82 protein-coding genes, 3 pseudogenes and 1 riboswitch are annotated in these 103,253 nt (G+C 69.9%); of the genes and pseudogenes, 47 read left to right on the top strand and 38 right to left on the bottom strand.

Annotation, left to right across the window (positions count from 1 at the left end; all coding sequences use genetic code 11):
- The 4 genes and pseudogenes from ACVCAH_RS25265 to ACVCAH_RS25250 all read left to right on the top strand — a co-directional run.
- Nucleotides 1-1,401: hypothetical protein (locus tag ACVCAH_RS25265; protein ID WP_447138687.1), on the top strand; the 1,401-nt coding region annotated here is incomplete at its 5' end.
- A gap of 570 nt (nt 1,402-1,971) precedes the next feature.
- A complete protein-coding gene (locus ACVCAH_RS25260) occupies nt 1,972-5,100 on the top strand; it encodes a M36 family metallopeptidase (protein WP_447138686.1) in 3,129 nt (1,042 codons plus the stop codon).
- Between the two features lie 139 nt (nt 5,101-5,239).
- Nucleotides 5,240-5,494: a hypothetical protein gene (locus ACVCAH_RS25255; RefSeq protein ID WP_447138685.1), complete on the top strand. Its 255-nt coding sequence runs from the start codon at nt 5,240-5,242 to the stop codon at nt 5,492-5,494.
- A gap of 700 nt (nt 5,495-6,194) precedes the next feature.
- Nucleotides 6,195-7,067 (top strand): annotated as a pseudogene (locus tag ACVCAH_RS25250) (LysR family transcriptional regulator); the annotation flags it as partial.
- Nucleotides 7,068-7,090: 23 nt separating this feature from the next.
- On the opposite strand, the gene ACVCAH_RS25245 reads toward ACVCAH_RS25250, so the two are convergent.
- The 6 genes from ACVCAH_RS25245 to ACVCAH_RS25220 all read right to left on the bottom strand — a co-directional run bounded on the left by ACVCAH_RS25245 (nt 7,091) and on the right by ACVCAH_RS25220 (nt 13,597).
- Entirely contained in the window at nt 7,091-7,852 is a 762-nt protein-coding gene (locus tag ACVCAH_RS25245) for a serine hydrolase (protein ID WP_447138684.1), read from the bottom strand.
- Between the two features lie 38 nt (nt 7,853-7,890).
- The gene (locus ACVCAH_RS25240) at nt 7,891-9,513 is read right to left on the bottom strand and encodes an N-acyl-D-amino-acid deacylase family protein (RefSeq protein WP_447138683.1); all 1,623 of its coding nucleotides are present in this window, start codon (nt 9,511-9,513) and stop codon (nt 7,891-7,893) included.
- Entirely contained in the window at nt 9,513-10,277 is a 765-nt protein-coding gene (locus ACVCAH_RS25235) for an amino acid ABC transporter ATP-binding protein (RefSeq protein ID WP_447138682.1), read from the bottom strand. The genes ACVCAH_RS25240 and ACVCAH_RS25235 overlap by 1 nt, the downstream gene beginning before the upstream one ends.
- On the bottom strand, nt 10,274-11,230 hold the full coding sequence (locus ACVCAH_RS25230) for an amino acid ABC transporter permease (RefSeq protein ID WP_447138681.1): 957 nt from the start codon (nt 11,228-11,230) through the stop codon (nt 10,274-10,276). The genes ACVCAH_RS25235 and ACVCAH_RS25230 overlap by 4 nt, the downstream gene beginning before the upstream one ends.
- 8 nt (nt 11,231-11,238) lie before the next feature.
- Entirely contained in the window at nt 11,239-12,126 is an 888-nt protein-coding gene (locus ACVCAH_RS25225; RefSeq protein WP_447138680.1) for an ABC transporter substrate-binding protein, read from the bottom strand.
- A 382-nt stretch (nt 12,127-12,508) separates the two neighbouring features.
- Nucleotides 12,509-13,597, bottom strand: coding sequence for a serine hydrolase domain-containing protein (locus tag ACVCAH_RS25220; RefSeq protein WP_447138679.1), 1,089 nt, complete (start codon nt 13,595-13,597; stop codon nt 12,509-12,511).
- 228 nt (nt 13,598-13,825) lie between these two features.
- Between ACVCAH_RS25220 and ACVCAH_RS25215 the strand changes: the two genes are divergently transcribed.
- The 9 genes from ACVCAH_RS25215 (at nt 13,826) to ACVCAH_RS25175 (ending at nt 23,479) form a co-directional block, all read left to right on the top strand.
- The gene (locus ACVCAH_RS25215) at nt 13,826-15,328 is read left to right on the top strand and encodes an ABC transporter substrate-binding protein (protein WP_447138678.1); all 1,503 of its coding nucleotides are present in this window, start codon (nt 13,826-13,828) and stop codon (nt 15,326-15,328) included.
- Between the two features lie 62 nt (nt 15,329-15,390).
- Nucleotides 15,391-16,359, top strand: a complete 969-nt coding sequence (locus tag ACVCAH_RS25210) for an ABC transporter permease (protein ID WP_447138677.1) — start codon at nt 15,391-15,393, stop codon at nt 16,357-16,359.
- A gap of 55 nt (nt 16,360-16,414) precedes the next feature.
- On the top strand, nt 16,415-17,305 hold the full coding sequence (locus tag ACVCAH_RS25205) for an ABC transporter permease (protein ID WP_447138676.1): 891 nt from the start codon (nt 16,415-16,417) through the stop codon (nt 17,303-17,305).
- Entirely contained in the window at nt 17,302-18,207 is a 906-nt protein-coding gene (murQ, locus tag ACVCAH_RS25200) for an N-acetylmuramic acid 6-phosphate etherase (protein ID WP_447138675.1), read from the top strand. The genes ACVCAH_RS25205 and murQ overlap by 4 nt, the downstream gene beginning before the upstream one ends.
- Nucleotides 18,208-18,218: 11 nt before the next feature.
- The gene (locus ACVCAH_RS25195; RefSeq protein WP_447138674.1) at nt 18,219-19,379 is read left to right on the top strand and encodes an anhydro-N-acetylmuramic acid kinase; all 1,161 of its coding nucleotides are present in this window, start codon (nt 18,219-18,221) and stop codon (nt 19,377-19,379) included.
- Nucleotides 19,379-20,347 (top strand): ABC transporter ATP-binding protein, encoded by a 969-nt coding sequence (locus tag ACVCAH_RS25190; protein WP_447138673.1) that lies wholly within the window; start codon nt 19,379-19,381, stop codon nt 20,345-20,347. The genes ACVCAH_RS25195 and ACVCAH_RS25190 overlap by 1 nt, the downstream gene beginning before the upstream one ends.
- Complete coding sequence (locus ACVCAH_RS25185) at nt 20,347-21,342, top strand: ABC transporter ATP-binding protein (RefSeq protein ID WP_447138672.1); 996 nt, start codon at nt 20,347-20,349, stop codon at nt 21,340-21,342. The genes ACVCAH_RS25190 and ACVCAH_RS25185 overlap by 1 nt, the downstream gene beginning before the upstream one ends.
- A complete protein-coding gene (locus tag ACVCAH_RS25180; protein ID WP_447138671.1) occupies nt 21,339-21,866 on the top strand; it encodes a GNAT family N-acetyltransferase in 528 nt (175 codons plus the stop codon). Before ACVCAH_RS25185 ends, ACVCAH_RS25180 begins: the two co-directional genes overlap by 4 nt.
- Nucleotides 21,867-22,702: 836 nt before the next feature.
- A complete protein-coding gene (locus ACVCAH_RS25175) occupies nt 22,703-23,479 on the top strand; it encodes a hypothetical protein (protein WP_447138670.1) in 777 nt (258 codons plus the stop codon).
- Between the two features lie 167 nt (nt 23,480-23,646).
- Here ACVCAH_RS25175 and ACVCAH_RS25170 read toward each other — a convergent pair whose 3' ends face one another.
- The gene (locus ACVCAH_RS25170) at nt 23,647-23,892 is read right to left on the bottom strand and encodes a hypothetical protein (protein ID WP_447138669.1); all 246 of its coding nucleotides are present in this window, start codon (nt 23,890-23,892) and stop codon (nt 23,647-23,649) included.
- Between the two features lie 84 nt (nt 23,893-23,976).
- On the opposite strand from ACVCAH_RS25170, the gene ACVCAH_RS25165 reads away from it, so the two are divergent.
- The 4 genes from ACVCAH_RS25165 to ACVCAH_RS25150 all read left to right on the top strand — a co-directional run bounded on the left by ACVCAH_RS25165 (nt 23,977) and on the right by ACVCAH_RS25150 (nt 27,661).
- On the top strand, nt 23,977-24,135 hold the full coding sequence (locus ACVCAH_RS25165; protein WP_447138668.1) for a hypothetical protein: 159 nt from the start codon (nt 23,977-23,979) through the stop codon (nt 24,133-24,135).
- Nucleotides 24,136-24,194: 59 nt separating this feature from the next.
- On the top strand, nt 24,195-25,481 hold the full coding sequence (locus ACVCAH_RS25160; RefSeq protein ID WP_447138667.1) for an NAD-dependent epimerase/dehydratase family protein: 1,287 nt from the start codon (nt 24,195-24,197) through the stop codon (nt 25,479-25,481).
- Between the two features lie 316 nt (nt 25,482-25,797).
- The gene (locus tag ACVCAH_RS25155; protein ID WP_447138666.1) at nt 25,798-26,526 is read left to right on the top strand and encodes a hypothetical protein; all 729 of its coding nucleotides are present in this window, start codon (nt 25,798-25,800) and stop codon (nt 26,524-26,526) included.
- A gap of 397 nt (nt 26,527-26,923) precedes the next feature.
- A complete protein-coding gene (locus tag ACVCAH_RS25150; protein WP_447138665.1) occupies nt 26,924-27,661 on the top strand; it encodes a D-Ala-D-Ala carboxypeptidase family metallohydrolase in 738 nt (245 codons plus the stop codon).
- A 5-nt stretch (nt 27,662-27,666) separates the two neighbouring features.
- Here ACVCAH_RS25150 and ACVCAH_RS25145 read toward each other — a convergent pair whose 3' ends face one another.
- Complete coding sequence (locus tag ACVCAH_RS25145; RefSeq protein ID WP_447138664.1) at nt 27,667-28,437, bottom strand: amino acid permease; 771 nt, start codon at nt 28,435-28,437, stop codon at nt 27,667-27,669.
- Between the two features lie 15 nt (nt 28,438-28,452).
- Between ACVCAH_RS25145 and ACVCAH_RS25140 the strand changes: the two genes are divergently transcribed.
- Nucleotides 28,453-29,271 (top strand): sugar phosphate isomerase/epimerase family protein, encoded by an 819-nt coding sequence (locus tag ACVCAH_RS25140; protein WP_447138663.1) that lies wholly within the window; start codon nt 28,453-28,455, stop codon nt 29,269-29,271.
- Nucleotides 29,272-29,444: 173 nt separating this feature from the next.
- On the top strand, nt 29,445-30,404 hold the full coding sequence (locus ACVCAH_RS25135) for a formylglycine-generating enzyme family protein (RefSeq protein ID WP_447138662.1): 960 nt from the start codon (nt 29,445-29,447) through the stop codon (nt 30,402-30,404).
- A gap of 40 nt (nt 30,405-30,444) precedes the next feature.
- On the opposite strand, the gene ACVCAH_RS25130 is transcribed toward ACVCAH_RS25135, so the two are convergent.
- The 4 genes from ACVCAH_RS25130 to ACVCAH_RS25115 all read right to left on the bottom strand — a co-directional run bounded on the left by ACVCAH_RS25130 (nt 30,445) and on the right by ACVCAH_RS25115 (nt 36,368).
- Nucleotides 30,445-31,857: a sulfatase family protein gene (locus ACVCAH_RS25130; protein ID WP_447138661.1), complete on the bottom strand. Its 1,413-nt coding sequence runs from the start codon at nt 31,855-31,857 to the stop codon at nt 30,445-30,447.
- A gap of 41 nt (nt 31,858-31,898) precedes the next feature.
- Complete coding sequence (locus tag ACVCAH_RS25125) at nt 31,899-33,437, bottom strand: sulfatase-like hydrolase/transferase (RefSeq protein ID WP_447138660.1); 1,539 nt, start codon at nt 33,435-33,437, stop codon at nt 31,899-31,901.
- Nucleotides 33,434-34,783, bottom strand: a complete 1,350-nt coding sequence (locus tag ACVCAH_RS25120) for a sulfatase-like hydrolase/transferase (RefSeq protein ID WP_447138659.1) — start codon at nt 34,781-34,783, stop codon at nt 33,434-33,436. The genes ACVCAH_RS25125 and ACVCAH_RS25120 overlap by 4 nt, the downstream gene beginning before the upstream one ends.
- An 88-nt stretch (nt 34,784-34,871) precedes the next feature.
- The gene (locus tag ACVCAH_RS25115) at nt 34,872-36,368 is read right to left on the bottom strand and encodes a hypothetical protein (RefSeq protein ID WP_447138658.1); all 1,497 of its coding nucleotides are present in this window, start codon (nt 36,366-36,368) and stop codon (nt 34,872-34,874) included.
- 395 nt (nt 36,369-36,763) lie between these two features.
- Between ACVCAH_RS25115 and ACVCAH_RS25110 the strand changes: the two genes are divergently transcribed.
- The gene (locus ACVCAH_RS25110; RefSeq protein WP_447138657.1) at nt 36,764-37,909 is read left to right on the top strand and encodes a hypothetical protein; all 1,146 of its coding nucleotides are present in this window, start codon (nt 36,764-36,766) and stop codon (nt 37,907-37,909) included.
- A gap of 121 nt (nt 37,910-38,030) precedes the next feature.
- On the opposite strand, the gene ACVCAH_RS25105 is transcribed toward ACVCAH_RS25110, so the two are convergent.
- The 4 genes from ACVCAH_RS25105 to ACVCAH_RS25090 all read right to left on the bottom strand — a co-directional run bounded on the left by ACVCAH_RS25105 (nt 38,031) and on the right by ACVCAH_RS25090 (nt 44,592).
- The gene (locus ACVCAH_RS25105; protein ID WP_447138656.1) at nt 38,031-39,041 is read right to left on the bottom strand and encodes a glycoside hydrolase family 43 protein; all 1,011 of its coding nucleotides are present in this window, start codon (nt 39,039-39,041) and stop codon (nt 38,031-38,033) included.
- A 154-nt stretch (nt 39,042-39,195) separates the two neighbouring features.
- Nucleotides 39,196-41,010: a glycoside hydrolase family 2 protein gene (locus ACVCAH_RS25100; RefSeq protein WP_447138655.1), complete on the bottom strand. Its 1,815-nt coding sequence runs from the start codon at nt 41,008-41,010 to the stop codon at nt 39,196-39,198.
- A gap of 71 nt (nt 41,011-41,081) precedes the next feature.
- A complete protein-coding gene (locus tag ACVCAH_RS25095) occupies nt 41,082-43,415 on the bottom strand; it encodes an alkaline phosphatase D family protein (protein WP_447138654.1) in 2,334 nt (777 codons plus the stop codon).
- Nucleotides 43,416-43,611: 196 nt separating this feature from the next.
- Nucleotides 43,612-44,592 carry a glycoside hydrolase family 43 protein gene (locus ACVCAH_RS25090; RefSeq protein ID WP_447138653.1) on the bottom strand — a complete coding sequence of 327 codons (981 nt, stop codon included), beginning with the start codon at nt 44,590-44,592 and terminating at the stop codon, nt 43,612-43,614.
- A gap of 178 nt (nt 44,593-44,770) precedes the next feature.
- Here ACVCAH_RS25090 and ACVCAH_RS25085 point away from each other — a divergent pair, with 178 nt between their 5' ends.
- Nucleotides 44,771-45,832, top strand: a complete 1,062-nt coding sequence (locus ACVCAH_RS25085) for a LacI family DNA-binding transcriptional regulator (RefSeq protein ID WP_447138652.1) — start codon at nt 44,771-44,773, stop codon at nt 45,830-45,832.
- 46 nt (nt 45,833-45,878) lie between these two features.
- On the opposite strand, the gene ACVCAH_RS25080 is transcribed toward ACVCAH_RS25085, so the two are convergent.
- From ACVCAH_RS25080 to ACVCAH_RS25070, 3 genes are read right to left on the bottom strand one after another with little or no spacing between them, the layout of a single operon-like run.
- Nucleotides 45,879-47,519 carry an extracellular solute-binding protein gene (locus ACVCAH_RS25080; protein WP_447138651.1) on the bottom strand — a complete coding sequence of 547 codons (1,641 nt, stop codon included), beginning with the start codon at nt 47,517-47,519 and terminating at the stop codon, nt 45,879-45,881.
- 33 nt (nt 47,520-47,552) lie between these two features.
- Nucleotides 47,553-48,449 carry a carbohydrate ABC transporter permease gene (locus tag ACVCAH_RS25075; RefSeq protein ID WP_447138650.1) on the bottom strand — a complete coding sequence of 299 codons (897 nt, stop codon included), beginning with the start codon at nt 48,447-48,449 and terminating at the stop codon, nt 47,553-47,555.
- On the bottom strand, nt 48,449-49,333 hold the full coding sequence (locus tag ACVCAH_RS25070) for an ABC transporter permease (RefSeq protein ID WP_447138649.1): 885 nt from the start codon (nt 49,331-49,333) through the stop codon (nt 48,449-48,451). Before ACVCAH_RS25070 ends, ACVCAH_RS25075 begins: the two co-directional genes overlap by 1 nt.
- Nucleotides 49,334-49,670: 337 nt before the next feature.
- Here ACVCAH_RS25070 and ACVCAH_RS25065 point away from each other — a divergent pair, with 337 nt between their 5' ends.
- The gene (locus tag ACVCAH_RS25065) at nt 49,671-50,675 is read left to right on the top strand and encodes a hydroxyacid dehydrogenase (RefSeq protein WP_447138648.1); all 1,005 of its coding nucleotides are present in this window, start codon (nt 49,671-49,673) and stop codon (nt 50,673-50,675) included.
- Nucleotides 50,618-52,561 (top strand): DUF2264 domain-containing protein, encoded by a 1,944-nt coding sequence (locus tag ACVCAH_RS25060; protein WP_447138647.1) that lies wholly within the window; start codon nt 50,618-50,620, stop codon nt 52,559-52,561. Before ACVCAH_RS25065 ends, ACVCAH_RS25060 begins: the two co-directional genes overlap by 58 nt.
- A gap of 280 nt (nt 52,562-52,841) precedes the next feature.
- Here the strand turns inward: ACVCAH_RS25060 and ACVCAH_RS25055 are convergent, their stop codons facing one another.
- On the bottom strand, nt 52,842-53,942 hold the full coding sequence (locus ACVCAH_RS25055) for a CapA family protein (RefSeq protein ID WP_447138646.1): 1,101 nt from the start codon (nt 53,940-53,942) through the stop codon (nt 52,842-52,844).
- A gap of 355 nt (nt 53,943-54,297) precedes the next feature.
- Here ACVCAH_RS25055 and ACVCAH_RS25050 point away from each other — a divergent pair, with 355 nt between their 5' ends.
- Nucleotides 54,298-55,725: a hypothetical protein gene (locus tag ACVCAH_RS25050; protein WP_447138645.1), complete on the top strand. Its 1,428-nt coding sequence runs from the start codon at nt 54,298-54,300 to the stop codon at nt 55,723-55,725.
- 347 nt (nt 55,726-56,072) lie between these two features.
- On the opposite strand, the gene ACVCAH_RS25045 is transcribed toward ACVCAH_RS25050, so the two are convergent.
- On the bottom strand, nt 56,073-57,095 hold the full coding sequence (locus ACVCAH_RS25045) for a LacI family DNA-binding transcriptional regulator (RefSeq protein ID WP_447138644.1): 1,023 nt from the start codon (nt 57,093-57,095) through the stop codon (nt 56,073-56,075).
- 128 nt (nt 57,096-57,223) lie between these two features.
- Here ACVCAH_RS25045 and ACVCAH_RS25040 point away from each other — a divergent pair, with 128 nt between their 5' ends.
- The 4 genes from ACVCAH_RS25040 (at nt 57,224) to ACVCAH_RS25025 (ending at nt 61,743) form a co-directional block, all read left to right on the top strand.
- Complete coding sequence (locus tag ACVCAH_RS25040; RefSeq protein ID WP_447138643.1) at nt 57,224-58,375, top strand: Gfo/Idh/MocA family protein; 1,152 nt, start codon at nt 57,224-57,226, stop codon at nt 58,373-58,375.
- Entirely contained in the window at nt 58,372-59,553 is a 1,182-nt protein-coding gene (locus ACVCAH_RS25035) for a dihydrodipicolinate synthase family protein (RefSeq protein ID WP_447138642.1), read from the top strand. Before ACVCAH_RS25040 ends, ACVCAH_RS25035 begins: the two co-directional genes overlap by 4 nt.
- 62 nt (nt 59,554-59,615) lie before the next feature.
- Entirely contained in the window at nt 59,616-60,380 is a 765-nt protein-coding gene (locus ACVCAH_RS25030) for a sugar phosphate isomerase/epimerase family protein (RefSeq protein ID WP_447138689.1), read from the top strand.
- Nucleotides 60,381-60,708: 328 nt separating this feature from the next.
- Nucleotides 60,709-61,743 carry a LacI family DNA-binding transcriptional regulator gene (locus ACVCAH_RS25025; RefSeq protein ID WP_447138641.1) on the top strand — a complete coding sequence of 345 codons (1,035 nt, stop codon included), beginning with the start codon at nt 60,709-60,711 and terminating at the stop codon, nt 61,741-61,743.
- Between the two features lie 309 nt (nt 61,744-62,052).
- On the opposite strand, the gene ACVCAH_RS25020 is transcribed toward ACVCAH_RS25025, so the two are convergent.
- The 3 genes from ACVCAH_RS25020 to ACVCAH_RS25010 all read right to left on the bottom strand — a co-directional run bounded on the left by ACVCAH_RS25020 (nt 62,053) and on the right by ACVCAH_RS25010 (nt 69,089).
- A complete protein-coding gene (locus tag ACVCAH_RS25020) occupies nt 62,053-63,174 on the bottom strand; it encodes a sugar phosphate isomerase/epimerase family protein (protein ID WP_447138640.1) in 1,122 nt (373 codons plus the stop codon).
- 537 nt (nt 63,175-63,711) lie between these two features.
- Entirely contained in the window at nt 63,712-68,250 is a 4,539-nt protein-coding gene (locus tag ACVCAH_RS25015) for a ThuA domain-containing protein (protein ID WP_447138639.1), read from the bottom strand.
- A gap of 74 nt (nt 68,251-68,324) precedes the next feature.
- Nucleotides 68,325-69,089 carry a cupin domain-containing protein gene (locus ACVCAH_RS25010; protein ID WP_447138638.1) on the bottom strand — a complete coding sequence of 255 codons (765 nt, stop codon included), beginning with the start codon at nt 69,087-69,089 and terminating at the stop codon, nt 68,325-68,327.
- Between the two features lie 355 nt (nt 69,090-69,444).
- Between ACVCAH_RS25010 and ACVCAH_RS25005 the strand changes: the two genes are divergently transcribed.
- From ACVCAH_RS25005 to ACVCAH_RS24960, 10 genes and pseudogenes are all read left to right on the top strand, one after another.
- Nucleotides 69,445-69,798, top strand: a complete 354-nt coding sequence (locus ACVCAH_RS25005) for a cupin domain-containing protein (protein WP_447138637.1) — start codon at nt 69,445-69,447, stop codon at nt 69,796-69,798.
- Between the two features lie 788 nt (nt 69,799-70,586).
- Nucleotides 70,587-71,471, top strand: a complete 885-nt coding sequence (locus ACVCAH_RS25000) for an ABC transporter permease (protein ID WP_447138636.1) — start codon at nt 70,587-70,589, stop codon at nt 71,469-71,471.
- Nucleotides 71,472-71,507: 36 nt separating this feature from the next.
- Nucleotides 71,508-72,515: an ABC transporter substrate-binding protein gene (locus tag ACVCAH_RS24995; RefSeq protein WP_447138635.1), complete on the top strand. Its 1,008-nt coding sequence runs from the start codon at nt 71,508-71,510 to the stop codon at nt 72,513-72,515.
- A 74-nt stretch (nt 72,516-72,589) separates the two neighbouring features.
- Nucleotides 72,590-73,348 (top strand): ABC transporter ATP-binding protein, encoded by a 759-nt coding sequence (locus tag ACVCAH_RS24990; RefSeq protein WP_447138634.1) that lies wholly within the window; start codon nt 72,590-72,592, stop codon nt 73,346-73,348.
- A gap of 116 nt (nt 73,349-73,464) precedes the next feature.
- Nucleotides 73,465-74,586, top strand: a complete 1,122-nt coding sequence (locus ACVCAH_RS24985; RefSeq protein WP_447138633.1) for a hypothetical protein — start codon at nt 73,465-73,467, stop codon at nt 74,584-74,586.
- A 78-nt stretch (nt 74,587-74,664) separates the two neighbouring features.
- Nucleotides 74,665-74,952: pseudogene (locus ACVCAH_RS24980) on the top strand (hypothetical protein); the annotation flags it as partial.
- A 32-nt stretch (nt 74,953-74,984) separates the two neighbouring features.
- On the top strand, nt 74,985-75,935 hold the full coding sequence (locus tag ACVCAH_RS24975) for a tetratricopeptide repeat protein (protein ID WP_447138632.1): 951 nt from the start codon (nt 74,985-74,987) through the stop codon (nt 75,933-75,935).
- A riboswitch (SAM riboswitch) is annotated at nt 75,897-76,017 on the top strand. (Overlaps the previous gene by 39 nt.)
- A gap of 214 nt (nt 76,018-76,231) precedes the next feature.
- On the top strand, nt 76,232-76,648 hold the full coding sequence (locus tag ACVCAH_RS24970) for a hypothetical protein (protein ID WP_447138631.1): 417 nt from the start codon (nt 76,232-76,234) through the stop codon (nt 76,646-76,648).
- Nucleotides 76,645-77,214, top strand: coding sequence for a hypothetical protein (locus ACVCAH_RS24965; RefSeq protein WP_447138630.1), 570 nt, complete (start codon nt 76,645-76,647; stop codon nt 77,212-77,214). Before ACVCAH_RS24970 ends, ACVCAH_RS24965 begins: the two co-directional genes overlap by 4 nt.
- A 946-nt stretch (nt 77,215-78,160) precedes the next feature.
- On the top strand, nt 78,161-79,045 hold the full coding sequence (locus ACVCAH_RS24960; protein WP_447138629.1) for a restriction endonuclease: 885 nt from the start codon (nt 78,161-78,163) through the stop codon (nt 79,043-79,045).
- A 450-nt stretch (nt 79,046-79,495) separates the two neighbouring features.
- Here ACVCAH_RS24960 and ACVCAH_RS24955 read toward each other — a convergent pair whose 3' ends face one another.
- Both ACVCAH_RS24955 and ACVCAH_RS24950 read right to left on the bottom strand, forming a co-directional pair.
- Nucleotides 79,496-81,913, bottom strand: a complete 2,418-nt coding sequence (locus ACVCAH_RS24955) for a hypothetical protein (RefSeq protein WP_447138628.1) — start codon at nt 81,911-81,913, stop codon at nt 79,496-79,498.
- Nucleotides 81,914-82,114: 201 nt separating this feature from the next.
- Nucleotides 82,115-84,559 carry a hypothetical protein gene (locus tag ACVCAH_RS24950; RefSeq protein WP_447138627.1) on the bottom strand — a complete coding sequence of 815 codons (2,445 nt, stop codon included), beginning with the start codon at nt 84,557-84,559 and terminating at the stop codon, nt 82,115-82,117.
- Nucleotides 84,560-84,752: 193 nt separating this feature from the next.
- Between ACVCAH_RS24950 and ACVCAH_RS24945 the strand changes: the two genes are divergently transcribed.
- Nucleotides 84,753-85,676 carry an ROK family protein gene (locus tag ACVCAH_RS24945; RefSeq protein WP_447138626.1) on the top strand — a complete coding sequence of 308 codons (924 nt, stop codon included), beginning with the start codon at nt 84,753-84,755 and terminating at the stop codon, nt 85,674-85,676.
- The gene (locus ACVCAH_RS24940) at nt 85,673-86,362 is read left to right on the top strand and encodes an N-acetylmannosamine-6-phosphate 2-epimerase (RefSeq protein ID WP_447138625.1); all 690 of its coding nucleotides are present in this window, start codon (nt 85,673-85,675) and stop codon (nt 86,360-86,362) included. Before ACVCAH_RS24945 ends, ACVCAH_RS24940 begins: the two co-directional genes overlap by 4 nt.
- Before the next feature lie 70 nt (nt 86,363-86,432).
- On the opposite strand, the gene qcrB is transcribed toward ACVCAH_RS24940, so the two are convergent.
- From qcrB to ACVCAH_RS24895, 9 genes are read right to left on the bottom strand one after another with little or no spacing between them, the layout of a single operon-like run.
- Nucleotides 86,433-88,178, bottom strand: a complete 1,746-nt coding sequence (gene qcrB / locus ACVCAH_RS24935) for a cytochrome bc1 complex cytochrome b subunit (protein WP_447138624.1) — start codon at nt 88,176-88,178, stop codon at nt 86,433-86,435.
- Nucleotides 88,175-89,002: a QcrA and Rieske domain-containing protein gene (locus ACVCAH_RS24930; protein WP_447138623.1), complete on the bottom strand. Its 828-nt coding sequence runs from the start codon at nt 89,000-89,002 to the stop codon at nt 88,175-88,177. Before ACVCAH_RS24930 ends, qcrB begins: the two co-directional genes overlap by 4 nt.
- Before the next feature lie 32 nt (nt 89,003-89,034).
- Nucleotides 89,035-89,826 carry a cytochrome bc1 complex diheme cytochrome c subunit gene (gene qcrC, locus ACVCAH_RS24925; RefSeq protein ID WP_447138622.1) on the bottom strand — a complete coding sequence of 264 codons (792 nt, stop codon included), beginning with the start codon at nt 89,824-89,826 and terminating at the stop codon, nt 89,035-89,037.
- 4 nt (nt 89,827-89,830) lie between these two features.
- Nucleotides 89,831-90,220 carry a c-type cytochrome gene (locus ACVCAH_RS24920; protein ID WP_447138621.1) on the bottom strand — a complete coding sequence of 130 codons (390 nt, stop codon included), beginning with the start codon at nt 90,218-90,220 and terminating at the stop codon, nt 89,831-89,833.
- Nucleotides 90,217-91,107, bottom strand: a complete 891-nt coding sequence (locus ACVCAH_RS24915; RefSeq protein WP_447138620.1) for a cytochrome c oxidase assembly protein — start codon at nt 91,105-91,107, stop codon at nt 90,217-90,219. Before ACVCAH_RS24915 ends, ACVCAH_RS24920 begins: the two co-directional genes overlap by 4 nt.
- Complete coding sequence (locus ACVCAH_RS24910) at nt 91,104-91,493, bottom strand: hypothetical protein (RefSeq protein ID WP_447138619.1); 390 nt, start codon at nt 91,491-91,493, stop codon at nt 91,104-91,106. The genes ACVCAH_RS24915 and ACVCAH_RS24910 overlap by 4 nt, the downstream gene beginning before the upstream one ends.
- Nucleotides 91,493-92,116 carry a cytochrome c oxidase subunit 3 gene (locus tag ACVCAH_RS24905; RefSeq protein ID WP_447138618.1) on the bottom strand — a complete coding sequence of 208 codons (624 nt, stop codon included), beginning with the start codon at nt 92,114-92,116 and terminating at the stop codon, nt 91,493-91,495. Before ACVCAH_RS24905 ends, ACVCAH_RS24910 begins: the two co-directional genes overlap by 1 nt.
- On the bottom strand, nt 92,113-94,041 hold the full coding sequence (ctaD, locus tag ACVCAH_RS24900) for a cytochrome c oxidase subunit I (RefSeq protein WP_447138617.1): 1,929 nt from the start codon (nt 94,039-94,041) through the stop codon (nt 92,113-92,115). Before ctaD ends, ACVCAH_RS24905 begins: the two co-directional genes overlap by 4 nt.
- Before the next feature lie 20 nt (nt 94,042-94,061).
- A complete protein-coding gene (locus ACVCAH_RS24895; protein WP_447138616.1) occupies nt 94,062-95,033 on the bottom strand; it encodes a cytochrome c oxidase subunit II in 972 nt (323 codons plus the stop codon).
- 202 nt (nt 95,034-95,235) lie between these two features.
- Here ACVCAH_RS24895 and ccsA point away from each other — a divergent pair, with 202 nt between their 5' ends.
- The 7 genes and pseudogenes from ccsA to ACVCAH_RS24860 all read left to right on the top strand — a co-directional run bounded on the left by ccsA (nt 95,236) and on the right by ACVCAH_RS24860 (nt 100,488).
- A complete protein-coding gene (gene ccsA / locus ACVCAH_RS24890) occupies nt 95,236-96,000 on the top strand; it encodes a cytochrome c biogenesis protein CcsA (protein ID WP_447138615.1) in 765 nt (254 codons plus the stop codon).
- Nucleotides 95,997-96,404: a cytochrome c maturation protein CcmE gene (locus ACVCAH_RS24885; protein ID WP_447138614.1), complete on the top strand. Its 408-nt coding sequence runs from the start codon at nt 95,997-95,999 to the stop codon at nt 96,402-96,404. Before ccsA ends, ACVCAH_RS24885 begins: the two co-directional genes overlap by 4 nt.
- Entirely contained in the window at nt 96,394-98,334 is a 1,941-nt protein-coding gene (locus tag ACVCAH_RS24880) for a heme lyase CcmF/NrfE family subunit (RefSeq protein ID WP_447138613.1), read from the top strand. Before ACVCAH_RS24885 ends, ACVCAH_RS24880 begins: the two co-directional genes overlap by 11 nt.
- Before the next feature lie 2 nt (nt 98,335-98,336).
- Nucleotides 98,337-98,870 (top strand): TlpA family protein disulfide reductase, encoded by a 534-nt coding sequence (locus ACVCAH_RS24875; RefSeq protein ID WP_447138688.1) that lies wholly within the window; start codon nt 98,337-98,339, stop codon nt 98,868-98,870.
- Nucleotides 98,867-99,754: a cytochrome c-type biogenesis protein CcmH gene (locus tag ACVCAH_RS24870; RefSeq protein WP_447138612.1), complete on the top strand. Its 888-nt coding sequence runs from the start codon at nt 98,867-98,869 to the stop codon at nt 99,752-99,754. The genes ACVCAH_RS24875 and ACVCAH_RS24870 overlap by 4 nt, the downstream gene beginning before the upstream one ends.
- A gap of 214 nt (nt 99,755-99,968) precedes the next feature.
- Nucleotides 99,969-100,043, top strand: a pseudogene (locus tag ACVCAH_RS24865) (transposase); the annotation flags it as partial.
- A gap of 145 nt (nt 100,044-100,188) precedes the next feature.
- The gene (locus ACVCAH_RS24860) at nt 100,189-100,488 is read left to right on the top strand and encodes a hypothetical protein (RefSeq protein ID WP_447138690.1); all 300 of its coding nucleotides are present in this window, start codon (nt 100,189-100,191) and stop codon (nt 100,486-100,488) included.
- A gap of 433 nt (nt 100,489-100,921) precedes the next feature.
- On the opposite strand, the gene ACVCAH_RS24855 is transcribed toward ACVCAH_RS24860, so the two are convergent.
- Genes ACVCAH_RS24855 through ACVCAH_RS24845 form a run of 3 tightly spaced genes read right to left on the bottom strand, consistent with a single transcriptional unit; the run spans nt 100,922 to nt 103,191 of the window.
- Nucleotides 100,922-101,470 carry a hypothetical protein gene (locus ACVCAH_RS24855; RefSeq protein WP_447138611.1) on the bottom strand — a complete coding sequence of 183 codons (549 nt, stop codon included), beginning with the start codon at nt 101,468-101,470 and terminating at the stop codon, nt 100,922-100,924.
- Between the two features lie 5 nt (nt 101,471-101,475).
- A complete protein-coding gene (locus tag ACVCAH_RS24850; RefSeq protein ID WP_447138610.1) occupies nt 101,476-102,315 on the bottom strand; it encodes an ABC transporter permease subunit in 840 nt (279 codons plus the stop codon).
- Between the two features lie 9 nt (nt 102,316-102,324).
- Entirely contained in the window at nt 102,325-103,191 is an 867-nt protein-coding gene (locus ACVCAH_RS24845) for an ABC transporter ATP-binding protein (protein ID WP_447138609.1), read from the bottom strand.
- Nucleotides 103,192-103,253: the final 62 nt, after the last annotated feature.

Below are 103,253 nucleotides of genomic sequence, written 5' to 3'. Positions count from 1 at the left end.
CGGGACCGCCGCGGCCCGCAGATCAAGCGGATCCTCGCCGACCTGACCAGGGTCGGCGTCAAGCGGCACAGCCTCCAATTGGCCTGGGACTTCACCGTGGCCAGCCGGCAGGGTCTGACCGGACGGATGCTGGCGATCCGCGACGACGCCTTCGCCACCCTGGGCGCGGCGGCCCCGTCGTTCACCGTCACCCAGGTGACCGACTACCCGCCCCAGCAGGATCCGCGGATCGCCCGGCAGGTGACCGGCACCATCGGCGTACCGTCTTATCTGACCGGCAGCGGCGGACCCGGTTCGCGGCTGCACTACGGACCGGCCGGCGGCGACGGCACGCCGCCCACGGCTTACGCCCTGCCGACGCCGTCCGGCACGACACTGCAAGCGGACTTCGTCTGCAACATCCCGCGCAGCGCGTCCAGCGCCGATCCGGCACACCTCTCGCTCTACGGCCACGGACTGCTGGGCAGACCGACCGAGATCAACGCCGGCAACGTCAAGACCATGTCGAACACGTACGACTTCACCTTCTGCGCGACCAGTTGGATCGGCATGGCCGCCGCCGACGTCCCGTACGTGGCCGGCGCTTTCACCGACCTCAGCGCCTTTCCCGCGGTGGCCGACCGGCTGCAGCAGAGCTTCCTGAGCTTCCTCTTCCTGGGCCGGGCGATGATCCACCCGGGCGGGTTCGCCGCCGACCCGGCGTTCCAGGACGCCGACGGGAAACCGCTGATCGACGTGGCGGGCGGGCTGCACTACGACGGGAACAGCCAGGGTGGCATCAACGGCGGCGCGCTCACCGCCATCGCCCAGGACTGGACCCGGTCGGTGCTCGGCGTGCCGGCGATGAACTACTCCACGCTGCTGCAGCGCAGCGTGGACTTCGCCCCCTTCCAGACGATCATGGACGGGTACTACCCGGACAAGGTCGACCAGCAGCTGATCTTCGCGCTGCTGCAGATGCTCTGGGACCGGTCCGAGGCGAACGGGTACGCCCAGCACATGACCGGCAACCCGTTGCCGGGCACCCCGGCGCATCAGGTGCTGATGCACGTGGCCTTCGGCGACCAGCAGGTCTCCCCCGCCGCGGCCGAGGTCCAGGCCCGCACCATCGGCGCCCGCCTGCACACCCCTGCCCTCGCCGACGGCTGGTCACTCGACGTGAAGCCGTACTGGGGTATCGAACCGATCCGGGCGTATCCGTACACCGGCTCGGCGATCGTGATCTGGAACAGCGGTGCGGCGTACGCGCCGCCGCCGACGAACCTCGCCCCGGCCGGACCGGAGTACGGCGACGATTCGCACGAGTTCCCGCGCGCCCAGCCCGGAGCGCAGGAGCAGAAGGCGAAGTTTTTGCTCACCGGCGAGATCATCGACGTCTGCGCGGGAGGGCCCTGCCCCTGACGCGGTGACCGGTCGCGCCCGGGCAAGCGCGGCCGGTCGCCTTCTCGCCACAGGTGCCGAGGATGCGTGGGGCGCCGGTACAGCGCTCTCACAGCAGCTGAAGAGACCTGTCAAGCCGCAGACCAGTACCAGGTCCGCCCGGGCTCACGGCGATGACGAGTCGCCTAGGAGTGCGCGGGGCCGGTCGTGCCGTGGCGCGGCAAGAGTCTCCCGCGGCAGGCCCTGCTCAACGATCAGACCGTCGCCCATGAAGACGAGGTGGTCGCCGACCGCGCGGGATGTCGATATCGGCTACCAGTACGGTTCACAATTCACTCCTTCAATGTGACAGGTATCGGATAGCCAGTACCGATGGATCTCGGACAGCGGTACAGGTGGGGGCGTCCTTAGCATCGACCGCGGTGCGGGTCTCGCCGTGAGGCCCCGGGGGATCGCACCCACCACAGTGGGGGGAAGGCCATGGGCGGCCGAAAACACACATCACTCATCGCGCCTGCGGTTGCGCTTGGTCTCGCGCTGGCGCTCGTACCCGCGGCGGCGATCGCCGCGCCCGTGCCGGAACCGCTCAGCGTGAGCGCTTCCGCGTCCGTGCGGCTTGATCCGGCCACCGGTCACGCCCGGATGATCTTCAACTCGGGGGACTATCTCACCGGGCCATCGAAGAGCCCGCCGGAGCAGATCGTCCTCGGCTACATCCGGGACAACCGTGCCCGATTCGGCCTGAGCGCGGCGCAGGTCGCGCAGCTGAAGGCCTCATCCTACCGGACCAAGCACAACGGCGTGCTCCAGGTGACGGTGGGGCAGTCGATCGACGGCATTCGCGTCCTCGGCGCCCTGCTCACTGCGACCGTCGACAAGCAGGGCAGGATCGTGCTCATCGGCGGATGGCTCGCCACGAGCGCGGCGGCCGGCGACGTCAAGATTACCGCCGGGCAGGCGCTCGACCGGGCCGCGGCCGCCCAGGGTGCCAGGGCGAAGGGGCCTGTCAAGGGCGCCGACAACAGGAACAAGGGTAGCCAGACCTTCCCCAACGTGTACGCGCAGCGGCTGGCCAAGCCGCACGACCTCTCCGCCGAACTGGTCTGGTTCGCGCCCGACCACGCCTCGCCGCTGCGCCCAGCGTGGCTGACGGACGTCGAGGTTTCCGGCGCCTCGTGGACCGAGTCGCTGGTCGACGCGGCCACCGGCCAGGTGTTGCGGGAGCAGAGCCGCTACCAGCACAGCGGGCCGGAGGGAACGGTCTTCACCACGCAGCACCCGGACGTGACCGGGGCGACCCGCCAGGTCACGCCGTTCACCGGGATCGACGGCTCCTGGGTCGCCGACCGCCTGACGCAGGGCAACAACGTCAACGCCTACCGCGACGAGGACGGCGACAACAACGCCTCGGACACCGGCAACGACGCGATGCGTCCGCAGACGCCCGCCAGTGGCGACCCGAACTACCAGCACTTCAACTACCCGTTCACGGACGCGTGGCGGACGAACGCGGCGGCGACGCAGGCCAACCTCGACGCCGACCTCGACGCGATCACGACCCAGCTCTTCTACTACAACAACGTCATGCACGACTACCTCTACGGACTCGGCTTCGACGAGGCGTCGGGCAACTTCCAGGTCGACAACTTCGGCCGCGGCGGCAGCGGCAACGACCCGGTTCTCGCCGAGGCGCAGGACGGCTGGGACTTCGGCTGCATGAGCGGCCCGCCGACCCCGGTCGCGATCCGCTGCCTGAACAACGCCAACTTCGGCACGCCGGGTGACGGCAGCAGCCCCCGGATGCAGATGTTCATGTGGCAGCCGGGACGGCCGTGGCGGGACGGGTCGCTGGACGGCGACGTCATCGCCCACGAGTACGGGCACGGCGTCTCCAACCGCCTGGTCGGCGGTGGCAGCCTCGGCGGCGGCCCGCAGACCGGCGCGCTCGGCGAGGGCTGGAGTGACACGATCTCCTTCCTGAAGTGGGGCGACAACACCGTCGGCGAATACGTCACCAACAACACCGCCACCGGCATCCGGTCACAGGCGTACGACACGTCGACGGAGACGTGGGCGACCTTCGACCCGGCGCGGGGCGTGCACCGCAACGGTGAGATCTGGGCCGGGACGATGTTCGACATCCGCGAGGCCAAGGGCATCGGTTACACCCAGCAGATCGTGATCGACGGCATGAAGAACACGCTGTCCTCCCCGACCTACCTCGACGCGCGTGACGGCATCCTCGCCGCCGACATGACCAACACCGGCGGCGCGAACCAGTGCCTGCTGTGGCGGGTCTTCGCCGGTCGCGGCATGGGCGCGAACGCGTCTTCCAGCGCGGACCAGACAACCGAGACGGCCGACTCGACCGTCCCGGCGCAGTGCGTGCCCACCGCCGACGCCGGTGGCCCCTACAGCAGGACCGAGGGAACCGACGTCATGCTGAGCGCGGCGGGTTCGACCAGGGGCACCGACCCGTCGGCGGGCACGCTGACGACGTTCGAGTGGGACCTCGACAACGATGGGCAGTACGACGACGCCACCGGTCAGTCCGTCCCGTTCACGCGGGTCGGCCAGGACGGCGTCTTCACCGTCGGCGTCCGGGTCACCGACAGCGCCGGCAACACCGACACGGACACCGCGATGGTGACGGTCACCAACGTCGCCCCGTCGGTGACATTGAACCCGATCGCGGCGACGCCGGAGAACAGCGGCATCACACTCTCCGGCACGATCAGCGATCCGGGCTGGCTGGACCCGTTGACCGCGACGGTCAACTGGGACGATGGCACCGGCCCGCAGCCGATTGCGGGCACACTGGAGAACACCCGGCCGGATGCGACGCTGACCTTCTCGGTCCCGCACACCTACGGCGACAACGGGGTGTACGCGATCGAGGTTTGCGGCAGCGACGACGACACGACCACGTGCGCCACGGTGAACGCCACGATCACCAACGTCGACCCGACGGCCGTGATCTCGGCCGACGGCCAGACGACCTACAACGGCCAGCAGGCGTTCATCGCCCACGCCGGTGAGCCGATCGAGGTCACCGGCTCGTCGGCGGACCCCGGCAGCGACGACCTGACGCTGACCTGGACCTGGGGTGACGGGGCTTCGGACAGCCTGACGTCGCTGGTGAACCCGCCCGCGACCGACCCGGCCAAGAGCCCGTCGATCCAGCCCCGGGCTGTGACGGCGATGAAGTCGCACGTCTACGGCGATGCCTGCCTCTACACGCTGACGTTCGCCGCCGCCGACGACGACGGCGGGTCGAGTGAGGCGACGGCCACGGTGATCATCACGGGCAACGCGGACCGGGCGCGCAGCCAGGGGTACTGGAAGGTCCAGTACGACGGCAAGCCACCGAACAACTTCACCCAGACGCAGCTGACCTGCTATCTGGCTATCGTGTCGTTCATGAGCTCCGTCTACGGCCCGCTCACCGTGCAGCAGGCGCACGACATCTTCAGCAGCACGTCGAGCGACCCGCGGGCGCTGATGTCCAAGCAGCTGCTCGCCGCGTGGCTGAACTTCGCCAACGGGTCCTATGACCTGGACACGCCGGTCGACACCGACGGCGATGGCGTCGCCGACAGCACGTTCGGCGCCGCGGTCGCGGCGGCGGAGGCGGTCTACAACAACCCCGCCGCCACCAAGACACAACTCTTGCAGCAGCAGAAGATCCTCGAGCGGTTCAACCTGCGCGATGGCGGCTGATCCACGCCTCGCCGGGCTGGCCGGGCTCGCCGTCCTCGCACTCCTGACGGGGTGCGGGGGCGGCGAGCCCTCCGCCGTGCCACCGGCGCCGTCGGCCACGCCGCAGTCCACGCGTACAACGGAGGAGGGCCGGCCGCGCATGCTGACGGAGGCCGACGACGGTGCGCTGGTGACCCTCGCCGTGGGCCAGACCGCGGCCCTGCGTGTGACCAGCCCGGAGGGCGCGCCGGAGCCCAAGGCGAGCGGTGACGCCGTCCTGCTGATTCGCATCTTGAACGTGACCGGCAGCGGGGCTCGGGAATGGGAAATCCGGGCCGTACGCCCCGGGGAGAGTCGCCTGTCGGTGCCTCGTGCAGGAGGGGCGCCAGCCGTCATCAGCCTGCAGGTGCGCTGACGCTCGTCACGGGGCGCGGCTTTTCCTGGCGGAGGCGCTCGACGCCGTCGAGGACCACCACACCGACCGGATATCGGAGAGCACGGCCAGAGGGCTCCGCCTGACGACGGCCTTCAACCGGGGCAGCGTGCGACGACGCGGCTCACCACCATCGGACGGACCGGTGGCTCAAGGATGATCGTCGGGGCCGAACAGCAGCAGGTACTCGCATCGGTCTGGGTGAAACCCGTCCTCGGCGTGGAACTCGAGGAGGTGTCGCTGCTATGGCCGGTCTGCCGCGGCCTCCGCAAGGAAGCTTCTGTTCGTAGTCGCCCGGCCTGCCGAGGGTGGCGGCCGGTGGCCGCCGCTGCAGCGGCGGCGATGGTTTATCGCGGCGATGGTCATGGCGGGCCGGCCGCCCTGAGGGCGAGCAGCCTACGAACGCCGCGTCGTTCCGGTTTCGTCGGGGTTCGTCACCCGGAGTGAGGGTTGGCCCCTGCCCCTGATGCGGCAGCGACACCGGTCGCGTCGGGCAGGCGCGGCCGGTGTCGCGGCCGGCCAGCAACCCCGATTCCGGTGATCGTGCGTATTCTCAACGGGCCGCCGGGACGATGACCCGACCGCCTCCGACCCGGTGCCGCGCCCCGGGAGCTGCGCGGGGGTGGTCCGGCGGCGGCGGGGCCGTCCGCGCCGCCTGGGAGCAGGGAAAGGCGGTCCACGCATGTTCAACACAACGCGCCTGCAGGTCGTGCTGGAGATCGCCCGACACGGGACCATCGTCGCCGCGGCCGAGCAGCTCCGCCTCAGCCCGTCCGCGGTCTCCCACCAGCTCGCCACCCTGGAGCAGGAAGCCGGCGTGGCGCTGGTGGACCGGGGGCCGCGCAGCCTGCGGCTCACCGTGGCGGGTCAGCGGCTGGCCGACTACGCCCAGCAGGTCGCCGATCTGATGGCGGCCGCCCGCGACGAGCTGTCCGCCCACGGGGAAGGCCGGCGCGGCCTGCTGCGGATCGGGTTCTTCGCCACCGCCGGCACCGAGCTGCTGCCGCGCGCCCTGTCGAGCTTCACCGCGGAGCATCCCCAGGTCGAGTTGGCCCTGATCCTGGGGCAGCCAACAGAGCTACTCCCCCGCCTCCACCAGGGTGAACTGGACCTCGTGGTGGTGTTCAACCATCCGCTGAGCCCCATCCGGGAGGCGCCGTTCGCGACGGTGGCCCCGCTGATGGTGGACCCGCAGCTGGTGGTGCTGCCGGCGCACCACCCGCTCGCCGGACGGCGGCGGCTGCGGCTCACCGACCTGGCCGACGAGCCGTGGATCACCACACTCGGCGTGCAGGGAGAGGTGTCGGTGCTGGAACTGGCGGCGCGTGCCGAGGGGTTCCAGCCCCGGATCCGCTGCCGCAGCGACCACTACGAGGTGGTGCTGGGCCTGGTCCGGGCCGGCGTCGGCGTGGCGCTGGTGCCGTCGCTGGGTCTGCGAAACCCCGGCGGGGTGGCGGTCCGGCCGCTCACCTACGCCAACCTGCACCGCGAGATCGGGGTGGCCCTGCGTCCCGGCAACCCGAATCCGGTGGTCGGCAGCTTCGTCGACCGGCTGACCGACGCCGCCGCGGGGCTCAGTCAGGAGTTGGCCGAGCGGTGGTCGCCGGTGCCGGCGAGCCGGTCGACCGCCGTACCCCACCGCCGAAGCTCCGCCACCGCGGCCCGCTCCGCCCCGGGCGCGAACGCCGCGACCACGGCGTAGACGACGGTGTGCGGGCCGATGACGATGCCGGCGTCGGCGCGTACACCGGTGTCGGTGCCGGTCTTGTTCGCCACCCGGACTGCGCCGGTCGACCACGGGTCGTGCCGGATGGTATCGGCGACGAGCGTGCGATCGGTGTTGCGCGCCAGCCACCCGCGCAGCAGCTCCGACGCCTGCCGGCTCTGCCAGGTGCCGGTCGCTACGTCTGCGAGGAAGGTGCAGAGGTCGTGGGCGGTGCCGGTCGCGAAGGCCGGCGGTACGTCCGGGCCGCGGGTGGCCCGGATCCGGTCGTGCACGGCGGTGGCGCGCAGGCCGCTGGTGCGGGCCAGTTGCTGTACGGCCTCCAGTGTCACCAGCCGGAGCAGCGCGTTCGTGGCGGCGTTGTCGCTGACCGCGGCCACCGCGGTGGCGAGGTCGGCGACGGTCCAGGTGCGCGGCGAGAGCAGACCGAGCAGACCGGTGCCGCCGAGTGTCCGGTCGTCGTCGAGCAGGTCGACCCGCTGGTCGGGGGCGAGGGTCCCGGCGGCGAGGCGGCCGGCGACCTCGCCGAGCAGCAGCACCTTGCCGACGCTGGCCAGCGGTAGGACCACGTCCTCATCGAGCGAGAGAGTGCGCCCGTCGTCCAGCCGCCGCGCCATCGCCCCGATCCGCACATCGGCAGCCGGGCCGCCGCCGGTCACGGCTGCCCCCGCTGGGGACGCTCGCGGTCCGGTACGGCCAGTACCCGCCCCGGTCGGGCGTCGGTGACGCGGTCGCCGTCAACGACGACCTGGCCGTCGACCACCACGGCGCGGATCCCGCGTGGCGGTGCCAGCGGGTCGTCGTAGGTTGCGCCGTCGGCGGCTTCCGCGGGGTCGAGGATCACCAGGTCCGCCGCGTACCCGTCGGCGAGCAGGCCCCGCTCGCGCAGGCCGAAGCGCCGGGCGGGCATCCCGGTCATCTTGTACACGGCCTCGGTCAGGCTCAGCAGCTTCACCTGCCGGACGTAGTGACCGAGCACCCGGGCGAAGCTGCCCGCCCAGCGGGGGTGGGGCCGGCCGGGCTTGGGCACGCCGTCGGAGCAGATCATCGCCAGTGGGCTGGCCAGCACCCGCCGGACGTCGTCCTCCCGCATCGAGTGGCTGAGGATGGTCACGTTGCCTGCCTCGGCGGCGAGCAGGTCGCAGACGTAGTCGACGGGGTCGACGCCGCGGGCGGCGGCGAGATCGGCGACGGTGTGCCCCTCGACGTCGCAGCTGGTGGGGGCGGATGCGACCCGGATCAGGTCCCAGCCGCCGTTGCCGACGGTGTTCTCCCAGCCGGGCAGCCCGGCGGACAGGTCAGCGCGGATGCGGTCGCGGACTCTCGCCTCGGCGAGAGCGGCGAGCATCGCGGGCACGCCGTCGGCGATGACCCAGGGTGGGAGCATGGCGTGTAGCGCCGTGCTGCCGGCGGTGTACGGGTAGACGTCGCAGAGGACGTCCAGGCCGTCGGCCCGCGCCCGCTCGAGTCGGGCCAGGGTGCGGACCGTGGCGCCCCAGGAGCGCCGCCCGGCCGTCTTGTGGTGCGAGACCTGCAGCGCCGCGCCGGCCGCGGTGGCGATGTCGATCGCCTCCTCCAGCGCCGACTCCACCTGCGACATCTCGTCGCGCAGGTGGGTCACGTACGGCTTCCCGTGCGCCGCGGCCACCCGGGCGAGCGCGATGACCTCGTCGGTGCCCGCATTGACTCCGGGCGAGTAGATCAGGCCGGTGGACAGCCCGGCCGCGCCGGCCGCGAGCGCCTCGTCGAGCAGGTCGCACATCCGCTGGACCTCGTCGGGGGTGGCGCGCCGCTGCGCGAAGCCGAGGACGGCGGCGCGGAGTGTGCCGTGACCCACCAGGGCGGCGAGGTGGTTGCGCCGGGCCACGCCCTGCGCGGCGGCGAACTCCGCGAAGGACGGGAACGTCGCGGCAGGCGGGCCGAACGTCGCGGCGACCAGGTCCCGTACCGTCGCCGCGCGCCGGGCCGGGACCGGAAAGGGACTGATCCCGCAGTTCCCGCAGATCTCGGTGGTGACGCCCTGCCGCAGCGGCGCGAGCCGCAGAATCTCCCGCTGCTCGTCGTCGCCGGCGAGCAGGTCGGAGTGGGTGTGCACGTCAATGAAGCCCGGGATGACGACCAAGCCTTCTGCGTCCATCACCTCGGCGGCGGGGCTGCGGCTGCCGGGTGGCAGCAGCAGCAACCGGCCGTCGCGCACCCCTACGTCGGCCGTATGAGCGGGCGAGCCGGTGCCGTCGATGACGTTCCCGCCGGTGATCAGCAGGTCCAGCTGGGCCATCAGAGAACCTTGGACAGGAATGCGCGGGTCCGGTCGTGCCGTGGGGCGGCGAGAATCTCCCGCGGCGGGCCCTGCTCGATGATCAGGCCGTCGTCCATGAAGACGAGGTGGTCGCCGACCTCGCGGGCGAACCCCATCTCGTGGGTCACGACAACCATCGTCATGCCGCTGGCGGCGAGGTCCTTCATCACCTCCAGCACCTCGCCGACCAGTTCGGGGTCGAGCGCCGAGGTCGGCTCGTCGAAGAGCATCAGCTTCGGCGACATCGCCAGCGAGCGCGCGATGGCCACCCGCTGCTGTTGCCCGCCGGAGAGCTGCGCCGGGTAGTGGTGGGCCCGGTCGGCGAGCCCGACGCGGTCGAGCAGGTCACCGGCGTGCCGGCGGGCGTCGGCCGTCCCGACGCCCTTCACGGCGACCAAGCCCTCCATCACGTTCTCCAGAGCGGTGCGATGCGGGAACAGGTGGAACCGCTGGAACACCATGCCGATCGACTCGCGTTGGCGGCGCAGTCGGGCGTCCGGCAACGGTCGTAGCCGCCCGCTGCGCTCCTCGTATCCGATCAGTTCGCCGTCGACGTAGACCCGACCCGCCTGCGGCTCCTCGAGATGGTTGAGGCAGCGCAGCAGGGTGGACTTGCCGGAGCCGGAGGGGCCGACCACGCAGACCACCTGGCCGCGCTCGATGACCAGGTCGATGCCGCGCAGCACCTCGATGCGGCCGAAGCTCTTGCGGAGCTGCCGGCATTGCACCATCGGGGCGGTCATCGTGCGCTCCCGGTGAACCGCAGGTTGCGGCCGATCCGCCCGCGCAGCGTGCCCGGGACGGTGGTGCCGAAGCCGCGGCTGAACCGGCGTTCCAGGTAGTACTGGCCGACGCTGGCGACGGTGGTGAGGACCAGGTACCAGATGGACGCGACGATGAGCAGGGCGATCACCTCGAAGTTGGTCAGGTAGAGCCGCTGGGCGACGGTGAGCAGGTCGGCGCCGGCGATCACCGAGACGAGCGAGGTGGTCTTGAGCATGGAGATGAACTGGTTGCCGGTGGGCGGGACGATGATCCGCATCGCCTGGGGCAGCACCACCCGCTTCATGATCTTCGGGCGGGACATGCCCAGTGCCGCCGCGGCCTCCTGCTGGCCGGGATCGACGGCCCGCAGTCCGGCCCGGACGATTTCGCTCATGTAGGCGCCCTCGTTGATGCTGAGCCCGAGCAGCGCCGCGACGAAGCCGGTGACGAGGGCGTTCGTTTCCCAGGTCACCAGCTTCGGGCCGCCGAACGGCACGCCGAGGCCGATCTCCGGGAAGATCAGCGCGATGTTGAACCAGAAGATCAGCTGCACCAGCAGCGGGGTGCCACGGAAGAACCAGACGTAGGCCATCGCGCCGGTGCGTAGGATCCGGCTGTTGGAGACCTGCATCAGCGCGACCACCACGCCGAGCACCACGCCGATCAGCATCGACGCGACCGTGAGCTGGATGGTGACCCAGAGCCCTTCCAGGATGACCCGGTCGAACTGGTAGGCGACGACGATGTCCCAGTGCAGGTTGGGGTTGACGGCGATGGTCCAGCCCAGCCAAAGCAGGACCAGGGTGGTCAGGCCGGCGGCCAGCCACCGCCCCGGCCGTAGGGGGTGGCTGATCCGGTTCGGCTCTGTGTCGGGCCCGTCCGGCGCTTGGCCCGCGGCGGCAGTTTCCTGCTGCTCGACCGTAGGGTCCACCGGCGCGCTCACTTCTGGTTGTTGACGGTGGCCGCCTGGATGGCGCTGCCCGTCACGCCCCACTTCTCCAGGATCTTGGTGTACTCACCGCTGTCGATCAGCTCCTGGAGCGCCCGCTGCACCGCGTCGCGCAGCTGGGTGTCCTTCTTGTCGATCGCGATGCCCCACGGGCCGGCCTCGTACTGCGCCTCCAGCACCTCGTACTTGCCGCTCTCCTGGGCGAGCATCTTGGCCACCGGGTAGTCGACGATGGTGGCGACGGCCCGCCCGGCGTCGATCTGCAGCAGGCCGGTCGGGGCGTCCTCGCTCTGCGAGATCGTCATCTTCTTCGCGCACTTGGCGTTCTGCCCCTCACCGATGGCGAGGTTGGAGCTGCCCTTGGCGAGCACGACGGCCCGGCCGCACAGGTCGGCCAGGTCCTTGACGCCCGCGGGATTGCCCTTCGCCACCATGATCGCGCCACCGGCCTGGAAGTAGTCCACGAAGTCGACCGCCTTGCGCCGCTCCTCGGTGTCGCTCATCGAGGACATCGCCAGGTCCCAGCGGTCGGCCTGCAGACCGGGGATCAGACCGGGGAAGCTGGCGTTGGTCATCTCCAGCTTCAGGCCGAGCCGCCCGGCGATCGCCGCGGCCAGCTCCGGGTCGACGCCGATCAACTCCTGGGTACCCTCCTTGTACATCTCCATCGGCGGGTAGCCCTCGGCGGTGGCCACTCGCAGGACACCCTTCTCCTTGAGGGCGGCGGGCACCAGGTCGGCGGCCTTGGCGTCGGCGGCGACGGAGGCCGCGCCGCCGGGCTGCGGTGTCTGCCCGCTCGTCGACCGGCCACAACCCGTAGCCGCGATCGACAGTGTGACCAGACCGATGACGACGTGGAGCGCACGCTTCCTGAGCACGGTAAACCTCCTGGCTGGGCGACTGGCGGGACCCTATCCGGGATCAGCCAGCGTGAACAGCCTGAATGCTCTGCATGGTGAGCGTTGAATAGTTCGATGCTCGACGTCGGCGCTCACCGCGAGCGCCGCCCATCCACCAGACGTGCCGCGAGTTTGTTGCCGGCCCGCCGAGTCACCGGCTGCTGTGCAATCGGGCGAGGCATTTACCGCCGTGGCGCCGGCCGACCAGGCCGACGGCGACATGCGGATACGAACCGCCATGCTCACCAGGCGTGGCGAAGTCATCGTGGCTACCACGGTCACCGCCGCCATTGAGGTTGCGCTGGGGTCGCGGCGGATCCGGTCGCTGATGACGGCGTTGCCCAGCGGCCCGACGAGCCGGTCAGGTGTCCGCAGCCAACTCGGCCACGGCCCGTCGGATCTCCGCGATGTCCGACCACTCGCGGCTGGGATGCACGCGGTTCGTCAGGAGGACGACCACAAGGTCTCGGCTGGGGTCGACCAGGAGGGATGTCCCGGTGAAGCCGGTGTGGCCGAAGGCTCCGGCGGCCGCCAGGGTGCCCATCCAGTGCTCGTCGCCGATGCGGACTCCGAGGCCGTGGCGGAAGCCCGGGTCGATGGCCGGCGGCAGGTGATCGCGGGTCATCTCGTCCACGGTGTCCGGACGTAGGACGCGGACCCCGTCGAGGACGCCGCCCTGCCGCAGCATTTCGCCGAAGCGGGCGATGTCGGCGGCTGTGCCGAACAACCCCGCGTTGCCCGCCGTCGCGCCCAGTGACCACGAGTTCTCGTCGTGAACGCTGCCGCGCAGCATGCCGCGGCCGATGTCGGGTTGGTATTCGGTGGCTGCGGCTCGGGCGGCGCGTGCGGGGCCGGGCAGGTAGCCGGTGTCGGTCAGCCCCAGGGGTCGGCAGATCCGGTCGTGCACCAGGTTGGGCAGCCGGTGGCCGGTGATCCGCTCGGCCACCAGTCCGGCAACCATGAAGCCTACGCAGGAGTATTCGAAGGTGGCACCGGGTCGGGTGACCAGTGGGGCGCGCAGCACCGCCTGGACCCGGGATTCGTGGTCCGGCCAGTCGGTCCACAGTCGCAGCAGCGCCGGCAGTCCGGAGGTGTGGGTGAGCAGGTGGCGCAGGGTGATGCGCCGTCGTTCACCGTCGCCGAAGGTCGGCAGCCATTCCGCGATCGGCTCGTCGAGGCGCACCGCGCCCTCGTCCACCAGGGTCAGCAGAACGGTCGTGGTGAACAGCTTCGTCACCGAGGCGAGGTCGAAGATCGTGGACTCCAGGGCGGGCTGGAGGATCTCCGGTGCAAGCAGGCTGCCGTCCGCGTCGGCATACCGGGAAAGGTGACCAACAGTAGCCAGGTCAGTGGGGTGTCCGTGGCGCTGGATCAGTGCGACGGCTGCGCTGTAGAGCGGGCGATGATCGCCTTCGAGGCCGTTGACCAGCAAAGCTTTCAGTCTGGACACGAAGATGACCATACCGCAGGCGGCAACTTCTTTCACTGGGCGCCCGCACGTCGGAAACTATTGACAGCGCTCCGTAACCTCTTGATACTCGGTCGCCGGGGCGCACGGCCGTCGACGACGGCAGAGAGCGCGGCGCCCGTGGCACTGCGGCGATGCGGCCGTGGCATACCGGAGGGAAGGAACGTGAAGCTCCCCAGCGCGCTGAGCTCACCAGCGACCAGGTGCCTGGTGGCCGTCACAGCCGCCGCCCTCGTCGCGACGGGCTGCTCCAGCGGCACACCCGGCAAGGAAGGGCAGACCGGCGGCGGCACGCTGGTCGTCGGCTACACCGCCGACCCCAACACTCTCGAACCGTGGAAGGCCACGCAGTTCCAGGCGGTGCGTCTGCTCGAGCAGGTGTACAGCCCGCTCACCGAACTCGACGACGACCTCAACGTCAAGCCGGGTCTGGCCGAGAAGTGGCAGTACTCCGACGACAACAAGACCCTGACCCTGACCCTGCGTCAGGGCGTGACGTTCCACGACGGCAAGCCGTTCACCTCCGCCGACGTCAAGTCGTCGATCGAGCGCATCAAGAAGCCGGAGACCGCGGCGGTGGCCGCGGCCACGGTCGCGTCGATCCAGTCGGTCGAGACGCCCGATCCGCAGACCGCCGTGCTACGCCTGGCGACGCCGGACGCCGGCCTGCTCGCCGGCCTCGCCACCACCAACCTGGCAATGCTGTCCAAGGACGACACCCCGGAAACGGTCGGCCAGAAGCCCAACGGCACCGGCGCGTTCAAGTTCGACAGCCGTACCGCCGGCCAGTCGGTGAAGCTGACCGCCAACGGCGACTACTGGGGCGGCAAGCCGAAGCTGAGCGGCCTCGAGTTCCGGATCATCCCGGACCAGACGTCGGTCGTAGCGGCCCTGCAGTCCGGCAACGTCCAGTTCGCCTCGCTCGACGATCCGCTGGTGGCCAAGTCGGCCGAGGGTAGCGGGCTCAAGGTGACCAAAACGCCGAACCTTTCGTACCACGTGTTGCAGCTCAACGCCCGCAAGGCGCCGCTGGACAAGCTGGACGTGCGGCTCGCCATCTCCTGCGCCATCGACCGCAAGCAGGTGCTGGACACGGCCGCTCTCGGTGAGGGCGAGGTGACCGGGCCGATCACCTCCCCGGCCTACAAGTCCGACCCCGCCGCGCGCCCATGCCCGACCCGGGACGTGGCAAAGGCCAAGCAGTTGCTGGCCGACGCCGGCTTCGCCGGCGGCGTCAACATCCCCGCGATCGTCTCCCAGGGCGAGTACGCCACCTCTGTCAACGAGGCCCAGAACCTGCAGGCCCAGCTCAAGGAAGCTGGCATCAACCTCACGCTGCAGACGCTGGAGTCCGGCGCGTTCGTGGACAAGTGGGTCGCCGCCGACTTCAGCGCCGCGGTAGCTCTCAACGGCGGTCGCCCGGACCCCGACGGCATGTACGGGCGCTACTTCACCAGCACCGGCAACCTCAACAAGGTCGCCGGCTACTCCTCGCCCGAACTCGACAAGCTCTTCGCCGAGGGCAAGGCGACCACCGACGCCGCCAAGCGCAAGGAGATCTACACGCAGATCTCCCGGCACCTGGAGGACAACGCGGCCTGGGTGTGGCTGTTCTCCAGCTACAACTACACCGCGACCACGCAGGGCGTCTCCGGCTTCACCCCGCTGGCGAACGGATCCCTGCAGAACCTGCGCGAGATCTCGCTGCAGTAACCGCACGACCTGCCGGGCGGTGCACGCACCGCCCGGCAGGACCCTCACTCAAGGAGGTGCCGGTGCGGTCCATCGCACGTCACCCGATGCTCCGCAGACTCGTGGAGACGGTGCTCACCCTCTTCGGGGTGGCGGTGCTGGTCTTCACCACCCTGCGGGCGATTCCCGGTGACGAGATCACCGCCACCCTCGGCACCGAGGCCGCCGGGCTCAGCGCCGAGCAGCAGGCATCCCTGCGCGCGTACTACGGCCTCGACCAGCCGCTGATCCTGCAGTTCTTTTCCTGGCTGGGCAACGTGCTCACCGGCAACCTCGGCTTCTCCCGCCGCGCCGGCGCCCCCGTGCTCGAGATGACCGCGAATGCTCTGCCGGTCACGATGGAACTGGCGGTCCTGGCCACCATCATCGGCCTGCTGATCGGGGTCCCCCTGGCCATGCTCTCCGCGTCGCGCCCCAACGGCATCCGCGACGGGTTCGGCCAGCTCGTCGGCCTGGCGGCGCTGTCCGTACCGAACTTCCTCCTCGGCGCCGCGCTGCTCACCGTGGTCTCCAAGTACGCGCACTACAACCCCAACGCGCAGGGTTTCGCCCCCTTCACCCAGGACCCGTTGCTGAACCTGCAGCAGATGCTCTTTCCGGCGCTGGTTCTCGGCTTCGGCCTGGCGGCCCCGATCATGCGCACGGCACGGTCGGCGCTGCTGGAGGTGCAGACCCAGGACTTCGTCCGCACCGCCCGCGGGAAGGGCGTCGCACCGTGGCGGCTACGGGTGCGCCACATCCTGCACAACGCGCTGAACCCGATCGTCACCATGACCGGCATCCAGTTCGGCTACCTGCTCGGCGGCGCCGTCGTGGTCGAGCAGATCTTCTCCGTGCCGGGCCTCGGACGGCAGGTGCTCGCCGGGATCCAACAGAAGGAGTACGCCGTGGTGCAGAGCACCGTTCTGGTGATCGCGACCACGTTCGTCGTGGTCAACCTCCTCACCGACCTGCTCTACCGGGTCATCGACCCCCGGGTGCGGGCCGCATGAGCACGCGCAACGCGACCGGAAATCGTCGCGGCGCAAGGCGCAGCGGAGGCCCGGCATGACCGCCGCGATCGCCGGGCAGCAGGTGCCGGCCGCCGCACCACCGGCCCGCACGGCCGCGTGGCGGCGGCTGATGCGCAGCCCCGCCGGCCTGGTCGGCGCGATCCTGGTCGCGCTCGTCGTCATCGCCGCCGGCACCGCCCTGCTCGGAATGACCCCGTACGACCCCATCGCCCAGCACCCGCAGGCGCGCCTGCAACCGCCGTCGGCGCAGTACTGGTTCGGCACCGACCAGTTCGGCCGCGACGTCTTCTCCCGTTGCCTGGCCGGCGTGGGCAACTCCCTGCGCGTCGCCCTGGTCGCGGTCTTCCTTTCCGCCCTCGTCGGCACCGCCGCCGGGATCTGCGCCGGCTTCTACGGCGGGAAGGTACGCGGGCCGGTGCTGGCCGTGACGAACGTGCTCTTCGCCTTCCCGCCGCTGCTGCTCGCGCTGACTCTCGCCGCCACGTTCACCCGCAACTGGCTGACCATCGCGATCGCGATCGCCATCGTCTATGTGCCGATCTTCGTACGGGTCAGCCGCGGACCGGTGCTGTCGCTGCGCGAGACCGACTTCATCAAGGCGGCCCGGGTGCTCGGCATCCCGACCTGGCGGATCCTGGTGCGCCACCTGCTGCCGAACCTCGCCGCCATCGTCATCGTGCAGGTGACCCTGTCGCTGTCCTGGGCCGTGCTCACCGAGGCCGCGTTGAGCTTCCTCGGGCTGGGCAGCCCGCCACCAGCGCCGTCGCTGGGATCGATGGTCTTCGACGCCAAGGTGCTGGCCGGCATGGCCTGGTGGAACCTGGCGGCACCCGGTGCCGTCATCGTCGTCTTCGTGGTCGGGCTCAACCTGCTCGGCGACGGCCTGCGCGACGCCCTCGACCCGAGAAATGGACGCAACGCATGACGGATCGCCTGGGTGACCTGCTGACCGAACAGGTCGACGACCGATACGCCGGCCTCGACACCGCGTCGGTCGCGCAGTTGGCGGCGGTCATGAACGACGCGGACGCGACAGTGCCCGGCGCCGTGCGTGCGGCGCTGCCGCAGATCGTGGCGGCCATCGAGGGCGTCGCCGACCGACTGGCCGCCGGCGGTCGGCTGCTCTACGTCGGGGCGGGCACCGCCGGACGAATGGGAGTACTCGACGCGTCGGAATGCCCACCGACGTTCAGCACCCCGCCGGAACTGGTCCGAGCCGTCATCGCCGGCGGCGCCGAGGCGGTGCTCGGGGCCAAGGAGGGCGTGGAGGACGACGAGGCGGCCGGCGAGGCGGTGATCGCCGAATGCTCGATCACGGCCACCGACGCGGTCGTCGGTATCTCGGCGAGCGGCCGTACCCCATACGTCCTGGCGGCCGTGCGGGCCGCCCACGCGCGTGGCGCACTGACGGTCGGGCTGTCGTGCAACGCCGGCACGCCGCTGAGCGCCGCCGCCGACCGGGCGATCGAGGTGCTCGTCGGACCCGAGGTGCTGGCCGGCTCGACGCGACTGAAGGCGGGCACGGCGCAGAAGCTGGTCCTCAACATGATCTCGACGATCTCGATGATCAGGCTGGGCAAGACGTACGGCAATCTCATGGTCGACCTGCGGGTGACCAACGCCAAACTGCGCGACCGGGCGGTCCGCATCATCACGCGGGTCGCGGGCGTCCCCCGCCCCGACGCGGAGGCTGCGCTCGACCGCGCCGACCTGGATGTCAAGACCGCGATCCTCATGCTCCACCGAACGTCCGACGCGGCGGATTCCCACCAGCGGTTGACCGCGAGCGGCGGCCGGCTGCGTGACGCGCTGGAGGCGAACGCGTGAAGGTCCTCGGCATGATCTCCGGCACGTCCCACGACGGCATCGACGTGGCGGCCGTCGACTTCACCCTGCGCGACGGGGTACTGCACGGCACGGTCGACTATGCGGGCAGTTCGCCCTACCCGGAGGACCTGCGGGTCAGACTGATGCGCGCCCTGCCCCCGTCGGCGCTGACCTTCGCCGAGGCATGCGAGCTGGACACGCTGATCGGTCAGGCGTTCGCCGAGGTGGCCGCCGACGCGGCCGAGCGCGCCGGCGGGGTCGACCTGATCTGCTCACACGGACAGACCGTCTACCACTGGGTGCAGGGGCGGCAGGTGCGCGGCAGTCTGCAAATCGGACAGCCGGCCTGGATCGCCGAGCGCACCGGTGTTCCGGTCGTCGCCGACGTACGGATGCGGGACGTGGCCGCGGGCGGCCAGGGCGCGCCGCTGGTGTCGATGATGGACGTCATGCTGCTGTCCGGCCTGCCGGGCCGCCCGGCCGGCCTCAACCTCGGCGGCATCGCCAACATGACCGTGCTGCGGCCGATCGGTGGCGGCGGGCCGGTGGCCTACGACACCGGGCCGGCAAATGCGCTGATCGACGCCGCCGTCGTACGGGCCAGCGACGGACGGCTGCGCTACGACGAGGACGGCCGTCTCGCCGGCGGCGGCAGGGTGGACGACACCCTGCTCACCGACCTGCTCGCCGAGCCGTACTACCGGCTCGACCCGCCGAAGAGCACCGGCAAGGAACTGTTCCACGCCGACTATCTGGAGAAGGCGCTGACGGGTCACCCCGGTCTATCGCACGCGGACATCGCCGCGACCCTGACCGCGCTGACCGCGCAGACCGTCGCCGACCAGGTACGCCGGCACCGGATCGACACCCTCGTCGCCTCCGGCGGAGGATGCGCCAATCCCACGCTGATGGCGATGCTGCGGGAGCGCCTGGCCGGGGTGCGGGTCACGACCACCGCCGAGTTCGGCGCGCCGAGCGACACCAAGGAGGCCGTCGCCTTCGCGCTGATCGGCTGGCTCACCGCGCACGGGCTGCCCGCTACCGTCCCGTCGTGCACCGGCGCCACCGGCGCCCGGGTGCTCGGCGCCATCGTGCCCGGTGCCGAGCCGTTGCGCCTACCCGAGCCAGTGGCCACCGCCCCCACCGTGCTGCGCCTGACCGGAGCCATCTGATGAACGCCCTTCTCGAGCTTGCGGACCTGCGCGTGTCCGCGCGGTCCGGCGGCGCCGACCGGGAGATCGTGCACGGAATCGACCTGACCGTCGAGGCCCGGCAGACCGTCGCCGTCGTCGGCGAGAGCGGCTCCGGCAAGTCCCTGACCATGCTGGCCGTGATGGGCCTGCTCGCCGAGCCGCTGCGCGTCTCCGGGACAGTGCGGCTCGGTGACCGCGACCTGACCGCGCTCTCCGAGCGGGAGTTGCGCGCGATCCGCGGCAACGACGCGGCGATGATCTATCAGGACCCGATGACGTCGCTCAACCCACTGATGCGCATCGGGGACCAGGTCGTCGAAGCGATGACGGCGCACGGCGTACCGAAGGCCGAGGCGAGCCGGCGGATGCTCGACCTGCTGGCCCGGGTCGGCATTCCCGATCCCAAGCGCACCGCGCGGGCCTATCCGCACGAGTTCTCCGGCGGGATGCGTCAGCGAGTGATGATCGCCTGCGCGCTGGCGATGCGCCCCCGGCTGCTCATCGCCGACGAGCCCACAACCGCGCTGGACGTGACCATCCAGCAGCAGATTCTCGCGCTGATCGACGAGCTGCGCCGGGAACTCGACATGACCACCATCTGGGTCACCCACGACCTCGGGGTGGTGGCGCGCCTGGTCGACCGGGTCGTGGTGATGTACGCAGGCCACGTCGTCGAGGACGCGCCCGTGCGGCAGGTGTTCAGCGCTCCGCAGCACCCGTACACGAAGGCGCTGCTGGCCGCCCTGCCCGACCCGAACGACGACGACCGGCCGCCGCTGGCCCAGATCCCCGGACGGCCACCGGCCGCCACCGACGCGATCGACGCATGCCCGTTCCGGCCACGATGCTCGCAGGCCGTCGACGCGTGCACGACCCGCCCTGCCCTGCAGACGCGGATGCAGGGCAGGGCCGCGTGCTGGGTGCCCCCGCACGAGTGGAGGAACTGATGCTGACGGCGACCGACCTGGTCAAGCAGTACCCGGTGCGCGGCGGCGACGGCGTCGTGCACGCCCTCGCCGGCGTCTCGCTGACCGTCGGGGACGGCGAGACCCTCGGCATCGTCGGCGAATCCGGGTGCGGCAAGTCGACACTGGCCAAACTGCTGGTGCGGCTGGAGGATCCGACCTCGGGCCGGGTGGAGCTGGACGGGGTGGACCTGACCGAGCTGCGGGGCCCGGCGCTGCGCCGGCAGCGCCGACACATCCAGATGCTGTTCCAGGACCCGTACTCCTCACTCAATCCGCGGCTGCGCATCGGTCAGGCTCTCGGCGAGGTGCTGACTGTGCACCGGCTCGCCGACGGCCGGCAGCGCGAGCGGCGGGTGGGTGAGCTGCTGGAGATGGTCGGTCTGGGCGCGGCGTTCGCCCCACGCTACCCGCACGAACTGTCCGGCGGGCAGCGGCAGCGGGTCGGAATCGCCCGGGCCCTCGCGGTGGAACCGCAGGTGCTGCTGCTCGACGAGCCGGTGTCGGCGCTCGACGTCTCGGTCCGGGCCGAGATCATGAACCTGCTGGTCAACCTACGCCGCGACCTGGGCCTCAGCTACGTGTTCATCAGCCACGACGTGGCGATGGTGCGGCACATCAGCGACCGGGTCGCCGTGATGTATCTCGGTCGCGTCGTCGAGATCGGCGACTGGAAGTCGGTGCTGGACAACCCGGCGCACCCCTACACGGCTGCTCTGTGCGCCGCGGTACCAGCGCCCAACCCGGAGCTCTCCCAGCCGATCGAGGCCACCGTCTCCGGTGAGGTGCCCAACCCGGCCGCCCCGCCGTCCGGCTGCCCGTTCCACCCGCGCTGCCCACTGGCGCAGGACGACTGCCGACGACTCGACCCGGCGTTGCTGCCGCTGCCGCTGGGCTCCGGCCACCAGGTGGCCTGCCATGTCGCCACCCAGCAGGTGACCGACCGCTCGGCGCAGCTCGCACCGTCCGGCTCGTGACCGCTCCGGTGCGGATCCGCCGGGCGACGGCCGTCGACGCGGACGCCGCCGGCGCCGTCTTCCTGGCCTGCTGGCACCGCTCGTACGGGGACCTGCTGCCGCCCGAGGTGCGGGCCCGCTACGACGAGACGAGCGCGGTGGCGCTGTGGCGACGCGTCCTCGCGGCCGCACCCGACGGCGTGCTCGTCGCCGACGCGGCGGGGCACGGGGTCCGCGGTGTCGTGCGTTACGGCGTAGACCCGGACGACGCGCGACACGGACACGTGTTCAGCCTGTACGTGCACCCGGACGCCCAGGGTCTCGGGTTGGGTGCAACGCTGCTGCGAGCCGCAGCCGGGAAGCTGCGAGCCGCCGGCCACGCCACGGCGATGTTGTGGGTGTTCACCCGGAACGACGCTGCCCGCGCCTTCTACGCTGCACAGGGCTGGATGCCCGACGGCGGCACCCGGGTCGAGGAGCCGTACGGCGAGCCCGAACTGCGGCTGCGGCGGAGCCTGGCCGAAGCCGACGGTGGTGCGGGCTGATGACCCCTGCCGTCGGGTGGCCCGACGATCCGTGGCGCGATGCGCTGTGACCGTGTTCCAGGTCATGGGGTGTAGACGAGGCTGAGCCGATTGCGGCCGGTTTGCCACCGTGCGGCCGATCCTGTAGCTGCGGCAGGTTGCCCGAAACTGGCGTCGCGATCTTATCGGCGTGCCGGTTCCGCAGTATTGTGGCGGCGAAGGGGTCGGCATGACCAGCGGCATAGTCGCTGCCGACCCGACGCCGGGGGCGCGGGCCGGCCTGACGGGAAGGCGATCGCCGCTCGGGCGGTGGCGATCGGTGGGTGATATGTGCCCGTCCTGCGCCGGTCACCTCCGGCGTAACTCGCGGAGAAGCTCGACGCACTCTCTCCGTAGGCCCGGTCGTCGGAGTAGCCGGAGTGTCCGAGCGCGGCCGGATACGAGCTGTCGCCTGCCATCCTTGCGAACACCGGGTCGATGATCCTCGGTCGACGTCCTGCGTGGCGCCCGCGACGCCTGCGGCGGCCCCTTGGTCGCCGCCTGTCTCGACCGCCACCCGCGCCGATGCGTCAGCGCCGGGCTGCCAGACCACCACGCTCCGAGAAGCTCCATAGTGAGCGTTCCGCCGCCAAGTCACGAGACGTCCTTTAGGTGAAGCTTTCCTTTAGGTAGGTGCGACGGTTGGTAACTCGGTTACGTCTGTGGCCTAATGAGGTATCGACCAGCGGAGGTCAGCAATGGTCCGCTTCGCCGCCCGTCGGGTCTCTCTGGAGTCGCGACGCGTACCCACCGCCGCCCGTCCGAGCAGGTGCGCCCGAGCACCCCGCCCACGACGCTGGTGTCGATCCCTTGCGGTTGTGTTCGGCGCCCTCGGCCTGCTGCTCACCGCGTCCGCCACGCCAGCGGGCGCGTGGAGCTACGGGGTCAACCGGGTCCAGACCGCGGCCGAGGACGGCCACGCGCAGGTGGGTATGGGGCCGGGCTGGGTGCTGCTGAGCTACAAGGCCAACGGCCCTATGGTGGGTTACCTGTTCAGCCGCGATGTGACCTTCGCGGACGGCACCGTGAAGTCGAGCTTCGACCACATGGACATCCGGGGCACCGGCGACGGGACGGCCGGCAACACCGAGGGCATTACCCGGTGGCCGTGGGGCTACGCGGCCGGCAGCTTCGACGGGTGCGCGTACGCGTACGGCACCAGCAAGTTTGCCATCGAGCGGTCCGGTTACATGTCGGGGTCCTGCACTGGAGGGCCCACGGTTGTCGGCTCGAGTAAGCCCGACGGTTCGCCGGACTCATTGCGCTGGTGGCACTCCGAACGGGTCTTCTGCCAGGCCACCAGCACCGACCACCTGTGCAGCCCCTACGGGGTTTGGAGTGAGAACAAGGGCGGCGGGCTGAAGGTGACCACCAGCGTCACGGCGTGCCAGGTCTTCGGCAACGTCGGCGCAGCGGCGGCCTACGGCGCCGGAGCGCCGGTCCCCCGTCACCCGCTCGGCACGGTGCCGCCGGGTCAGCAGGTCGATGTCCGGTACGTCACGAAGGACCGACAGTTCGTCATGGCGAAGTGGCACGGAAACAGGTTCGTCGCCGGGATCGCCTGGGCCTTCTTCCCGCGGGCCTGCCTCGCCTGAACCGGTCCATGCCTCGCCCGACACGCTGCGACGCCCTCCACGCTCTGCGGCAGGATTCCTCACCTGCCCCGCCCCGCGACACCGATCGCAGCTTGACGAACCCCACAGGGATGCCCCCGGCCTGGTTCACGAGCGCCGGCTCACGATGGGGCAGGACGATAGGACCGCTACCTCAATTCGTTGAGGGCGGCTGCCGGCGCCTCGGCGTATGCCGTGTCCACGGCGGTCGCGCTGGCCCCGAGCCGCCAGGTTCCCCCGGGAAGGTCGCCGACCGGCAACGACCGTCCGCCGGGCTGCCATAGCGGCTGCCATCCGGCGGGATCGGCGGTGTAGGAGACCAGGCGCGCCTGGGGTGTTGTCTGCACGACCGCCCGGTAGTAGGGGGTGGTGACGATGCGGCCCGCGGTCACCACCGGTGTACGCCAGTGCAGTGAGCAGCAGGAGAACCAACGGCAGCGCCGCTTGACCGCAAAGGCACTCGGGATCGGACGACGGGCATGACCGTCATCCAGTCCTCTGGCCTGTGGTCCGACGATCCGTCTCGTATGGACTGGTTGTCATGTGACGCTGTTGCCCAGACGGTTGCTGACGCATTACTCGATGAGGCGCTTGATCCGGTTGCTCTGGGGCTGTCCGACAGTGGGGCAGCGGCATGACGACGGTGCTCGGTCTGATCGGCTAGGAGTTCGACCGCCGCAAGACGGATGGGCAAAAGGTGCTGGTTATCCCGACCGACCCATGGCGTTACGACCCCTCGACGGGCGCCGAGGAAAGCCTCATCGCGGAGGTGCTCGACGCACTTGCCGCCGAGGTCGCTGGTTCGGCCACCCAGACCGAGAAGGCCAAGAACCTCTGGTTCGCCTTCGCAAGCGCATTGACTGGGCCAAGGCGATCAAGCTGGCGGCGAGTTCCGCCCGCTGTTACTCCCCGTAGCAGCGCGGATCGCGGCATGTGCGGACACCCCTGCGCATGGCCCGTAGCGATCCCAGGCACCGGATCTGCTGGCCGTGGGCGTCTACCGGTGCTTCGCCCAAGTCGTGGCTTGACAGACAGCCGGGTCTTGCGTGGACGATTCGGTGTGAGAATTCTCGTGGTGGGCGGAAGCGGTCTGATCGGCGCCCATGTCGCGGACGTGCTACGCGAGCGGGGCCACGCGGTGACCGCGTTGGCGCGCACCGCCCAGCTGGGTGTCGATCACCTACTCGATCTCGGGTCTGCGTCGATCGACGAACTGCGACCGCTACTTGCCGGCCATGACGGTCTGGTGTACGCCGCCCGCACGGACGAGCAGCGACCGCTGCGCAAGCCGATCTATCCGGTGTTCCGCCGAGACATGGTCGAGCCGGTGGTGCGCCTGATGACGGCGGCCCGCCACGAGGGTCTCACCCGCGGGGTGATCATGGCCTCGTACTACACCTACTTCGATCGGCTGCATCCGCAGTGGCGCCTTGCGGCCCGCCACACGTACATCCGATGCCGAGTGGAGCAGGCCCGGGAGGGACGGGTGGCCGCCGGTCCGGATCTGCCCGTCGCGGTGCTCGAGTTGCCGTTCGTCTTCGGCCGGGCCGGCGACAGGCTACCGAACTGGGCCGGTCCGCTGGACCGCTGGGCCAGGTCGCGTTCACCGCTGGCCGTCCCCGCCGGCGGGACTGCCGCGACCTCGGCGCGCAGCGTGGCCGAGGTCGCGGTGGATAGTCTCGAGCAGGCCCGCGGCGAGGACATCCCGGTCGCTGACGAGAACCTCACATGGAACGACATGATCGCGCGCATCGCCGAGGCAGTCGGCCGGCGTCGCCCGGTCGGTCACCTGCCGGCCAGCGCCGTACGGGCCTCTCTACGGCTTGGCGGCATGCTGCAGGCCCTCGGTCGCATCGAGTCGGGCATCAACCCCAGCCACCTCGCCGACCTGCTGCTCGCCAAGCTCTACATCGAGCCGGCGACCGGCCGGTCGCTGGACCCGGCGCTCCGCGAAACCTTCGCCGATCCAGCGGCGGCCGCATAGCACGATCGCGTACCGCCCGCGACGGGATGCCGGTCGGGGACCCGCGGGTGGCCGCGCGAAGCTACCAGCAGCGAAGCTCGTCCCCATATCAGCTCGTAGGGCCGTACGAGCGATACAGCATGAGGTCGCCGCCCCTCTCATGGCGCTCGTCGCGGTAGCCGTACAGCGTCGCGCGACAGGTGACGGACAGCGCCTGGTCGCACCAGCACGCGGATTGTTGGCGTTTCGGTCGGCTCGTCGTAGGGAATTGCCCGGGCAGAGACGAGGGGTGATCATGAGCCGTTGCACGCCGCGACCGACCGCCCGAGTGCGAAAGGTGATCGCCGCGGCCGTGCCGTTGCTTGGCGCCGTCGCGCTGTCCGCTGGCTGCACCGCTGCCGAAGAGCAGGCCGATCCGGCTGCGTCGGCCACACCACCGACCACCGCATCCGCGCCACCCCCAAGCCCGGTCGACCAACCAACTCCGAGCGCGGGCGGTTCTGTGACCATCCCCAAGTCGGCCTTCGTTGAACTGCCGTCCGAGCTGAGGAAGGTTCCCCGACGGGCGACGCCCGTTGGGGACGCTCTACCGAAGCTGTGCGGCGGCGCGTTCGGTACCGATGGTCGACAGGTCACTGCGAGCGCGGCGATGACCGTCACGTACAAGAAGGCCGGCGAGCCGGCCAGTAACGTGCCGCAAGGCATGATTCACCAAACCATCTTCACCTTCGGCGGCGACGGCGCTTCGGACTACATGGGGCGACTCCGCGATGCTGTGGAGGCGTGCCCCTCCGACGACCAGAGCGGGAGCCGCGTCGACGTCCAGGGCCGACCCCTGCCCGGCGTCGGCGACGAGGCGTTGCTGCTGACCCGCACGTGGGCCGAGACGAGCCTGGACGGTGAACGCACCGGAGGCAGCGTGTCCAGCCAGATCGCTGTGGCACGCGTCCATGAAGCAGTGACGATTCTCGATGACCAGGGTTGGGAGGGCTCCAGCGGCAACCCTGCCATCATGGACCGGGTCGTGCGCGACGCCGTCCGGAGCATTGACGCCTGGCAGCGGTAGCTCCTCTCGGCGAGGGCAGTCGGCCTCTCGGCGACGCGCGTCGTGAGCAAGCCAGCTCGTGCTGTCAGTTGTCTCCGGGAACGGGCCCGCTCCCGCCACCCCGATGGCTCGGTGTCCTCGTACTCGGCATCCGATTACTCGGCTTTCTAGCACGGCGTGGACGCCGGTCAGCGCCATCCCGCGGCCAGCTGCGGGCACCGGGCGGTCGCCGGGTCCAGCGCAAAGGCGCCTCCCCCACTCCGCCGCATCGCGCACGTCGTTGCAGGTGATGCCCGAGATCAAAAGGTGCGTCGAAGAAGGTTTCCTCCGCCGCCGCCCAGGCCTTAGACACATATTGACAGCGGGAGGGCAATCAGTCACGCTCGTCGATACATCTCCCGTCGGGCTGGAGGCCAGCATGCTCAGACGTATCGCCAACGTGGTCGCCGCGCTGGGCCTCGCCTCCGTGGCGAGCCTCGTCGGCGTGGTAACCACCGCCTCGCCCGCCCACGCCGACGGTTGCTACACCTGGGGACGAACCCTGTCTGAAGGGATGTCGGGTGAGGACGTCCGCCAGCTACAGATTCGCGTCTCCGGCTACCCCGGCTACGGCGCGGTTCTCGGCATTGACGGAATCTTCGGCCCGGCGACGAAGGCCGCCGTCAACCGCTTCAAGAACGCCTACGGCCTCGACAACAACGGCATCGCCGGCCCGGCCGTGTTCGACAAGATCTACCAATTGCAGGACAACGACTGCACCCCGGTCAATTTCAGCTACGCAGAGCTGAACGACTGCAACTCCGACTGGTCCGGAGGCGCGGTCTCGGCCTCGACCGCCAAGTTCAATGCCCTGGTGAACATGTGGAAGCTGCAGGCCATGCGACACGCCCTCGGCGACCAGCAGATCATCGTCACCAGCGCCTTCCGCAGCCACGCGTGCAACAACGCGGTCGGCGGCTCGTCGACAAGCCGGCATCTGTACGGCGACGCAGTCGACCTCGCCGCCGGGCCACACTCTCTGTGCACCCTCGCCACGCGCGCCCGCTACCACGGCTGGCGCGAGATCCTAGGCCCCGGCTATCCCGGCCACAACGATCACACCCACGTCGCCCACAAGTCCTCGCAGACCTGGTCGGCCCCGAACTGCGGCATCTGACCCTGTCAGGTGAGACTGCGCGAGTGCGTGGCGACCATTGAGCCGGACCTCGTTCTTCTCGGCCCAGAAGACGACAGGTACGAGCGACTGTGCAACACGTTCCGGGTCAGTGACAACCCGGCTTGGCACCAGCTAGTGCCGCGGGGGTGATGCCGGGCCGAACCCGGTGTCGAGGTCCGGCTGGTCGGGCATCGGCGGGCGTCCCCGCGCACCGTGTGCGAGCCGGCTGTGGCGGCGGCTGTAGAGGAAGTAGACGCCCAGCCCAGCACCCTCCAGGCGAGGAACCGCAGCCAGGTCTCGACGGTGAGGAACAGCATCAGCAGTACGCAGGCGACGATCGCGAGAGCCGGGATCACCGGGCCCCAGGGGACGCGGAAGCCGCGCGGCAGGTCCGGCCGGCGGCGGCGCAACAGGATGACCGCGGCCGCCACGAGGACGAACGCGAACAGGGTGCCAATGTTGACCAGCTCGGCGAGTTCCTCCAGCGGAATGAACCCGGCGAGCGCGGCCACCAGCAGGCCGATGATGACGGTGATCCGGTGCGGGGTGCCGTACCGGGGATGCACCCGGCTCAACCAGCGCGGCAGCAACCCGTCACGGCTCATGGCGAAGGCGACCCGGCTCTGGCCCAGCATCAGGATCATCACCACCGTGGTCAGCCCGGCGAGGGTGCCGACGGTGATCAGGTTGGCGAAGAGCGGTTGGCCTGACGGGACGGGTGCGTCGTCGCCTCCATCGGTCGGACGTAGCCTCGGCGCGGAGAGCCCTTCATCCACCCGGGGAGGTCCGACATGTCCCATACCTCGAGCCGCCTGCCGACACCCGTGACTCGGCCGCTGGCCTTCTCCACCCTCGGTTGCCCTGGGCTGCCGCTGGCCGAGGTAGCGGCGCTCGCGGCGGGCACCGGGTGGCGCGGCCTGGAGCTGCGGGCCGCCGCCGACGAGCCGGTCCACGTCGGCCTCCACCCGGAGGCCCGGGCGGCCGCCCGGGCGGTGCTGCGCGACGGCGGCGCCGAGCCGCTGGTCGTAGCGTCCTACGTCCGGGTCGCCGACGGTGCGGCAGACGACCGGGCGATCGTAAGCGAAGCCCTCGCCCACGCCCGGCTCGCGGAAGACCTCGGCTGCCCCTACGTCCGGGTCTTCCCCGGGGCCGTCGAGGCGGATCCACCCGCCGACGCCCGGGCTGCGCGCCGGCTGCGCGCCATCGCCGCCGAACTGCCCCCCGGCGTGACCGTGCTGCTGGAGACGCACGACTCGCATCCGCGCGGCGCGGACGTGGCCCGGATCCTGGCGGAGGTGGGCCACCCGCGGGTCGGCGCGCTGTGGGACGTGCTGCACCCCTGGCGGTACGGCGAGCCGGTCGGTGAGACCGCCATCGCGCTCCAGCCGTGGCTCGCCCACGTGCAGATCAAGGACGCCCGCTCACCGCAGGACCTGCGCCCGGTCATGCTCGGCGACGGCGCGGTCCCGCTAGCCGCCGTGTTCGAGACGCTGCGGGAGCGGGGGTACAACGGAGCACTCGCCCTGGAGTGGGAGGCGAAGTGGTATCCCGACGCACCGCCGCTGGCCGAGGCGCTGCGCCTGGGCACGGCCTGGCTCAGCTGCCGCTGACCGCCGAGGCCGGCTCGGTCGCCTTGACCGCCCAGCTGGGTCGAGCAGCCGTCGCCACCGACGTGTGGCGGGACCAGTGGGCTAAACGATGGCTGACGCCATCGCCTTCCATTTCTGCCGGGCCTGTGCAACGTTGTACAAGCCGTCGCGAGATTTCGGGGAGGTGGTCCAGCATGTCTGCGCCGGTTGACCAGACGACGCCTGCGCCGGCTACGCCCGGAATGGTGTGGATCCCCGGCGGCGAGTTCACCATGGGATCAGACGACCATTACCCTGAGGAACGGCCGGCGCACAAGGTGCATGTCGACGGGTTCTTCATCGACGTCCATGCGGTGACAAATGGCCAGTTCAGTGAATTCGTCGCGGCCACCGGATACGTGACCGTAGCCGAGCGGGCCCCGCACCCGTCAACCTATCCTTCCGTCGACCCGGACGCGCTGGTGCCGGGCGCGCTCGTGTTTCACCGGACCGACGGTCCGGTGCCGCTGACCGACTTCCGGCAATGGTGGCGATGGGTTCCGGGCGCGTGCTGGCACCGCCCCGAAGGTCCGGGGAGCGGCATCGACGAACGGCTGGATTACCCGGTGGTCCAGATCGCCTATGCCGACGCGCTGGCCTATGCCCGGTGGGCGGGCAAGTCACTGCCGACGGAGGCGCAGTGGGAGTACGCAGCCCGGGGCGGACTCGACGGCGCCACCTACGCCTGGGGGAACGAGTTCACCCCCGGCGGGAGGCTGATGGCGAACACATGGCACGGCGATTTCCCGTGGGAAAATCTCGCCCCCGCCGGCTACCAGGGCACCACCCCCGTCGGGATGTTTCCCCCCAACGGGTACGGCCTGTACGACATGTGCGGCAACGTCTGGGAGTGGACGCGCGACCTGTACTCCGCTGTGCACCCCGCGCCAGCTTCCACCTGCTGTTCGCCCGCGCCCCCGCGGCGCAACCCGCGCGGCGGTCCGTCGACGGCGAGCGTCGACCCCGCCACCGGCCTGCCCCGACGCGTGGTCAAGGGCGGCTCGTGGTTGTGCGCGCCCTCGTACTGCCTGCGCTACCGCCCGGCCGCCCGCCAACCGCAGACGGTCGACAGCGCAACCAACCACATGGGTCTGCGCTGCGTACGCAGCTCGTGATTCGTCGATCCGCGCGCTCCGCCGAGCCCCGGGCCGCCGGTTAGGGCAGTGTGGTGGCGACCAGGTGGTTCAGCGCCCTGGTGGCGAGGTCGCGTTGGATCTCGGCGTACTCGGCGGTGCCGGCGAGGTTGTGGGTCTCATCGGGGTTGGTGGCGAGGTCGAACAGTTCGAGGTAGTCGCGGTCCTGACGGTGGGCGTGGACGAGCTTGTGGGTGCCGTCGGTGATGGTGAGGAACCGTTCGCCTTCGGCGTACACGTGGCTGTGGCCGGGTCGGTCGAGATGGCGTCCGTCGAGTCGCCCAGGCTCAGTGGCGGTTGAGCCGGTGGCGGTGAGTGTGGGGTACAGGTCGACCAGGCTGGTGAGCCGGTCACTGCGGGTGCCGGCCAGTTCCCGATATGGGCGGCGATAGATCAGCGGGACGTGGAGTACGTCCTGGTAGTAGCCGTTGTTCTTGCCCCAGAAGCCGTGGTTGCCGAGCATCTCACCGTGGTCACAGGTGAAGACGATGGTGAGGTTGTCGCCGAAGCGGGCTTCCGCGGCGTCGATGATGGCCCCGACCTGGTCGTCGATGAGGGCGATGTTGGCGGCGTAGAGATGGCGGAGCCGGTGCCAGTAATCGCTGGTGCGCTCGTGCCAACTGCCGCCCTCCATCCAGCCGGCATGGGGGCCGTGGAAGCTGTGGTAGTGCAGCCGGTCTGGTGAGGTGAACTCACCGGGGTCGACGAATGGTTGGCCGAGGGCGCTGGTGTCGACGCGGTCGAGATACCCGCTGGGTGCGTCGAAGGGGAAGTGGGGGCCGGAGAAGGAGATCCAGCCGAACAGGGGCATGCCGTCGGGGTGTTCGCGGATGGTGTCGACGGCGTTGCGGCCGACCCAGGCGTCCGGGTGCCATTCGGCGGGGCCGGGGAAGGTGAAGACCTTGGCGTACTCCCGGTTCCACACCGCCGCCCGGTACCCCTCCAGGTAACCGGCGGCGTCGAGTTCCTTGGTGTAGTCGTCTTCGAACCAGACCGAGACCTGCTTGTCGTCCTGCAACCGCAGATGCTCGATGCCGAGCGAGCGATAGTAGGCGTGGAAGTCGTCGTACGGCAGAGTTCGGTCCGGGCGGGTTTCGCCGTACGGCACCGGAGCGTAGTGGCACTTGCCGATGTGCGCGGTGCGGTAGCCGGCGTCACGCAGCGTCCGGTAAAGGTTCGGCATTTCAGGCGACAGCCGAATGTCGCGGAAGTTGGAGTAGGCACCGTGATGGCGTGGCCACAACCCGGTCAGCATCGACGCCCGCGACGGCAGGCACCACGGACTGGCCGTGTAGGCGCGGTCGTACACCGTCCCCGAGGCCGCCATCCGGTCCAGGTTCGGGGTCGCCACCGCGCGCCCTCCGTAACAGCCCAACCCGTCACGGCGCAACTGGTCGGCTGTGATCAACAAGATCGCTGGTCGATCCGAACTCACCAGAATCTCCCTCCACTCGTTCCGGCGCGTCGGTCCTGCTACTAGAGCGGCTGGTGGATCCGGTACGGCGCGTGCCAGTTGTGCGGGGCGGTCTTCGGCAGGTAGGTGGCCTTCGGCAGGTCGTCGCTCACCCGCATGGTCCACCCGAGTAATCGCTCGGTCAGCTCAGCGCGCACCCCACGAAGCTCGGGGTCGTCCCACCGGTTGCGCAGCTCCATCGGATCGTCGGTCAGGTCGTACAGCTCGCCGCGTCCGACCACGTCGTAGACCAGCTTGTAGGGCCCGCGCCGCACCATTCGGGTCGTACCGCTCTGGGTCACCGAGTTCAACTCGTCGTACCTGCTGCCTTCGTACGGGAAGTGCAGTTCCGGCCGCTCGTCCGGGTCGTACGGCAGTCCGCCGAAGCCGTGCTCGGCGTACCCGCAGTCGAACTCCTCCGCCGGGTAGTCGGCGCCGGTGAGCATGGGCCAGAGGCTGCGGCCCTGTACGCCGAGCGGGATCGGCTCGCCCACCGCCTCGCACAGCGTCGGGAAAATGTCCACCATGGAGACGAAGTCGGCGTCGTTGGTGCTGGTCACGATGCCCGGCCCGGAGAAGACCAGCGGGATGCGCATCAGCACCTCCGGGACACCGGCACCCTTGCGTTGCAGCCCGTAGTCGCCGACATAGTCACCGTGGTCGGAGACGAACACCACGATCGTGTCGTCCGCGACGCCGATCTCGGTGAGGTGTCGCAGCAGCCGCTCGATCTGGTCGTCGATGAGACGCAGCATCCCGCAGTACGTTGCCCGGTAACGCCGCCACAGTTTGTCGTAGCCCGGGCGCTTCTCCTCGACGACGGTGCGCAGCCAGACCCACGGGCCGCCCTTGGCCAGCGCCGCTTCCGGGCCACAGGCCCGATCCGGCACGGTGTCCGGGTCGAACAGGGAGAAGTACGGCTCGGGAGCCTGATACGGGTTGTGCGGCTCCGGAAAGGACACCCAGCAGAAGAACGGCCGGTCCTCGGCGCGCCCGTCGATCGCGGCGATAGCGTCGGATACGATGCGATACGGGAACTGCCGCTCAACAGCGAAAGGCGTCGGTTCCAGGCTCGGTCCGTGGTCCAGCCCCCGTAGCCACTCGGCGAACGCGGCATCCTCGGCGTCACCATCCGGACCCGTCTCGTGTATGTACGGCCCGGAGTAGGTGTCGTAGTCCTCCCGCCGCCGGTAGACGTGCGGCTTGCCCGCGAAGTGCAGCGAATAGCCGGCGGCGCGCAGTACGTCCAGCAGGTCGTCGCCGCGCACCACCGCGTGCGGCGCGCTGTTCTGCCGCACCCGGTGCGCGGACGGGAAGCGTCCGGTCAGCAGGCTGGTCCGCGCCGGGACACAGGCCGGCGAGCTGGTGTAGGCGTTGGCCAGGCGGGTGCCCCGGGCGGCCAGGGTGTCGAGGCACGGCATCGTGTCGAGCGCGAAGCCCTCCCCCGCGGTGAAGCCCTGACGCTGCTGGTCGGTCATCACCAGCAGGATGTTCGGCCGGTTCCGGGACGCCCCGGGCGTCGCCGCACCAACCTCTGCTCGCCCCGGTCCGGTGAGCGTCATGCGGCCGGTTGGGGCTCGCGGCCGAAGCCGAGTTCTGTCGTACGCTGACGGAAGGCCTTGACCGCGTCCGCGTGCACGGGTGAGTCGATCACGTTCACGGTCTCGCCCGAGTCGGCGTGCAGGTCGAACAAGACCTCGGGCATCTCCTCGCCGTAGTACTGATACTTGAGCCCGCCGCGCTTGATCATCAGGTTCCGCCCGTTGTACTGGGAGACGGCCTCGTCGTCCCATCCCGCAGCGTCACCGTGGAGCAGCGGCACCAGGCTGCGGCTGTCCAGCCCACCGGGGACCGGCACGCCGGCCAGCTCGCACAGGGTGGCGAAGAGGTCGCACAGGCTGACGTTCTCGTCGACGGCCCGTCCACCAATGAGGGCAGCCGGCCAGCGCACAATCAACGGCACCCGGACGCTGCCCTCGAAGAACTTCTGCTTTTCGAACACCCCGTGCTCGCCAAGCATCTCGCCGTGGTCCGCGGTGTAGACGACGATCCACTCATCGAGGTCCTGGCCGACCTGTCGCAGCGCGTCGAGCACCCGGCCCAGCCGGGCGTCCATGCTCTCCACCATCGCGTAGTAGGCGGCGGTGGCCCGCCTGATCTCCCGCTCGCTCGCGTCCCGGCCCGCGACCACCCGCAGCCCGCCACCGAGGAACGGATGGTCGAAGGGCTGCTGCCCGGCGAACGTGTCCACCCTCGGCAGGTAGTAGGCGAACCGCTCCGGATCCTCGGCGAGGAACGGGTAATGCGGCTCGGTCAGGCTCACTTTCAGCAGCAGTGGCTGATCCGGGATGGCGCGGTCGTAGAACGGGTCGACGAAATGCCGGGTCAGGTAGTCGATCGCGCCGAGCACCGTGTACTCGTCGGCGACCGCGCACGGCCCGCGTCCGGCCCCCGCGCGGCGGACCTCCTTGGCGATCGGCCACTTGTGCCCGATCGGGTTGGTCGTGTCGACAGCCCGCCCGGCGACGTGCCGCGGGTCCAATGTCACGTCACCACCGACCCGCGCGGTCCAGCCCTGCATCTGGTCCGGTCCGGTGTGGTGCAGCTTGCCGCAGGCGACGGTGGCGTAGCCGTACTGGGCGAACCGCCGCGCGAACGTCATGTGGCCGGGCGCCAGGTCCTCGCCGTAACGCTCGCAGCCGGTCGTGCGGGGGAACTGCCCGGCCATCATCGACTGCCGTCCGGGCACGCAGATCGGGGCCGGGGTGTATGCGTTGGTGAAGACCGTTCCCTCGCGAGCGAGCGCGTCGAGGACCGGGGTTCGAGCCACCGGGTTGCCGGCGAAACCGGCCACGTCAGCCCGGTGCTCATCACCCATGAGGAACAGGATGTTGGGTCGTCGGTCCATCGTGCTTGGCTGCCTCCTGTCGGTCGCCGGCCGGGCGTTTTCACTCCTTGGCCCGTCGGGGTTCGCGTGTGCCGTCACCGCGGGTGCGTCACCAGCGCCGCCGCGGAAACCGCAGCAGCACTGCGCCGGTGCTGGGCACGTGGAACGTCACCCGGCCGTGCCGGACCGGCCGGTGGCCGACTGCCGTGTCGTGCTTGTCGGCGCTGAACTCCCACATCGTTCCCATGGCCCGGTCGAGCAGCTCGGAAAGGTCAGCCTGCACGTCGTACCCGGACACGGCCGAGCTGTTGGTGACCAGCAGGTCGATCCCATCGTCGACGTTCTCGGTGGTAATCGCCAGCAGGTCGGGGTTACTGGCGACGCTCCGGTGCGTGGGCCGGCCGCCCTGCAGCGCCCGGATGCCGAGACGCATGGCGTAGTACGTGGTGCGGCGGGTGCCGTCGGCGCCGATGAGGTACGCGCGGGTCGGCGCGTCGTAGAGGTTCACGATGTGGCTGCCGTACACGTAATGGTCGCCCGGCCACGACCCGCGGATCAGGGTGTTGATCATCTCGACGCCGTACGGGACCTTGTGGTACGTGTCGGCGCCGCGGAACACCGGCCCCCACTCGGTAATCCACAGCGGTCGGTCCGGGTAGCCGAACTCGTTCATGATCTCGTGGATCTCGCGGACTCGGTCGCTGGAGTCCACCCCGAAGTCGTGGTAGTCGACGGCATCGAAGTACTGCGGCACCTTGCGGAAGGCGTCCTTGATCCAGCCGAACCGTTCGCCGGCCTCGTTGACCGAGGTGGACGCGGTGACCGGCGCGTAGGCCCGGTACGGCCGACCCGGCAGATACTTCTGGTAGACGTGGTCGATCGCGTCCTTCGTCAGCTTGACGAACTCCCAGTAGTCGTCCTCGGTGGCGATGCCCTTCCAACCCTGGCCGGGGTGGTTCGGCTCGTTTCCCAGCTCCCAGTCGTCGACCCGATAGTCGTTGCGGACGTTCATCCAGTAGACCACCGCGAAAACGTGCTGCCACCACTCGTTGCGACCCTCCGGCGTGTTCGGCGGGTTGAGCCGGGCCGCCCAGTCCGGCTTGATCTGCGCGTTCTGCACCCGCAGTGACACCACCGGCTTGACGCCCGCGTCCCTAAGGTCACCGAAGATCTTCCGGCTGTTGCCCTGCCAGCCCACCCCGGGTTCGGTCGCGTACCAGAACGGGCTGCCCTCGGGCGGGTTGGTGAAGATCTCATCCCACCAGGCCCAGTTGACCACGCCCGCGTCGGCCTTGATGTGTTCGATGGTCGGCGCGCCGAAGACGCCGTCGTCGTCGAGGTACTCCCACGGACCCATCCCGCCGTAGAAGCGGTAGGTGTTCATGCCGAGATCCTTGAAGTCGGCGATGTCGAAGTTGGTGATGCCCCGGTCCGCCCCGATGTAGCGGGTGCTCACCCCCCACTGCTCCCCGTGCACCTTGATCGTCGCCTCCGCGGGGGCCGCGGTTGCGGCTCGACCGGTGGCGGCGCCGCCGAGCAGGACCGCGGCGGAGGCGCCGCCACCCAGCTCCAGCAGCCTTCTCCTGGTGAGCATCGGCTCGGACACGTTCGACCACCTCGCACTCTGTCGTCGTCACGATGGCTTCGGCCGGACCCGAGTCGTGCCCCAGCGAGGAAAGCGCTTCCGGTCGGCCGGTTGCCGATCAGTGAACACCGTTCGATCGTTTTAGTAAACGGTTTCGAAGCTATTGACTTGATCTGATCTGGTCGGCCACGCTCACCAACCATGACGACCTGTCAGCCATCGCCATCCGTCGACCCGTTGGCCCGCGGGACGCCCAGACCGGCTGGCTGCCGGCCGAGCCGCTGGAGGTGCCGTTGGGAGGTCGCGCGGGCCAGCGGCTTCCGCGCTCTGAGCACCTTCACGGCAAAGGTCCGGAGGCACGGCTCGAGCAAGGCATCCACCGTACGCGCGCATACCCGACACGAAAGGGGCAGGCCATGTTCCGTCGAAGGTGGTCGACACTCGCACTGGCGCTGGCCACAGCGGCGGCCACGCTGCTGGTCGGTCCGGCCGTATCCTCCGCCCGGCCACCGACAGCGTCGACCCAGGCGGCGGCTGCGGGCACCCACGCCCAAGGCATCGCCGACAGCGGCGAAAGCACCTTCGCCAGTCCGCTCTGGCCCGGATTGAACGTGATCCGCGGACGGGTGATCGTCCCCTACGACGTGGCGCTGCGCCCCGCATCCGACGCCCGCCGACAGAAGTTCGAGGCCTGGCTGGCCAACGCCGAGAACGCGGGCGTGACCCGCAACGTCGGGCTGGCCCGGATTCCGGAGCCGGACCGGCCCGGGTACGGCCGGGCGCCGGATGAAGCCACGTACCGCAACGCCTTCGCGGCGTTCATCGCGGCCTTCGGCGCGCGGGTCGATGCGATCGGCCCGTGGAACGAGCCGAACTTCCGCCCCACCGACGGCTCCCGGCTACTGCTGCCCGGTGGGCAGTACTACCTGGACGACCCGGGCGGTGGCTGCAACGGCGCCAATCCGCTGGTCGCCAACTGCGGGCCACGGATGGCCGCCTACTACTACCGCTGGGCGGCCGTCGACTGCCCGAGCTGCCTGCTCGCCGCCGGGGAGTTCGCCGGCACGCAGAGCTCGGACTACGTCCAGAAGTACAAGCGGCATCTCGGCACCCACCGCCCCAACCTGTGGAGCGTGCACAACTACGCCGACGTGATCCGCTACCAGGTCAGCGGCGAGCACACCCCGGCTGAGCTGAATAACTTCCTCGACGAGCTGTACTGCGCCGGCAGCCACCACTGCGTGCCCGGCCAGACCGACTGGTCCAGCGGCAACGTCTGGATCAGCGAGACCGGTGCCTACTACCAGCTCGACTGCCGCACCCACAACGTGTCCTGCGACCCGGGCACGAACGTCCACGTCCTCGGCGAGACCTCACAGTGCCAGGCCGCCGCCTTCATCAACCGGTTCTCCAACGTCAGCGGCAAGATCACCCGGATCTACTTCTACACCTTCACCGACGGGCGCTCCGGCGACAACACCGGCATCGTCAACGCCGCCGGCACCGCACCGCGCAAGGCGTACTACGTCGTACGCGACCGCGCCGAGTCCTGCACCTATTGACGCACACCAGAGCGGTGAGGATCCCAGGCCGCTCGGGCTCGGGGACCTGACCACGTACGCCGCTGCCGGCGGGACCACCTGGTCCCGCCGGCAGCCGGCGCATCTGGTTGCGCGATGACCCCTACTCGCTCGGGGTTCCGTCATGGATCCGGGGCCATCCGCCGGAGCGGTCCCAGTGCAGGACGTCCATCATGAGGTAGCGGCCACCGGTGCAGGACTCTCCGGACTGACTCAGGTAGGCGTGATAGAAGACCAGCCAGCCGTCGGGCGTGTTCTCGATGCCCTGGTGCCCCACACCGCAGTAGTTCGGATCGTTGTTGCCGGACAGGATCGGGCCCCCGCTCGGGTCCTTGGTGAAGGTGCCGGTGGGCGAGGCGGAGCGGGCCACCCCGATCGCGTAGGTGTCGCGGCTGTAGGTGGCCCCACTGTAGTAAAGCCAGTAGTAGCCGCTGCGGTAGACCATCGTCGGCCCTTCGACGCTCACGCCCTCCCAGGCCCGAGTAGGCGCGAGAATGTGGTGCGGCGTACCGATGCCGGTGAGACCGTCGTTGTTGATCGACCGGATCACGATCTGCTTGGTGCCCTCGGTTGACTTGGGGTCGTTCTTGTACATCAGGTAGTGCTGCTGCCCCACTGGATCCCAGAAGATCGCCGCGTCGATGATGCTGTAGGCCGCCGTCGGATGGCACAGCAACGGCCGTCCGAGGTCGGTGAAGTTGTACGGCGTCGACGACGTGGCCCGGCCGATGCACCGCTTACCGGTGGCGTTGTTGATGGCGGCGAAGTACGCCACGTACTGGCCGATCGCGTGGAAGAAGTAGATCTCCGGCGCCCAGTAGCCGTGCGACGGGTCCGACCAACTGGGCAGCTTGCCAGGTTCGAAGACATGGCCGGCGTTGGACCAGGTATGCCGATCGGCGGAGACGCGGACCGGCATCGCCCGACCGTTCGAGTCCACACCGGAGGTTGCTGCGACGTAATACTGGCCGTTGGTGTAAATCGTGCCGGGATCGGCCGTGCCACCCCAGGTGAACAGCGGATTGGGGAAGGTTCCGGCAACGGCGGGGCCAGGCGGGGCGGCGAGGACGGCCACCACCGCAAGCGCGGCGGCGAGCCAGCGACGGATCTTCACGAGCAGCTCTCCTTTGCCAGCGTTGCTCAGGTCGCATCGACCCGGGTGCGACCCATGAGCTGGTCCGTGTCGGAGCGATACTCGGCGGTGAGCCGGGCCGGGCTCACCGCCGTGTCGACGTCGAGCCTGCCTCCCTCCCGGTTGGCTACCGATCTCAACGGGCGGCGAGGGTCGCCTCCCGGATGCGCTCGAGGTCCACCTTCGGTGTGCGATCGGCGCGCAGCAGGCCGTTGACCTCCTGCTCGACGTCGGTCAGCTGGGTCCAACAGAAGCCTCGCAGCACCGGCGACGATGCCACAGCGTCCACCATCGCGGCGTACCGACGGAGCAGCTCCTCGCCGTCCTCCACCGACGAGTAGCCCCAGCCATCGGTGTCGCCGGTGAACGACACCCCACCGAACTCCGTGACCAGGAGCGGTTGGCCCTGGTAGGCCGCGTCGACCACCAGCGCCGGCCGGCGGGCGGGCTCGCCCGTGAGCGCCGCCTCGACTGACGAGTAGCCAGCCCGCAGTTGGTCGGCTCCGCGGTAGTCGTGCAATGTCACCAGGTCGGTGTCCGCGTGCTCCCAGCCGTCGTTGGAGACCACGAGTCGCGACGTGTCGAGTGTCTTGGTCAGGTGGTACATGGCGCGGAGGTGGGCGCGCTGCCGGGCATCGGTGCGCAGGTGCGGTACGCCCCAGCTTTCGTTCATCGGCACCCAGACGACGACGCACGGGTGGTTGTGATCCCGCCGCAGCGCCTCCGTCCACTCCGCCGTGATCCGGTGCACGTAGTCCCTGCTGTGGGCGTAGGCGTTGGCCATCTCACCCCAGACCAGGAATCCGAGCCGGTCCGCCCAGTACAACCAGCGCGGATCCTCGATCTTCTGGTGCTTGCGGGCGCCGTTGAAGCCCATCGCCTTCGCCAGCTCGATGTCACGTCGCAGGTCGTCGTCGGTGGGCGCGGTCATCAGCCCGTCAGGGAAGTAACCCTGGTCGAGCACGAGCCGCTGGATGTATGGCAGGCCGTTGAGCAGCACCTTGCCGTTGCGCACCGCGATCGAACGCATGCCCGCGTACGACTCGACCCGGTCGACAATCGCCCCGTCGACGTCGCGGAGCGCGACCACCAGGTCGTACAGCTGAGGGTTTTCGGGGCTCCACAGCGCGACTCCGGGCCACTCGCCGATGTGCGGGTGGGGCGGGGTCGCGCCGCACCGGCCGAGCTGCAACGGATGCGCGAGCGCGGGCCCGTCGACGTCGACGACGTCCCGGGCGACCTGCTGACCGTCGAGGGATGCGGTGATCTCCACGGTCATGCCGGCGACCGGTCGGGCGAAGGTGATTTCCATGTCGAGCCGCCCGCTGGGGACATCGGGGGTGAACAGCAACTCCGCGATGTGGCTGCGGGGCACCGGTTCCAGCCATACGCTCTGCCAGATGCCGGTCGTCGGGGTGTAGAAGATGCCCTCGGACTCGTTTCGCCAGTACTGCTTGCCCCGCGGCATCGCGAGGTCGTCGAGCGGGTCGGCGGCCCGGACGACGAGCACATGGTCGCCGCCGCCGGACAGCGGCTCGGTGATGTCGGCGTGGAACGGGGTGTGCCCGCCGCGGTGCTCGGCGACGAGGTGCCCGTCGATCCAGACCGTGGCGTGGTAGTCGACCGCGCCGAAGTGCAGCAGGATCCGGTCGTCGGGCGCGGCGTCGGCCGGACGGCGCAGCATGCGGGCGTACCAGACGACATCGTGACGGTCCCGCTCGCCGATGCCGGACAGCTTTGCCTGAGGGCAGAACGGCACCACGATCGTACGGTCGAACGGGCCGTTCCTCTCGGCGAGTGCCGCGGCGGTGACCGTATGCCAGCCCGCGTCACGGCCGATGTCGGTGTCGTCGTAGCCGAAGGCCCAGGTACCGTTGAGACTCGTCCAGCGGTCACGACGCAACTGCGGGCGCGGGTATTCCGGCCGGGGTAGCGAATCACTCACGCTCACGCTCGTCTCCGCTTCATTTCCGTCATGACATTCCACCGCATTGAGTCCGGCGCTTGGCTCCGCACCGTCGCTCATGCGACGACCGGCATCATCACCAGCGCACACAGGCGCCAGTAACCTTCGCGGAGATCGCCGGTGAGTTCGAGGTCGGCCGTGCGACCGGTGGCCCCGCCGTCGAGGTCGAAGCCGAGCCACTCGAACCGGCCCTCGGGGATGATGTCGTTACCGGACTCGGCGAGCAGTTGCCCGCCCTCACGGACGATCGTGTTGCCCGACGCGAAGTCGGTGTCTCCGGTCAGCAGGTGGACGCGGTGGACGCCGGCCGGGACGAACAACCGGAGGATGTACGGCTGGTCTCGGCCCAGGGCGAAGTCGCGCTGCAGTACGGGGAAGCTGCCCCGGTCACGGAACCCTGGGGCCGTCCCCACCCATCCGTAGCCTCGCGCCGGGTCCCACAGGTCGGCTGACGAGAGCCGCTGGTAGCCGGCGAGGACAGGGCTGGCCGGGCCGCCGGCGTCGAGGGCGAGCGGGACCGTGTCCCCCGCGGGTACGGCGACGACGGAGAGGTCGCCGAACACGCCGTACAGTCGCGTGTCACCGGCCGTCACCTCCACCTTGAAGACCTCCGCGAGGGGTGTCGGGGAAGCCGGGGGCACCACCGGCACGGCCACCGTGGTCGCGGACGACGGCTCCAGGACCTGGGTGAGGATCCCGCCGTCCCAGCCCTCCGGCACCTCTACGGTCACCGCTACCTTGACCGGCTCGGATGTCAGGTTGGTGAGGCCGATGTCGACGGAGCTGGCTCGGCCCGAGAACATCGTGCCCGCTTTGACTTCGCTGACCTCCACGCCGGGGATCCGCCGTGCGCCGGGCACCCCGGCCGCGACGACGAATGAGGCCAGCGTGCCGAGCTTGGCCTGAGGGTTGCTCGCACCGGAGACGGCCATGAAGTCGGTCTTCCACTCGTCACGGGTGAGGGTGCAGCGGGTGTAGCCCCGGTGCGCGCCGTCGAAGAACTTGACGTGCGGGTTCGCCGACAGGGCGGCCTCGACCTGGCCCCGCCAACCGCACCCTGAGCTGATGGACGTACCGACGAACTCGGTCGCGATCGTCTCGGAATCGACCTCGGCGAAGTCCGCCTTCAGGTCGTTCGCCCACGCGGAATGCCAGTCACCGGAGAGCACGACGACGTTGCGAAGGTCCCGCCGCTGGATGTGGTCGAGGATCCTGCCGCGGGCGGCCACGTAGCCGTCCCACTGGTCGTGGTTGATGCTCTCCCCCGCGCCGGGTTCGTAGTCGTACTGGGCCATCACCACCTGCTGGGCAATGACGTTCCAGCGGGCCCTGCCGCGCTCGAGGCCGTCGAGCAGCCAACGCTCCTGCTCCGGCCCGATCATCGTCATCGTCGGGTCCAGGGATCCGGGCTCACGCGGGGCGATGAAGGTCTCCGTCGCCTGATTGCTCCGGTACTGCCGAGTGTCGAGCACGTGGAACTCGGCGAGATCACCGAAGGTGAGGCGCCGGTGCATCCGCATGTCCGGGCCGTTCGGTATCGAGGCTCGCCGCAGCGGGAGGTGCTCGTAGTAGGCCTGGAAGGCCGCGGCCCGCATGAGCAGGAACTCCTCCCTGCTGACGTCCGGGTAGTTCTGCGGGTACTCACCAGCCCAGTCGTTGTCCACCTCGTGGTCGTCGAAGGTGACGACGAACGGGAAGGCGGCGTGGGCGGCCTGCAGGTCGGGAGAGGTCTTGTAGAGCGAGTGGAGGTTCCGGAAGTCCGCCAGGGTCGCGGTGTCCGCCTGCTCGTAGATGTAGTCGCCGACATGGAGAACGAGGTCGAAATCTTCGGCGGCCATGTTCGCGTAGGCGGCGTAGGTTCCCCCTGTCCAGGACTGGCAGGACACCAGCGCGAGCACAAGCCGATCGACGCGGGTTCTGGGTGCGGGCGCAGTCTTGGTTCGGCCGACCGGGCTGATCGCGGCGCCCGCCCGGAACCGGTAGAAGTACTCCCGGCCCGGCCGAAGCCCGCTGACCTCTGGATGGACGGAGTACCCGAGTTGTGGCGTCGCCGTCGCTGTCCCGCGCCGAACGACCTTCCGGAATCGCTCGTCCTCGGCGACCTCCCAGCGCACCCCGATCTCGTCCTGGTGCATTCCGCCGCTGCCGTCCTCGGCCAACGGGTCGGGGGCGAGCCTGGTCCACAGCACCACGCCGTCGGGCAGCGGATCGCCGGAGGCTACCCCGAGGGTGAAAGGATTGTCGGAGAATTTCGGATTGGCGTCTGCCCGCCCGCTCTCCAGGCCGGCGCCGAGGGCAACCGCTACGGCGCTCATCCCCGACAGCCGCAGGGCATCTCGGCGGCGCAGTCCGCCGCTCAGCCGGGCGGCGCCGCCGCCTTCATCACCCATGACGATTGTCTCCTTATCGATGTCTGCTGGTCAGCTTCGATGCGAATGGAGCCGGCGGGGTGCGCCGGTGAACCAGACCAGGTTCGCCGGTTCCGGTTGCCGGCACGCAACCGGTGCCCGACCCTGGCGTTACGGGTCCAGCAGGGCGGGCGGTACGAACCTCGCCGGTGGATGGGGGCGTCCAGTGACGTGGTCGCTACGGCCGCCAGTCGACGACCGGCCAGTCGTGGTGGAACTTGAGGCGTGCCCACCAGAGCAGCCGGGCGGACCCCGGGTTGGCGCGCTCGCGGGCGTGGAAGAAGATCTGCCAGCGGTTGTTGCCGTCCGGCATCGGGAACTGCCCGCCCGGGCCGTCGAGCACGTCGTCGCTGGCGAGGATGGGCTCGCCGTGCTTTTCGTAACCGTGGTCGATGTGACGGGACCGGGCGACCCCCACGGCGTAGGTGGCGTTGCCGTAGTTGTTGCCGCTGTAGAACAGGTAGTACCAGCCCTTGTGGTGGATCAGTGAGGGCGCCTCGACGACCTTGCCCTCCCACTCGAGCGTGTTGAACAGCAGATCGGTGGAGGGGCCGACCAGGGTGAGCCCATCCGCGGTCACCTCTTGCAGCACGAGCGCCGTCGGGCGGGGCGGGGTGAGCGCGTTTGTGTTGTTCTTCCACAGGAGGTAGCTGCGCCCGGTGGTCGGATCGACGAAGAAGCTCGGATCGATCACGCTGTAATCGGGCCGACTCACCAGCGGGGCGCCGAGATCCGTCCACGGCCCCTCCGGATGCTCGGCGGTCGCCGCTCCGATGCAGAACCACCGCTGCGGGCCGTCTGCGGAGTAGTAGGCGACGTAGCGTCCGCCGATCGCATGCACCTCCGGCGCCCAGAACCGCTTCGGCCCGGTGACCCAGGTGGGCAGGGCGCCGATGGGGAACACCCGGCCGACATCGGTCCACGTCGTGCCGCCGTCCACGGATCGCCGGATCGGGATGGCGCCGGTGCCCGAGCCCGAGGTGGAGTAGCAGTACCAGGTGTCACCGACCCGCAGGACGCCCGGATCGGCACCACCCAGCCGGTGCACGGGCGAGGGGAAGTCTTTGCCAACGGCGCTTGCCGGAGTTCCCGCGAGCAGCACTGCGCCACCGGCGCCAAGCGCCCCCGCCAGCAGTTGTCGTCGGGTCACATCGGTCATCCGGACTCCTTTGGAGACGGGCGCGTGGTGACACCCCACCATCCGTGAGCTGTTCCGTCAATCGTTTACGAAACTTTTCTCGGATCCTGTCACCTGCCTCATCGGCGGGTGGTGACGCGACCGCTACGATGGGACGGCCTGCGGAAAAAATGCCTCAGGCTGTTTCCGGGAGGTGGCGGTGACGCAGGTGGAACTCGGGGAACTGGGAACTCGACGCCGGGCGACGATCCGCGACGTGGCCACCCAGGCCGGGGTGTCCGTCGCCAGTGTTTCGCGGGTCCTCTCCGGCAAGTACTCGGTGGGCGCCGACACCCGCAGCCGGGTGCTGCGGGCGGTCGAGGATCTCGGGTTCGTCGTGAACGCTCACGCCCGCGCCCTGAGCTCCGAGCAGCCCGGCACCATCGCTCTGGTGGTCCACGCCGTGACCGCCTCGTTCCTCGCCGAGGTCGCGCAGGCCGTGGCGCAGCAGGCGGCCGCCGAGGGGAAGCTGTGCCTCGTGTGCACGACCCAGGGTCACCCGGATCGGGAGCTCGAGGTGGTCAACCTCATGCGTGAGCAAGGCGCCCGCGCCGTCCTCCTCGTCGGCGGGGTCGTCGAGACCGAGGACTACCTAGCCCGGATGCGCCAGGTCGCGCGCGGGCTCAAAGCCGCCGGGTCCCACCTAGTCTTCTGCGGCCGACCGGCCCCTGCAGCCGACCTCCCCGCCTCGGTCGTCACCTACGACAACGAGGGCGGCGCCTACGCGATGACCAGCTTCCTGCTCTCCGCCGGCCACCGCCGCATCCTGTTCCTCGGCGGCGACCCGGGCCATACGACTGCGACGGAACGCGTCGCCGGCTACCGGCGGGCCCTGACCGACTGGAGCATCCCGTTCGACCCCATGCTCGTGCAGCCGGGGCAGTTCACCCGCGCGTTCGGCTACCAACGGACGAAGGCACTCCTCGCCAATGGCCCCGACTTCACGGCGGTCTTCGCCGCCAACGACCTCGTCGCCGCCGGCGTACTGCTCGCCTGCCGGGAGGTCGGGGTAGCCGTGCCGGACGACCTGTCGGTCGTCGGCTACGACGACCTGCCCCAGGCCGCCGACCTGGTGCCCGCGCTCACCACGGTGCGGATCCCGCATGCCGAGCTGGGTCGGGCAGCGGTGCGGGCCGCCCTGCACCCGGACAACACCATGGACGACCACGTGCTGGGTACCCACGTGGTCGTCCGTGACTCGGTGCGTCCGCCGCGCCGCTGAGATCGCGGCGTAGCCGCGCCGCTGAGACAGCGGCGCGGCCGGGCCGTCAGCCCTTCTGTGCGGCGGCGTACTCCTTGGCGTACTCCTCGGCGATCTTGTCGCCGCCCTGCGCCTTCCATTCCTTGACCGCGGCGGTCCAGGCGCTCACCGGCTCCCGGCCGGCGGTGATCGCCGCCATTTTGTCGCGCAGCTTCATCCGCAGGGTGTGTTCCAGCGTGGAGGCACTGTCCGAGGTGAGACCGGCGGCCGGGTTCGGCAGTGCCTTGTCGATCATCTCGGACTGGTAGGCGTGCATCCGCTTCGCGGCCTCGGGATCGCCCGGGATGTACAGCGCGTTGGGGGCATCCATCACGTACCGGATGCCCAGGGTGTTGGGGTTCTCCATGTCGGCGAGCGGGGTGAGCTTCGGGGACCCGTCGGCGTTGCGGGTGAAGTGTTTGCCCTCCACGCCGAAGTGCGACACCTCGTACTCCTTCGTGCCGAACGGCGCGGCGAGGTAGTCCAGCAGGCGCAGGATCAGTTCGACCCGTTCCTTTGCCGCCTTCTTGATGACGACCCGGCCGAAGATGCCCTTCGCGAAGTGGACCCCGCCGGGGGCGTCGGTGCGGTAGAGCCGGCCGAGATCCACCGTCCAGGCGCCCTTGATCTTGCCGACTGTGGTCACGTAAGCGAGCAGTCCGTCGGGCATGCTCGCGACCGACTGGTTGTAGAACTGCGCCTTCATGTCGACGGCGCTCATGGTCTGCGCGTCCGGGTGGTAAAGCCCCGCCTTGCGCAGCTTCGCGGTGAACTCCAGCGCCGGCAGCCAGCGCTCCGACTCCCAGGTGCCGATGAACTTCCCGTCCTTGACCTCCCAGGCGTTTGGTGCGCCGAAGCTCATCGCGTGCCAGGTCAGCCCCAACTCGGAGTTGTCCGAGCCCATGCCCCAGCGACGGCCCTTCGTCACCTCGGTCATCGCCTGCTCGAACTCCGCCTGGGTCCAGTTCTTCGGTACGCCGGTGGAGTCGAGGAGGCTGCGGTTGACGTGCAGGCTGTAGTTGAACCGGGGGCGTTCGATCGGTACGGTCATCAGCCGTCCGCCGACCCGTCCCGCCCCCTGCCAGGCGTACGGCGGGATGTTCGCGAGGTTGGGGAACTTCTTGATCGCGTCGCCGGACAGAGACTCGGACAGGTCGGCGCACTTGGCGGCGATGAACTGGTCGATGTTCGGCGGCTCGCCGTTGATCACCATGAGGTCGGGCATGTCGCCGCTCGCCATCAGGGTGGCCATCTTCTTCGGGTAGTCGGCGCTCGGCACGTGGGTGAGCTTGAGGTCGATTCCCAGCGTCTGGTTGATCAGCTTCCAGAACTCGTTCTCCCCCGCCGGCCGCGGCGGCGGCGAGTAGGTGATGATCAGGGCGTGCACGGTGGAGCCGTCACCGGGCTTGGCCGCCACGCTCTGGGCGAGCGTCTGCGGGTAGGTCAGGTACGCGCCCTGCACACCGCGGTCGTCGCCGGGCAGGTCCGGCTTCACTCCGGTGAACGGGACATAGGTCGGCCACGGCACGAGGTCCTTGCCCGCGTTGCCGACGCTGCCGCTGTTGCCGCCGCTACCGCCGCAGGCCGCCAGGCCGGGCACCGCCACGGCGGCCGCACCGGCTCCGATCATGCGCAACAGCGAGCGCCGCGACAGTGGGGATCTGTCCATGAGATGTCCCTCTCTCGGTGGTGGTGGGTGGGGTCAGGACTTGATGGCGCCGGTGAGCACGCCCCTGACGAAGTACCGCTGCAGGAACGGGTAGACGAGAAGGATGGGCACCGTCGCGATGATCAGGGCGGCCATCTGGATCGACTGCGGCGCGGTGAAGTTGCCCGCATCGCTGGCGGCGGAGGAGTCCGCGAGTTGCGCGCCCTGGATGACGTAGAGCCGCAGCACCGGCTGCAGGGGCCACTGGGAGGCGTCGTTCAGATAGAGCACCGCGTTGAAGAAGGCGTTCCAGTAGCCGACCGCATAGAACAGGCCGACCACGGCGACGACCGCCTTCGACAGCGGAAGGACGATGCGGGTGAGGATCTGGACCTCCCCCGCGCCGTCGATCCGCGCCGCGCTGTACAGATCCTCCGGGATGCCCTGGAAGAAGCCGCGCATAACGACGAGGTTGAACGCATTGACGAGGACGGGAAGCACGAGCGAGCCCAGGTTGTCCAGCAGGCCGAGTTGCTGGACCACCAGGTAGCTCGGGATCATCCCCGGTGGGAACAGGAACGTGAACAGGATGAGCAGCATGATCGGCTTACCGCCGAACACGCCGGGCCGGGCGAGGGCGTACGCCAGCAGGATGGTGGCGACGAGGCTAGCCAGCGTGCCGACGACGGTGACGCCGGTGCTGATGAGCAGGGCGCGGGTCACGATGCCACCGGAGAGCACGTCCTGGTAGGCCTGCAAGGTCCACTCCCCGGGCCAGAGCACCCAGCCGCCGTTACGGGTGAGCTCCTCTGTGGTGGCCAGGCTCGTCGCGATGACCACCCAGAACGGCGCCACGACGAGCGTGACGATCACGGCGAGGACGACGGTCTTCGCCGCCTGCGTCAGCGGCGACGGGCGACCCTGCCAGGCGGGTCTGGTAGCACGGGCCATCAGCGGTACACCCCCTGCTCACCCAGTCGGTGGGCGATCTTGTTGGCGAGATAGACGAGGACGGCGCCGATGACTCCCTTGGCCAGACCCGCGGCCGCCCCGTAGCCCCAGTCGCCGCCGAGCACGCCGGTGTAGTAGACGAACGTGTCGATGACCTCGCCCGCCGCTGGCCCGACCGCGTCGCGCTGGAGGATGAACTGCTCGAAGCCGACCGACAGGATGTCGCCGAGGCGCAGGATGAGCAGCAGGACCAGCACCGGCCGGATGGCGGGCAGCGTCACGTGCCACAGCCGGCGCCACCAGCCGGCGCCGTCGATCGCGGACGCCTCGTAGAGCTGCTCGTCGACCTGGTGCAGCGCGGCCAGGAAGATGATCGTGCCCCAGCCGGCGTCCTTCCAGATCACCTGGGCGATCACCAACGGCTTGAACGCGTCGGGATTGCCGATGATGTGGATGGTGGACAGGCCGTTGTCGGCGAGGATGCCGTTGAGAACCCCGGCGCCGCCGAGCAGCTGCTGGAACAGCGCGACCACGATGACCCACGAGATGAAGTGGGGAAGGTAGACCACGCTCTGGACGAATCGCTTGACCGTGACACTCGTGATGCTGTGCAGCAGCAGGGCGAGCGCGAGCGGAGCCGGGAAGTAGAAGATCAGTTGCAGCGCCGAGATCTCGAGCGTGTTGAGCGCCGCCTGCCAGAAGGCCGCGTCGCCGAACATGCGGGTGAAGTTGTCAAACCCGACCCACGGGCTGTCGACGATGCCGATGAACGGCACGTAGCGCTTGAACGCGATGACGTTGTTACCGAGCGCTCCGTAATGGAAGATCGCGAAATACAGCACGCCGGGGACCATGAGCGCGAGCAGCACGGCGTCGCGCTTCAACCGGCGTCTGGATCCCGCGCGTCGGGCAGCCGGCGGAGCCGATCCGCGCCCGGCCTGTTCGGAGGCCGCCGTCGGCGCCTCGCGATCCGTATGCGAGAGCGTCGTCCACACTCGCGCCTCCCCTCCTCGAACGCGACTGCTCAGCGAATCGGTTCCTGAACCTTTCCTGCGCCTGTCGACCCGTGGCCGGTGGAAGCGCCGTACTGAACAGGCATTCTGTCGCCGTTACGAGTTGCAGTAGCGCCAGACGGTGTCAGGGTAGGTGCTTGCTCCCGTCGATGACCAGAGCTACCGTCAGTTTTTCCGCAAACGGTTTCGCAACACAAAGGGGAGCCCCATGGCCGATCGTGCCGTCGTTGTACTCGCGATGCGGCCCACGCTCCTGCCGGACCTGCTCGGTCCGCAGCTGCTCGCGAGACTCGGCGCGGTCGCCGACGTACGTCACGACGCCATACTCACCCGATGGGACGACCCGGTCGCGGGCGAACTGCTCGCCGACGCGGCGGTCCTCCTCACCGGGTGGGGCGCGCCGCGTCTCGGCGTCGATGTCCTGGACCGGGCACCCCTGCTCAGCGCCGTGGTTCACGCAGCCGGCTCGGTCAAGGGCCTGCTCCCCGAGGAGGTGTGGCACCGTGGGATCGCCGTGTCGTCCGCCGCACAGGCCAACGCGGTGCCGGTCGTGGAGTACACGGTCGCGGCGATCCTGCTCGCCGCCAAGCGCGCCTTCCGCCTCGCCCACGACTACCGCCAAGGACGGCCGGCAGGCCACGAGGACGGCGAGGACGCCGGCAACAACGGTCTCACCGTCGGCGTCGTCGGGGCGTCACGAATCGGTCGCCTGGTACTCAGCGCCCTCGCCAACCACGACATGCGGCTCCTGCTCGCCGACCCGTACGTGGACCAGGCCACCGCCACGGCGCTCGGTGCCCACCTCGTCGACCTCGACACGCTCTGTGCGACCAGCGACGTCGTCACGCTGCACGCGCCGGCCCTGCCGCAGACCCGACACCTGCTCGACGACCGCCGGCTCGGCCTGATCAGGTCGGGTGGCATCGTCGTCAACACCGCCCGGGGATCACTCGTCGACACCGATGCGCTCGCTCGGCACTGTGGCGCCGGCCGGCTCGACGCGGTGCTCGACGTGACCGAGCCCGAACCGCTACCCCCGGGCCACCCGCTGTTGAGCATGCCCAATGTCCTCGCCACCCCGCACATCGCCGGCGCCCGCGGCAACGAGATCCGCCGGCTCGGTGCCTACGCTGTCGCCGACGTCGAGCGCCACCTGTGCGGCGAGCCGATGCACGGTGCTGTCACCCATCAGGACCTGGGGAGGATCGCGTGACGCAGCTGCCACCGGAGGACCGGATCCGATCCCCGTACACCGGGTGGACGCGGTCGCACTGGGAGTCGATCGCCGACCACTGGCTGCTGACCCTGCGGATGCATGCCAGCGAGGGACACGGACTCATCACACCGCCCGGGCGGCCCAGCCACTCCGGTCTCCACTCCGACGGCCTCGAGGGCTTCGCGCGCAGCTTCGTCCTCGCCGCAAGCCGGATCGCCACGGGCAACGACCCCCACGACCACGCAGGCTTCTATGCCGAAGGACTGCGCGCCGGCGTATCCGCGCACAGGCCGGACGCCTGGCCCCGAGGGCGCGGCGTCGGCGAAGACGGACCCGGCAACGGGCAGCCCATCGTTGAAGCCGCGGTACTCGCCCTTGCCCTGCATGTCTCCCGCGCGGCTGTCTGGGAGGCACTCGACGACGACGTACGCGGCCGCCTCGTCGACTGGCTGCGCCACCACGCGCAGCGCCCCGTCCCGAGCAGCAACTGGCTGCTTTTCCCCGCTGCCGCCGAGGCGTTCCTACGGTCCGTCGGGGCCGACACGGACGGGTGCGCCAACGCCGAGCGGGTCGCCGAGCTGGAGGACTGGTATACCGGCGACGGCTGGTACACCGACGGCGACGGGCGGCACGTCGACCACTACAACGCGTACGTCATCCACCCGTTCCTCGGGCTGTGGTACCGGTTGACCGGCGACGACGCCGGGCTTGGGCGGTGGCGGGAGCGCCTCGCCGGGTACGTTGACCGCTACGCCCACTTCTTCGCCTCCGACGGCGCTCCGATGTACCAAGGCCGCTCGCTCACCTACCGGGCGGCGCTCCTCGCTCCGCTCTGGATGGCCGTCATCGAAGGGGTCTCACCACTCGTGCCGGGCACCACCCGGCGGCTCGCGAGCGGCACGCTGCGCCACTTCGTCGACGCCGGGGTCGGTGCCGCTGGCCCACTCGCGCTCGGCTGGCACGCTGACGAGCACCTCCTCTCGGTCCAGCGTTACAGCGGCCCGGGCTCGCCCTACTACGCGGGCCTCGGGTTCATTGGCCTCGCCCTGCCCGCCGATCATCCGGAGTGGACGGATACGGAGTCCCCGCAGCCGGCCGATTCCGACAACGTCGCCCCCCTCGCCCTGCCCAGCGTCGGCTGGCTGGTCCACAGCCACGACGGCATCGTGCGACTGACCAACCACGGCAGCGACCACCAGCCCAAGCAGTCCCCGCCGAACACCGACGTCGACGATCCCCAATACATCCGGTTCGGGTACTCCACCCACACCACTCCAGGCCTCGGCCCAGCTGCCACGGACGGGATCGACAACCACGTAGCGCTCCTCGACACAGACGGCCGCCCGTCACGGCGGGGACCGATCCGCGGCCACCTCGTCGGTAACGGCATGGCGGCCTCATGGCACGTGCCACAGCGCGATGGGCAGCCGGTCGGTGCCCGCATCGTCACCGTCTCCCTGGTCGATGGCCCGTGGGAGCTGCGCTGCCATCTCGTTGACGCCCCCGGCGGGCGGCTGCGCGAGGGGGGCCACCTCCTCGCCGACGTGGCCCCGGTACGCGCGCAGGCCTGCACAGCCGCGGAGGTGCACCGCGCCGACGGGCTGTGCGCCGCGGTGATTGGTGTGCACGGCTACGACACGGCCGGCGTCGCGCGCTACGACGGCGTGAGCGCGATGGGCCGCTACTCCGGCGTCCCGTACCTTCTTGCTCAACGAGGCGACGGGCCAACCGTACACGTGGCGGCCCATCTCCTCGCTCGATCCGTGCTACCCGCCCACTGGCCCTCGGCGGCCACCGTCACCGTCCAAGCGACGACGGTGACCGTGAGCTGGTCGTCAGGTAGCAAGCGATCGATCGACCTGGCAACGCTGTTCGCGAACTGACCGTCCTGCCACAGACAGTGTTGCCAGCGATGCACGCAGCCCTGGTCGGCCCCGTGTCCGACCAGGGCTGGTTCGTTGTCGACTGGCCGACCCTTTGCGAGGTCAGGTCATCCGGCGCTGGATCCGCCAAAGGCCGAAGAGGGTCAGCAGCCCGGCGTCGGGGGGACTCATCCGGGCGCATCGTCGTCGCGCTTTGGCCGTCAGGGGACCGGGACCGGGCCGACCACTGGTTTCAGGCTCGCTGCTCGGCTTCGGGGTTCGGGTTCAGTGACAGCTGGCGTTAGGGCCGTGTCGTCGTCAGGCCGGTGCAGCGCTTCGCCGTGGCGAGCTTGTCCTCGATCCGCTCCTTGGCCGCGCCCGACACGAGCATGGGCCGCCCGGTACCGGAAACCGTGGCCGGCAGGAACTCGTTGCGCATCACCGTCCGCCCGCGCACGGTCAGCCGCAGTATGCCGGAGTCGGTGCTGTGCGAGTTGCCGTACCAGAGGAAGTTGCCCAGCCCGTAGTGCACGTAGGTCTTGCCGAGCCAGCCGTCGGCGAGCAGCGTGTGCGCGTGCGTGCCGAGCACGATGTCGGCTCCGGCGCGGGCCATCCGGCCGGCGAATGTCTTCATCTCCCGGTTTGGACAGGAGTTGCCCTCGGCCCCCCAGTGCATGAAGACGATCACCAGGTCTGCCTGGTTGCGGGCGGCCCGCACGGCAGCGGTGGCCCGGGCCCCGTCGAACGCCATCGCGACCCCCGGCCGGCTGTCCGTCGGCTTCCACTGCGCGGCCAGCTCGTGCACCTGCGACATGCCGAGCACCGCGATCCGCACACCCTTCACGGTGGTCAGCCACGGCGCGTACGCCGCGTCGGCGTCGCGTCCCGCGCCGAACACCGGGAAGTCCGCCTCCGCCGCCGCGTCGAGGGTGTCAAGCAGCCCCACGTGGCCGTAGTCGAGGGTGTGGTTGTTGGCGATCGACGCTGCATCGATCCCCGCCGCGCGCAGCGCCGCGTATGCGGTCTCCGGCGATCGGAAGTGGAAGCGCTTGGGCTGCGGCGTACCGCGGTCGGTCACCGCCGTCTCGAGGTTTAGCAGTGTGAGATCGGCGTCGCGTAGCACCAGGGCGATGCGACCGAACGCCGTCTCCGGGTCGTCCAGCAGGTGCAGCGTGCGGCCGGTGAAGTGGACGTCGCCCGCGAAGGCCAGCCGCAGCTCGACCGGAGCGGCCACGCCCGGAGCGGCAGCACTCGGCGATGCCGCGGCGCTCGGCGTCGCCGAGGCCGTGGACTCCCGCCCGGCCGCGTGGTCCGACGGTTCGGCGGTACAGCCGGCTAGCGCGGCGCCGACCGTGAGGGCCGCCAGCGTCGCGCGCCGCGCACCCACCGTGGTTCTGCTCACCCGCACAGGGTACGGGGTCGAGTGCCGGCTCGTGCTCGGCTGACCGTCTCAGCCCTCACGCCGAGGGCCCTCGTAGCTGCCACCACGGGCAGACCACCGTCCGGATCGGATCAGACATCGCCAGGACCGTGAAGAATCAGAGTTTGACGAAGGTCACTCGCCGCCGATAGCCTCCTGATCGACCATTTCGGCCGTGGCCCTAACCACTCTCTCTTCACCGCTAGCCGGAAACCACCGAGATCGCCCTATTAACGGTCTAGCCCGTATGTTGCGGCTCCGGTTTGACGCTCGGGCCGACGGGCGGGCGGTGGTGGAGGAGCGCGCCAACAGGGCAGCCGCGAGGAGGAGGTAACGGATGATTGGTCCGCAGAGGAGACTCGGCTCGCGCCGAACTCGGTTCACCGTCGCAATGCTGGCCACAACGATCATGGTGGTCCCGCTGGCCGCGCCAGCGGTCGCCGGCACGGGCGCGGCGGGCATGGCCAGCGCGGCCGCGCAGGAGCCCACGGTCGTCGGGGCATACACGCAGGTGACGGTGGACGGCCGGTATGTCGGCCGAGGACTGGAAGGCGTCGGGCACGCACTAACGGCCTACGCCGCGATGCACAAGGTGACCGGCGACCCCCATCACCGGGCGGTTCTCGAGGCGCTCCTCGACCGCATGCTGACCGCCCGCCCCTCTCACATGAACGCGCTGTTGGGGGCGCAGGTGCTCGAGGACCCGTTCCTGCTCTCACACCCCGCGCTGGTCACGAACGTGCGCGGATTCGCCAGCGGGCTGGTCCAGAAATTCGCCACAACTCCCGAGCAGATTCTGCACCAGGGTGACATCCGAACGCTGACCGGCAATGCCAGCTTCCTGGTGGCATACGCGGAGTTCCTCCAAGATGAGCTCCACGAAGCCCACGGTCAGGCCCGCGCCGATCTGCGGTCCGAATTGCGGGACATCGACGAAGTCGGTACGGCGCTGCTGGACCGGCTTGTCGAGCTGCAGTTCACGCTCGGCGAGGCTACCGAGCGCTTCGACAACCCGAGGCTCGCCGGCGGGTTCCCGCACCTCGTCGACGCCGCGGACGGGACGATGGGTTCATGGGACGTGACGAACTGGTCCCCCGCGATGCTGTCGATCGAGCAGTACTCGGCCGTCCGCGCCCTCGCCGAGGGGTTCGGGCGCTACCACCGGCCGGCGTACGAGCGAGCCGCTGCCGCAGCCGCGCGGCCGTTACTGGCCACCGACGAGATCGATCCGGAGCTCATCTATGCCGGCAGCCCTCCCGGATTCCCGCTCGACGGCGCGGACTTCCAGTTCGGCGAGGAGACCGGTGAGCACCCCTACCTCATCACCTACGGCTGGTCGCCGAACGCGATCGGCGACCTCGGCACGGCGCTGAAGGCCCTGATCGACAACCGGGTGACGGTGCCTCGCTCGTCGGAGTGGGCCGAGACGTACTGGAAGGGCAGTCCGCCGAACTCGATCCTCGACCCACGATCGTTCTGGGACGATCTGGCGGCCAAGGTGGCCTATACCCATCGGTTCATGGAGGCGACACAGCTGCCGGTACCAGGCGACTTCCCCTGGATCGATGTCTCCCATGCGACGTTCCCCGGCACCGGGGACGACGACATCCATCGGGGCGGCTGGTACGACGGGTCGGGTCGAGGCGCCATGTCGGCGGTCTATTCGCGCATCGCCATCCACGGATACGTCGCGAGCGGCGGCCGAAATCTTGAGCTGCTCATGCGCGCCGGCCAGTGGTGGGACAACATGATCGTCTGGTCGTAAAACGTCCTGCCGCCCACGCCCGGATCCGCCGCGCCTCCGGGCGTGGGCGTCTGGCCGGCGAGGTCACCACGGCGAATCTCGGTGCCGCAGGCGTGGCACGGTAGGCCGGCGCGACGGTAGACAAACACCTCGCCGCCGTGCCGGTCGACCCGCGGCGGCCGACCCATCACCTCCGACATCTGTCCGGGATGGAGGGTCTGCCCGGTGCGTTGGATGTACAGCACTCGACCGTCGGGCAGGGGTGCGAGCTCGTACGGGTCGGCCATCGTGGCGTCGCCCTCGAGCTTGACCTTGCGGAAGCTGCTCCACCCTGAGCCGGCGTCGACCCCGACGGACTGTGAACGGCGTCAGGACCGGGGCGGGCCGGAACTCTCCCGGCGAACGAGCTCCGCACCCATCTGCTCGATGCGCGGTCCGTTGCCGTCATCCGGTGGTTGCAGCGCTAGCGTGACGGCGCAAGCGCCCATGTCGGCAAGGGGAAGTCGCACGGTGGTCAACGCGGGGGTCACATCGGACGCGATCGGCATGTCGTCGAAGCCGACCACGCTGATCTCGTTGGGAACGGCGATGCCCCGCGAGCGCAGCAGCGCGAGGGCGCCGACGGCCATGGAGTCATTGAGCGCCGCGACGGCGGTCAGGTTGGGTTCGGCGTCGAGCAGTGCGGCCGCGGCGGCGGCACCGCTGGCGCGGTCGAAGTCGCCGTAGACGATGCGTCGGGCGGGCACCTGCCGGCGGTGATCCCGAGCGGCGCGGCGCAGGCCGGCAATGCGGTCGGTGGTCGTCGTCAGCTGCTTCGGCCCGGCGATGACGCCGATCCGTTGGTGGCCGAGCGCGTACAACTCGTTGCCGAGAAGGTAGCCGCCCTTCTCGTTGTCGGGTACGACCGCATCGCCCACGTATTCGTGACGGCCAATGACCGCGATGCGCCCACCAGTGGCCTGGTAAACCCGAAGTTTGCTGTTCAGCGTGGTGGTGAACCCGGTGTCGTGGTAACCGGATCCGGCGAGGATGATCGCGGCGGCCTGGTGGGCGCGCAGCAGTTCGACATACTCCAGTTCCTTGTCCGGTTGACGGTAGCTGTTGCAGATGATGACGAGCCGGCCGTTCTCGGTCGCTACCCGCTGCAGGCCACGGGTGATCTCGGCGAAGTACGGGTCGGAAACGTCGTGCACGATGACGCCAATCGCGCTGCGGTGCGAACGGGCCAGGAGTTGGGCGTGGGCGTTGGGTACGTACTGCAACTCTTCGACGGCCGCAAGAACCCGCAGGCGCAGGGCTTCCGCCACAGGCTTGCTGCTGCCGTTGACGATGCGGGACACAGTGGCCGGGGAGACGCCCGCCCGGCGTGCGACATCAGCCAGCGTGGCCATAGCCAACCCTCCCCGCAATGCCCGCGCAATCCAATCACAGCATAGCGGAGCGTAGGGAAAGCCCTTGCTCCGGAGGATTCGCCGCGGCTAGGGTACCAGGAAAGCGCTTACCAAGGGGAGGGCCTTGCATGTCCCGTACCACGATCGGGATCGTGATCAACGGCGTCACCGGGCGGATGGGTTACCGGCAGCACCTGGTCCGGTCACTGCTGGCGATCCGTGAGCAGGGCGGCCTGCCCCTGAGTGACGGCGGCCGACTGTGGCCCGAACTGCTCCTGGTGGGTCGCAACGAGACCAAACTGCGCGAGATCGCCGGCCGGCACGGTCTCACCGAGTGGAGCAGCGACCTCGCCGCCAGCCTCGCCCGCCCCGACATGCACATCTACTTCGACGCCCAGGTCACCAGCGAACGAGAAAAGTCGCTGCGTGCCGCGATCGAGGCGGGCAAGCACGTCTACACCGAAAAGCCGACCGCGGAGGACCTTGCCGGTGCCGTCGACCTAGCGCGTCGGGCCGACGCGGCTGGCCTCAAGCATGGCGTGGTGCAGGACAAGCTCTTCCTGCCCGGGTTGCGCAAACTCGACCGGCTGGTCAAGGGCGGCTTCTTCGGCCGCGTGCTGTCGATCCGGGGTGAATTCGGCTACTGGGTCTTCGAGGGCGACTGGCAGACGGGGCAGCGACCTTCCTGGAACTACCGGGCGGCCGACGGCGGGGGCATCACCTGCGACATGTTCCCGCACTGGCATTACGTGCTCGAGCAGATCTTCGGCAGGGTCACCGCGGTCACCGCCCACGTCACCACGCACATAGATCAGCGGTGGAACGAGGAAGGTGAGCCCTACCGAGCCACCGCGGACGACGCGGCGTACGGCATCTTTGAGATCGAGGGCGGGACAGTCGCGCAGATTAACTCGTCGTGGGCGGTGCGCGTGTACCGCGACGAACTGGTGGAGTTCCAGGTCGACGGCACGCACGGAAGCGCGGTGGCGGGCCTGCGCAACTGCCGGATCCAACACCGGGCCACGACCCCCAAGCCCGTGTGGAACCCGGATTTGCCCTCCGCCGAGGACTTCCGCAGCCAGTGGCAGCTGGTGCCCGACAACGACGAGTTCGACAACGGCTTCAAGACCCAGTGGGAGCTGTTTCTCCGCCACGTCGTCGAGGGCGCCCCGTACACCTGGGACCTGTGGGCGGGCGCCCGCGGCGTTCAACTCGCCGAGCTGGGTCTGCAGGCCGCTCGTGAGGGCCGGCGCATCGAGATCCCGGAGCTGGATCGATGAACACCGCGGTCAACCTGCCGGACGGGCGGTTGGTCCTCAGCGGCAGGGGGGACGAGTTCGCGGCACCTGGCCCGCAGTTCACGGCCCGTGTCGCCTACGCGGCGGCACACGTCGTCGCCGATCCCACAGCTGACAACACCCCGGGCCAGCCAGCAGCACTGGACTGGGACGCCACCCTGGCGTTCCGGCACCATCTGTGGCGGCACGGCTTCGGAGTCGCGGAGGCGATGGACACCGCCCAACGCGGCATGGGCCTGGACTATCCGACGACCCGTGAGCTCGTCCGGCGCAGCTCCCGGGAAGCACGCGAGGCTGGTGGTTTGATCGTCGCCGGAGTGGCCACCGATCAGCTGCCCAACGGCCCCGCCACCCTCGACGAGGTTCGTAAGGCCTACGGCGAACAGCTCGACGATGTGCAGGCGGCGGGCGCCCGACCGGTGCTCATGTGCAGCCGCCATCTCGCTGCGGCGGCGACCACGCCTGAGGACTACCTAAGCGTGTACGGCGAACTGCTACGCCACGCCGAGGGGCCAGTGGTGCTGCACTGGCTCGGGCCCATGTTCGACCCGGCGCTTGCCGGTTACTGGGGCTCCCCCGACCTCGGCGTGGCCACCGAGACCGTACTCGCCCTGATCGAAACGCACGCGGGTAAGGTCGATGGAATCAAGGTGTCGCTGCTCGACGAGGAGTTCGAGATCGCGCTGCGCCGCCGGCTGCCGAAGGACGTCCGTCTCTACACCGGCGACGACTTCCACTACCCCGCCCTCATTCGAGGCGATGGGCACCAACCCGGGCCCTCTGACCGAGTCGGCCGGACCTATTCAGACGCCCTGCTCGGCATCTTCGCCGCCATCGCGCCACCGGCGGCGGCGGCCATGCGGGCACTCGACGCCGGCGATCTCGCCCGGTACGAACAGATCTTCACCCCGACCGTACCTCTGGCCCGGCACATCTTCGGCGCACCCACGTACTACTACAAGACCGGCATCGTCTTCCTCGCCTGGCTCGCCGGCCACCAGGATCACTTCACCATGGTCAGTGGCCTGCACAGCGGCAGGTCGCCGCGGCATCTCATCGAACTGTTCCGGCTCGCCGACACCGCCGGGCTGCTGCCCGACGCGGAACTCGCCGCCCACCGGGCACGCGCCTGGCTGACCACGGTCGGGGTGCCGCAGTGACCCGGGACGAAAGAAGGCTCATCCGCTTCTCCTTCAACCAGGCGACCGCGAAGTACTGGCCGATGGAGGACCTCATCGCCGGGTGCGTCGATGCCGGCGTCACTGGCGTCGGCCTGTGGCGGGAAGAGGCGGCGGCGTACGGCGTGGAGAAGACGGCGTCGCTGATACGCAGCGCCGGATTGGCCGTCACATCGCTGTGTCGCGGTGGCTTCTTCAACCAGCCCGGCTGGTTCGACGAGAACCGACGCGCCATCGACGAGGCGGCCACGCTCGGCGCACCCACGCTGGTACTCGTCTCCGGCGGTCTGCCCGACGGCAGTCGCGACCTTGACGCGGCGCGGAAGAACGTCCGCGACGCAATCGGAGCGCTGGTACCGCACGCGCTCGACGCGGGCGTCCAGTTGGCGATCGAGCCGCTGCATCCAATGTTCTGCTCCGACCGCTGTGTGGTGGCGACTCTAGGCCAGGCCTTGAATCTCGCATGGCCCTTTCCGCCGCACGCGGTGGGGGTCGTCGTCGACACCTACCACCTGTGGTGGGACGATCAGGTGTGGCAGCAGATCGACCGGGCCGGCCGGGAGAAGCGCATCGCCTGCTTCCAGGCCGCCGACTGGATCACGCCCCTCCCGGAAGGCGTGCTGCTGGGACGAGGGCTGCCCGGCGAGGGCTGCCTGGAGCTGCGCCGGTTCCGGCAAGCAGTTGACGCGGCCGGCTACACGGGGCCGGTCGAGGTAGAGGTCTTTCACGCCGGGCTGTGGTCCCGACCCGGCCGGGAGGTGCTCGACGCGTCGATCAACGGATATCTGGAGCATGTCGCCGAGCGCTAGCGGCTTGTGCGTCACGTGCCGCTGTACCGACGCAACGTTCCTGAAACTGCGTCGGTGGCTCGGCGGCGCCACCGCCGCAATCGAGCCCGCCGAACTGGGGCTGGCGAGCACTGGGGCGCCGGCCCGGAAACGTGTACGCGCACGAGTCCCGCCATCTCGGATGCCCGTGGCGCCCCTCCTTGGCGAGAACCACGGCGGTGTCGAGTTTTCATCCCTTGCCGCTCATACGCCAGCACGGAAGCGCTTACGAACGCCCTTTCGCAACCTAGGCTGTATCAATCGTCACCGTTGATGGCGCGACGAGACCGATGTTTCGGGGGAGTTGCCGATGCCCAAGCCTGGCCCGAGGATGCGCCTCGTCGACGTGGCCGAACGCGCCGGCATCTCGTTGGCGACCGCCTCTCGCGCCCTCTCGGGCCGGAACGGCGTCAGCGAACAGGTGGCCAACCGCGTCCGGCAGGTGTCGAAGGATCTCGGGTACGTCGCCAACCCGTACGCCCGCACCCTGGCCGGCGGCGCAAGCTCCACAGTGGGTCTGGTCGTGCACCAGGTCGACGACCCTTACTCCTCCGAGATCGCAGGCGGGGTCATCCAGGTCGCCGCCGAGGAGGGGCTGCTCGTGCAGATCTGCCACTCCGGCCGCGACCCCCACGAGGAGCTGCGCCGGCTCCGGCACCTCATAGCACAGCGGGTGGGGATCATCCTCATCGCCGGATCGGGATACAGCGACATCCGCATCGAGGCCGAGGCGCGGGCCGAGTTGTCCGAGTTCCAGAGCCAGGGCGGCCGGGTCGCCGTTATCGGACGCCACGCGCTCGGGGCCGACGCCGTCCTGCCCGACAACGAGGCCGGCGGCCGGACGCTCGCCGAGCACCTGCTGGAACTCGGCCACCGGCGCATCGCGGTCGCCGCCGGCACCGCCAGGCTCACCACCGTCGCCGACCGGCTCGCCGGCGTCTCGTCAGCCCTGCGGCAGCACGGGCTCTCTCTCGACAGACTCCCCGTCGTGCCGAGCGACTTCACCCGCGACGGCGGTCGGCTGGCGGCCGAACAGATTCTGCGTGACCACTCGGAGACGACGGCGATCATCGCGGTCAACGACACGATGGCGATCGGCGTGCTGTCGACGCTGCGCGCGCACCACATCCCCGTGCCCGAACGGATGTCGGTCGTCGGCTTCGACGACGTCTCCGTGGCCGCAGACCTCGCGCCGAGCCTCACCACCATCCGGCTACCGATGACCGACATGGGCCGCATGGCGCTCACCCTCGCGCTCAAGCCGCGCTCGACCCGCCCCCGTCGCCGCGCGACCGGCCACGAACTTGTGGTACGCGAATCGACCGGACCCGCCCCGCAGCGATGAACCACAGCGGGTACAAGTGGGATCCGCCGCACTGGGTGTGGGCGGGCCTCACCCCATGGCCACTCTTGCAGTCCGAGTGACACGTGCCCTTGGCTTCTTGACCGCGGAGATCGAGTCAAGCGGCGGGTCCGTACAAGACGGGTGCGGCCGAACGGCCTGACCACACCTCAAACTCCGGACAAGCTGTCCTAACACAGCAACAGCGTCTATTCATCTGGCATAAGCGGATGGGTAATCGGCTCGGTGCACGCCAAAGGGCCGACACCTCCCTTGGGGTGCCAACCCTTCAACGCGCGCAGTGGCGCTTTCTCAGTAGCGGAGCGCCTTCAGGTAGGCCAGGCTGTCGCAGGCCGAGGAGACGCCGTCCGGCCTCGGCTGGTCGTTCTCGGTGAAGGCGTAGTCGACGCCGGCCAGCTCGCTGTGGGCGAAGATCCGGGCAAAGTCAAGGGTGCCCTCACCCACATCAGCGAATGAGCCGTCAGCCGCCAGGTCCTTGAGGTGGAGCAGGGGGAACCTGCCCGGGTACCGCAGGAACAGGCCGATTGGGTCGACACCGACGCTGGACGCCCAATACACGTCAAGCTCCATGGCGACCAGATTGGGGTTCGTCTCGCGGACGAGCACGTCGTAGCCGCGCACGCCGTTCTGTAGCTCGAACTCGAACCCGTGGTTGTGGTAAGCGACGGTGATTCCTTCGGCCTTGAGCTGGGCGCCGACTCGGTTCAGGATGTCGGCGACCTGAGCGTAGCGCTCGATCGTCCAGCTGCCCGAGCCCGAGATCCGTACGTACTTCGCGCCCATCGCATTCGCGTCGGCGATGACGCCCGCCAGGTTGTTCTCAAGGTTGGAGAGGCTCACTCCGAGTGACGGGGCCTGCAGACCCGCGCCCCTGACCAGCGGAGCCAATTGCGCTGCGGTCGTGCCGTAGAAGTTGCCTACGCTGCCAGACGGCTCGATGTTCTGGTACCCGCAGTTCGCGAGGGCGCCGAGGGTGGCCTCCGGAGCCGACGGCATGGTGGCTCGGACGGTGTAGCCCACCAATCCGATCTTGCTCTGGTCTACCTCTCGGCTACCGCGAACCTTCTGCTCGTGCCCGATCATCGAGCGGGCCGCAGCGCTGACGATGCTGGAGCGCTCCTCTGCCGTGAGGATGCCGTCGTTTGTGAGATCCTCGGCAACGGCACTGACCTCGCTGACGAAGGAACCGTGGTTGGCGAACGGCGCGCCGTGCCAGATCAGGTCCAGAACGGTGCAGCCCTGACCGGTGTCGTAGTTGGCAACGCCGGAGTCGGCATCGGGGCCGAACCAGACCGGGACGTCGGTGCTGTACCCGGCTACGCACCCGGTCGCGGCGTCCAGATCCGTGTCGGGGGCCGCTTGCGCCGTACCGACCGGTAGCAGCGTGAGCGGCACTGTGAGCGCAGCGAGCAACGCGACGCCTAACCGTCGCGGGGATAGTACTCGCCTCGTCATCGGGTGGGCAGCAGTGCGATTCATGGTTCCCCCTCTTCCCAATCAGATATACACGGGTGGGATAGGCCGTAAAGGCGCTGTGGCGCTGGTGGATTGCCGGGCTCGTTGATGCTCCGGTCTGGGGCTGCGTTCCGGGCACGTCAGTGGCTTCATCCCGGCCCGAGCCGAACCACCGCTCCGACAGCCAAGCCCAAGAAGACCGACAACGACGACGACCAGAAGGCCGGCCCGCCGGAACGGGTGGCGCCTCCAGGCCTTACGTCAAGCGGCGTCGACGTTACTAGTTGCGATAACCGGAATAGCGAGGAGACCCTCTGCCAGGAACACTGTCAGGGCCATCAGCAGCGCCCCCACCGTCCACTCCGCACCATCGAACTCCTGACCGCGATGGTGAACGGCCAGTGGATGCAACCGGTGCCCGGACCGGCCCCCGGTTTAACCGACGAGGTCGGCTAGAGGGGACCGATCCATGGCACGGCTGTTCCTCCGGCGTGGTTACTTCTTCTGAACGACCAGCGCGAGCAGCCGCCAGTAGTCGCCGTTGTCATTGCTGAGCTTCAGATGCACGATCCGGCCGGTCGTACCTCCATCGACGGTGAACTGCTCCCAGGCGTACTGCCCTGCGGCGAGGTTTTCGCCTGGGGCGATGACCACCTCACTGTCGATCTCCACCTTTGTGCTGCCCGAGCTGAACGAGTGGTCACCACGCAGCAGGGACACCGTGTGTTGTCCGGCCGGGATCTGTAGGGCCAGCACGTGCGGGTTCCTGGACAGGGTGAAGTCGCGGCGCAGCGCATCGGGTGCGCCCCGGTCACGGAAATCCACTCCGGTTGTCGTCCAGCCGAATCCCTTGGTCGCGTCCCAGGCGTCCGAGGGAGCGAGCCGCTGGTACCCGTCGAGTAGCGGGCTGGTGGCAGACCCACTGTCGAGCACCAGCACCGCGTCGTCCGACGCCGGGACCCGGTACGTCGACGCCGTCGGAGCCCCGCTGACCGTCGTGCCGGTCGCGGTCACCCGCGCCGTCACCGTTTCAAGCTTGAGCGCGCCGCCGGGCAGCGGACCCTTGGGCGCCGTCACCGGCACGTCGACGACCAGGGTGGAGGCGGCAGGTACCGTCGCCTGCACGGGTGCCGTCGTCCACGCCTGCGGAACGTCGAGCTTCACGGTCACCTCGATCGGCGAGGCGATGCGGTTGTTGACCACCGTCACGCGTGCGGTCGCCGGCTTGCCGCCCTGTACCGGGCTAGGCATGCTGACCGCCGATGCGGCTGCCGGGGACACCACCTGGAGTGTCGTTGACGTGGTCAGCACAACCTCCGCATTGGCGGTTTGCCCGAAGGTCGCCTGCCCCGCCAGCGTCACCGGTCCGGCCGCTGCCGTGGCCGGGGGCGTCACGTCCCAGGCCGTGGCGAACGAGGCGCCCGGGGGCACCGAAGGCGCCCGGACCGCGCCGACGGGCTGGACAGTCCACCCGGGCGGGACGGTGAGCGAGAGTACGGCGTCCTCGACCGTGGTGGTGCCGTCGTTGCGCAGAGTGCTGGTCACCCGGACCGTCTCGCCGGCCACCACCGAGGACGCGGCGGCGGTGGTCGCGACGCCGACCCTTCTGAGCAGCGAGACGGTCTGCGAGACGCTCCGCTGGCTCTGCTTGAGCGGTGCCCCGAGGACCGCCGCGACGGCATCGGTGAGCCGCCCTTCAGCCCGCTGGTTGGCGATCCACCGCAGTCCATCGGCGCTGAACTTCAGCGCCATGTCCGCTGCCTTCGCGAACTCTTTGCTCGCGGGGTCGCCGAACCAGGCGGCCAGCAGGTTGGCCTCGATCCGGTCGGACAGGTCGGTCAGGTAACCGAGCTGCTCCGCGGTGAGCGCTGCCTTGTTCGCCTCGATCGTCGCATCGAGCTGCTTGACCGCCCGGTAGGCGTCGCCGAGCGGGTCGGTCAGCGGGTTGGCGAAGCGAATCCAGTCGAGGTTGAGCAGGGAGCCGTCACCGGGGTTGTTCTTGAACACCAGGAACAGCTCGTGACTGCCCCCCGGGTCCTTGACCGGAGCAGTGACCGTCGTGAAGGTCCGCCAGCCTCCCGTGGGGGTGACCTTCACGCTGCCGACGAGCGGTCCATCGGCGGCACCGGTCCGGATCTCGATCGTCCCGCCGGTGCCGGCGGAGGCAACCCGGAACTGGAGTTCGGTGACGCCACGCAGGTTGACCGGCTCGTACGACACATGGTCGCCGTGACCGATCTGGCCGATCATCTTGCCGCCGTCGGGCTCCTGGGTGTCGTACACGGCGACGCCTTGCGCCTTCGTCCAGTGCTCGGCCTGCTTCAGCCGCGGCTGCAGGATTGCGGAGTCCCCCGCGGTCAGCGCCGAGACACCCTCGCCACCCTTGTCGGTGTACTTGGACTCCACGATGTAGAAGATGTTGTCGTTCGCGTCGTGTCCCTCGTCGACGATTGTCTGGATCGTGCCCTTGCAGCCGGTGTACTGCTCGAGCGGGTGGCCGTGCTGGTCGTGGCCCAGCGACGGTTGCGTGATCACCTTGGTGCAGTCGATCTGCCCGGCCGACGAGCTGCCGTCCTCGGCGTCGTCGACACGTACCTCGAAGGGCACCGGGTCTCCGAAGCTGAACACCTGCCCGTCCTGCGGCCCTACCAGCTCGACCTTCGGGGCTGTGTTTCCGACCGTCAGCGGCAGGTTCGCCACGCCCGTCCGGCCCGTCTTGTCGGTCACGGTCAGCCGTGCCGTCACGTCGCCGCGCGTGGTGTACTCGTGGGTCGGGTTCGCCTCGGTAGAGTCGGTCGTGCCGTTGCCGTCGAAGTCCCAGGCGTAGGTGATGGTGTCGCCCGCGTCTGGGTCGGCCGACCCGGCGCTGGAGAACCTGACGGTCAGCGGCGGTTGCCCGGACGTCGGTGTCGCGGACGCCTTCGCGATCGGTGATCGCTCACCGGGGCGTACGTAGTTGATTTTGTAGATGCCCGAGTCGTCGTTCGGGTCGCCGCGGCCCGAGCCGCCGTAGTTGCTGCCCCACTCGACCAGGTACAGCGAGCCGTCCGGCCCGAACTCCATGTCGATCGGGCGCAGGAACGTTCCGTGCGGGAGCACCGGGTTGATGATGTTCGGCGCATCGTCCGCGCCGGGCTTGACCTCGAACAGCGTGTTGCGGGTCCACTCGGCGATGAAGTGCGTGTTGTCGTAATACTCGGGGAACTTGGTCTCCGACCGCAGGTTCGGGTCGAAGTGGTACGTCGGGCCCCCGAGCGCGAGCCGCCCGCCGGCACCGAGTTCTGGGAACTTCGTGGAGGTGTCGTACGGGTAGTAGATCCAGGCCGGCTGGGCGGGCGGGAGCTTGGTAAGGCCGGTGTTGTTAGGAGAGTCGTTCGTCGGGCCGCCGGCACAGTCGAACAGCTCACCCGAGACCCCGGTGGCGTAGTCGAAGTCGCGGTACGGCTGGTTGTCCGCGATGCAGTGCGGCCAGCCGAAGTTGCCCGGACCACGGGCGACGTTGAACTCGTCGTACCCCTTGGGTCCGCGGGTGGCGCTGTCGGCCCTCGCGTCGGGACCGACCTCGCCCCAGTACAGCCAGCTGGTCTTAGGGTCGATGTGGATCCGGTACGGGTTTCGCAGCCCCATCACGTAGATCTCAGGCCGGGTCTTCGCCGTACCCGGCGCGAAGAGGTTCCCGGCGGGGACGGTATAGCTGCCGTCCGCCTCAGGGTGGATCCGCAGGATTTTACCGCGCAGGTCGTTGGTGTTGGCCGAGGATCGCTGCGCGTCGCTGTTCTCCTGGCCCGGCCGCTCGTCAAACGCGCCGAAGCCGCTGCAGCACGGCAAAGAGTTGTCGCCGGTCGCGACGTACAGGTTCCCCTCGGCGTCGAAGTCCATTCCGCCGCCCTCGTGGGCGTTCACCTGGCGCTGCGAGTTGATCTCGAGCAGGATCTTCTCCGACGCAAGGTCGAGCGTCTCAGTGGCTTCGTTGAAGGTGAAGCGCGAGATCCGGCTGACGTCGTCGTTCGTCGGTGAGTAGTAGATGTACAGCCAGTGGTTTTCAACGAACTTCGGGTCGAGCGTTACACCGTGCACGCCGTGGGTGTGCTGGACGAAGACGTCGAGCTTGGCGAGCTGGTGGGTGTGCTGGTGCTCGGGGTCGTACATCTTCACGGCGCCACCGCGCTCGACGTAGAAGACGCGGCCTTTGTCGTCGAGGTCGATGTCAAGCGGGTCGTCGGTGTTGCCGTCGAGCTGGATCTTTTCGAACCGCTCCTCGTCGGTGGGACCGCAGTCACCCGGGACCGCGCCGGCTGACCACTCGATGCCACCGAGAATGTGCTTGAGGAACAGCGGCTCGCTGAACGCGGACGGGTTGTGGCCCAGGCCGGTGTACCAGGATCGGCCGCCGTCGAAGTTGTGGCACCACGAGATCGGGTGGTCGGCGCCCATCTTGTCGCCGTTGTACGTTGAACCGTCAAGACTCGCGAGCACGTGTACGTTGCCGCGCGGGTTCAGCACGAAGTCGTACGGCTCCTCATTGCGGTTCCACAGCTGTGGCAGATCTTTTGTGGACGGGTGGACCGGGTCGTCGACCTCGATTTCGACGTCCTGGATGGCGGGGTGGGAGTCGAAGAACGCCCCCATCAGCTTGCCGTACCACTCCCAGTCGTACTCGGTGCCACTGGCGGAGTGGATGCCGGTGTAGCCGCCGCCGGCCCGGATGTACCGCTCGAAGGCGGCCCGCTGCCCGGCGTCCAGGATCGGACCGTTGCGGCTGTTGGTGCTGTTGAAGATGACGACGTCGTACTGCGCCAGCTTCTCGTCGGTGAAGAACGTCGCGTCCTCGGTGACGGTTACCGCAAAGTTGTGTTCCTGGCCCAGTTGTTCTATCGCCGCGACGCCGTAGGGGATGGATTCGTGCCGGAAGCCGTTGGTCTTGGAGAAGACCAGGGCACTGAACCGGCTCGCCTCATGTGCGGCCGCGCTGCCCGCCGGTTGCAGCACGGCCACCAGAGCGGCGATGAGAAGTATGGGGAGCGACCGTCTCATGCGGAATACCTCCGTGAGTTGCGGGGCGGGATGTGCTCTCGCAACGGATGCCAACATCGCCTCGCGAGGGCATGTCAGGTGCCTTGCTGCGTCGCCGTTGGTGGGTGAAGGTTGCTCGGGTCGTACACGTCAAGCCGCCCGCACATGCCGTGCCGGCCGGCCTCGGTCGGGGCGGGCACGCGGTGCAGCACGGCCTGGTACAGGTGACGCGCCGAACCGGCCTCGAGGGCTTCCAGGTGCGCTCCGGTCTCCTCGGCCAGCCGCCAGGCGCCGGCCCGCCAGCGCTGCCGCCATTCGGCGATCTTCGGGCGGACGATCTCGACAGCGGCCCGGTAGAACGGCTCCAGCGCCCTCGCGCCCTGCGCCTCGTACGCCGCGTGCAACGCGAGAAACCCTTGGACGGCAAGGTCCCTGCGGCGCATCGCGGAGTCCGTACGGTCGGCGCCCGTGCCGCTCAGCGTTGTCGCCGCCAGGTAGGTGTCGCGGTCGGTGAGGAACTCCGGCGGCATGGTGAGTACGGCGTCGCCGGCCTCGGGCAGGCCGCTGTTCGACATCAGGGTCAGGATCTTCAGGTCACCGTGGTTGATCAGTCGGTGGATCGTGCCGGGGTCGAACCACACCACGGCACCACGGCGCAGCGGGGTCCTGGTGAAACCGGCCCCGTTGAGCGTGTGGACCTCACCGTCGCCGTCGATCACGTAGTAACCCTCGGCGCACGCCAGGTGGACGTGCGGGCTGCCGCCGACCATCCCGTCGACCCCGGCGGTGCCGTAGACCCGCAGCAGCGAGATGCCGATCCCACCCGGCAGCGACGACAGGTCCTTGGCGTGTTCAGTCATCGAGGTACTCGTCCCAGCTGGACTGCCATCGACTTGCGGTTCATGCCGCCGCCTCCAGGGAGGACAGGAAAGGGCTTTCCCGATCAACTCTTGGCCACACTAGACGGGAGTCGCAGTGGCGTCAACGTGCGAGTCTCCTCGATGGGCTCGCGAGTAGTGCTCGAAATCGGTGAGCGAGAGCGCCGCGCGCATGGTGTCGCTGCGTTGTGGGCACACCCCCGCCGAGGCGCGGCAATGCACGTCTCAAGATCTGCCCGCTCAGCGGCATCCCGCGCCGGGCGTTGACGGTCGCCAACGATGGAGAGTAGGTTCTAATCCTCGCAGGAAAGCCCTTTCCCAGCGAAGGTGGTTCCGGATGACCAACCAGCACACACAGGGGCACGCCGCCGCCGTCCTCGACGAGATCGCGCCGAGGCAGTGCTCCTGCGGCACCACGCGGCGGGCGTTCGTCGACGAGTCAGGCGGGCAGGCGAGCGTCCACCTGCTCCAGGTCGAGAAGGCGCTCACGCACTTCCACAAAGTTGCGACCGAGATCTACGTAATTCTCGAAGGCACGGGCGAGGTCGAGCTGGACGGAGTCCGGCACGAGGCAAAGCCGATGTCAGCCTTCCTCATCAAACCGGGCACTCGCCACCGGGCCATCGGTGAACTAAAGGCGCTCGTGGTTTGCATGCCTGCGGCAGACGATGCCGATGAATACTTCGACTGACGGCGAGGCGACCGCGTCCCATTGCCGGGCGGCGTAAAGCTGTCGCGGTTGTGCATCTACGACAGGGCCCGGCGCCAGCGTGCCCGGGGGACCTAGCGGCGGCGTACGTCCGGCGTGTGGCGGTGAAGGGAATCGGCACGCTGCGGGCGAGCATCGCCGCGAGGAAGCTCGCGCCCTGCTGGGCTTCCACGCCGGCGAGGTCCACCTGGTGCCATCCCCTGTGGCCGATTAGCGGCAGCGCTGGACGCGCGGCCCAGGAAACCGATCGCCAGTTGGACGCATGTGCTCGCCGTGGGGCACCCCACCTGGCCGATGCCGACGGTACGAAATTGCGCAGCCACACGAGCGGGCCGGCAGGAGACGTGCGGGCTGTCGGACACGTATCCCCGCGACCCGAAGTCCCGACGCCTGTTCCGTCCCACGTTGCCGCGCGATCGCGCTGGCCACCATCCCGGTCGTCAATGTTACGCCCATTATTCGAAGACATGACAGGAAAGCCTTGCCTGAAACGCTTCGAGGCTTCTAGTGTCCCGAGAAAGCGCTTGCCTGCTGGCCCCCGCTCCGCCAGGCGATGCGGATGGGAGGAGGGACCGTGCGCAACCCCACCGCATGTCTGTCCACTGTCTCGCGCTCGTCGCCGCGATGCCGTTGGTTTCCGTGGTGCTGCGCAGGGCTGGCCCGTAACGCCCCGACCTCAAGGAGGAGTTCGCGTGTCTGAACAAGCGGTCGACCAGGGCGTCAACCGGGCCGGAGCCGAGCGATCCACGGAGCCCGCGGCGGCGAAGCCGATGCCGCTGCCACCCTCCGGAGCGGCGCCCGCCAGCACGTCGACACCGACCCCCGAGCCGGGTACGAAAGGTCGATCGGAGCGTAATCGGCTCAGCGCGCGGATGAGGCGTTTCCTCGAGGAGTTGTGGCGACCCGGGCTGCTGCTCGTCGCGGTCTTCGCCGCCTGGTGGTTCGTCGCCGACCGGGAGTACACCCCGAACTACCTGGTGCCGACGCCGGTTCAGGTGTGGCAGACGCTAAGCGGCCAGTGGGACTTCCTGCTGGAGAACACGCTAGTTACTCTCTACGAGACGGTCATCGGCTTCGTGCTGGCCGGCCTGCTCGGCCTGCTGACCGCGGTGCTGATCGCCTACTCGAAGACGATGGACAAGGCGCTTTACCCGATCGTCCTCTTCGCACAGGTCATCCCGAAGATCGCGATCGCGCCGCTTTTGATCGCCTGGTTCGGCACCGGTTTAGAGCCGAAGATCATCCTTGCCGTACTCATTGCCTTCTTCCCGGTCGTGATCTCCGGAGTGGCCGGGCTGCGCTCGACCGATCCAGAGCTCATCGACCTGTCCGCGACGATGGGCGCGAGCCAGTGGCAGACGTTCCGCAAGATCCGCTTCCCGAACGCGCTTCCGCACCTGATGGCCGGCCTCAAGGTGGCCGTCACCCTAGCGGTCGTCGGTGCGGTGGTCGGCGAGTTCGTGGGCGCGAGCCAGGGCCTCGGCTATGTGCTCCTGCTTTCCTCCGGCAACCTCGACTCCGCACTGCTCTTCGCCGACTTGATCCTAATGTCACTCATCGGCATCGTCCTGTTCGTCGTAGTCGAGGCGGCGGAAGCCTTGCTGATCCCCTGGCACGCCAGCCGGCGCTCCGGGGTGCCCCTGACCACGTCCTGACCCGCCAATAGCCCCCCGCAAGGAGGCGCATCACCGATGAAACGTCTAACCCTCTACGTTGCGACGAGCCTCTTACTGGTCGCCGCCACCGCCGCATGCGGCGGCTCCGACGAAGCCACCGACACCTCCGCCGGCGGCAAGAAGAAGATCACCCTGACCCTGAACTGGGTGCCCTACGGAGAGCACGCACCGTTCTACTACGGTCTGAAAAAGGGCTTCTACGAGGCTGAGGGGATCGACCTGAAAATTTTGCCCGGCGGTGGTTCGGGCAAGACCATCCAGGCCGTTGCGCAGCAGCAGACCGACTTCGGCTGGGCCGACACGCCGCCGCTAATCAAGGGCGTCTCGACCGGGATGAAGGTCAAGAGCGTGGGCGTCTTCCTGCAGAAGGGTCCCGCGTCGATCGAGTTTCTCGCCGACAAGAACATCACCAAGCCTGCCGATCTGAAGGGCAAGAGCGTCGGGGGTACCCCCGGCGACGCCATGTACGCCACCTTCCCCGGCTGGCTCAAGGCCAACGGCCTCGCCGCCAGTGATGTGAAGGTCGTCAACGTGGACGGGGCTGGCAAGATCGCGGCACTCGCCGAGGGCAAGGTCGACGCGATCATGGGCTTCTTCCACGACCAGGCGCCGACGATCGAGGCGAAGACCGGCAAGAAGGTGAACTACCTTCTCTACACCGACTGGGGCATGAACATGCTCGGCACCGGTCTCGTCGTCAACGATGCGACGCTCAGCAAGGACCCGGAGATGGTGAAGGCGTTCGTGCGCGCTACCCAGAAGTCGTGGACCGAGGCGGCCAAGGACCTCACCGCCGCAGCCGATGCCATGGCCGAGCTGGCCGAAAACGAGCCAGCCAAGGAGGTGCTGGTCAAGCAACTGACCCTGGCGCTGCCGCTGCTGGACGCATCTGCCGGCGCGCCGGGGGTCAACGCCGAGGCGAAATGGACCGAAACGATCGACCTTATGGGTCAGTACGCCGACCTCAAGGACGCCGGCGCTCCATCGAAGTACTGGGACGCCTCGATCGCCGGCCGGGCTTAGGCCGGCATGGAACGACGCCAGCAAGGGGCTGCCAAATCGTGACGACTACTCCATCGACGCTGACCGAAACTGCTGTGGACATCGAGGCACTGACGGTGCGGTTCCAGTCCAAGCGGGCGCAGACCACGGCAATCGACAACGTGACCATGCGGGTGAAGCCCGGCGAGTTCGTGACGATCGTCGGACCGTCCGGCTGCGGCAAATCCACGCTGCTCAAGGTCGTCGCAGGGCTGGTGAAGCCGACAGCCGGTTCGGTTTCACTCATGGGGCAGCCGGTCACGAAGCCGCAGAAGGAGATCGGCTTTGTCTTCCAGCGGGCCGCGTTGCTGGAATGGCGTGGCGCCCGCAAGAACATCCTTTTGCAGGCCGAGATGCGGGGCATGGACGCCGCGACCTCAGCCCGGCGGGCAGACGAGCTTATGGAGCTCACCGGGCTGACGGGATTCGAAGATGCTCTGCCCCACGAGTTGTCCGGCGGGATGCAGCAGCGCGTGGCCCTGTGCCGCGCACTGCTGCACCGCCCCCGGGTGCTGCTCATGGACGAGCCCTTCGGGGCACTCGACGCCCTCACCCGCGAGCAGCTCAATACCGAGCTCAACCGGATCTGGCGGGAGACGGCCACCACGATCCTGCTCGTCACCCACTCCATCGCCGAAGCCGTCTTTCTCGGCACCCGGGTCGAGGTGATGAGCCCGCGCCCCGGACGCATCGTCCGTACCTTGGAAGTCGAACTGCCGGCCGAGCGCAACTACGCCCAGGTCATGGTCGACGAACGGTTCGACCGCCTGTCTACCGAGATCCGCAACCTGCTCGGGTCGGGAGCCAACCACTGACCGGCGCAGAGACGCCCCGGCGGTGGACCGATGCCGCCGGGGCGTGGCTCGGGCTCGGCGCTGCCCCAGCGGCGCTGATCCTCGGGGCGGAAATCGCTCAGCGGCATGGCGGCGCGGTGCCGGTCATCGCCCTGCTGTGCGGTGGCGCGCTGATGGCGGTCCTTCTCTTCGGGCAGGGCGCCCTGGGCGTACGACCGCCGTATGGCGAGGGTGGCACACTCACCGAAGTCGCTCCCCACTATCTGCACCCGTCGAGCCGGACGATCCTCGGTGCGGTGCTGGGCGCGGCGATGATCGGTTGGAACGGGTTCAATGTGGGCCTGGGTGGCGCCTCGCTGGCGGCGGTGACCGGGCTGCCCGGTCCGATCGCCGCGCTGCTGCTCGCCGCGGCGGTGCTCGCCGCGTCGTACGCCTCGCCCCGGCTCGGTAACCGGATCGCTGTGCTGACCACGTTGTCCGCGCTCGCGCTGGTCCTGGTGTGCGTGATCCGGCTGCGGCCGGATACCTCCCCTGCCACGCCGCACATCGGCGGCCTGGCCACCGCCGCCGACATCGCAGCCATCGGCGGATATGTCTCAGTGTTCGCCCTGCGTGCGCCGGACTTCAGCCGCGGCCTGGCCACCCGCCGTGACCTGGCCTGGTGCGTGCTGCTGCTGGTGGTACCCGCGTTGCTCGTCGTGGCGGCGGGCGCCGGGGTGTGGCTGCACACCGGCTCCGCCGACGTGGTCGCAGTTATCAGCAACAGCGAGGGCATGGCGGCCTACGGTAGTCTGTTCGTCACCGCCGCTGTGTTCGCCCCTGCGCTGACGACGACCTTCTCCGGTGCCCTCGCCCTGCGCGGCGTGTGGTCGCGGCTGTCCACGACGGTGGCGATGCTGATCGTGGCCATTCCCGGCGCGGCGCTGGCGGCGGCGCGATTTGACCGGCTGCTGCTGCCGTGGTTGACCGTGCTCGCCGCGACCCTGCCTCCTCTGATCATCCCGATGGTCACTGAGGCGTGGCGGCGGCGCCGTGGCGGACAACCACGGACGGTGCCGGTGTGGACCTGGCTGCCGGCGGGACTCATCGCCACCGCGTTGACCATGCTGGGAGCGCCGTTTGCCGCGGTCTGTGGGCTGCTGGTGGCAATGGCGGCAACGGCCTTACACATGTGGCGCGGGCGGCGGGCACGAAGCTTGTACCCCACCGATACCCCAGCAGGGCACCCCGCAAGTGGGACGGAATGTCCGCGCCCGTGAAGCGGTGTCGCCAAAAATTTCGACCCATCGAAATGAGCACCGTAGGTTTAGAGCGACCACGGAAGCGCTTTCCACGCCCTGGTCACCGCTGATGGGCCTGTCAAGCTTCTCGACTTCGGCATCGCCGCCATCTGCGCACTGATGTCACCCGGCTCACGGCGACCGGCAGCCCTATCGGCACCCACCACGACATGCCGCCCGAACAGATCCAGGGCGCGCAATATCACGCCGCAGAGCGACCTGTACGCCCTCGGCTGCGTACTGCACGAACTCCTCGCCGGAGGCGGCGGGTCTTCGCCGGCGGCAGCGACTACGAGCTGCGGCGCCAGCACGTCAGCGAGCCGCCACCTCCCCTGCGGACGCTCCGCCCCGATGTGCCCGGGGCGATTGAGGAGCTGGTGCTCGCGCTGCTGGCCAAGGCCCCCGAGGACCGGCCTGCGGACGACTACGACGTCTACCAGCGGCTGCTGCCCTTCCTGCCGCTACCCCGAGTCGACACCGCCCGCCTCCGAGCCCAGACCAGCACCATGCCGGACCCGACGCTGGTGTACCGCCGATCCAACTTGCCGCGTCGCCGGCCCGAGCCGGCGCCCGTGGTCCCGGCGCCGCGGAGTGAGACGTCGGCCGCTGACCCGGTGGCGATTCTGCGGACCGGGGTTCGAGACGCGATCAAGGCTGCTGTGTCGCAGTCCGACGAGCTGCTGGAAGATGGACGCTTCGCCCAGGCGGCGGAGGTGCTCGAGCAGGTGATCGGCGCCGCCAGCGCCGCGCTCGGCGCCGAGAGTGCCCGCGTGCTGGGGCTGCGGTCACGGCGCGCCGCCATTCTCGTCATCGGTGGGGACTTCCGGCGCGCGCTGCCGGAGTTCGACGCCCTCACCGCCGCGTCCGCCCACACCGCCGGCCCCACCAGCGAAGACGCGTTGGAGTGCCTTCGGGAGGCAGCCCACTGCCGGGCCGAACTCGGCCAAGCCACCACCGCCCTGCGCCAGTTCCGGCAGGTGCTGACCGACGTACGCGCCGCCTCCGGCGACGCCTCCCCCACAGCCCTCGACCTACGCCGCAACATCGGCATGCTGCTGCTCTCCGAAGACAAGGCCGCCGAGGCCGCGGACGCGCTACAGCCGCTGCACGACGACCTCTGCGTCGTATACGGCCCGCAGCACGAGGAGACCCGGGAAGCTGCCGACGTGCTTGCCCGGCTCCGCCTCGCCGCCGGCGAACAGTTTCGACCGACGCCACCGCCCCACCGCGGTCGTCGCACGTCTCCCCCATGGTTGCTACCGGCGTCGATGATCTCTATGCTTCCTGGACGTCACGAGTGGTCAGCGTCAAGCCTCCCGGCTTGCTGACCCGGCAACCGCGCCACCCGCGCACGGTGCCCCCGGGAGAAGACCAGGTCGGCCGCGAGCTGCGGTCCGGCAAGAGCGGGTGCCTTGAGGCACCGGAAGGCGAGTTCGTCGTGCCATTCGAAGAGCTGGATCTGGCCGCATTCGCGGTCTGCCTGACCTGCGGGGACCTCTGCGGTGGAGTCCCACGCGAGCAGCGGTGCAATTGCCAGCCACGTACGCCGGACTGGGAGCAACAGTGACAGGGGCAGGACATCTCCAGTGACCTCGACCTGTGTGTCCTGTGCATCCGGGACACCGTGACCACCCGAACCCGGTCGTCGTGGCTGGGCTGCGAGACCTGCCGGCACGTCTCGCAGGTCGTCGGCGAGCGGTACGGCCACCGCAGCGCACTGCCGCTGGGCCGTCACTCGATCATGAACGGTGACGTGGTCCAGCCGCCGGGGGCCACGGTCACCGAGGTCGCCGGCTCGCTGATGGCCGCGACGCGACGTTGGAACGCGCTGCGCGAGTGGCAAGCGGTGGAGTTCGAACGGCTCGCCGGGCCACTACGCGCAGCCGGCCCGACCGTGCGACTGGTCGAGTGGCAGCGGCGGTGGCCGCCATCGCTCGGGGCCAGCGTCGACGCTTTCGACCGCTACGGCGCCGTGCCGGTACCCGACGATCTCAGCAGCCTGCGGCAAGCCCAGACCCGGTTCCGATCCTCGGCGCGTTGACCGCCAGCCCGGCGCGGCTGCTGTTGATGGTGCCCTGCATCGCGATCAGCAGCGGCGTTGGTCCGCCCTTCACCCACAAGGAAAGCGGCGATGAAGCCACCAGACGCGCCGCGAACCGGTGCCGGCCGCCGAGCCACCGGCTGCTGCGCACCCTCGACAGCGACGGGCTCCTCACCGTGGGCCAGCCGACCAGCGGCGGCGACATGCGGCTATGCACCCACAGCGCCATCAGCGGCCGGTACGCGTCGGCACAGGCCCAGACCCATATGGCCGGACACGCGGGCGAGCCTCACCTTTCACAAGCGGCCGGTGCAGGCTTCGTGGTTGGTACAGAGCAAGCCGCACTGACCGCCGCAGCACGTGCTGTAGGCCCGCCGCCTCCAGGGACGTCCCCGAGTCAGCTGCCGCTCGGGCGCGGAGCTGCCGGCCGCGAACCCATCGACAAGCAGGTCGCCGATATTGATCGGCGAGCGCGTGTGTGCGGACCCAGCAGGCTCGACGCCGCAGTGCTGCACCGGGTCGGCGGCGCTTACTGCCTGTCCGCCTTTGTGAGGTGGAACTCGTAGCGATCCGCTTCTCTAGCAACGGACCGAACGACGCTTACCGCCGTTGCCGCCGGCCTTGGCCGCACGCGCGGCGATCCGTTGCAGACCGAAGAAGCCGCGGTGACCGTGCACGGTGTGGCGGGCGTACCCGGGCCATCTGCTCCCAGATCAGGAAGGCGTTCCCGGTGTCTTCAGGCTCGAGGTAGCCGGTGGCCACGGCCCGCTCCGCCAGGCGCAACCCGACGAGCAATGTCGTGAAGCCGGGCAGGGAGTCGGTCACGGTGGTCGGTTGCCGACCAGCGGTCGGCCCATCGCAGACCACACCGCCTGCGCACCGAGCCCGTCCCGCGAACCCTTCACCCCGTGCCCGTGCATCGAGTTCGGTCAGGAAGACACTCATTGCCCGATCCTCGTCGGCCCGATGCGGACCGTCATCCTCCGTATCGCCATGAATCCCGAACGTGCGTGCACCATCCGTCCATGGAGCGACAGGGGCCAGATTTTCATCGGGCAGCAACTCGGAGGGCGAGAAGAGGATCTGTGTGCTGGCTCGCTAGCGCTCCACTTACCGAGCTTCGCCAGCTTCAGGCGTCGGCTCGTCGTAGGGCGGCTCCTCGTAGCCGTCGATCAGTTCCGGGCCCCAGTCCGAGAACCGGTCCAGCAAACGCCGCGGTGCCCGGCCCTAATCCTCGTCCTCAACGTGTTCCTCCCCATCGTGCGACGGATCTATTCTTGGCAGGCCGCTAGACGACGGCGAGGCGGGCGGCGGCAGCCGGCACAAAAGGCGGAAGGCTTTCTGGACGACCGGTCCCTGGGGCACCGACTCTTCCTCTAGCAGGATCGAGGCTCAAACCTACGCGGGTAGGACGGGGCGAGGGCGTGTTCGAGGAAGACCTTCAGGCGGTGTAACAGAGACACGTACGCCGGCGAGGGCCAGCACGCCTAGGTCAGAACGGAGGTTCGCATCGTGCCAGAGGATGCCGGGTATCCCGGGACGTTGTGGCAGAACGCCGAACAGGCGGCCGTTACGTACATGCGAGCCATCGGCTTCAAAGACGCCGCTCTGACCGGTGCGGGTGCGGACCGGGGATTGGACGTGATTGCGACAGGGGCGACGGCTCAAGTGAAGGCCCTCGCGGTGCCGGTCGGACGCCCTGACGTTCAACGTCTGCGAGGGGCATCGTTCAACGTGCCGACCGTGCTGTTCTTCAGCCTGAACGGCTACTCACCGGCTGCAACCGAGTACGCCGACGAAGCCCGCGTCGCGCTATTCACGTTCGGGCCAAGTCTTTTTCCGATGCCCGTCAATGAACTTGCGCGACACTTGGCCCTTCTTGCCGTACCAGGGCATGGACATGACCTGCGCGCCCAAGGCGAGGGTGCCCCCGAACTGCGGAGGTCTCGGTGGCAGCAATGGAGCACCGCCACAAAGGTTGCTGTCGTGCTCTTCACTCCGGGCGCCGTCACGGTAGCCGGTCCGGTCCTTTTCGCCGTTGGAAGAGAGGCGACGCGACGATCGGCGCATGGGGAATCAAATAACCGTGACGCTCACCGGCGGACGATAGTAACCACCGCAGGGGTGGCCGGGACGATCCTGCTGCTATCGGTCGCTGTCCAGAACCTGGTATGGGCGATCGCTGGCAACGCCCCAGCGGACGGATCACCGGGCTTCGGCGCGGTACTCGGTGCCGTCGTGGGCATCGCGGTCGTTGTTGCGTTGAACGCATTGGTGCAAGCGGGCAAGCTCGCGTGGTTGTGGGTGCCGCGAATGCTGTGGGACCCTCAAACGATCGGCAGGGATCTTGACGCGAACCCCCTCAACGGCGCCTCGTCTCCCAGCCCTCAACCGTAGTAGTTCCGGAGGACGGGTTCGCCGACGACAAGCCCGTCGACATCAAGAGGTTGGTGCGGTTGTAAGCGGGGCCTGACCCCCATGGTCACGGTGCGGGCTTAGGTCCGTACCGCCTTGTCATCCGAGCGGGCGACGGTCGACGGCACGTACTCGCGCATCTGCTCGGCCTGCTCATGCTTCTCCGGCATGCTGCACCTCCTCGTTCGCCGTTCTCCACCCCTACCCGGCAGCCTCGTCGCCACACCCCACCCGCCCACGGCCGCTCACCGACGCAGTGAAACCGGCCCTGAACCTCACCTGACTGTCGCCGAGGTACACGAGGACATCGCCGCGATCGGATACCCGATCGCCGCGACGTAGCAGCAGCCCACTGGGTCGCCCTGCAGCAGGTCGCTCTTACAGTCGAGCACCGCCGCCACCTGGTCATGGTCGTTTCCTTGCCTTCGCCGGTCACCCCCGGCGTAACTCGCGGAGAAGCTCGACGCACTCTCCGTAGGCCCGGTCATCGGCGTAGCCGGAGTGTCCGAGCGTGGCCGGATACGAGCTGTCGCCTGCCATCCTGGCGAACACCGGGTCGATGATCCTTCGGTCGACGTCCTGCGTGGCGCCCGCGACGCCTGCGGCGGCCCCTTGGTCGCCGCCTGTCTCGACCGCCTTGACGTCGCGAAGAATCCACCCGCCGATCGGGTCGCTGGGCCGATAGAGGTTGCGCCACGGCCAGCGGGCCCGAGCGCTCTCGGTGATGTCCAGCGGCCTGCCCACCAGGAAGGCACCGGTACGGGACAACGCAGCGGGCCCGAAATAGGCGGGGAAGAAGCGTGCGTAGAGCCGACGCAGCGGGCTGCCGTAGGTGAGCAGGGCGACCCGTGCGCTTTCCGCATAGGTCAGTTGCATGACCACAGCCGCACCGATGACCGTGCCTTGGGAATGACACGACAGCAAGACCCGACCGTCACAGGTGCAGCCGAGGTACTTGATGCGCCTGATGACATCCGGGACCGCCCGCTCGGCGTAGCACGGGGGCGCGAGTGGATGGGTGGCGCGCGGCCAGAACGTGCCCACATCCCACAGGACGCCGACGGTCCGGCGGAACCGAGGGTTGCGGTAGGCCTGACGCCCGACGTAGAGGAGGCCGGCCGCGAACCCACCGACCAGCAGGTCGCCGATGTTGACCGCCCAGCGCGCGTGTGTGTAGACCCAGCTTCGGTCGACCAGGTAACCGACCACGCCGGCGGCGGTCAGAGCGGCGACCAGGACGGCGAACCCACCACTGACCCGTTCACCCACGTCACTGGCAGTTGCGCGGGACCAGGCGGCGGCAATGTGGCGTGCGCGTCGAAGGGTCTCGGCATGCTTCGGGTCGTGCGGCGTCCGGAGAGCCTCCGCGACCTTCTCCGTCGAATAGGCCGGGACAACGTGGTCGCGCAGCATCGTGTGGGCGCTGCGCCGCACGAGCCACACCAGGACACCCGCCAGCAGTAGGACGGTCGCGGCCACCGGGACCGCCATCGCCGCCCCCCAGAAGTACACCAGCGGGACGACGAAGGCGTCGGAGGAACGGTCGGTCGGTGCCGGCTTGCCCAGGACATGCGCCACCGCCAGGGCCAGGCCGGCGGCGAAGGCACCGGCGAGCACCACCGCGAACATCATCAGCGCAGGGGTCGCGAGCCCGGACCACGCCGGTGACTGTTCCGCCCCCGCGCTCGCTCCCCTTGTCCAGGCGCGGCGCATCAGCAGGAGGACCAGCACGGCCAGCAGCAGGACGACCTGCGCCGCGGCCAGCACCTCGACCGCCCCCGCGAGCCACGGCAACTGCGTACGCGCGTCGCCCGCCACCCGCACCGAGAAGTTGACGCCGGGCTGCCAGACCACCACCGCTGCGAGAACGCTCACGACCAGGGCCAGCCACGGCAGGTGCGTGTAGAGATCCGGCCGGCCGTCATGTTCACCGGCCGCGCCCGGCCGGGGGCGATCGTTGCGTAGGCAGACCAGCACCACGGTCAGCCCGAGCAGGCCCAGCGCCAGCACGAACAGGACAACCGCGGCCCCAGCCCAGGCGAACTCTAGGGTCGCCTCGGGCTGCACGGCGCGAAGGCCCCGACCCTGGCCGGCGAAGGGCGCCAGCAGGAGAACGCCGACCAGCGCGAATCCCGCCGCGACGTGGGCGGATCGCAGCTGCCGCACCTGGCTCGCGCCATTCCACATCCGGCGGTCCTCCAGCGGCGTCCGGTCTCGCTCCTCGGGGGAGGCGTGCGGCACGGTCGCTGTCTCCAGCTCCCGCCACGTCTTGTTCGCCAGCCACCACAACAGACCCACCACCGCCAGTGGTAGCGCGGCGGTCACGGCGGTGCGCCGCCCGGGCAGATCCAGCCACGGCCAGGTCAGGAAGCTCAGCCACGGGACGCGGTCGGTGCAATCGCGCGCCGGGCGCACACACTGCCATCCGAAGAAGTCCATGGAGACCAGAACGACGGCCACGACGAGGGTGAGCGTTATCGACAGCGCGAACAGCCGCAGCAGCACCTCCGCGCACCGCCGGGTACCCCGGCGCCCGTCATCGACGCCCGCGTGCGGCAGGGCGAAGAAGGCGACATTAACCAGCAGGAACGGCGTGAGCAGCAGCCACAGCGCCCGCTGCCCACTGCCCGCGGTCAGCCCACCCCACGAGTACGCCTCGAGCCGCTCATCCGCCGTGTCGGTGGAGGTCTGCTTCGCTTCCCACTGCCGGCGGTAGAAGCCCGCCTCGGCGTCTCCCGCTACCCGCGCCACGTGCGGATGTGCCAGCATGCGCTCCGGCGGAGTTCCGGACACCCCGTGAACGCGCATCTCAGTCCAGCCGCCGCCGTCCCGGTTCACGTAGCCACCCATGACCCACCTCCGGCGCTACCGCAACCCTCCATGCCTCTATAACGGAAGACGCTCGAGGCCGCAGTCACGCGGCGGACAGAATTCACCGACCGTGTGGCCGACGCGGATCAGAACCGGCAGTCTCGGGTCACCCGGAAGAAGTCGGCCACGGCCGGCGCCGTGGATGGTATCCATGGCGCCCGGCCGTGGGACTACGTGCTGTCAGAGTTGGGCGCACTGCCCCTGCACGGGGCCGGTCACCTCGTTCGGCTGACCGTCGTCCTGTGGCGCCGGGTCGTTGCCCGTACAGCGCAGGGGGCCACGGATCACGTTAGCCCCGAGCACCGAGGGCCCTCGTCCGTCCACCACTGTCACCGGCCCGGTGATCGACGAATTGGTCAGCCTGAACTCACTGGTGGTGCCGCTTGCGGAGAGCGGACCGACCAGCGAGCTGTCCCGTACGATCACTCTGGCGGCCTGTTGCGCCTGGATCGATCCCTCGATAGCGCTGTCCCGGACCACCAGCGAGGCCTTGTCACCGATGGAGACCGGCCCGGTGACGGTGGCGTCCCGCAGGCACGTGGTGCCGGTCGTGACCTGGAGCGTCCCCTCGTACGCGCCGCTGATGACGCGGCTGCACACCGCGGGGAGCGCGAAGTTCCACCGGTAGAGGCGGGACACCCGGCCGTAGTAGAGGTTGCCGTCCCCGCCCTCGGTGAGGAAGGCGACCCGGCCGGAAGCCAGCTCGACGACGTCCCACGTGGCCGGGTCGATCCGCCATAGGCTGTCGGACACCGACGCGTAGAAGAATCCGTCGTCGGCGAGGACCAGGCCCCGTTCGTGGCCGTACATCGTCGTCTCGTTGGGGAAGAGCCGTTCGGACCGGGTCACCGTGCGCGTCGGGGGGTCGAAGGTGAAGAGCGTGCCGTCGGACAGGCCCCAGATGGTGCCGGCCCGATCCACGACGAGCGCGTTCACCGCCGAGCCGCCGGGCGTGGGAACCACACGTTCGACCACCCGCCGGGTCTGCGGATCGAACACGAACAGTTCGGCCTCGGTGGCGGTCGGCTCGATGCCGTACCCGCCGTTGATGGAGGTGCCCCCGTAGAGCAGGCCGTCATGCTCGACCAGGCTGACCACGCTCTGCTGCGGCACGATGTCCCGGTAGGTCTGCACCGCACCCGTCGACGGCGTCCAGAAGCTGAGCGCACCGCCGAGGCGACCCGCGCGGGGGATGCTCCCGACGGCGACCGTCTCACCCAGGTCGACGAAGGCCTGCGCCCGCTGCTGCTCGTCGTCCAGGACGGTCCGCGGAGCCGGGTTGGACCCGTACGCCCACGGCTTGGTGGTATCGAAGGAGAGCAGATTACCGTCGGGGTAGCGCCCGTAGAGCAGGTGATTCCCGCGGATCCCGAAGCCCTCCACCTGCCCCGCGCCGGACAGGAGCGTCATGGCGTCGTCGGCCGGGTCGAAGCGCGCCATGCCGGGCGGGGAGAGAAACCCGCCGACGTAGACGGATCCGTCAGGCCCGGTCCCCATCGCCTGGATCGGGTTGGGGGCGCCCTCCAGGTCCTGCTCGCCGATGTACCGGGTTGCCCGGGTCTGTGGGTTCCACAGGTAGACGCGGCCGTAGTAGTACGTCATCGACAGGGTCAGTCCGGGCCACGCCGGGTCGGCCAGGTCGATCCATTCCCAACTTCCCGGCAGCGCGTTCGGCTTCCAGCCGACCGGCGCGTAGGTGTGGGTCTGGAGGTCGTACCGGACGATGCCCTCGGCCACAATGCGGAAGTAGACGTACCGGCCCGTGGGATCGACCTCGGAGACCATCCGACCGGAGATGGCGGGAATGATCTTCACGACCGTCCCGTCGCTGAGCCGGTAGACGAGAAGGTCACTGGAATGGTCGAGCCGAATGAACAGGTGACCTCCGGCGAGGGTCATGTCGTAGACCGCTTCCTCGTCCGCGTACTGCGCGGGCAGCGTGATCGGCTGCACCTCGCCGGTGATGCGGTCGAAGCGGGCGAGTTTCGCGTTCGGCTTGGTGCCGAAGTAGACGTAGCGATCATCGATCGCCAGCGCCTGGCCGTAGGTCTCCCCCGGGACGATCTGGCCGTGATCGGTGAACCGCTTCCTGGCCGGGTCGTAGGAGAAGAGCTTTCCGCTGGGATAGGTCCCGCCGTAGACGACACCGTCCGGCGCCGCGGCCATCCGCCAGATCTGCTCGCCCGGGTACGGCACGCCGAGTGAGGTGACCGAGGTATCGCCGGGTGACCAGGTGTAGACGGCGCCGTTGGTCATGCCGAAGTAGACGGCACGTTGCGGCTTGGCGAAGGTGACCGCCCAGCTACCGGTACCGGAGGGCAGTCGCTCGCCGAAAACCACCTTCCCAGATCTGATGTCCGTGACCTGGAACATCGCCGTGACCTCGCTGTTGCCAGCGGTCACCCAGTAGGCCTGGGGATGCCCCTGCTGGTCGACGCCTTGCGCCTGGTACTGCGAAAGCACCCGCGAGTTGATCGCGTGGCCCAGGTCCTGCTCGGCGCCGACGATCGGGGCGGGAGCCGCCGGCGGGGCGGCTTGCACCGCCCCGCCGGCGGCCACGAGGAAGCTCGCGAGCAGTCCACCGACGGTGAGTAAGGCGACTGCCCGTGGCTTCGTCCGTTTCATTGGTTCCTCCGCTGACCGGTGGGGAATGGTTCGCGGTGTTGCGGTCCGATCCGCAACTTGCACCGCACCCGAGCCCGAGGTGCCGAGGTTTCGCCGTTGGCTGCGGGTGGACGGCGAGCAACCGGTCCGGGTAACCGTTCCTGGTTCGCCGTAGCGTAACTTACGGTCCGGGCCGATACTAGAGAGCGGAACCATGATCGAAAGCTTCGTAGCGGAAAGCGCGGACGCCGCGTATCTGGGTATCGACATCGGAGGTACGAAGACCATCGCCCTGTTGCTCACCGCCAACGGGCAGGTGACCGGCGCGGTCCAGGCTGCCACCCCCGCCAAGCGCGGACCGACAACGGTGCTTGACACCGTCGCCGAACTCGCCGGGCAGCTCCCCGACGGTCACCCGATCGCGGGCGTCGGAGTTGGCGCGGCCGGGACGCTGGATCCGACCACCGGCGCCGTCCGCTACGCCACGGACAGCCTGCCCGGCTGGCGCGGCACACGCATCGCCGAGGAGTTGGGTGCCCGACTGGGCCGCCGGGTTCACGTCGACAACGACGTGAACGCGGCAGCGCTCGCAGAAGCGTGGACGGGCGCAGGGTGCGGCCGGGAGCACCTGCTGCTGGTCGCCGTCGGGACCGGTCTGGGTGGTGCCCTGATCCGGTACGGCCGCATCGAACGCGGCGCCCGGGGGGCGGCAGGCGAGGTGGCGCACCTGCCAGTGCCGGGTGCCGGGCAGCTGCGTTGCGGCTGCGGACGCCGGGGGCACCTGGAGGCCGTGGCGTCCGGTACCGGAATCTCCGCCGCCTACGCTCTGGCCACCGGCGAGAAGATGAGCGGGCGGGAGATCGCCGCCCGGGCGGCAGCCGGCGAAGCCGCCGCCAGGCGGATACTCGATCAGGCCGGCGAAACGCTGGGAGCGGCCCTGGCCGGGCTCGTCGCGTTACTCGACCCGCAGGCGGTCATCATGGCCGGCGGCGCGGCACCGGCCCTGCTGACCGCGGCGACCCGGGCCTACCAGGCAGAACTGCTACCAGCCTGGGCCGACGTACCGCTGATGCCGGCGGCCCTGGGCCACCAAGCTGTCGCGATCGGGGCGGCGCGGATAGCCATGGAGCAGAAGTGAGAGTCTTCACCGCCATGCGCGGCGGCCTGGTGATCTCGTGTCAGCCGCTGCCTGACGAGCCGGACGACCCGATGCGGGACCCCTACGTCCAGGCCCGGGTGGCCGCCGCGGCCACACGGGGCGGTGCCGTCGCCGTCCGCGCCAACGGGCCGGACGACATCCGCGCGATCCGCGCGGCCATTGACGTGCCCGTGATCGGCCTGATCAAGCATGGGACCAGCGGTGTGTTCATCACCCCGACCTCGGCACACGCCGTGCAGGCCGCCGTCGCCGGCGCCCACGTCGTGGCCGTCGACGCCACGGACCGGCCCCGCCCGGACCGCGGCGACTTCGCCGACACGGTACGCGCGGTGCACTCAGCCACCGCCGCCCTGGTACTGGCTGACATCTCCACCCTGGCCGAGGGTCTGGCCGCGGTCGACGCCGGCGCCGACGCGGTGGCGACGACACTGTCCGGCTATACACCAGCCAGTCCGCCGACGGAGGGCCCCGACCTACGGCTCGTGGCCCAGCTTGCCGAGCGGCTGAAGGTACCGGTGATCGCGGAGGGTCGCTACCGCACCGCGCAGCACATCCGGCAGGCCTTCGAAGCCGGCGCCCATGCTGTCGTCATGGGCAATGCCGTCACTTCACCACTGTGGATCACGCGAGGTCTGGTCGGAGCGACGCCTCGTGCTTCGCGGTAAATGGGCGAAAAGAGTCCGGCGCGTTGCATTCGCCGGTCGGCGCTCGACAGTTCCGTCATCGTCGTACCGGTCAGTCCGACGGCCCCGACCGCCCGTCCGGCCGGTCGCCGGGACGATCCGGACCGCGTTCCCGCCGCCGTTGGGCCAGGGCCGTCACTAGCAGGGACACCCCGAGCGCGGCGTCGCCCCAGCGGCGCAGCACGGACCGGAGGCCGGGAGCGGGCGGCGGGGGCCCGGGGACGACGACGCGGTCCACCGCCGGGAACGCCAAGCGGGCCGCCCGGTCGACTTCCTGCTCCGACTGCCCCGACCGGTTGCCGCGGATGGTGACGTCCCGGGCGTCGTCGCGGTAGCGCCAGCGCCACAGGTCGCCCTCGGACCACAGCTCGATCCGCTCGCCCGGCAGGGTCGCCTGCGCGGCGGACCCGGGCGGCTGGTCCGCCCGCGCCGCGTCGCCGCCGCGGCGGGGCCCACCGACGGCCCGCCGCAGGTCGGCGCGGGTGAGGTCGCCGATCCCGGCGGCGTCGCCGCGGTTCAGGGCCCGCGCCACCAGGTACGCGAGGAGGCCGGCCGCCACCGGCAGCAGCAGGACCAGCACCCGCAGCAGCGAGCGCACGCCATGGGTCGGCACATTCACCAGCCGGGCGATGATGTCGTCGCCCGCGGCGACGGTCAGCACCCCGTAGAAGCTGATGGCGGCTACGCCGATACCGGTGCGGGCGGGGTGGTCGCGGGGGCGGTCGAGCAGTTGGTGCGGCCGCCGGTCCTTCGTGCGCAGCCGCTCGGCGAACGGCCAGGCGTACAGGGCGAGGAAGGTCAGCCCGCCCAGCACCACCCCCGGGACGAACGGGGCGGGCACGAGGTACCCGGCGATTCGGATCTCCCACGGCGGGAAGAGGCGCAGCGCCCCGTCGCCCCAGCCGACGTACCAGTCGGGTTGGGCGGGGGACGTGGCCTCGGCCGGTTCGAACGGTCCGTAGATCCACACCGGGTTGATCTGCACCAGCCCGCCGAGGGCGAACAGCACGGCGAGCACCCAGGCGAACAGGGCCAACGAGCGCAGGGCGTAGCTGGGCCAGAGCCGGGAGCCGACGACGTTGTGTTCGGTCCGTCCCGGGCCCGGGAACTGGCTGTGCGTCTGCCGCACGATGATCGCCAGGTGGGTCGAGACCAGCGCGACGAGGACCGCCGGGACCAGCAGCACGTGGCTGACGAACATCCGCGGGATCATCTCGTCGGAGGGAAACTCGCCACCGAGAGCCAGGAACGCCAGCCACGGCCCGACCAGTGGGACGGACTCCGTCACCGAGACGAGGATCCGCAGCCCCATACCGGAGAGCAGATCGTCCGGCAACGAGTAGCCGGTGAAGCCGTTGAACAGGGCCAGGGCCAGCATGGTGACGCCGATCAGCCAGTTGATCTCGCGCGGTTTGCGGTACGCCCCGGTGAAGAAGATCCGGATCAGGTGCACCACGATCGCGGCGACGAAGACCAGCGCCGCCCAGTGGTGTGTCTGCCGGATCAGCAACCCGGCGCGCACGTCCCAGCTCAACCGCACGGTCGAGGCGTACGCGGCGGAGGTGGTGGTGCCGTCCAGCGGCGCGTAGCTGCCCTGGTAGACCCGGTCGGCGACGCTGGGATCGAAGAAGAACGTCAGGTAGATGCCGGTGAGGATCAACGCGACGAACGAGTAGAGCGCGATCTCGCCCAGCATGAACGACCAGTGGTCGGGGAACACCTTGGCCAGGGACCTGCGGGCGACGGGAGACAGCCGCAGCCGGTCGTCGAGGGCGCGGGCGAACCGGTCGACGATCACGGCCGGCTCCAGAAGCCGGCGCCGGGTGGGGCGGTGAAGTCGCCGGTGGCGCGCAGGTGGCCGTCCGGACCGACCTCGATCGGCAACCCGGGCAGCGCCCGGGCGGCCGGGCCGGTCACCGGACGGGCCGCGGCGAGGAGGTCGAACGAGGACTGGTGGCAGGGGCAGAGCAGTTGCCCGGTACCAGCCAGGTAGAGGCGGACCGGGCAGCCGGCGTGCGTGCACAGCAACGAGTAGACGGCCAGGCCGTCGAGGTGACCGCCGGCCGGTGGCCGGGTGAAGCGTCGCGGGTCGAGGCGGACCGCGAAGGCGGGCCCGTCACCGGTGTCGACGTCGCCTTCAGGGAAGACCGCGACCATCGTGTCCGCCGGCACGTCCTCGGGGCGCAACGGTCGCCCCTCGCCGTTCACCAGCCGCACACCCGGCCCCCAGGGCGTGTCCTTCCGTGCCGCCACCGGGCGGGCGCGGTCGAACGGCAGCAGGGAGCGCAGCGGGAAGAGCGCCGCGGCGCTGAGGGCGGTCAGCGCCAGCCCGAGCGCGGCGAGCAGGCCACGGCGGCGCAGCGGGCTGTCCTCGGCCCTGAGCGCCGCCGTCGTCAGCGTTTGCTCGCGCGGCGGTGGGGTGAACCCGGCGTGCTCCTCGACGTAGCCGCCGGACGGCACGAGCCGCCGCCCCCACACCGCGAGACCCACGGCCAGACCGGCGAAGGCCACCGCGAGCGAGGCGCCCTCCCACTGCGCCTGGCCGCCGAGGACGTAGGTCACCGCGAAGCCGACCGCTCCGGCGGCGCTGACCAGGAAGGCCGCGACGATGCGGCGGGTCACGCCCCGATCGGGCGTCGGTGCGCCGCTTTCGCTCACTCGGCAGCCCTCCTGCCCAGCCAGCGCGCTGCCGCGACGAGCAGCCCCAGCACGACGATCCAGGCCACGAGTCCCTCAGCTAGCGGGCCCAACCGACCTAACGGGTTCCCGCCCCGGTCCAGCCGGTCGCTCTGCAACCTCCGCACGTAGGTGACCACGTCGTTGACCTGCTGGTCGCTGAGGACCTGGCTGGGAAAGACCGGCATCAGCCCGGGGCCGACCCGCACCGCCTCGGCCACCTGCACCGCGCTCGCTTCGTACAGGGGTGGGGCGATCGATCCCTCGGTCAGGTACGCGCCCGCACCGGTCGCGCCGTGGCAGGGCGCGCAGGTGGCGGCGAAGATCTCCCGGCCGTTGGTGACGCTGCCGGGTGCGAGCTGCGGGATCTGCGGGCCGCCGCCGAAGGTACCGACGTGGCCGACCAGCGCCGCGATGTCGCCGGCCGAGAACACCGGCTCGGCACGTCGGGGCTGCTGCCGCTCGGACGAAAGCGGCATCCGGCCGGTGGAGACCTGGAAATGGACCGAGGCGGGCCCGACACCGATCAGGGAGGGCCCCCGCTGGGCACCCTGGCCCTGGGGGCCGTGGCAACTGGCGCAGTGCTGCCGGTAGAGCTCGGGGCCGCGGTCCGCCGGGGCCGGTGCGGACGTGGCCGGTAGGGGGTCGGGCTGCGCCGCGACGGCGGGTCCGGCGGCGAGCGCCAGCACCGCACCGACGGCGAGGGCCCGCCGGGGGTGCAGCCGCGCTCTGCGGCCCGGTCTGGCGGTGATCGATGCTCGCTGGTCCACGGCCTCAGTCCAGTGTGTACAGGTAGGCGGCGATGTCCTGGGCGTCGATCGGGTCGATGCCCAGGTCCGGCATGGCGGTGCCGGGCTCGACCGCCTGCGGGTCGGCGATCCAGCGCCGCAGGTTGTCGGCGTTGTTGGGCAACGCGCCGGCGATGTAGGAGCGGGCGCCGAAGCGGGTCAGGGGCGGGCCGACCAGCCCGTTCGCCCGGTCGATGCCCGGGATGACGTGGCAGGAGCCGCAGCCGTGCTCGACGATGAGCTGTGCGCCGCGCTCGGGGAAGCCGACGCGGACCTCCGGCGGTGGGGGCGGGTCGGTGCTGGCGCAGCCGGGCGCGACGAGCACGACCGGCAGCACCAGCAGGACCGGCCACAACGATCGGATCCGTCGCGTCATCGCGCCCCCGACCCGGTATGTGCGGTGACGACCGCGCCGCCCGGCTCCGGCGGGGTCACCCGGTCCGGGCTCTTCCGGTGCAGGCGCAGCAGCCAGCGCAGAAAGATGGTCAACGTCGCGACCAGCGCGGCCACGTCCATCGGCGCCCACATCAGCAGGCCCGCCACCTGTTGATCGGTGAGCGGGTTGGGGCCGAGCGCCTCGGCCGGGTACACCGGTCGCGGCGCGAACGTGAGCACCGCGCCCAGCGCCGAGGCCGGCAGCATCGTGGCGAGCAGGAGCAGCACCGCGATCGGGGCGGGCAGGCGGTGCTGCGGCGCGCCGAGCACCGGCGCCCACAGCAGCCAGGCCGCGGTGACGAAGCAAAGATGCTCGACGGCGTGCACGAGCGGCTGCTGCAGGGCGGCGACGTAGGGCGCGGGCAGGTGCCAGACCCACAGCACCAGCGTCTGCACCCCGCCGGCCAGCGCCGCCGTGATCATCGGTCGGCGCAGCCACCGGGCGGCGGGGGTGGCCCGGAGCCGGGCCAGTCGTCGCCGTAGCGGCAGCGGGCAGGCGAGGGTCAGCGGCAGCCCGGCGGCGCCGGCGGCGAGCAGCGGCCCGGCGACCAGCAGCAGGACCATGTGCTGGGTCATGTGCCCGGTGAAGGACCGCCCGGCCAGGTCGGTCAGCGGAGGGCCCTGCGCGGCAAGCGCGACCAGCACGCCGAGGCCGAAGGTGGCCACCCGCCAGCCCGGCAGGACGCGTCCCGCGCCGCGGCGCGCCCAGAGCTCGTGCACGCCGCGGCCGTAACCGGCGGCCAGCAGGGCCAGCGTCAGCACGAGCAGGATGTCGAGCAGCCCGGCCACGACGGACGCGTCCTGCGGCACGCTGCCGGTCGCGGTCATCCCTGGCATGGCGCCAGCACCAGCAGGGCCGCCCCGCCCAGGACGATGATGGTCAGGAAGAGCAGGTTCAACCAGATCCCCACGACGGCGAGCATCCTGGTGCGGGAGACAGACCGGTCCTCGCCGTCATGGCGGGTGCGCCGCCAGGCCAGCCCGGCGGCGAGCAGCGATCCCACGGTGGCCAACGCCGGTAGGACCACCGCCAGGGTGATGACCAGGCGCAGCGGCACGGCGCCGACGCGTGTGGAGCCGGTGGCACACGTGAGTTCCTCGACGCCCCAGGCGACGAAGAGGTGCACGGCCCAGGCGAGCGCGCCGCCGAGGACCCCGTACCAGAGCAGCAGCCCGCCGGCGAGGCGGGCGTGCTGACCGGGTTGGACGCTCATCACAGCCGCGGCGACAGGTAGATCGTGAACAGGATGGCGGCCCACACCGCGTCGACGAAGTGCCAGTAGATGGCCGTGTTGCGGACCCGGTCGTGGCGGTGGGCCCCGAAGCTGCCGCGCAGTGAGGCGGCGAGCAGCCAGCTCAGCATGGTCAGCCCGACCAGCACGTGCAGGCCGTGGAAGCCGGTGATGACGTAGAACAGCGAGCCGTAGACGTTGGTGGTCATGGTGAACTCACGCAGCAGTTCGGCGTACTCGGTGGCCTGCAGGGCCAGGAATGTCAGCCCGAGGAGCAGGGTGGCGGCGAGGCCGCTGTTCAGCCGCCAGCGCCGCCCGGCGCGGATGCCACGTTCCGCCCAGATCAGGGGCAGGCTGCTGGGCAGCAGCACCGCGGTCATCACCAGCGGGCGCAGCAGCGTCGGCTCGGCGATTCCGTCGGGGGGCCACGGCGAGCCGTACTGGAAGCGCAGGTAGAAGTAGCTGCCGAGCAGGTAGGCGAACAGGGTCGCCTCGGTGGCGACGAACATGACCATGCCCCACCAGCCGGTGGAGCGGCCGACCGGCAGTTCCGTGGTCAGCGCCTCGGTGCCGGTGGCCGCCGCGATGCCGCCTCGGGCGCTCATCCGGCCACCCCCAGCTCCGCCTTCGGCGGGCGCGGCGGCCAGAGCCAGCCGGCCAGCGTCGCGGCGACGGCCAGCGCGGCCGCGGCGGCGACCGGGTACCAGGCGAAGAGCATCGCGGTGAAGAAGACGAGCAGCTCCACGGCGACCAGGAGCGGTTGCAGGGAGGCCTCGGGCATCTGGACCGCGCGTTCGCGCTGGCCGTCCAGTTCGCTGGTGATCAGCGTCGTACGGCCGTCGGCGAGGATCCGGTCGCCGGTGGCACCCGCGCCCATCGACTCCATGCTCCGGGCGTCCCACACGGGGTGCAGGCTGCGCACGCGCGGCAGCACCGGGAAGTTGTACGGCCGCGGTGGTGAGTCGGTCGCCCATTCCAGGGTGTCCCCGCCCCACGGGTCGGGCGGGGCGGGTCGGCCGCGCCGGATCGCGTGCCCGACCCCGATCAGCACGAGCAGCAGCCCGACCGCGAGGAGGTACGCCCCGGCGGTGCTGACCAGGTTCCACGCCTCCCAGCCCAGCTCCGCGGGATAGGTGTAGACGCGTCGGGGCATGCCCCACAGGCCGTAGAGGTGCATCGGGAAGAACGTGGCCTGCATGCCGGTGAACACCAGCCAGAAGGCCCACCGGCCGAGCCGCTCGTGGTACATCCTGCCGGTGATCTTCGGCAGCCAGTAGTAGATGCCGGCGAGGATCGGGAAGAGCGCGCCGCCGACGAGCACGTAGTGGAAGTGCGCCACGACGAAGTACGAGTCGGTGATCTGCTGGTCGAAGGCGGTGATCGCGAACATGGTGCCGGTGAATCCGCCGACCACGAAGGTCACCAGGAATCCGATCAGGAACAGCATCGGCACCCGGAGGACCAGCCGGCCGAGCAGCATGGTGGCCAGCCAGGCGAAGATCTGGATGCCCGACGGGATGGTGATGATCGTGCTGGCCGCGCTGAAGAAGCTGTAGGACAGCCGCGGCAGCCCGGTGGCGAACATGTGGTGCACCCAGACGCCGAAGGAGATGATCGCGATGGACACGATGGAGAGCACGATCAGCGGGTAGCCGACCACGGCCCGGCGGGTGAAGGCGGGCAGCACCGCCGAGACGATGCCCAGTGCCGGCATCACGATGATGTAGACGTCCGGGTGGCCGAAGATCCAGAACAGGTGTTGCCAGAGCAGCACGTTTCCGCCGGCCTCCGGGTCGAAGAAGTGGGTGCCGAACCGGCGGTCGAGGAACAGCATCGCGTTGTCCAGGTTCAGCGCGGGCAACGCGAAGATCACCATGAGCGCGGTGGCGACGATCGCCCAGACGAACAGCGGCACCCGGTTGAGCGACATGCCGGGGGCGCGCAGCTTGAGGGCGGTGACGATGAAGTTGATCGAGCCGGCGGTGGTGGCGATGCCGAGGAACAGCAGCCCGAGGGTGTAGACGTCGATGTTCAACCCGGGCAGGCTCTGCTCATCGGCCAACGGCACGTACGCGAACCAGCCGGCGTTCGGGGCCGCGCCGAACGGCAGGCTGGCCCACATGAACAACCCGGAGAACAGGAAGATCCAGTAGCCCAGCGCGTTCAGCTTCGGGAACGCCATGTCCCGGGAACCGATCATGAGCGGGACCAGGTAGTTGCCGAAGCCGAAGAGCATCGGGGTGGCGAACAGGAAGATCATCGCCGTGCCGTGCATGGTGAACAGCTGGTTGTACTCGTCCGGGGAGAGCAGGGTGGACTCGGGGCGGGCCAGTTGGGTGCGCATCGCCAGCGCGCTGATGCCGGCGAGGGCGAAGAACAGCCCGGCGGTGACCAGGTAGCGCCGCCCGATTTTCTTGTGGTCGACGGTGCCGAACCAGGCGACCAGGGACGGCCGTTCGCCCCAGTGCTGTTCCAGCCGCGCCAGGTCCTCGCGGCTGGCGCCGGTCGGCGGTGCGGTGGCTGTCGACATGTCCTCACCTCCCCGGATGGTTACTTCAGCGACTGCAGGTATGCGATGAGGTCCGGCAGCCGCGCGGCGTCGATCGGCTGGGGCGGCATGTAGCTGCCGGGTTTGACGGTCTGCGGGTTGGCGATCCAGCCGCCGAGGTGGCCACCGTCGTTCGGCACCGCACCGGCGCCGAGGCTCCAGCGGGAGCCGACATCGGACAGGTCGGGCCCGGTCCGGCCGTCCGCCCCGCTGCCGCGGATGGCGTGGCAGCCGGCGCAGGTGCCCTGGACGAACGCCTGCCGCCCGCGCTGTTCGGCGTCGGTCTGCGGCTGCCGGGCCGGCGAGCCGAGTCGGGCCAGCCAGGCGTCGAACTGGGGGCGGGGCTCGGCCACCACCAGGAACGCCATGTGCGCGTGCTGGGTGCCGCAGTACTCGGCGCACTGGCCGCGGTAGGTGCCCGCCCGTTCGGCCTGCAGCCACGTCTCGCGGACCTCGCCGGCGATCAGGTCGGTCTTGGGCATCAGCTGCGGCACCCAGAAGCTGTGCAGCACGTCCGCGGTCCGCAGCCGCACCCGGACCCGCTCCCCTACCGGGATGTGAAGTTCGTTGGCGGTCGCCCCGGCGACCCCCGGTACCCGCACTTCCCACCACCACTTGTGGCCGGTGACCTCGATGGTCGGCGCCTGCGGCCCCGGGCCGGCGCCGAGCGCCGCCAGGTCCCTCAGCCCGATGCCGTAGACCGCGACCAGGATCAGCAGCGGAACGCCGGCGCCGGCGACGGCGACGAACCGCAGCGGCTGGCCGTGCCGGACCCGGGTCGTCGGTGCGCGGCGGAACAGCAGCGCCCAGGCCAGCAGCGCCATCACCTCGGCGAAGACCGCCAGGGAGATCCAGAACAGCAGCCACCAGGTCCGCTCGATGCGCTGGGCGCCCGTCCCCGCGCTGTCGAGCGTCGACGGCGCGTCCGACGCACAGGCGGTCAGGGCCAACAGCGCCAGTGTGCCGAGCGACACGATGATCCGACGGTACGACCGCCGTGCGGTCCCACCGGCAGTCCACGCCGCTGACCTGTCCACCGCCGTGGACGGTAATGGCATTAACCGCTTTCGCCCGCGTTTATGGCGAAAGCCACCTGTTGCCTTCTTTGAGCCGCTAGCGTCCCGTTCGAGCGATACCCATCGGGAGCGCCCCCGGCCGGGCGCGGACAGGGAGATCATGCACCAGCCGGCCTTCGATCTCGCCGCGGACGCCCCCCGGGCCGCCGCCGGCCGCCGCACCCTGGCCTGGGTTGCCGGCGGGTTGGCCGCCGCGGCGACCGTGACCGGCGGGTTGGTGGCACCTGCGGACCAGCTCCAGGGGCAAGCGCAGCGGCTGATGTATCTGCACGTCCCGGCCGCCTGGGTGGCGTATGCCGCCTTCGCGGTCGTCCTGCTCGCCAGCGGCGCCTACCTGCTCAACCGGGACCTGCGGTTCGACCGGTTGGCCCGGTCGGCGGCCGAGATCGGGGTCGTGCTGACCGCTGCCGCGATCGCTTCCGGCGCCGTCTGGGGCCACCTGGTGTGGGGCACCTGGTGGGCCTGGGATCCGCGGCTGGTGAGCACCGCCCTGCTGCTGCTGGTGTACGCCGGCTACCTGGCGCTGCGCCGCCTGCTCACCGAGCGGCACGGCGCGGCGGACGGCGCCGGCCATCGGGTCGCCCGCCCGGTGGCCGTCGTCGGCGTGGCCGGGTTCCTGCTGGTGCCGGTGGTGCACTTCTCGGTCGTCTGGTGGCGCTCGCTGCACCAGCAGGCGACGGTGCTCGCCCCGCAGCGCCCCCCGATCGACCCCCGGATGGGCGCGGCTCTGCTGCTCGCGGTCGCCGCCGCGACGGCCACCGCCCTCTACGTCCTGCTGCGCCGGCTGGCGGCCCTGGAACGTCGGTTCGCCCCCGCGGTGCCGCAGCGGGCCACCACGGTCCGGACGCCGGTCCGATCGGGATGACCGGCCGCGTCGGCAGGATCGCCGTCGGCCTGGTCGTGCTGGCCGCCGGTGGTCTGCTGGCGGGCGGTGCCCTGCAGGGCACCCTCACCTACTACCGCACCCCCGCGGAGCTGTCCCGGGATCCGGACGCGCGCGAGGACCGGCTGCGGGTGGGCGGCCAGGTGGTGCCCGGTTCGCTGCGCCGCGCCGACGGACGGACGGAGTTCCGGCTCAACCGGGACGGCCACGAGATCGCCGTGCGGCAGCGCGGCGTGCCGCCGGAGACCTTCCGGGAGGGCGAGGAGGCGGTCGTCGAGGGCCGCTTCTCCGCCGACGGCGTGTTCGACGCGGATCAGGTCGTCGTCCGGCACGGCAACGAGTACCGGCCTCCGACAGTTTCGGGAGGGCCGGCGGATGGCCGGTGAGTTCGGCACCGCGAGCCTCGCGGCCGGTCTGGTCACGGCCACCCTCGCCGCCCTGCTCTGGCTGCGCGCCGGGCTGTCCGGCGGGCCGGTCAGGGCGGCGCGCGCCGCGACTACCGCCAGTTTCCTGGCCGCCGTCCTCAGTGGCGCCGTGCTGGAGTACGCCCTGCTGCGCCACGACTTCAGCGTCCGGTTCGTGGCCGAGAACGGTGGGCGGGACGTGCCGGTCTACTACACCGTCACCAGCCTCTGGTCGGCGCTGGACGGCTCGCTGCTGCTGTGGCTGATCATCCACTGCGCGATCGCCGCGCTGCTGGCACACCGGGCGTCGCGGCACCCGGCCCGGCTGCACGCGTACGCCATGCTCGTGGTCAGCGCGGTCGGCATGTTCTTCTTCGCGCTGGTCTACTTCGCGGCGAACCCGTTCCGGGAGGTGCGGCCGGTGCCGCTCGACGGTCCCGGACCCAATCCGCTGCTGCAGCAGCACCCCGCGATGGGAGTGCACCCGCCCCTGCTCTACCTGGGCTACATCGGCCTGGTCGTGCCGTTCGCGTTCGCGCTCGCCGGGTTGCTCGCCGGCCGGGACGGGCACCGCTGGCTGCGCGCCGCCCGGCCCTGGACCCTGGTCGCCTGGTCGGCGCTCACCGCCGGGATCGGACTCGGCGCCTGGTGGTCCTACGCGGTGCTGGGCTGGGGCGGATACTGGGCCTGGGATCCTGTGGAGAACGCATCCCTATTGCCCTGGCTGACCGCCACCGCGCTGCTGCACACGGCGCTCGGCGGTGCGCGGGCGCGTTTGGCTTGGAACGTTGTGCTGGCCTGCGCGAGCTTCCTGCTGGTGCTGCTCGGCACGTTCCTCACCCGCTCCGGCGCGGTGGCCAGCGTGCACGCGTTCACCGAGTCGCCGCTCGGTCCGATGCTGCTGGGCTTCGTCCTGCTCGCCGTCGCGGTCTCGACCGTGCTGGTGGGCTGGCGGGGCCCGGGTGCAGTCCCGCGCCCACGCACGCCGGTGCTGTCGCGGGGCGCGGCCGTTCTGGTCAACGGGGTCCTGCTGCTCACCATCGCGGCGATGGTGCTGGTCGGCACGATCTTCCCGCTGCTGTCCGAGTCGCTCGGCGGGATCCGGACGGCCGTAGGCCCCCGCTACTACCAGCGGACCGCCGTGCCGCTGGCCGTCGTGGTGCTGCTGGTCATGGGCGTGGTGCCCACGGTGGTGTCGGCCCGGCGGGCGGGCGGGCTGCGCCGGCTGGGCGTGCCGTTCGGCATCGCGCTAGCCACCGTGGCGGTGCTGGGCTGGGCCGGCCGTCCCGGTCTGCCCGCCCTCGCCGCATTCGGGGCCGCGGCGTTCGTCCTCACCGGCGTGGCGGGGCAGGCCGCCCGGGCCGCCCGCACCGTGATGGCCGCCCCCCGGCTGGGGGCTGCGCGGCTCGGCGGCCTGCTGGCGCATGCCGGGATCGCGCTGGTCGCCGTCGGGGTCGCCGGCTCGTCGGCGTACGGCAGCAGCGTCGAGCGGGAGATCCGGGTGGGCGAGGCCCTACGCGTCGACGGTGTCCAGGTGCGGCTGCTGGAGGTGCGTCGAACGGGCGGCACGGATCGGATGGTGGTGACCGCCCGGCTCGAGCGCGACGGCGGGGGGACACTGGCGCCGGCCCTGCGCTACTTCCCCGCCCACGACACCGCGGTCACCGTTCCGCAGATCCACACCGGAGTGGTCCGGGACGTCTACGTCACGCTAATCGCCGCTGGGGCGGACGGCGGCAGTGCGACCGTACGGCTCGCGGTGAATCCGCTGGTGGCTCTGCTGTGGGTCGGTGGCGGGCTGACCGCGGCCGGTGGGCTGCTCGCGGTCCCGGCGGCGGTGCGGCGCCGTCCTGCGCCCGGATCCGCCGTCCCGCCCGCGGCGGCTGTCAAGCGGCCGGAGGTGCGGGTGTGAGCATGCTCCGCGCGCGGCTGTGGCCGGCGCTGGTGCTGGTGGTCACCGTCGCCGTCGGCGCCGTCCTCGCCGCCGGCCTCGACACGCCGGACCGATCGGCGCCGGTCGGCGCCTCGACGGGGGACCCCGCGCCGCCGATCACCGGCACGACCCTGGACGGGGGCCAGTTCGACCTCGCCGAGGTGCGGGGGCATCCGGTGCTGGTGAACGTGTTCGCGTCCTGGTGCGGGCCCTGCCGCGACGAGCTGCCGCTGCTGGCGGAGGCCGGCCGGCAGGGGCAGCCCGCCGGGTTGCGGCTGGTCGGGATCAACCTGCGCGACGGGCCCGACGCGGTACGGGCGCTGCTGCGCGAGGCCGGCGCGGAGACGATGACGGTGGTGCCGGATCCCGACGGCACGCTGGCGATCGGCTGGGGGGTTCGGGGCGTGCCGGAGACCTTCCTGGTGGACCGGGACGGGCGGATCGTGGACCGGCGCCAGGGCGTGGTCACCCGGCAGTGGCTGGAACAGCGGCTCGGTCCGCTGCTGGCCGGATGAGGTGGCGCCACGCCCTCGGCGGCGCCGTGCTGGCCGTCCTGCTGGGCGCGGCGATCCTCGGGCTGGTTCGTGCGGGCCAGCCCGCACCACGGCAGGATCCGGTCCGGTCGGTCGCCGTCGGGTTGCGCTGCCCGTCCTGCCAGGGCGAATCGGTGGCCGACTCGCGTTCCCCGATCGCCGGCGGCATGCGGCAGGTGGTGGCCGAGCAGCTCGCGCGGGGCCGCGACCCTGACGAGATCCGGCGCTGGTTCGTGCAGCGCTACGGCGAGGAGGTGCTGGCCGATCCACCGGTGCGCGGTTCCGGGCTGCTGCTGTGGGTCGTGCCAGCCCTGGCGCTGCTCGGCGCCGGGTACGCCGCAGTTCGGACGCTGCGCCCCGTTGCCGAGAGGGCGCCAGCGCCGACGCCAGCGGAACCGGCGGCGAGCGGCGGGGCGGCCCGCCTGGCCTGGCGGGCCGGCTCGCTCGGTCTGGTCGCCGTCGTCGTGGCGGTGGCGGCCGCCGGGACCCGCCTCGACGGGTCGACCGAGAGGGGCGAGCCACCGGACCCGGCGGCGGTGGCCGTGCTGCTCGCCTGGGACCTGGAGCAGCAGAGCCGCTTCGACGCGGCGGCGGAGCTGTACCGGCAGGCGTTGCGGACCCGCCCCGACGACGGGGTGCGGCTGCGGTTGGGGTTCGCCTTGGTCCGCACCGGTGACGCGGCCGGCGCGGAACGGGAGGCCCGGCAGGTGCTGGCGCGCGTCCCCGATTCGCCGGACGCGCTCCTGGTGCTCGGCCTTGCCCAGCGACGGTCCGACCGGGCCCAGGCCGAGGTAACCCTGCGCCGCTTCCTGACCGCCGCCCCGGACCATCCCGCCGCCGCCGAGATCCGACGGCTGCTCCCGTGACACTCACCCGTGTCGACCCACCCTTGGCCCTTATCGGCGATCAGCACGTCGGGCCGTTTGCGAAGCCGACCCCGCTCCCGGCTCGTTGACTTCGATCGCGTCGAGCAGGGCCAGCAGCCGAGGGGGTCGCCGGCCTGGCCGAGGCCTGAGAAAATCGACAACGGCCGGCCACGCCGTCAACGGCGAGGTGAATCCCGAGGCCACGACACAACCGGCCGGCGTCCGCCTGGTCATCTCTGACGCCCACGCCGGCCTGGTGCAGGCGATCGGGGCCGCCTTGCCCGTGGCGCGGCGCCTGGATCACTGCACCGAACGGCGATCCACCCGTCCTGTCGCCGCGTCCGCCGGCTGCCGGACAGCTGGCGGCCCTCCCCGGGCAGCCGGTCCGCAGCAACACCGGGGCACGGTTCGCGTCGGACGCCGCAAGCGATATTGTGGCGGCCGGGCTGGACGAGGTCCTCGCCGGGGTGTCGGGCATCGCTGTGGTGAAGGTCGACGCGGGCGAGTTCAGTGCTCCGATCCTCGCCTCCGGCTGCGGGCTGCTGCGGCGGGACCGGCGTCTGGTCGTCGCGGCGGCCGCCGCGACCCGTGAGCGCGCCGCCCTGCGTGCGTTGCTTGAACCGCTGGGCTACCGCGAGGCCGGCCGGTACGCGTGGACGCCGACCTGGCTGTGGAGGCACGCCGGTTCCGAACCGCCCACGGCACCCCACCCCGGCGTAGACTCCAGCACGTGAGGGCTGGCCTCGCGAATCCGGGACTCGCCCGGCGCTCGGCCTCCGAGCCACGCTCGGCGGCCCGGTCACCGGTGCGCGCGGCCAGATCCGGGTCCGCGAGTGCGCCCGTGCGGGTGCCCGCGGCGCCGACGACGGCGCAACGATTGCGGGCCGCGCCGACAGGTAGCTGTCGGGGTCTGGCTCCACCCAGATCGTTACCGGCTCGGGCTCCGCATCCTGCTCCGCGATCAGCCTCAGCGAGGGAATCAGCGACCGCAGCCCGACCAGCGGCGCTCGCGGCAGCCACATCTCGACGCTTCCGGCGCCCACGAGGTCTTCCGCAGCAATCCAGTGACGCGCGGACTCACCGCGGGCCCACCCCGGCAACGCCGTCCACATGGACCGAACCAGAAGTCCGGATGCTGCCGGCCCCCTCTCAGCCGACAGCTTCCGGTCAACCCGGACGTCGAAGGCGGTACCGGGCTCCAGCCGCCAGCAGCCCGAGAAGGACGGGAACGGCCACCGCGACGGGCAGGGATCCCCCAGCGGTCAGCGTCCGCCGTCCCGCCACCGTCACGTGCACCGGCGGGCTTGCCACCAGCGGACCGGTCCCGGACGAAGCGACGCCTCCGGGAAGCAGCACGAGGTAGACGTCGAACCTCCCGACGTTAACGGCGTGGAACTCCCAGGACAGCGACACGTCGCTGCCCGGGGCCACCGGTGTCACCTCGCGAGTCACATCCGCCGACCAGTCCTCCAGGTCCACGTACACGCCGTCCAGGCTCGCGACGTTCAGGTGAGCGATCATCCGGTCGGTCGGCGCGGCACCCACGTTGACGACTCGGGACCGCACGGTCAGCACATCGCCCACGACGGCGTTGATCCGGCTCTGGTCCAGGCTCACTTCGACCGTCTCCGGCAGTGTTGGCGCAGCGGCAGCCGGTGGGGCGGCCAGGCCGGCCGGAGCCGTCAGTGTCAGCAGCAATCCGGCGAGCATGAACAACGATCTCATCCTCCGCTCACCCCTCCGGTCAGGCGGACTATCCGGGAGCTGGCGACGACCAGCGCGCCGCCGGCGAGGACGGCGGTGACAAGCGGCGAGACGAGATAGGACAGGTCCCGGGTCCAGGCGTGCCCGTCGACCAGCACAGCCGTCAGGTAGCGCAGCGCAGCGCCGACGGGATTGATCCGGACGAGGAGATCTCCGAACCAGCCCTTCGGCGCGCCGCCGGGTACCTGGGTCGGCGCGAAGAGCGCCAGAAGCAGGAAGAAGCTCACCGCCAGGCTCACCTTGTTCGAGCTCGACACCGCGCTGATCAGCAGACCGAGCGCGGCCAGCGCGACAGCCAGCAGCGTGCCGGCGAGCAGACCCAGTAGGACCGCCTTCCCGACGAGCGACACGCCGCGGCCGAGCGTCCACAGGTACGGCACGCTCACGAGGAACGTCGCGAGCCAGAGGGACAGCGCGGCGACCAGCTTGCCCGTCACGATGGCGCGGCGGGAAACGGGCGTGAGCAACAGGCTCTCCAGGGTCCCCCGCTCCCGCTCCCCGCTGATCGAGTCGGCAGCCACGACGAGCGTCACGAGGACGCCGACCGCCACCGCGACCTGCAGGGTGAGGTTGACCGCCTCTCGATGCTCGAGGAAGTTGAGTACCTGGTTGGTTCCGGCGAGGTACGTCATGACGCTCAGCAGGACGCTGAAGGCGAAGACCAGCACCGGCCCCCGCCCGCTCACCCACAGGTCGCGGCACTCCTGCTCGGCGACAATTCGCCAGCCCGCGCCCTCGCCGACGACAGCCTCGTCGCGGTCGGCTCTTCGGACCTGGTCGCTTGCCTGCGCAGTCATGGGAGGTCCTTACCCGGTCATCGAAAGGAAGGCGTCGCTGAGCCGCGTGCCCTCGACCTCGAAGGACACGACCGGCACGTCGGCGTTGAGCACCGCCCGCAGGGCCGCGTTCATGCCCGCATCCGCCCCGTCTCGCCGACCGGTCACTCCTGCCTCCAACGAGATCCGGACGACGTCGGGACGCTCGTCGGCCGCCTCCAGTTTCAGCCCGGCGACGGTGGCGAGCGCCTCCCTCGCTCGGGCCACCAGCTCGATCGGCACGCGCAGCTGTCCGTACCGTTGCACGGCTACCGCGCGCGTGACCTCGGCGACGGAGCCAGAGACGACGACGTTGCCCTTGTCGAGGATCAGCACGCTCGTGCAGACTTCCTCGACCTCGGGAAGGGTGTGGGTGCTGAGGATGACGGTGGCTCCTCTGCGCACCGCGACATCCCGGACGATCGCCAGCACCTGGCGCTGCCCGGCGGGGTCGAGCCCGAGCGTCGGTTCGTCGAGGAAGACGACAGCGGGATCGTTGACCAGCGCCCGCGCGATACCCAGGCGCTGACGCATGCCCCGGCTGTACGTCGAGATCCGGGACGAGGCGCGCTCGTTCAGGCCCACCTCCGTCAACAGCCGCGCGGCGGCGTGCGCGGCGTCCGGGCGGGACGAGCCGAACAGCCGGGCGTGATAGCGCAGGTACTCCATCCCGGTCTGGTGCCCCGGATAGCCGGTGCTCTCGGGCAGCACGCCGACCCGCCGTCGAATCTCACTCGGCCGGGTCCAGGGCACGCCGGCCACCGAGAACTCCCCGCTCGTCGGTGTGAACACTGTGGTGAGCAGTCGAATGGCCGTCGTCTTACCAGCCCCGTTCGGTCCTAGTACGGCAGCCGCCAATTGCTAGCTGACCAGGGCGTAGTCCCGGTTCAGCCGTGTGCGTTGGTGGAACCAGCGTGCGC

Source organism: Micromonospora sp. LZ34, assembly GCF_052981855.1.
The sequence above is the reverse complement of the archived record's forward strand: the minus strand, read 5'-3'. Positions and strand labels throughout refer to the sequence as shown.

Excerpts from the sequence above, each read along its gene's own strand:
- ACVCAH_RS25135 (WP_447138662.1), top strand. The coding sequence starts at position 29,445 with ATGTCTGCGCCGGTTGACCAGACGACGCCTGCGCCGGCTACGCCCGGA.
- ACVCAH_RS24850 (WP_447138610.1), bottom strand. The coding sequence starts at position 102,315 with ATGACTGCGCAGGCAAGCGACCAGGTCCGAAGAGCCGACCGCGACGAG.
- ACVCAH_RS25035 (WP_447138642.1), top strand. The coding sequence starts at position 58,372 with ATGAACACCGCGGTCAACCTGCCGGACGGGCGGTTGGTCCTCAGCGGC.
- ACVCAH_RS25240 (WP_447138683.1), bottom strand. The coding sequence starts at position 9,513 with ATGGCCCAGCTGGACCTGCTGATCACCGGCGGGAACGTCATCGACGGC.
- ACVCAH_RS25025 (WP_447138641.1), top strand. The coding sequence starts at position 60,709 with ATGCCCAAGCCTGGCCCGAGGATGCGCCTCGTCGACGTGGCCGAACGC.
- ACVCAH_RS25205 (WP_447138676.1), top strand. The coding sequence starts at position 16,415 with ATGACCGCCGCGATCGCCGGGCAGCAGGTGCCGGCCGCCGCACCACCG.
- ACVCAH_RS25030 (WP_447138689.1), top strand. The coding sequence starts at position 59,616 with ATGGAGGACCTCATCGCCGGGTGCGTCGATGCCGGCGTCACTGGCGTC.
- ctaD (WP_447138617.1), bottom strand. The coding sequence starts at position 94,041 with ATGTCGACAGCCACCGCACCGCCGACCGGCGCCAGCCGCGAGGACCTG.
- ACVCAH_RS25015 (WP_447138639.1), bottom strand. The coding sequence starts at position 68,250 with ATGAGACGGTCGCTCCCCATACTTCTCATCGCCGCTCTGGTGGCCGTG.
- ACVCAH_RS24945 (WP_447138626.1), top strand. The coding sequence starts at position 84,753 with ATGATCGAAAGCTTCGTAGCGGAAAGCGCGGACGCCGCGTATCTGGGT.
- ACVCAH_RS25045 (WP_447138644.1), bottom strand. The coding sequence starts at position 57,095 with ATGGCCACGCTGGCTGATGTCGCACGCCGGGCGGGCGTCTCCCCGGCC.
- ACVCAH_RS25000 (WP_447138636.1), top strand. The coding sequence starts at position 70,587 with ATGCCGCTGCCACCCTCCGGAGCGGCGCCCGCCAGCACGTCGACACCG.
- ACVCAH_RS24915 (WP_447138620.1), bottom strand. The coding sequence starts at position 91,107 with ATGACCGCGACCGGCAGCGTGCCGCAGGACGCGTCCGTCGTGGCCGGG.
- ccsA (WP_447138615.1), top strand. The coding sequence starts at position 95,236 with ATGCACCAGCCGGCCTTCGATCTCGCCGCGGACGCCCCCCGGGCCGCC.
- ACVCAH_RS25050 (WP_447138645.1), top strand. The coding sequence starts at position 54,298 with ATGATTGGTCCGCAGAGGAGACTCGGCTCGCGCCGAACTCGGTTCACC.
- ACVCAH_RS24875 (WP_447138688.1), top strand. The coding sequence starts at position 98,337 with ATGCTCCGCGCGCGGCTGTGGCCGGCGCTGGTGCTGGTGGTCACCGTC.
- ACVCAH_RS25010 (WP_447138638.1), bottom strand. The coding sequence starts at position 69,089 with ATGACTGAACACGCCAAGGACCTGTCGTCGCTGCCGGGTGGGATCGGC.
- ACVCAH_RS25080 (WP_447138651.1), bottom strand. The coding sequence starts at position 47,519 with ATGGACAGATCCCCACTGTCGCGGCGCTCGCTGTTGCGCATGATCGGA.
- ACVCAH_RS25140 (WP_447138663.1), top strand. The coding sequence starts at position 28,453 with ATGTCCCATACCTCGAGCCGCCTGCCGACACCCGTGACTCGGCCGCTG.
- ACVCAH_RS25165 (WP_447138668.1), top strand. The coding sequence starts at position 23,977 with ATGACCGTCATCCAGTCCTCTGGCCTGTGGTCCGACGATCCGTCTCGT.
- ACVCAH_RS24910 (WP_447138619.1), bottom strand. The coding sequence starts at position 91,493 with ATGAGCGTCCAACCCGGTCAGCACGCCCGCCTCGCCGGCGGGCTGCTG.
- ACVCAH_RS25245 (WP_447138684.1), bottom strand. The coding sequence starts at position 7,852 with ATGGCGCGGCGGCTGGACGACGGGCGCACTCTCTCGCTCGATGAGGAC.
- ACVCAH_RS25095 (WP_447138654.1), bottom strand. The coding sequence starts at position 43,415 with ATGGGTGATGAAGGCGGCGGCGCCGCCCGGCTGAGCGGCGGACTGCGC.
- ACVCAH_RS24955 (WP_447138628.1), bottom strand. The coding sequence starts at position 81,913 with ATGGGTGGCTACGTGAACCGGGACGGCGGCGGCTGGACTGAGATGCGC.
- ACVCAH_RS25255 (WP_447138685.1), top strand. The coding sequence starts at position 5,240 with ATGCTGACGGAGGCCGACGACGGTGCGCTGGTGACCCTCGCCGTGGGC.
- ACVCAH_RS24880 (WP_447138613.1), top strand. The coding sequence starts at position 96,394 with ATGGCCGGTGAGTTCGGCACCGCGAGCCTCGCGGCCGGTCTGGTCACG.
- ACVCAH_RS24885 (WP_447138614.1), top strand. The coding sequence starts at position 95,997 with ATGACCGGCCGCGTCGGCAGGATCGCCGTCGGCCTGGTCGTGCTGGCC.
- ACVCAH_RS24920 (WP_447138621.1), bottom strand. The coding sequence starts at position 90,220 with ATGACGCGACGGATCCGATCGTTGTGGCCGGTCCTGCTGGTGCTGCCG.
- ACVCAH_RS25235 (WP_447138682.1), bottom strand. The coding sequence starts at position 10,277 with ATGACCGCCCCGATGGTGCAATGCCGGCAGCTCCGCAAGAGCTTCGGC.
- ACVCAH_RS24870 (WP_447138612.1), top strand. The coding sequence starts at position 98,867 with ATGAGGTGGCGCCACGCCCTCGGCGGCGCCGTGCTGGCCGTCCTGCTG.
- ACVCAH_RS24950 (WP_447138627.1), bottom strand. The coding sequence starts at position 84,559 with ATGAAACGGACGAAGCCACGGGCAGTCGCCTTACTCACCGTCGGTGGA.
- ACVCAH_RS25075 (WP_447138650.1), bottom strand. The coding sequence starts at position 48,449 with ATGGCCCGTGCTACCAGACCCGCCTGGCAGGGTCGCCCGTCGCCGCTG.
- ACVCAH_RS25005 (WP_447138637.1), top strand. The coding sequence starts at position 69,445 with ATGACCAACCAGCACACACAGGGGCACGCCGCCGCCGTCCTCGACGAG.
- ACVCAH_RS25190 (WP_447138673.1), top strand. The coding sequence starts at position 19,379 with ATGAACGCCCTTCTCGAGCTTGCGGACCTGCGCGTGTCCGCGCGGTCC.
- ACVCAH_RS25090 (WP_447138653.1), bottom strand. The coding sequence starts at position 44,592 with ATGACCGATGTGACCCGACGACAACTGCTGGCGGGGGCGCTTGGCGCC.
- ACVCAH_RS24905 (WP_447138618.1), bottom strand. The coding sequence starts at position 92,116 with ATGAGCGCCCGAGGCGGCATCGCGGCGGCCACCGGCACCGAGGCGCTG.
- ACVCAH_RS25110 (WP_447138657.1), top strand. The coding sequence starts at position 36,764 with ATGTTCCGTCGAAGGTGGTCGACACTCGCACTGGCGCTGGCCACAGCG.
- murQ (WP_447138675.1), top strand. The coding sequence starts at position 17,302 with ATGACGGATCGCCTGGGTGACCTGCTGACCGAACAGGTCGACGACCGA.
- ACVCAH_RS25065 (WP_447138648.1), top strand. The coding sequence starts at position 49,671 with ATGGCCGATCGTGCCGTCGTTGTACTCGCGATGCGGCCCACGCTCCTG.
- ACVCAH_RS25150 (WP_447138665.1), top strand. The coding sequence starts at position 26,924 with ATGCTCAGACGTATCGCCAACGTGGTCGCCGCGCTGGGCCTCGCCTCC.
- ACVCAH_RS24995 (WP_447138635.1), top strand. The coding sequence starts at position 71,508 with ATGAAACGTCTAACCCTCTACGTTGCGACGAGCCTCTTACTGGTCGCC.
- ACVCAH_RS25195 (WP_447138674.1), top strand. The coding sequence starts at position 18,219 with ATGATCTCCGGCACGTCCCACGACGGCATCGACGTGGCGGCCGTCGAC.
- ACVCAH_RS25185 (WP_447138672.1), top strand. The coding sequence starts at position 20,347 with ATGCTGACGGCGACCGACCTGGTCAAGCAGTACCCGGTGCGCGGCGGC.
- ACVCAH_RS25120 (WP_447138659.1), bottom strand. The coding sequence starts at position 34,783 with ATGGACCGACGACCCAACATCCTGTTCCTCATGGGTGATGAGCACCGG.
- ACVCAH_RS25125 (WP_447138660.1), bottom strand. The coding sequence starts at position 33,437 with ATGACGCTCACCGGACCGGGGCGAGCAGAGGTTGGTGCGGCGACGCCC.
- ACVCAH_RS25040 (WP_447138643.1), top strand. The coding sequence starts at position 57,224 with ATGTCCCGTACCACGATCGGGATCGTGATCAACGGCGTCACCGGGCGG.